We start from the raw sequence: 115,343 nt of genomic DNA, 5'->3' as shown, positions 1-115,343 counted from the left end.
ATCCAAAACAATACCGTCACTAGCTTTGATGCAGTCAGTGCTGAAGCAGAAGTCGTCACTGAATAAGTGCTAATTGTATCCTTTTTGAAAGTCTTATCTTAAATAATCAAGAAGCGGCAAACGTTACTATCGTTGCCGCTTTTTTATCTCTATTTACTGGTCTCTACTCACTCGTATTTACTTAACTTTCTGGTAGATGATTTTATTTATCCAAACCCAGTTGATTGACCAAAAAGTCCGACCAACCAACTTATGGCCGTCCATATCCCCCAACCAACAAATACAATCACGATGAGTCCCAACATGTCAGGGATATGCAAGTATAGCCAAGCCACTATTGGATTTCGCCAAAAAGCACCAAAGCGGCTTTGCTGCTTGTCTTCTAGTGATTGATGTAAAAAAGGCCGATCCATATGCATGGTTTCAGTGATGCCATACTCCTGATGCAAATGCTCGTGTACGATACCCAATGTCTTGCGGCTAGGACGAATAAAAATATCTAGCAATGTTCCAATGCCCGGCACAATACCGACCACCATATCAATCAGCGCCAGTCTGACCGCAGGTGTCATTTTATCGGCAGGAACACCCAGCTGACGACCCAATATAAAAGCATAGCTGGTTAGTATCAGTCCTGCGACATCCCCTGCGAGAGGAATGGTAGAGAGCACCGTATCGGCACCCATGCCTTGCTTGGTAAAAGGCACGCGGACAAGAGAATCCATTGTATTAGCAAACTTTGCCAGTTTACGCTCAGTGGCAATGACTTGCTCGCGTGTCAGTCCCTGCTCAGCAAGTTTTGCCTGATAATCGACGACTGAGCCATTTGTATCAGAGGATTTCTTTGCTTTAAATCTCGGCAACTTCTTAAATTTATCCATTTAGAGTCGTCCATATACAAGCAATTGCAACGAGGGCAAAAACATAGCGTCCTACCCAGATATTGGCTAAGAACGCCTGAAAGCAAGCCTGCGCATTGCGACTGGCACAAGCGCTGTTTTGTTTGGCAAACATCATCGCCACCAATGCCAATCCGAATACGGGTGTCACGCCTAGCGTTGTTGGGGCAAAGTAATGCCACATAGCCGCGCCCATCATCAGCAAAAATAGCATTTGCAGGATTGAGATAATAATCACATCATAGCGCCCAAATAATATCGCCGTTGATTTGACCCCAATCTTGAGATCATCCGCGCGGTCAGCCATTGCGTACTGCGTGTCATAGGCCACCGTCCAGCACATATAAGCAAAGAATAATAGCCAGCACCAAATATCGGGAGCGCCCTGCACCGCCACATAAGACATCGGTATGGCCCAGCCAAACGCCGCTGCCAAAAATACTTGTGGCAGATGGGTATAGCGTTTCATAAAGGGGTAAATAAAGGCCAATACAACAGCACCCAATGACCAATAAAATACGGCAACGGGTAAGAAAAACAGCAAACTGGCACTGAGTAATACCAGTACCAAAAATGCAGCAATGGCTTCTTTGCCAGATAGACGTCCATCTGCTAATGGACGACCTTTGGTGCGAGTCACATAACCATCTACTTTACGATCCGCAAAATCATTAATCGCACAACCAGCGGCGCGCATAAATATCGCACCGAGGGCAAATATCGCAAATATCTTGAGCGTTGGCAGACCTGCTGTAACTCCTTGCTGCTGGGCTTGACCCATGGCAGCTAACAGTACGCCCCATAATGTCGGCCATAGTAGCAGCTCAATACCCACTGGTTTATCAAAACGCGTGAGCTGGATATAGGCTTGTAGTTTGTCTTTGAATGTCATGGCTTCTTATTATCGTCAATAAAGAGTGTTATATGCTTTTTTGCTAGGGCGTGTCGCTATTTTAAAAATGGTGATAAACGTTTGAATTAGCGACACGCCCTAATCGTTAGATTTGTTGCCATAAGTTATTCGCCTCAATTAGAGACAATTCAGGATACTGTTTACGTAACGCTTTAATCGCAGGGATTTTATCTTTGTGTTCTGCTTGTTGCCGCAAAAATGCCAATTGCTCTTGTGGACTGCTCAATTCCTTTAAACGTGCTTCAAGCCGAAGAATCCGAGTGCGCAGCATGATATTGACCAACAATAAGCCTGCACCCATGACCCAAATGATTAGCGTTGACATTTCCTGCTCCTGAATACATGTATTCTAAATACTCAAGTCAATGGATTGCGTATATCTATACTTATCCACTTATTTATCACAAACAGTGGCTATGAAATAATCCTCAAAAAACCGATGTCAGGCAAAATACCCATCAAAGCGCACGGCTTCATTATGCCAGCTTTCGCTAGCAGGCTCATCGGCAAGTAGTGGCGCAAATTGTGGCCGCTTGACGATCACGCGGCTTTGTCCTTGCGCGCTTCGACTCACAATTGCCTTAGCACTATTTAGCAGTTGGTGCTCTTCATCTAGCGTTGGTGGGCGAGCCAATTGATGCAAGGCCTGCATGTGCTTACCAACTTTTGCGCCTTTGCCTGTCTTATTGTCTTGATAGCTATCCTCTGGAAACATGGGATCTAAATACACCACATAGACTGTATTGCCATCATTCGATATATCGTCAGCTTTTAGGCTCGCAAAATAACTCAGTGCATCAGTATTGATAATATGTAGGCGACTCATGAGCTTTTGCCAATTAGACTGCGCACTCATACGCTGCTGCTCTGCAAGTAACAGCAACGCCATTAGCGGCTGCTGCTCAAGCATAATGACTTGTGCGCCAGTACTGGCCAATATCAAACTATCATGGCCAAAGCCGGCCGTGGCATCGATAACACGGCTATCTGCGGTAATCTTTGCTGCTTGCAGTAATAGCTCCGACTTACGACCAGCACTCACCACGCGGCGTTGCAATTTATCCCACTCTGGTGACACGCTCAGTCCATCACTAAGCCACGATAGCTTATCTTTTTCATCAAGCAGCAAAATAAGTTGAGAGGATGTTTGGCTCAGTTGCTGGCGACGTTTTTGTGTTAATTTCTCCGTGGAGAGCTCAGTCTTTAAGACGATGGGTAATTTATGCTCAGCTATCAATGATTGTAGGCGCTCAATCTGAGCTTGTTGGTTGTCATTCACATAGAACAGTTGGCACTGTACAAGGTCACCTGACTTATTATCTGTGTGATGCAGCGCTGTCATAACCATCATCCTTTTTACTTATAACTGCTTACTTTTTACCTATAGCATTACAAGCCATCGTACAAATCTAGCCCGCCATTTGGTAACCAAAGCCCCAAGCCGCGACCAACACGATAACACCCGTGATAATGCGTAACCAAGCAAAAATGGTAAAGTCACGGCGACTCACCCATGCTACCAGTAAGCGAATACAGAGTAGCGCCACGACAAACGACACGATGGTTCCAACACCTAATACCAACCAGTCTTCACGATTGCTCAGTACATCGCCGTGTTTGAGCAGATCTAATAATGCCGCGCCTACAATGACAGGAATACCCAAAAAGAATGAGAACTCAGCAGATGCCTTACGTGAGACCCCAAGCCATAGCGACCCAATAATAGTGGCTCCCGAACGCGACGTCCCTGGTATCAAAGCCAAACATTGAAACAGACCAATCATTAAGGCCGTTTTTATACTGACATCTTCTGCTTCTTCTGCAATGATGGTTTTAGGGCGCTTTTCCACATAGAATATGAGCAGACCGCCGATGATGAGCATAATGGCAACGACAATAGGATTGAATAAATACGCTTTGATTTCATCAGCAAAGGTAAAGCCAACAATCATCACAGGAATGGTCGCGACAATGAGACTGAGTCCCAGCTGCCTAGGATTGGTCATGCCGTCCGCTTTGCCTGTGATTAACCCCATCAGTGCTTGCCACAGTCTGCCCCAATAGTCGTATATCACCGCCAAAATAGCACCAAGCTGTACAACAACCACAAACAAATCGACTTTTTCTTTGGTCCAAAATCCCATCACATCGGCTGATAAAATCAAATACCCCGTGCTGGAGATGGGCAAAAACTCTGTGATACCTTCCACGATACCCATGATGACAGCTTGAACGAATAACAGTATATCCACAATGACTTTCCTAAAAACAGGCCGATTGGCTGTCCTGTGTTGACGTTGGTTTTATATTGATTAGTGCTTAAAAAATATGCAATAGTTATGACTTACCTTGCTCTTTAAGTGTTTTCCAAGCTTGGTTACGTAGATATTTTGGTAGCGCTTGCGCCGCCTCCGTACCACCATCGTTTGCAAATTGGGCAACACCAAGCTGCCCGATGATAACAGCGTCTGGCCAAACGTCTTCATGGCACACTTGCTGATCATGTCGTGCTAATAGCATCGCGCCATTCCCCGCGATAGGGAGATTCAGTGCTGTTTGGCTATCATAATCCAATAGCTGCTCAGTGCTATCACTGCCATAAGCCCATACTGGCTGCATGATGCTATAACCTAACTGCTCGTCAACTATCAACTCGTACTGTCCAAAATAAACTTGCTGCATACGAGCATCAAGGGCGCTGTATAGGTGTGTCAGGCCGTACTGCTGATACGCAGATTGTGCAATCGCTTGTAGGCTAGAGACACCAACACAAGGCAAGTCATGCGCGACAGACAACGCTTGCACCACTGCCGTGTTGATACGAATACCGCTAAACGCACCCGGTCCGCGATTAAATATTAAAGCCTGTATATCAGCAAGACGTAGCTGCGCCTCAGATAGTGCAGCATCAATCATCGGTAAGATCTGCTGAGTTTGCTGGCGTTTACCTGTTTCGGTATGGTTCGACAGTACCTGTCCGCTCGAATCTAAAATCGCGATCGAACACTGATCGAACACGGTATCCATTGCTAAAAACATCACAACCTCGGCTTTTACTTTTGGCGTTCTAAATGGGTTTGTCAGATTTTAATAATTTTTAATAGCCATTTATTATTTATGTACTATCAAAATTTAGACAGAATGAAACAGCGCCTATCATAGCATTTAGGCTAAATGAATTTTATCAATTTCTACGCTTTTCCACACTTTATTCATCTGTACTTATTCATAGCTAACCATAAAAAACCCTAAAGCTTAGGTAGCTTTAGGGCCTATATAAAATACTTTCAGTATACATCACGATGGCTTAGAAGCGTGTTTTAAACTTCTTTGGCGCTTGGTTTTGCATTTCTTGCATCTGCTTTTGCATCTCTTCGGTGCTCGGCATATTGTTCGGATCCAGTCCCATTTGCTTGGCCATTTGTTCTGGATTCACGTCTTTAGCGCCTGGTTGACCGCCGCCAAACAATGGGCCGCCACCGCCTGCGCTGCTACCACCCATGAGGCCTTGCATAGACTTCATCATTTTACTGATGCCTTCAGGCTTTGAGATCATTTTCATCATTTTTGCCATTTGCTTGTGCTGCTTGAGCAAACGGTTAACATCTTGAATCTCACGACCTGAGCCTGCAGCGATACGGCGCTTACGACTTGGATTAATCTTATCAGGGTTTTTGCGCTCAAATGGCGTCATTGAATTAATCAACGCCTCCATCTCACGTACTTTTTCTTCTGGCTTGGCATCTTCGACGGCTTTTTGCATGTCTGAGCCGCTCATACCTGGCATCTTATCTAAGAAGCCTGCCATACCGCCCATACTTTTCATCTGCTGGAACTGGGTTAATAGATCCTCAAGGTCGAAATCACCGCCTTTTTGCATCTTTTTCGCCATTTTTTCGGCTTTATCACGGTCGATTTTCTGCTCAACTTCTTCGACCAAACTCAGTACGTCGCCCATACCAAGGATACGCTGCGCGATACGCTCAGGATGGAATAATTCGAGCTCGTCAAGTTTCTCACCGCGACCCAAGAACTTAATTGGCTTGCCGGTGATAGCACGTACAGACAGCGCCGCACCGCCTCGTGCATCGCCGTCAGTCTTAGTTAAGATAACACCCGTCAATGGCAACGCATCATTAAAGGCTTTTGCGGTATTGGCGGCATCTTGACCCGTCATTGCATCGACGACGAATAGTGTCTCAGAGGGATTGACCGCCGCCGTTAGGGCCTTAATCTCATCCATCATGGTATCGTCGATATGTAGACGACCTGCCGTATCAATGATAAGGATATCTTGATACTGGATTTTGGCCTCTTCAATCGCACGCTTTGCGATATCGATTGGATTTTCATCCGTGCTTGAGTTCACAAACTTGGCATTTACCTGACCGGCGACTTGCTCAAGCTGTTTGATCGCCGCTGGACGGTAGACGTCGGCCGATACCAGCATGACTTTTTTCTTTTGACGCTCTTGTAGATATTTGGCCAATTTACCAGCTGTGGTCGTTTTACCCGCACCTTGCAAACCTGCTAGCAAATAGACCACAGGCGGTTTACCTGTCATCTCTAACTGCTGATTGGCACTGCCCATCATTTCGGTCAGCTCGTCGTGTACGATTTTGACAAAGGCTTGACCTGGCGCTAGCTCTTTTAGCACTTCAGCACCAAGCGCTTGCTCTTTGACGCGTTTGACAAAGTCGCGGGTTACAGGTAGTGCTACATCGGCTTCTAACAACGCCATACGCACTTCACGTAGCGTGTCTTTGATATTGTCTTCGGTCAACTGTCCGGTACCGACGATGTTACGTAGGCTCGACGATAAGCGTTCTGTTAAGGTATCAAACATAAATAACTCTCAATTAAAATGGTTTTCAATTAAATAATACGCAATTAAAATAACTCTAAATCAAACCATTAAAATGGTTCATAAATAATATTAGGATACGCTATAAGATATTAGGATATTGCATGACAAGGGACATGATAAAAGAATTATATTATCAATACTATAGCATTAACATGGCTCAAAACTTATAGTCGTTTCGCAAAGGACACAGCGCTTATAATTGTAGTTAACTTTTTACAGATGACATATTTTATGTTTTGCGCTATGTAGCACTGCCGATCATTTATAAGTTATAAGCAAGATGGTGCTCAATTGGCACCCATTTTATGATAAATTGGACGATTATTCTAATCATTCTGATAATACCACTTTAGCGACACATTGAGCGGCAGTTTATGCTCAGTATAAGATGAGGCTTTTTATCTGTGCACTTTGCATTCTTACTTGCTAGCATGGCTTATATCTTAGTCAGTATCCATATTGGTTGGGCGCTGGTTCAGGACAAACCTATCCACAAAAGCCTCAGTTTGGGCTTATTGCTGGTTGGCATGGCTGCACATGCGGCACTGCTATATCCATACGTTGTGACGCTGTATGGTTTAAATTTCAACTTATTCAATATAATCAGTTTGACCAGTTTATTTTTCTTATTCTTTTACCTGTTGTTCTGTTTATACCGCCCTATTCTTAGTCTTGGCATTTTGGCTGCACCCACTGCGCTAATAGGTATGACTGTCGGCTATGTCGGCCGTGCCCCTTATCAACCACTAACTGATGTCAGTATTGGGCTTGAAATTCATATCATATTATCATTAGCTGCCTATTGTGTGCTGTTGATGGCGGCGGTACAAGCGCTATTTCTACGTCTACAAATACGTGAGCTCAAGCATCATACCATTCACCGCTTTTGGGTCAATAAGCTACCCTCCCTGCAAAGTATGGAGAGTTTATTATTCGATATGCTGTTGGTGGGCTTTGTATTGCTCAGTATCGCACTGGGGATTGGGTTTATCTATGTGCAAGACTTGATGGCGCAGCATATCGTGCATAAGACTGTTTTTAGTCTACTGTCGTGGTTATTATTTGGTGTACTACTATTCGGTAACTGGCGTGCAGGCTGGCGAGGCAAACGTGCAGCCAACATCACTATTTATGCTTTTATCCTATTAGCCATTGGCTTTGTTGGTAGCAAGTTCGTCTTAGAAATGCTCCTATAAAATATATGTTCAAAAAAAGGCGGTCAGCAACAATAGTTACGGACCGCCTTTTTTATATTTTTAGCCGACTCACTACTAATTTTTCTTAGTTAAATACGACTGTCTTATTACCCGCCACAATCACACGGTTTTGCACATGCCAGTTTACGGCACGTGCTAATACGTTGCGTTCGATATCACGGCCGATAGCACGCAATTCTGTCACCCCTTGGCGATGTGTTACACGGTGTACGTCTTGCTCAATGATAGGCCCTTGATCAAGCTCAGCAGTCACATAGTGCGCTGTTGCGCCAATCAGCTTGACGCCTTTATCGTAAGCTTGACGATAAGGATCTGCACCCACAAACGCAGGTAAGAATGAATGATGAATATTGATAATCTGCATTGGCCAACGTTTGACGAAATCTGATGACAATATCTGCATATAGCGCGCCAATACTAACAAGTCGTTACCTGCCATCAACTTATGAATCTGCTCTTCTGCCTCTGCCTTATTGTCTTTGGTCACTGGCACATGATGGAAAGTAATGCCAAAATTCTGTACTGCTTGCTGTAAATCAGGATGGTTGCTGACCACGCAAGTAATCTCGCAATCGAGCAGTCCACGCTGATGTCGCCATAATAAATCTAACAACGCATGATCAAACTTAGATACCAAAATACCCACTTTGGTCTTCGTTGCATTGTTATGTAGACGCCAATCCATATCATGACGCTTAGCAACCGTATGCGCAAAGCTGGCCTCAAAATTCTCGATAATATCGCTTAATCCTGCCAAGGCAAACTCTAAACGCATAAAATATTGACCGCCTTCATGCGCCGTTGAATACTGATCAAGCGTAATGATATTAGCGCCATAACGATGAATGAATTCAGAGACTGCCTGTACGATACCTGCCTGATCTTTGCATTTGATTAGAAGTGTCGCTGTATCAATAGTGCTAGGAAGCTGTTTGCTCTGAGAAGCTATGGTCGATAATAAAACCGTTTTAGTGTTGTCTGACATAATTCGCCCAATATAAAAAATGATGACTTATCGCTGAAAAATTGCTGACAGCATAGTAAACCGGTTATTTTAATCTTTTTTGCGATGCTTTGCTGAGCGAGTTGGTTGTTTTTGGTTATTTAAGGTGATTTGGCTTTTTTAAAGGATAAACTAAAAACCCCCAACGTAGGGTTGGGGGTTTTGATTAAGCAATAGTTAGTAAATGATATTACTCAATAACGATTGTTTTCACAGTGGTATTCGCAGATGGAGAAGGTGTTACTACTGTTACTTCTATTTGATCGTTAAGTCGGCAGCTATTATAAATAAGCGTATATAGTACGTCTTTATCTCGGACTTTACTATCCCCTAGACTAATAACCTTAGGAACCGTTTTATTTCCTGAAATAATCTCTGCTTCACAAGTTACATTTGTATCAACCACTGACAGTGAGGATCCTGCTGGCAGATCAGTCCTTTCAGAACCCGTACCATTTGACCCTATGTCAACATTCACTGATGTTGAACCTGATTGAACAATAGCGGTGGTGTTCGGCTCAGCTTTAGATACTTGGATTCTACCGCTCACTAGCTTAGCGACAGGAGTATAGTTAGTCTTATCTTTCGCTGTAACGTCAATAGTAGTACCTGATGGCATACTTACAGTTAAAGCACTATTACCATATATCTTAAAGTTTCGAGTAATAGGTTTTTTAGGACTTTCTAATGAGTTAGCAGGTAAACTATTTGATAAACCATCAAATACAGGATTGTTTGAAGCTAACCCTAATACAAATTGGTAACGTAACGTAGCAGCTAAACCGTTATCACAAGTACCATCAATATTGGGCTGAAATAATGAAGATGGAGCACAAGTAGCGCCTGATAAGAATCTTCTGTATATGAACTCCCCTAAGTTTCTATCATACTGATTATTTTCGTTGTCATCGCGGAAAAAATCACCAATATTATGAGTCAATATATCGCCAACACTAAACTTATTATCTCCGTCCATATCAGTATAATCTTTATCTCCCTCTACATAAGCAATCACCGTAGCTCGATTGTCTGTAGGGCGCGGATTTTGTGTAGTAAACTCAACGTCACAAATTCCTTTAGATGTTGTGCAGTTTGGCGTTACTCTGCCGCCTTCACTAACAAAACTCACTACTGTACCATCAGGTACAGGGTTACCTACTCTATCAACTAGACGTGCTGTGATAGTAGAGCTATCACCATCAACATCAAAAGCTAGAACATTTTTAGTCATTGAAATACTAAAGCCATTTTGGGTTGCACGACCTGTAGCCACAGAAACATCTTTTGATAGAGCAGTTATATTAGTCAAGTTACCATTTCGTAATTTTAAAGTGGCTTTTATCTCTACAGGTCCAGGCTTAACACCAGGATATAGATCTACTACTACCTTACCTTGCGAATCACTTGTTAACGGCTTCGGAGCTTTATTATTTAATGTCACAAAGCTGAAGTCTTCAGGTGCGAAATTCTTGCTTATCTCAACCTGTTGGTTTGCCGCAGGTCTACCATTAGCATACACGGTAAATTCTATCTGTCCTGAGTTTGATGACCCACTATTACTAGCACCTAACTGTACTTTTTCAGTAGTCGTATAGACAACAGAGTTCGCTTCGACACCAGCGATATTAACAGTCATTGTTTGTTTATTTGCTGGATTATTAGCTGGGGTAGCTGTAACAGTCTGTTGACCTGCACATAAGTTCCCATTAGCATCAATAGCAGTATAAGTCGTCGTTACATCACCTTGGTTACTAGAGACCACACTGCTTGTATCAAAACTACCACAACTGGTGTCAAAATTTACAGTTATATCATTTTGAAAAACATTATTAGCGGCGTCTTTTGTTTTTAGCATGATGTTCGTTTTGCCACCTGAGGGCAAGGTATCATTCGATAATGCAAAATCTGTTAATAATACTTCTATAGACTGTAATGAGAAGTTATAACCTGGGGTGGTTTTGGTCAAATTGTTATAATTAACGGTCGCACTTAACTGATAACTACCTGTATTTGTGTTATCTGCAGGTTTGATAGATATAGACGCTTCGCCATTTTCATTAGTTAAAACAGTACTGTTACTATTACCGAAAATAACGCCTTCAGATTGAAAAGATACCAAAGCATTACTTACAGGCTCCCCTGCACTGTCTGTTACTGTTACTTTTGCACTTGCACCAGCTGAAGTAACAGTACGAGTAATGTTGCCATTACTATCCGTTAAGTTTATAGGAGTAATTTTAATGTCACTTACTGTTGGGCCTGTCCCGTTGTCACCGTCAGTACTACCCCCCGTACCTGGCTGTTGCGTACCCAAATCAGGCGCCGGTGCAACCGTATCCGTGCCCCCACCACCACAACCCGCCAAGGCCAATGATAAGGTTAGCGCTGTCAGTTGAAACAATTTAGAAGTAGGTAGCAAATGATGTGACATGTTTTTGACTCCGCATGAGCAGTGATTTATGAAGCAAAAAGGCAGAAAACCATTACCCAGCATTAAACAAGAATGGTAATGATACGTAGATTTACACTAATACTAGCGTATTAACGGATTGTATTAAATATATAACAGCAACTTTACTGACTTTTGTTATAACTTACAACCAAAAATTAATCTTTACCATTAAACAATCAACAACATAGCACGCTCATTTCAGGTATAATATCCCTCCTTTAAACCAACAACTATCATAAAAATATTTGAGTATTCGTCTGTTTTATGGTATAAATGTCGGCTTTAAAATTTTCTGAATTGGTCAGCCTGTTATTTGCCTTTAGATAGCAGCAAAACCAGCTCAACCTTCATATAGTTTTGTTTGGTGCAAAGCTGCCGCTTGCTGTGTCCATGCCGCAAAAACGTGCAACTTGCCCAGACTGGTATGAGAAAAACTCATACCTCATAGATTAGGAGTTCGCCATGTCTCGAGTTTGCCAAGTGACTGGAAAGCGCCCTATGGTGGGTAATAATGTTTCGCATGCAAACAACAAAACCCGTCGTCGCTTTCTACCAAACCTTCACAACCATCGTTTTTGGGTAGAGTCTGAAAACCGCTTTGTACGTCTACGTGTGTCTACCAAAGGTATGCGCATCATTGACAAACTTGGTATCGATAAAGTGTTAGCGGATCTACGCGCACAAGGTCAAAAAGTTTAAGTTAAAAATAGCAGCTGAGTGATGACTCTCATTATTTAGGCTGCTGTTTTGCTACATTATAGGTAGCGACTTACTCTTCTAGACACGTACCTATCGTTTGAAGACCCCTCATTTACAGGAAAGCTATCATGAGAGATAAAATTAAATTAGTATCAACAGCTGGTACTGGGTATTACTACACCACTACTAAAAACAAGCGCACTATGCCTGGCAAAATGGAAATCAAAAAGTTTGATCCAAAAGTACGCCAGCATGTGATCTTTAAAGAAGCTAAAATCAAATAATCTTCATTTTATAAATGGTATTATTTGAACAAAAAAAAGGGTTTATCCATTGATAAACCCTTTTTTTATGCTTGTATATTTAGCTATCTTCAGCTCACTAATAAACTAGATCAACTGTAGTGCGTTGGTTCTTTATCATATACATGCGCATGCCACTTACTCATTTGCTTTTGCATAATGACCTGAATCGCAGCATGAATCATGTGTTGACCAATCACTTGAGTGTCACTACCAAGTAGCTCTTTTAGCTTGTCAGAGAAATCAATCGTCATCAGCGGCGCTTCATCTTGCTCGGCATCACGCAACAACAATCTACCATCATCTGCTTCCACTAACTCTAAGGTGGTTTCTTTGGCGAACCCTGCAAATTGATCGCTACTTTCGTTGTCTACTTCTATATCGTTATCGATATCATATGGCATCAATATGTTCCTTATTATCCCGTTTAGTACCGGTAGAGAAACTAGTCATTGCAAAGCCGTTATTTATTGAAAACAAACGCATTCGGCAAATCTATCATCTTACAGTAACGCGGGTAAATCTGTCTTACTCATACAATGGACGCTTTAACACTAGAATTCAAGGGCTATCACATAAGTCTTCACTATAAAAAACTTGGATGCCTTGCAATAAGGACACATTAGCGCCAATAGCGCAGTTTCGCTAACGTAAATAAGAAAGCAACGAACATCCCAAGGTAATAGACCAGCTTTAGCTCAAGGGTGGGATCGCGGTATTTAAAAGGCAGGGCAACAGTCGCCGTTGCAGTCGGAAGTATCAATAACATCAGCAGCCAGTTCTCAATCACATTGAGCCAACCCTGTAAATCCGTCCCGTTGCGCAGTGAAGCGAGCCCCATCAAAAGACAAGCTATGATTAAGCTGGTAAATAAGCCATTTGGTAAATCTTTTGGATAGATAATTTTGGCAATACTGGCCGGTACAATTCGCATATAAAATTCCAGCCATGCACATAGAACATGGCTTAATGATTAAAAAGTATAAAATAGCACGTCACAATGCAAGCATAAAAAAGCACTATACTTATGGCAAAACCCTTTAACTATAAGTGCCCATCAGCCATAGCATCGATACACAAGAAGTCAAATAGCCCAAACTAATGGCATTCCAGCTCTCGATATGCAGTCCTTTAACCTTGTTGAGTATACGAGAACCTACCCAAAAAAACAGCGGAATACCTAACATGAACGCAGGCACAATGACCGCAGCATGGCGCAACACTGTTCCGACATCATCACCCACCATCAAACGAAAGCCATAACCTGCCAAGCTCAGTACCAGCGCAAATATAGCCATGCCAACCGTAATGCCTTTTGGTACCAAGCTACGTTGTGTCTCACTTTTCGGTGTCTGATCAGTATTTTTCATCGTCTCAGAAGGTTCCAATGAGTTGGTAGAATGTTTGTTGTCCATGATTCACCTTTACATGACTGGCCACTGCGCACAATTGCAAATGATATGGCCTACTTCAATACTGTTTTTTGGTCGCCAACACCGTTTATCGATCATGTCACAATATGTAGATTAGCTATTATTGGCTAAAGCCAACTCTGCGCGCATCTCATCAATGGCCGCTTTATAGTCTTTTTGGTTGAATATCGCAGAACCCGCGACAAACATGTCAGCCCCTGCTTCAGCAATCGCACGAATGTTGCTGGCTTTGACACCGCCATCTACTTCTAATCTGATATCTCGACCACTGGTGATGATACGCTGACGTACCTGACGTATTTTGTCTAATGTGTTATCGATAAACAACTGACCACCAAAACCAGGGTTAACACTCATCAATAAAATTTGATCCACTTTATCCATCACACAATCTAGATGGTGTAATGATGTGGCAGGATTGAGTACCAAACCGCACTCTGCCCCACCATCTTTGATAAGCTGAAGAGAGCGATCAACGTGATGACTGGCTTCTGGATGAAAGGTGATGATACTCGCCCCCGCTTCCAAAAACTGCTCAATCATACTATCGACAGGTGATACCATCAAATGGACATCGATTGGCGCCTCCACCCCATAGTCACGCAATGCCTTACAAATCATGCTACCAAACGTCAAATTGGGTACGTAATGGTTGTCCATTACATCAAAATGAATCACATCAGCACCCGACTCTAGTACCTTCTCCACTTCTTCGCCCAACCGCGCGAAGTCAGCTGAGAGTATCGATGGGGCAATAAGATAAGGTTTAGCAGGACTGTTCATAATTGGGCTACCTAATTCATGTTTATATAAGATATGGATAGATTAAAAGAAAATTCTAATTGGCTCACATATGCTGCGAGCCTTTGACATATTGATACTAAATACTTAGTTGTTTAGCGCTGCTTGTATTGGGTCTTACAATAAGCACGACCAACTTCGAAAGAGCGCTTTGCCTCATGCTTGGTAGCACGGTTACTCACGCGCTTGCGCCATAAACGAAAAGATGATGGCTTTAGCTCTTGGCGCATGAGCTTGATAACCGCAGTCTCATCGAGACCATAGCTATGCTCTATCGCACCGAATGGCGTTCTGTCTTCCCATGCCATCTCTATCACGCGAGATATTTGCGTCTCATCAAGTACTCTCTCACCTGCATCGTTGACGGTTTTTGCGATATACTCTTTTGCTTTCGCTTCGGATACGTGGTCACTATCGACATCATGTTGCTTTTTTGCCAAAGCAGCGTCCATATCAGCTTGCATAGTCGCTTTTGTAGCGCTTGTATCTGCTGACTTATTCTTCGAATTAGAAGCTGTCAAGTCTTGATAACCTGCCATAAAAACTACCTTTTAAACATGAATGCAATAGCAAAAAATGTATTACGGTCATCTGAATGACCTCTTAGCTCATTTGAGCCATATGCCAATGATGTTCGATATGATCATTAATCACCGTTTGGATAAAATAATAGCTGTGGTCATGCCCCGCTTGATAGCGTAATGTTAAGGGCTGTTCAGCTTTTGCACAAGCGTCTTGTAGTTTAGAAGTCTGTAGTTGCCCTTCTGCTAAGAAATTATCAGCCGCGCCTTGGTCAACCAAAATGCTCGAATACTGCTGACCAACTTTCTCTATCATCTGTGAGGCGTCCGCTTGTACCCATAGAGACTTATCATCACCGAAGTACTCTGTATAGGCGGCTTGTCCCCAAGCAGACTCACTGGCGGCACACACTGGCGACAACGCCGATACACTGACAAACTTACTTGGGAACTTGAATCCTAGCAATAACGCGCCATGGCCACCCATCGAGTGCCCTGTAATACCAATGCTATCGATAGGAAACTCTGAGCGTAATAAGTCATATAGCTCATCAACGATGTAACTTTGCATATTGAAGTTGTCTGACCACGGTGCTTGAGTGGCATCTACGTAATAACTTGCACCTTGACCAACAAAATAGCGCTCATCATTTGGTACATCGCTGTCTTCACTACTTCTAGGCGAAGTATCAGGTGCGATAAGTATCATACCAAGCTCGCTACATTTTTGTTGGAAATGACCTTTATGCGTCACATTGTCCGCGTTACACGTCAGACCCGATAGATATAATATCGCAGGACAACGTCGTCCAGCCAAGGCCTCATCAGGTAGATAAATACTAAACGTCATAGAGGTTTTGGTAGACGTCGATTCGTGACTATAATAATGCTGCTCACCATTAAAACAGCGATTTACACTTTTTTGGGTAAGCTGTTTATGGTTAGACAAACTATGACTATAAGAATTCTGCATGAGTGATATCCTTTTTATTCAAAAAACCAACGATGGCGTTTAATAAGTACTCGTTATTTGATACTAGCATTTGCCAGTTACTAGATCATTTCTCATATTTATTCGGCAGCTGCATCTACTTCGCCTACCGATAGATTAGCAGTAGTTTCAGGTAAAGCATTGACGGTCGTAGAAGCAGTATCATTCGTAATACTTGCAACTGAAGGTCGCGCTTTATCAAACAGCACTTGCTCAAATGCAGGTAAGGCGGTTTCCATCAAACTGCCGATTACCATCTGCGGCTCTGATGGCTCAAACCCCATTGCGCTCTCACGCTCATTGACACGTATACGAGCATCCTTAAAAGCCGACTCAAAACTGGTATTTCCTCGCAAGCTTTCAGCAAAAAATGCTTGACCAAAATACGTCATCTCAGCCGTATTGGTACAACCAAAAGATGCTTTGTCAGCGGCTGATGCCGTTATCACCACTGTAGTCGGAGACGCCAGTTCATCGATGAATGAACCCGAATAACAAGCAGATACCACAATCACACGCCAGCGAATACCCGAGGCATCCAGCGCTTCACGAAGCCATGCAGCATCTAGATTGTCCATCGCGATTGGCGGATTCGCTAACTGAACGATATCCTCGTTACCATGTGAAGACAACGTCAAAAACAACACATCTTCGTCAGCATTCATCTGCTGACCGATCTTCTTTAAGCCGCGTAGGATGCTGGTTTTGGTCGCAATTGGCTCGTCCATCCAGCTATACGTATTGTTAATCAAAGACAACGAGTGCCCGCTGGTCCCAAAACGCACATCAAACAGCTCACGTACTTTATTGATCTCAGAACGAAAGACGTTTTGACCAGAGAACCCTGCCACACCCATAAAGTACCAGTCGGTTTTGCCATCGATACTTGGGTCTATACTATTTAATGCTTGCTGTAATAAACGGGGCTGCTCATATAGTGCCGCCTCTTCCAACACAGGCTCTACTGGAATTTGCTTAAATATAGGCTGGTCAGCGACATTACGCTGCCAAATCGTCAACAATGCCACGGCACCAACTAGGATAATAATTCGCTCCCACCATGGTATGCGCAGGCGACGAGAAAAAATCCATAGCAAAGCAAGCGTCTGCCATAAAAACAATACCAAAAATAGTATGGGTAAAAACGAGTAACTCCACTCAGGTAACCAGCCATAGCTACCAAAAAACTGTACCAAGCTCTGCAATAATGCAGATAAGGTATCAGCAACCAACCAAAGAACGACGGGCACAAAAACCAGTGTCTGATTGCTTGCTCGCCGTGCCAAGATAATACCACTTAATAAAATAATCATCGGCCAGATCAAATAACTGACCAAGCCTTGCTCATTGAACGTACTGCTACTTTCAGCCGCCAACCACGAAAATAGGACGTTACTACCAAGTGCCAATAAGGCAAATACAGCAAACTGTATAAAGGTGGGCTTTACCCAAGAAAACGCCCGAGTTGAACCCACCAACATCCACAAAGTTGCGATAATATTGGCAGCGAAATTAAGCGAAAAACGCTGGAGCGATACGGTTTTTAACGACGTAAGTGACAAAGACTTAGACCTCTAGCCAGTCGAGAAAAATAAAATGACCCAATGATAACTATCATGATGTCGTCGCCGCTTGATGTAATCGACTTACGATTTTTTCACGGCTGTAGACATCTATTTATATTGAATTCACGATGGAATGTTTATCGAAGATGACTAGCATTAACTAATAGTTTAGCTCGCTAATCTATCGCGATTGTAACGGATTGTCGGTCAAGAGGATAAGGATGATTTGTAAAATTCATTCAAATATGACCATAAACCTCAATAAAAAAGGAGGCCTTGCAGACAAGACCTCCTTTTACATCAATTACCAGACATTATCTCATCAATAGCTCATTAACGCGCTTTAGATAAGCGGCTGGATCCTCTAACTGCCCGCCATCTGCTAACAATGCTTGATCAAAAATGACTTGCGCCAAATCATCAAACTGCTCACTGCTCTCAAGCTTCTTAATGAGTGGATGATCAGGATTGACCTCTAGTGTTGGCTTACTTGCTGGTACATCCTGACCCATTTGCTGTAGCATCTGAATCATTTGCGGTGATAGCTCACCTTCACCAACGACTAAGCAAGCAGGGCTATCAACCAAACGCGTTGAGACTTTGACATCTTTAGCACGTTCGCCCAATGCAGCCTTTAGTTTATCAACAACAGGCTTTAAGGTTTCTTCGGCCTTCTCTGCTTCGGCTTTTTCTGCTTCATCTTGCAAATCGCCTAGATCTACGGCACCTTTGGCAATGTTTTGCAGCGGTGTGTCATCGAATGAGGTTAAGAAGTTCATTGCCCATTCGTCAACACGGCTGGTCATCAAGATAACCTCGATGCCTTTTTTCTTAAACAGCTCAAGTTGCGGGCTGTTTTTTGCTGCAGCTAGATTATCAGCCGTTAGATAATAGATAGCTTTTTGCCCATCTTTCATACGGCCTTTATAATCTTCAAAACTGGTCTCAAGGCCATCTTGGGTGCTGGTGGCATAACGCAATAGCTTAGCAATACGTTCTTTATTACCGGCGTCTTCACCCAAGCCCTCTTTGATGACATCGCCGAACTCTGCATAGAACTGGGCAAACTTTTCTTGCTTGTCACTGTCTTCGCTATTGGCAAGGCTGGCCAGCAAGGTCAAGATACGGCGGGCGTTACCATCACGAATAGATTTTACATCGCGTGACTCTTGTAATAGCTCACGGCTCACGTTCAATGGCAAGTCTGCTGAATCGATCACACCTTTCACGAAACGCAAGTACATCGGTAGCAGCTGCTCAGCCTCATCCATAATGAATACGCGCTTTACATATAGCTTTAGACCATGCTGCTGCTCGCGAGTGTATAGATCCATCGGGGCTTTTTTAGGGATATATAGTAGCTGCGTATACTGTACACGGCCCTCTACACGGTTATGCGTCCAAGTAAGCGGCCCATCCATGTCATAAGAGATATTCTTATAAAAATCGACATACTCATCATCTTCAATTTCAGAGCTTGAGCGAGTCCATAGTGCACTGGCTTTATTGATGGTTTCCCACTCATCAGTGAGCACCATTTCGCCACCAGTAGGCGTGTCATCATTTTCGTCATCTTTCACGTCTTCTTGCCAGATCTCTTTACGCATCTGAATGGGCAAGCTGATATGGTCAGAGTATTTATTGACCAAGCGCTTGATCTTGCTGCGGTCTAGGTAGTTATCTTCGCCCTCGCTATATTCTTCTTTTAGGTGCAAAGTGATCGCGGTACCGCGCGTGTCTTTGGTAATAGGCTCAACGGTAAAGCTACCAGTGCCATCTGATACCCAGCGCACGCCTTTATCAGCAGGCTCACCCGCTTTACGTGATTCAACACTGATGGTGTCAGCCACGATAAAACCTGAGTAAAAACCAACACCGAATTGACCAATTAATTGTCCGTCTTGTTTTTGTGATTCAGACAATTTGTCTAAAAACGCTTTGGTGCCTGATTTGGCGATGGTACCTAAGTTTTCGATGGCATCGGTTTCATTCATCCCAATACCGTTATCAGTAAAGGTAATAGTTTTGGCGTCTTCATCGACGGCGATACGGATTTTTAATTCGCCATCGTCTTCATAAAGGCTATCATCATTGGTGGCTTCAAAGCGCAGCTTATCGCAAGCATCCGACGCGTTAGAGACGAGCTCACGGACAAAAATATCAGCGTTAGAATATAGTGAATGGGTCACCAAGTGCAGTAGCTGGGCGACTTCTGCTTCAAACGTATGTTTTTTTAATTCTGGATTCAGACCTTCAGCTTGAGTTGCTTCACTCATAAAAACTCCTTTAAATTCTATGAAAGACCTATTATCAGATAACGATATACTCACTAAGGCCGCTCTCATAATGTTAGAGACCCTGCCGTATGTGATACCGTTAAACTGTCTATACTAATAGGGTCATTGAGAAAAAATTCAAGCTCAAAAAAAGCCCTATTCAATAAAAAACACCGCGCTTGTTTATCAAGGCGGCGTTCTGGTATCAGTCATTTTTTAGCGCAAGAACAAAAGCTAACCACTATTCTGAATAAGCCTCTATTAATAACTCCCAAATAGTCGTCAGTTTTTTGGAAAATTGAGTATATGCTTTCATAGTAACCTCTATGTCGATTGATATCATCTGGTTGGTAATATCGTCTTATTAGCTACTATTAAAACCATTTCTCCAATATTTGTATAATTAATTGATTACAACATATCGTTTCGTTTTCCAAAATTACTAGACAGTTGATTCTTTCTCTTTTAACGTGGCATCGGGCGAATGGTGAGAATCTGTTCGCTACGACCGAACGGCCCGTATATATCGTGCAATACTGCACTGGTCAACCCAATACCATCATCGCCATATTGTTGTACGGCTTCAATACCGAGCCAGCGACCTTTAGGGACACGGTGCATATGGATTTGCAGGTCTGTATTAGGGAACATCCACTCTAACTTAGACAACCCAAGACCCAATCTTGGTACCACGCCATTGGCCGTATCGACCATGCCCAGCAGATGCACCATATCATCAGTGGGTACGCCCTCTACCATCTCGACATCGTTGGTTATCCAAACCATGCCGCGACCTTCTCGGCGATCTGGAGCGGCCACCAAACGCACACTTTCAATAAACCCGCCCGGCCAGCCTTGCATGTCTTCCCAAACGGGCAACTCTTCAGGTTTGTATTTTGCTGGTTGATCTTCAAGTCCGGCAATCTCACTGGTATCTTGCGTCATCAGACGCCACGCTCGAGCAATGATGGCATCACGGCCACGGCTACTCATAACCGCTTCAATCAATTCAATGGTTTTACCTGGTCGAATACAGCGAGTGGTGACGGTAAAATCGTCCAGCGGTATCAATCCTAAAATATCAAGGCTGATACGAGCGATACGCATATTGGCTTGCGGCGCAAAGTTATTAATCTCAGCTGTCAGAAGACCTGTCGCTGGTGCCATATGCTGCTCATGCTCATTCCAAGCGCCTTGTGCATGCTTGGTTGGCTGGTAATGCGCCAGACTAACTCCGTCTTCTGGCTGTTCGCGTTTAATAAATTTGTAATAAGCAGTCATAACTATTCTCTATTTCCTATATTTGGCATTTTCACCTGTATTTTTTATTTATGCTTGTATTTTCTATTTATGGGTAAGCTCTTGTTTTCTTAGTATGAGAATACCGCGAGCTTTTTGTATGAAGAACAGTAAGCAAATCATTATGACTGCGAGTACAGCGTAAAGAACGCTTTTTTCTGCCATAAACTTCATGATATTCATAAACAGTACAAAGACCACTGCCACCATGACAAGCATATTGAGTCTCAGTTGCTTATTCACTTCAGCGAGCGTGGCTTCTGCCAATACAAATCTAGCTTTTGGTTCTTTCATGCGAGCTTATCCATATAAATGATGATTCATACAAATACGAGGGCGTGTCCTAATTACTTACCAACTTGGGTGACAGGAATCCGCAAGGCTTTCGGCAGACTAAACGTTACGTTTTCTTCAATACCAGATAGCTCACTAGGCAGATCGCCCCCCCAGTCCTGCAACTGTTGTAACACTTCTTGGATCAGCACTTCAGGCGCAGATGCGCCAGCGGTCACGCCGATACTCTGCACACCATCCAACCAACGCTTATCCATCTCACTAGCGTTATCAATTAAATATGCACGGCAATTCATACGCTCTGCTAGCTCGCGCAGACGATTAGAGTTTGAAGAGTTTGGCGAGCCAACGACTAAAACGACTTCGCAGCGACTGGCCAAATCTTTTACCGCATCTTGGCGGTTTTGGGTGGCATAACAGATGTCGTCTTTACGGGGACCTTGAATACTAGGGAACTTTTCACGCAGTGCATCGATAACACGAGCCGTATCATCCATCGACAGGGTTGTTTGAGTCACAAAAGCCAAGCGTTCGGCATTTTCCACAGTGAGAGCAGCAACATCAGCTTCGTCTTCCACTAAATGGATTTGCCCACCGTTTTTTGCATTGAATCGACCCATCGTGCCTTCTACTTCTGGATGTCCGGCATGTCCTATCAACACGGCATCCATACCGTCTTGTGCAAATTTTGCCACTTCAATGTGTACTTTAGTGACCAAAGGGCAAGTGGCATCAAATACGGTAATATCACGGCGACCAGCTTCATCTTCGACTGCTTTAGAGACGCCGTGAGCAGAGAAAATCACCACAGACCCATCCGGTACTTCGTGAAGCTCTTCGACGAATACCGCGCCCCGATTTGCCAAATCCGACACCACAAATTTATTATGTACAACTTCATGACGGACATAGATGGGTGGCTCAAAACGTATTAGTGCTTCATTAACAATCGCAATCGCACGGTCCACACCAGCACAAAACCCACGGGGATTGGCAAGATAAATTTGCATAAAAAGGCCTATCGTCGGATAATTTATATCTAAAGCTTATGTATAAAAGCTTTGATTCAAAAGTTGGGGCAAAACCAATGCTCTACTTTAGCATAATTTGATTTTATTGCCCTCAAAAATAGCAGCGCACTCATTGCAATATGTCAGGTGCAAACATCAACATGCTAGCTACATATTGCAAAACCCACTTTATCTCACATAAAAGCAGTTTATAATGACGCAACTACGATGATTTCTATCGCCATACATGATGGCGTTTTTTCTTTTTTCCAGTCTCCACCACTGACTGAATCGTCTTTTAGTCTGTTACTAAGACGCATTTTACTAGCACATATTCCATTAGGATAAATTGTATGACAGGTTCATTATTTATTGTTACTGCCGCCTCAGGTACTGGCAAGACCTCACTGGTTAAGCAGTTACTTGCTACGACCAACGACTTAACGGTCAGTATCTCACATACGACTCGCACCCCGCGCCCAGGCGAGATTGATGGTCAGCACTATCATTTCACAGATACTGATAGTTTTACCAATGGTATCAATGCGGGTCTATTTTTAGAGCATGCAGAAGTATTTGGTAACTATTATGGCACGTCAGAGAAAAGCGTACGCACCCAACTAGCAGCGGGGATTGACGTTATCTTGGAGATTGACTGGCAAGGGGCGACGCAAATCAGAGAAATCTTTGCCGATGCCATTATGATTTTTATTCTACCACCCAGCATTGCTACATTGCGCCAACGTCTCTCAACCCGTGCGCAGGATTCTGTAGAAGTGATAGAGCGCCGTCTAGCTGGCGCGGTCACCGAAATGGCACAATACGTAAATGCTGACTATGTCGTGATCAATGATAATTTTGATGTAGCCTTAGCTGAGCTAAAAGCGATTATCGTGGCGGATAGACAAACCCTTAGCCGTCAGCAGCAGCGTTATCATCGCACGATTAGCAACTTGCTAAATAAGCAAGTAGAAGAGTAAACTAGGCTACAATGCTCGTCAGGTGCTTATCTAACAAGTAGATATAAAAAGCAACTACGCGACTTGGCAAAAAATGCTATAATATTTAGCTATCCCCTTTTATGTATTTGATATTATTTTTATTGAGTGGCGGGCAAGGTCCGTGGCTAATAAAAACAACCGAGGTAGCTATTTATGGCACGAGTAACGATTGAAGATTGTTTGGATAATGTTGATAATCGCTTTGAGCTAATTTTGGCCGCGAGCAAACGCGCCCGTCAATTGGCTAAAGGTATTGCCGAGCCAATGGTTGATGTCGATAATGACAAGCCTACAGTATTGGCGTTACGTGAAATTGCCGCTGGAAAAATCACCCGCGACATTCTAAATCAACCAGAGCATAACTTTGCAACAAGCTCATTAGATTTAGCATTGTCAGGCGATCATAGCTTCTAAAAAGCTATTTTTGATAAGGTTTGTTTTGCCAAGTCTTTGAAGCTGATAATGGCTTTATAAGATAAACATAACTTTATTGATAACAAAAACCACAGCATAGGCTGTGGTTTTTTGGTTGTAACTGTATTGTATTTGCTGTTTTGATAGCCATTTATCTATCAAGATAGCCCACTGAGTCAAATTTTTTCATCGCCTACTCGCTTATCAGTTGACATTGAATGCGATTTGCGATTAATTAGAGAATGGCCTATCCCTACTTAAGTTTCGTATGGTTGGTCAATATTCAGTCACCATTTACTGCTTACTTCAATCCATAATCAAGTCAGTCATGGAAAATAGGATCGTCATTTATGAGTCAAACCCTACCCAAACTCAGTCATCATCTCGTCGATGACGCTCAATATAACTTGCTGCGTTCAGTCGGTTATCTCACTGCTGCTGAGCGCCGTGACATTATTGATGCCTGTGAGTTCGGTGATATTGCGCACATTAAAGACAAGCGTAAATCAGGGGAACCTTATATCACTCACCCTATCGCAGTGGCTGAGATACTGGCGGGCTTTCGCTTAGATCGAGATACAATTATTGCAGCGATTTTGCATGATACGGTCGAAGACACCGACGTGAGTGATGAGCAGCTCGAGCAGCGTTACGGCAAGATAGTGGCTAGGCTGGTCGATGGTGTGACAAAACTAAAATCCTCCTCTCACAATAAACAGCAAAACAAAGCAGCGACCTTTCACAAAATTTTGACAGCCACACTCGCAGATCCGCGGGTACTGATTATTAAGCTTGCTGACCGTCTGCATAATATGTCCACGCTTGATGCCGTGCGCCCTGAAAAACAACGTACGACAGCACAAGAAACGTTAGATTTTTATGTGCCATTTGCACGCTTGATGGGTCTTAATGATATCGCCGATTATATTGAGGTGCTGTGTTATCGTAACCTTGATTCTGATATGTACAACAAGATATCTGACAAGCTGCTACAGCATGGACTTGGGCGTAATTTCCAAAGAGAAGCCATTCATCGTTATCTGAGTATCGTGCTTAATAATTTGGGGCTCAACGGACTGGTCAAAGTATTAGACAACCGCGTGGTCATTTACCGTCAGTTTTTCCGCAATCGCGGAGAAATCAACACGCTGCTACGTCACTACGCATTTGAGATTGTCCTCGATAATATCGAAGCTTGTGACAAGTTGGCGTATTATCTTATTAAAAAGTATCAAATTGATGATACGCACATTGCGGATAATATTCGCAGGCCGTTACCAGGTGGCAACCAATCACTCACGCTCATTTATGAGCGCGACAACGATGTCGTAAAAGTGACTATTTTGACCAAGCAAATGCAAAGTGCTGCAAGGCTCGGTGTTATCGGTGCAGAGCATGCTTCTGACGTGAGTCAATCAGTTATCCAAGCGTCACTGCGTAACATGAAAGACTTGGTCGATGAAGACAACTTAAATGAGAATAGTCCTAACTTTTCGGCAGCGGTCTCGACTATTAATGAGCTGATGGATTATTTGCATTCGAGTAAGATTATTTGTTATAGCCCGCAAGGCCGTGCCTATGAGCTACCACAAGGGGCAACGGCATTAGACTTTGCTTACGCAGTCGGGCCTATGGTTGGTAACGTCGCTGTCGGTGCCAATATCGATGATAAAGCAGCAAAACTCGGTACCGTGGTAAAAAACGGACAGTCCGTTGAAATTGAGATAAACAGTCACTCAGAGCCAAAAGCAGAATGGTTAGGATTTGTAGTGACCAACAAAGCGCGTGAAGAGATATTACGTTGGTTCAAAGACTTATCTACCGCTGACAAGCAGCATCATGGTCGTCAAGCGTTAGATCGTGCCCTTAAAACCTATCAAAAAACGCTCGATGACCTAACAGAGGATGATTGGAAAGATCTGACTGAATGGCGCGGTGTGACTGAAAAAAACGCCCTATTCGAACAAATAAGCTCCGGTACACTACTGCCACAGCTTGTAGTCACTCGTTTGTTTAACGATGAAGTCAGTGACGTACAAGCCAAAGCGCACAACGAAGACATGACACAGCCACAGCAGCTGATCGCCAATGCCTCTGGGGTTGAGCTCGATTTTGCTAACTGCTGTCATCCAATCTATGGTGACCCTATCGTTGGGCACTTATCTCGGCACGGCTTGGTCGTTCATCGACACAAATGCTTTTCGCTTGACGACATTCGTAAAGACAATCCCTATCAGGTGATTCAACTGCGTTGGCGTAGTGATAACGCTGTAAAACAAGGTGAAACAGACGAGCATGATATAAAAAATAGCGGCAAAATACGTTTTCCTGCTTACTTAAAGCTGTCTATTGCGCTTAGCGATGAGCAAATCAGTAAAGTGATTTATCATCTGCGCCAGCTGCATATGGGGGTTGAGACCGTTGACGTGCGTAATAGTGATACTATCATCCATATTATCGTACGCAGTCGCAATCACTTAGCTCAAGGCATTCGTGAGCTGCGTTCATTACTCGGCTTCCCTAACATCATACGGCTATATCAATTATAATAACCCTGCCTGTCTAGCAAACTCTTTGTCTAGTCAGATTTGAACGCATCGCGCTGAGGTTTTGACAACCTCTAAAACAATAATAGGCACTGTTGCTTGTCAGTGAGCAGCAGACCAACGCATAAAATACGAAAAGGACATAATATGACTCGTCAAACGATCCAAACAGATAAAGCTCCCGCAGCTGTAGGCACTTACTCACAAGCCGTAAAAGTTGGCAACACCGTTTATATTTCAGGTCAGCTTGGTTTTGACCCTGAAACCATGGAATTAAGAGAAGGTTTTAAAGCACAGGCTGAGCAAGTGTTCGAAAACATTAAAGCGATCTGTGAAGCGGCTGGTGGTAGTATCAACGACGTGGTTAAATTTAATGTATCTTTGACTGATTTAAGTGACTTTGCGGTTTTAAACGAAGTATTTGTGGCGAACCTAAGCGAGCCATATCCTGCTCGTGCTGCCGTACAAGTCGCAGCCCTACCTAAAGGTGGCGTGGTCGAAATTGAATCTATCTTATATATTGACTAAACTGATAGTAATTTTTTTAGATACTCCTATAACAGTCAATCTATCATAAGCTTAGCATCATGCTAAGCTTATTGGTCTCTGCCTCTTTTTCTTCATTTCACATCAATATTAATCTGATAAGACTGCGAAGCCGTTTATGTTGGTACAAGTTGCGCTGCCCGTACCCCTTTATCGGGTGTTTGACTATAGCTTACCGGCGGATATGCTTGCTTCGCCAGACCGTCTGATGCCGTCAATTGGAAGTCGTGTTGAGGTTTCCTTTGGTCGCCAAACCTTAATTGGTATCGTGATTGCTCATGTTTCTGAAGATGAAAGCAGTGTACCCGTCAATAAAATCAAACCGATTAATAAATGTTTGGACGCTGACCCTATTTTGGATCCCAGCATGCTCAAGCTGGCTTATTGGCTGGCGCGTTACTATCATTATCCACTCGGTGATGTCTTAGCCGTCATCCTGCCAAGCCTTGTCCGCCAAGGTAAGCCAATAGATCTGCTAATTACTCATTGGCGAATATTGCCGCATATCACTGATGATGATTTTCGTGCCAATGCAAAAAAGCAAAAGCAGCAGTTTGACATGCTAAAGCTACATGGTGAGCGCGGTGCTAGTGAAGATGTTTTGCTATTAGAAGGTATGCAGCGAGCATTTTTAAAAACGCTCGAAGACAAAGGTCTAATCGAGCGCTATATCCAAACTAAGCAATCCCCTTCTCCCGTGAAATTGGCAAAAATGCCACTTGATCTCAATGATGAGCAGAAACTTGCCGTTGATGCCATCGTTGCTGCGCATAAATCTGAAATCTATACTGGCTTTTTATTAAATGGTATTACTGGTAGCGGCAAAACTGAAGTCTACTTACAAGCGATGCAGGCGGTACTAGAAGCAGGCCAGCAAGTGCTGATCTTGGTGCCAGAAATTGGTCTCACACCGCAGACACGTGCACGCTTTGCTAGTCGATTTGCCGCTCATATTGTTTTGCTACATTCCGGCTTGACTGATACCCATCGTTTGCAAGGCTGGCAAGACTGCCGCACCGGTCATGCACAAATTATCATCGGTACGCGCTCAGCAGTGCTCTATCCATTTGCAGCATTGGGATTGATAGTCGTTGATGAGGCGCATGATGGCTCGTACAAACAGCAGGATACTCTACGTTATCATGCGGCTGATGTCGCACTCTATCGCGGCCTACAGCACAACATTCCAGTCATATTAGGTACGGCAACGCCTTCTCTTGAGCATCTAAAACTGGTCGAAGACGGCAAGCTGGTAGAGTGTCAACTGTTGACTCGTCCCGGCAATGCCAAGCCTGCAACCATGCAACTAATTGATGCGCGCCTGCAAAGCACTCACCAGCAAGCGCAACATGATGGTGCTCGCTATGACACGGGGCTGACAGACTCAATGATTGGGGCAATTAAGCAAACTTTAGAAGCCGGCGATCAAGTCCTGGTATTTTTGAATCGTCGTGGCTATGCGCCTGTTTTATTGTGTGAGGCTTGCGGTTGGCAGGCAGATTGTCCCCGCTGTGATGCTCATTTGACCGTTCACTATAACAGTCTGGCGCAGCGCAGCGGCTATTCAGGTAGCTCTTATTTAAAATGCCACCATTGCGATTGGCAGGCTTATATTCCTACAGTATGCCCTGATTGTGGCAGTCAAAACCTAGATGCCAAAGGCATGGGTACTACCAGACTCAGCGAAAACCTGCATGCAATCTTTGCCAATCCCCAAACCAGCAAAGTGATTTATCCAATTATCCAAATCGATCGTGATACCACCAGACGAAAAGACAGCTGGGAGAACATTTATCAGCAAATTAACCAGGGCAATCCTGCGATATTAGTTGGCACACAAATGGTGGCTAAAGGTCATCACTTTCCTAATGTCACGCTGGTCTGCTTACCCAATGCCGATCGCGGATTTTTATCGGCAGACTTTCGCTCACCAGAGCATACGGCACAGCTTATGATTCAGGTAGCGGGCCGTGCTGGTCGAGGCGACAAAGCTGGTCGCGTGTTGATCCAAACACTACAGCCTGACAATGAGTTACTGTTAAAACTGGTCAAAGATGGCTACTTGTCATTTGCCCGCGAGCTATTGCAAGAGCGTAAAATGATGGGCTTACCGCCTCACAGTTATGCCGCACTGATACGCTGTGAGGGCAAGACGCTGGCAGCCACCACTCAAGCGCTCAAAGATGCCATTGCTCATCTGCCAAGCAGGCACAACCTTGCCGTTCTTGGTCCTATTGACGCTCCGATGAGTAAAAAAAATAGTCGCTATCATGCACAGCTGCTGCTCTTAGCCAAAGACCGGCAGCAACTGCACCTTGTTTTGCATCAATGGTGGCAGCCCGTACTTGCCTTACCAAGTGCCAAATACCTCAAGCTTACCTTAGACATTGACCCCGTTGGTTGGTAAAACCGACACTTATCATTCGTCGGTGTTCTATATAGTGTTGTAATTTTTGTGATTTGTGCCTCCTAATGATTTTTACTTCGTCGTTACAGCTTCTAATACTTGGCTATGTTAAATTTATAACCTTCATCAAATGGTATGTGATGAGAATCTCACATCTACTCGACTTGCAATCGATACTGTTTACTTAACCTAGATACTAGCTGACTTGAGTGTTGTTATGAATCAGAATAATCCAAGCCCTGAAGAGCACAATCATCGTCATCAAAATGATAGCCATGAGCACTCGAATAACGATTATGACCGTAACGACACTCATAATCATGAGGGCAGCCACAACCATGGTAATCATTTAGAACAGCAGACAGCATCACGAGACACCAAGGGTTACCAGCGCACCTTACTCTTTAGCTTTATTATTATCACCGGTTATATGTTTATTGAAGCTATCGGCGGCTGGCTCACTGGTAGCTTGGCATTACTATCCGATGCAGGGCATATGTTAAGCGATGCCATCGCGCTTGGCGCCACCCTAACGGCATTCAAAATTGGCGAAAAAGCAGCCACGCATCAAAAAACATTTGGCTATAAGCGTTTTGAGATACTGGTCGCGACCCTGAATGGCGCTACGCTCGTTTTTATCGCCTTGATGATTTTTTATGAAGCGATCAAACGCTTTAATTCCCCGCCTGAGATTGCGACGCAAGGTATGCTGATTGTGGCGACGGTCGGTATGTTGGTCAATATCTTGGTGGCGTGGCTCATGCACCGAGGCAGTCAAGGTGGAGAGTCTCACGGGCACAATCATGGTAGTAACGATGCCGCATTAACAAAAACACCCGATAATAAAGAACCTGTCAATCTCAATATGCAAAGTGCGTACTTGCATGTGCTTAGCGATTTGATGGGCTCTGTCGCCGCGATCATCGCCGCCCTATTGATGATGGGGTTTGGCTGGGTATGGGCAGATGCCGTGGCATCCGTGATTGTCGCCATTCTTATATTAGTCAGTGGATACCGTGTCGTACGTGATTCTGTGCATATATTAATGGAAGGCACCCCTGCCAACATATCGCTAGTCAACGTTGAGCAAAAATTACTCGCACACCCTCAAGTACAAAAAGTCCATGACCTACACGTTTGGAGTATTACCAGTGGCCTACACGCCCTATCCTGCCATGTCGTAGTCGATGGAGACATGAGTATTCATGAGTCGAGTAGCCTCATTGCCAATCTTGAACAAAGCCTATCAGCGCTCGGCATTCATCATGCGACTATTCAAGTTGAAAGTTTGTCACATCCACAAAACAGCTCACATAGTGAGGCTCTTGTTTGCGATATTTCGGGACAAGCACCTGCTAGCAACAGTCATATTGGTCATAATCATTAAGAGCAAATACCAGTATTGTTAGAAACTTGGCCAATTATTGGTTATGTTTTATCAAATGATATAAATAAAGCAATATGTGCCAAATAATCCAAGCAGCCACCAACACCCAAAGGCTGATACCAACCACGAGTAACATCATTCTGACCCATATATCGAGGCAGCCATTGCAGATATTTGGCAAATAGACTGAGCCCATGTTTGACATCATCAGCAACAAAAACCCAAGTGCGAGTATGACACCGGTACAAATGACGATAAAGGCTATTTTGCCAATAATTTTCAATGAGGCTCGCCACTTAGGACAAGCTGTCAGCTCTGATGAGTAGTTGCTCATAAAGGTCATTCTCAATAATCTGATTGGCTATAAATCATTGTTGTCTTACATAGTATTAAAAATGAAAACCTATGAGCCAATAAAAGAAGAAGGTTTCACTTAAGTTTGCCTAAAACTTGTTTCTACGATTGTAATAGCATGTTAAAACTGATGAAAAACCCTATCTCTCGACCATATTTTTGATATAAATTCTGTATACTTAAGACTGACTACCCCTTTTCACGATCTATTGATGATATAACATTATGTCTAGACGTTCAGCACCCTTTGTCGCCCCAGACTATATCGATGATCCTACGTCAAAAGACGGCAAAAAACACGCCAAAGTTTTGCTATCGACGCTGCAAGAGGACATTGCAAACTTTCGTCATGAGCAATTTCCGCCTGATATTTTGCGCCAGATTCGCGATATGCCTATCTATGAAGGCAACTTAGCAGAGGTACAGGCTTATCAGCAACGTTGGCAAAATCTACTTGAGCGCGCCAAGGATTTTTATCCAGCGGCCAATATGCCACCTGATTATCTGCCACTGCCTGCCAGTCTTGAGATACCGCAGTTTATCTATCATGTTCAGCGCCTACATTTAACCAAAACGCGAGCCAAGGAATCTAAAAGCTTTGGCTCAGTTGGGGCACTGACTGATAAATGTGGTGACTATACTGATGATGAAGTTGCTCGCATGACAGCGGTACTGGATAATGACGACGACGCGCGTTTGGTCGCTCATCGTGAGTTTATTGATCTGCGCGCTTATGTTTTTTGCCGCGATAGCAAGGGTGAGATGCTAGAGCCTGAACGGGTACGTTTTTATCGTACTGGTCTTATTGTCCATGCTTTGCCTGATTTTAAGATTGTCGACAGCAGGCAAACACCGCGCAAGCGCCGCAACGACGCTTATAACAATCCGCTTGCAGATAATGGTGTTTGGAAGATTTATCGCAAAAAATAATGTATGTTGATGCTATATTTTTTCGCGATACTAATTTTAGTTATACCCGTTTTAAATTGCTTATTTTGTCCTAATTTCTGAGGATTCCAGATGTTCGCTGCCGCCGCCGGCTCACCAAATTTAATGTTACAAGCCACTATCTTTTTGGGAGCAGCGCTGCTCTTTGTTCCCCTTGGTAAACGCTTCGGTATTGCAACGGTCCTAGGCTACCTCATCACAGGGCTTATATTGGGTCCAAGCGGTTTGGATGTGGCGGGTGATGCTGAAAGTCTACTGCACTTTTCAGAGTTTGGCGTGGTCATGCTGCTATTTATCATCGGGCTTGAGCTGCAGCCATCGCGGCTTTGGGCGCTGCGCCGCTCTATATTCGTTCTTGGCGGTCTACAGGTTGGGCTGACTGGTACACTATTGATGGGGCTATTGCACCATTTTTTCGCCTTACAGCTAGATACTGCTTTTATCGTTGGCTTTGGTTTAGCACTCTCCTCGACCGCTTTTGTACTACAAATATTGACCGAAAAACAGCAACTTTCGAGCACACATGGCCGCGAAGCTTTTACTATCTTACTATTCCAAGATATCGCGGTTATTCCTTTATTAGCAGTCATTCCGTTCCTATCGGGGGTTCGTGAGCAAAGCTACGATTTACTGTACTTTGGGAAAGTATTCGCAGTCTTTGCTGGTCTCATTTTTGCCAGTCGTTATGTGGTTCGACCATTCTTTAAGTTTGTGGCCTCAAGCGGTGCTTCAGAACTACTAACGGCGGTCGCGTTATTTATTGTTATGGGCGTGTCTATTTTGATGGGTCAAATTGGTCTATCAATGGCACTAGGTGCATTTTTGACAGGCGTGTTGTTAGCTGACTCTGAGTATCGACACGAGTTAGAGGCCAGTATCGAACCGTTTAAAGGATTGCTATTGGGTCTATTTTTCATGTCGGTCGGTATGCTCACTGACGTCAAACTCATTTTGGCCAAGCCGATATTTATCATTGGCTGTGCCCTCGCCTTAATGTTCATCAAATTTGCAGTGATTGCAGCCATTGCCAAAGTATCTGGCAACCGCTGGCCAACCAGTATCAGATTGGGTGTGACCTTGGCACAAGGCGGTGAATTTGCCTTTGTTCTGTTCAGTGTCGCCACCGCCCAAAGTGTCTTACGTCCTGAGCTTGCCAATACGCTAAACCTTGTCGTTACGATCTCAATGGCACTGACACCATTAGCCTTTTTGTTGTTAGAAAAAATAGGCGAGCCGCTATTTGCCAAACGCAAACCAAGTCGAGAATACGACACCATTCCTGATCATGAGCATCAAGTGATCATCGCAGGGTTTGGTCGAGTCGGTCAGATCATCGGTCGTGTGCTTCGTATGCATAACATTGAATTCACCGCCATTGAACGTTCTGCCAACCGAGTAGATTTCGTGCGTAAATTTGGTAACCAAGTCTATTATGGCGACCCAAAAAACCCTGAGATTCTACGAGCTGCAGGTATTCAAAAGGCGCGTGTCTTTATTTTGGCCATTGATGACCTAGAGCGCTCCATCACTACCGCTCAGTATTTACGTAAAAACTATCCTGAGCTGATTGTATTAGCCAGGGCGCGGGATCGTCAGCATTACTACCGCTTACGCGAAGTTGGTGTGCGTCACATTTGGCGTGAGACTTACTTGTCATCTTTAGACATGTCACGTGAATCGCTACAGCTACTCGGTATCTCTCCGGAAAAAGCTCGAGAGACAGTAAAAACATTCCGTGATTATGATGATGACTTAATTGAGCGTCAGCAAGCCATTTACGATGATGAAGCCAGCATGATTGAGTCTGCACAATCAGCGATGGCAGAGCTTGAAAGCCTATTTGATGAAGATATCGGCAAAGCGCGCAAGATGGATTTGACCGATTTCTACGAAGCCTTGAAGAGCCAAGCGACGCCAGTTGACGAACCACACGATACCGCAACAGACTCTAAACACTAGCAAAAACTAGATAGGTATAGCCCCTAGTCAGATAGACAGTTTTTAGGGGCTTGTTTTTTATTTAGTGAGCTTGTGCAATCCCAGTTATCACTGTCTGGTATATGATAAAAAACCAATGTCTGCTCGTTCAGATAGCGGATTGGAAATGTCACGTTCTGGATCGTAGCAATCACCGCGCAATCCGTCTCTAGCACACCAGCCGCTTGACTATCGACATGCATACGTACCTGCTGCTGCTCGGTACTGAGTGGCAAATCTACAGGACACCGCCCTGTCTGCTGATAAATCAACGCCACGCGGTTTTGGGCATTTTTGGCAATATCATAAGCATCAAATAGCACCTCATTTTCTTTTGGTTTGGCGATAATAGGTAAAAACTGCACCTTAATGACCAATAATGCAAAGGCGAAAAAACCAAACCCCAATGCTAAGCCAAATAAACTGACGCCGCCTTCTCTTTTTAAATGCGCTTGTTGTGCCGCCTCATCTCGCGGATAATCGTTAATCGCATCCGCGATCTCACGTCGCGCCATCCGGTAATAATATGCATCTGTCCAACGTGCCACCATAGCAGACCAAAACAACCAAATAATCGCAGCAATCCCGATACGCGTGGCCATCTGATAAGCCTCAGGTATATATGACATCGCCACAAACTCAAAGGCAACAAGCACAATGGCGACATTAAGCTGAATAAATGACCATCCTGCCACGCTATACACAATGGCATCCATATAGCGTTTACGGTATAACAGCCAAGGAAACGTCATAAAAAATGCAGCCCAATGCCATTTTGGCGACAGATAGCCTTGCTGATCAAACTGCTCAAAGCGCTTGAGATAATAGCGCTGGGTACGATCACCAATAAACCATTGATCCAGTTGCTTGCGTTTAGCAGGTGTTAATGACTCTTGATAAAACGGTGGCGGTGAATCCGTCTCAATAAATAGCATGGCAATACGCTCTACTGATTCTAAAAAACATCCTTAACAATGACACTATGATAACGCTAAAACCCATATCTAGGATAGAGAAACGACAGAACTGAGCAGCAAACGCGCTAAAATAAGATTGCACGTTCACAGTTGTATGGATTTGACTTATAATGAGTCAACATCACCCACTTAATTAAGCCTTACAAATCCTATGAGTCAAAATCCTGATATCCATGCCACCATCAACAGCCTTGATACTACTGATGAGCAAACCTCTAATAATACTAGTGCGCCTATCGATACGGATACAAACGCTAGCCATGAGATAGAACCTGGCTCTGACAAACATATCCGCATCGTTAATACTTTTATGAAGCGGCGTACGCACATGAACAAAAACGCCGAGCTAGCACTTACCGCGGCAGAGTTTTCTGAGTATCTGGTCAATAACAGTTTCGGCGATGGCGATCTTTCAGGTATTGATGACTTGCGAGCATTGTTCGCTGATAGCCCGAATGGTTCTGATGCACCGCTGACCTTGGAGATTGGTTTTGGTTTGGGTGATTCATTTATCGAGATGGCAGCCGCAGAGCCCGCGCGTAATTTTGTCGGTGTCGAAGTGCATGAGCCAGGTATTGGTAAATGCGCTTATATGGCAGGAACGCAGAACTTGAGCAATGTCAAAATCATCAATGGCGATGCTATTCAATTGCTGAAGCAATTACCAGAAAATCATATTGACCGTATCCAGCTTTACTTCCCTGATCCATGGCAAAAGAAACGTCATTACAAACGCCGTTTCGTCAGTCCTGAGCGTATGGCTATCGTTACGCGCAGTCTAAAACAAGGCGGCTGGTTTCATACAGCCACTGACTGGGAGCATTATGCATTTTGGATGGTTGAGGTATTGGATGGGTTTGCTGGATTGACCAACAAAGCAGGCGCGGGCAACTTCACCGACCGTCCTAACTTTCGTCCAATGACCAAGTTTGAGCGTCGCGGTCTTGAGCGTGGTCACGGGGTCTGGGATTTGATCTATATCAAAGACTAGCAAACACAATCTTGCTATCGATAATTTTGACAAAGCGGCTATTCTATTTAGCCGCTTTTTTATGCCCGTTTATAAGCTTGCTATCACAGCAATAAATATGCTTGGCGGGTCGTTTGTTGCTTTTATCTCGTCATACTCTTGACTTCAAAGCCCTATAGTATGGTAATACGTGGAAGAATCACAAATTGTAATTATGTGAAACATAGCGCTTAGAGCATAGCTTGTCGACGAAAAATCATCTTTAACGCACAATATTGGAAGCTTGCAATATATAACCTATACACGCAAGCATAGATACCATAAGGGCTTCGAGAGTTCTCCCCATAAACTGTGGATAACCCTGTGTATAAGTCGCCACTTGACAACTATATACCTAGGAAACTTAAAGGATAAGGTAAAATCGTTCATTTTTTGTACAATTTAAAAATAATTTAAAAACAATAACTTACATTAAATATAAAGCCATAAAAAATTATTTCAAATGTTTTTAAAAATAATTTAGCCGTTTATAATGTTTCACAACCAATAAAAATGAGTACATTATTTGCTGTGGACAACTCATAAGTCTATTGACAAACATAGCTGTTATCAGGTTCAAAAACACATTTAAACGAGTGGCTATCTTCGTGAATCCTCACTCTTATATCGTACGACATTCAGTGTCGTTTAGCGTCGCCCAAGACTCAATATAGCGCTTGGATTTTGTTATAATTACTCTATCGAATCAATAGCACTACAGAGATTCAGATAGCTATTAGTCGTTAATATCCGACTCAAAAGCTATTGTAACTGTGATTGATTACGAACTTATTTTTACTTCTCTCGTTATTTAATTTTACTGTATAGTAGAGCGATATCTCGATATTACTACTGATAGCAGTCATATGACAACCTGTGTATTTGAGTCAGCTGTCAGAGCGCTAATAGCTATATGATTTACCTTAGTAGCGCTGCTCAGTATGCACCAGTTATCACTCTTAGACGTATAAATCTTTTATCTATAGCACCAAATCAATTATCAAAAAAGGAATCCAGTATGGACGACAATAAAGCCAAAGCCCTCAAAGCGGCATTAGGTCAAATTGAAAAGCAGTTTGGTAAAAATACCATCATGCATCTTGGTGATGATTCAGCCATTCTTGATGCCGATGTGGTCTCAACAGGTTCTCTTGGTCTAGATATCGCACTTGGTATTGGTGGATTGCCGAAGGGTCGTATCATCGAGATCTACGGGCCTGAGAGCTCAGGTAAAACCACAATGACCTTGCAAGCAATCGCGGAGTGTCAAAAACAAGGCGGCACCTGTGCATTTATCGATGCTGAGCATGCGCTTGACCCTGTGTATGCACGCAAGCTAGGCGTCAATACCGATGACTTATTACTGTCACAGCCTGATAACGGTGAGCAAGCGCTTGAAATTACTGACATGCTCGTGCGTTCAGGCGCGATTGATATGATCGTTATTGACTCGGTTGCTGCCTTGACTCCGCGTGCAGAAATTGAAGGCGAGATGGGCGACTCACACATGGGTCTGCAAGCGCGTCTGATGAGCCAAGCGCTACGTAAGATTACTGGTAATGCTAAACGCTCTAATTGTATGGTTGTGTTTATTAACCAAATCCGTATGAAAATTGGTGTTATGTTTGGTAGCCCAGAGACTACAACTGGTGGTAATGCCCTCAAATTCTACGCCTCTGTACGTATGGACATTCGCCGCATTGGTGCGGTCAAAAATGGTGATGACATCATCGGTAACCAAACCCGTGTCAAAGTCATCAAAAACAAAATGGCACCGCCGTTCCGCCAAGCTGAGTTTGAGATTACTTATGGCGAAGGTACCAACCATTTGGCCGAAGTTATTGACTTAGGCGTCGAGATTGGCGCGGTTGGTAAGGCAGGTTCATGGTACAGCTATGGCGATGAAAAAATCGGTCAAGGTAAAGCCAATTCTGTCCTGTTCTTAAAAGAAAACCCTGCTATTGCCAAAGAGATCGAAGATAAAATTCGTGACGAAAAGCTTGGTAAGAAAAAAGATAGCAAAGCGCCTGAAACTGACGATGTAGAACTGGCACCTGACTCTGTACAATAATGGTTCACTAGTAACCATCATCAGTGACCGCTATAAATAATCATGACTTATTATGAAAATTAAAACATTGGCTGAAATCTTAGCTGAGTCGGAAACCGGCTCAGCTAGTTCTGTTGAGACCAAACAAAAAAAACCTACTAAACACTCCTATCAAAACACATCTAACAAATCAGGTAAATCTAGCAAGCTTTCTAAAGACCCAGATCAAGATCATTCAAGCACTAGTGAGCCTACTGTTGACACATCATATTTTGAAGAATCTTCTGCTAAGATAAAAAAAGACTCTAAATCCAAAAAACGTAAAAAACGCTTTCATCCAGCTGCTAACTTCACCGCTGAGCCAAGCGATACACCTGCTTATCAGCCACCTGAAGCACAAACCATCAAAGAGATGCTGGCCGAGGTCAAGAACAGCGTACATAGTGGTGATGCAGAGAATGACATAGCTGAAAACGACAACTATGCCCCCTCGTTTGAGCAATCAGAATGCGGAAGTGAACGTCCATCATTTGATGATAGGGCAGTAGAAAACCAAAACGATAATATACCAGCCGCGCTTAAAGCTTACCTGCGTACCCCAGAGCAAAAACAAGCAGAAATCGATGCTATCAAAGCTGAGAGCCGGCTACGTTGGCTTGCCTTCTATTACTTGTCACGCCGTGAATATGGCAAGGCTGAGCTCAAACAAAAACTGATCGACAAAGAACAAGACCCAGAAAAAATAGATGCCCTACTCGATGAGTTCGAGGAAAAAGGCTATCAGAGCGATTACCGTACTACCCTAATGCTCATACGTGAGAATATTCGTAAAGGTCGTGGGCGCGGGCGAATCAAGCAAGAGTTCTATCGTAAGAAAATCGCTATGCCAGGCAATATCGATGAATTGATTGATATGGCAAATAGCGACTCTGAAGAATTTAGCGAATTTGTCGATGATAGTGCAGATAATTTGGTCGATGGCGTAGATTGGCTAAAACTGGCTGTGGTAGCCCGTACCAAAAAATACGGTGACGACCTACCTACTGAGCAAAAAGACAAAGCCAAACAACTGCGATTTTTGCAGTACCGAGGATTTAATACAGATATCTGCTTTGCAGCGCTCAACTACACAGTGGAGACCTTAGACGAGCGATTTTAAAACCTTAATACTACTATAATAGACATAAAAAAGAGCACGTCGTCAAACGCACTCTAAATTTATAACTCTAAGCTTTTTTAACTCAGTCCGTTACTTCAAAGTACCGAGACGATTAGATAACTGATTGATAATTTGATCAATCTCTTCGTTGGCTTCTACTTCATTATCTAGATTGCCATTAGGCGTGAGCTGGTTCATTACCTCAGGCAGTAATTCAGCCAAACCTTGACGTACTTCTGTTTCGTTTGCACCCGTACGCGCTGCTACTTGCTGAATCTCACGCTCATCAAACAGCTGATTTATCTCATTTGGGTCCAAGTTCTCGTTGGCCTCATTCGTGCTCATCCAAGAACGTACTTGTTCAGCATGACCCATACCAGTAATTTTCGATAGTGCACCGCCTATACCGCCATTACGCTTGATCCAGCTCAGCACCATTGGCATAAGGACAGCGATAAGCATCCCCTTACCGCCAAAACCACTATTGCTACGCTGACCCCCTAGTACACTGCCTAAAATATCGCCCAGTCCACCAGCACCTGAGCTTGCACTACCACGCTGACTGCCACCAGCCAAACCACCAATGATATCATCTAAACCAAAACCATTATCTGGCTTACGATCGTATTGCTGCGGATTGTAGCCACCTGCTTGACTACCGCTGCCCAATACGCTGCCTAGTATATCGCCCAAGCCACCAGTACGACGTGGGTCGATACGTTGATTAACTGGGTTGCGCTGAGCATCGTCTGGATTCATTGCGCTACGTGCAACTTGGCTGACCAAATTCCCTAATAAGCTCATACTCTATTCCTCTTTTTGTCATATTATTTATCATAAAAACCTACTGCTTAATCCTATAAATACTTGCTTTTCGCTTGTATAAATTTGAGAAATGAGACAGTCGGTTTATGTGCTTTGTTATTGACTTTTAATATAACAAAACTCTTTGGAGATCAAGATAGGTATTTTGTTATGACATGTAGGTAATCGTAAGCCTATAACAGATGAGTAAGACTAAATAGAAACGTGAAGATCAATCAGTATATTTTACCCTGTTTAATCCTTATTAATATTGGCTAAAATACTGAGCTCTCGCCATTGCTCAGGGCTTACTTGATCGCGAAATATAGTCATTGATAAAGATCGCTGATAAGGCTCAAAGATACTAAACTCAAAAACCATCGCCCATTGATAGCGGTTGACAGAAATTAAGTGCGCTTGCCATAGCTCATCGCCGCGGCCTGTTCGCATCAACAATTGCCATTGTTTATCCATACGCTGATCAAGGGGTGGCTGGCTAAGATGCAGTATGGTTGGTCGAGATATGGATAGATAACTTGCAACCGCTGCTGACACTATAAAAATAAGTAGGTACTGCCAAAATGCTAAAGGGGCCAGCCATGTCAACACCATCATGATGGCGGCCAAGCTAACATACAGCAGCCAACGTAAGTAACTGGCAGGCTGGATAGCTGTATCAATTCGTAGAGACGTTACTAATGTCATCTATATATGCCAATCAATTGCATAGCCTCTACACCAAGTCTTTGGTATGACGCCATGTTTTTATCTTATTGACTAGCGCCCATATGTCATCTTCTGCTGGACGATTTTGATTGGTAAAGTAATCCAATAAATCAGGGTCTTCATGCGTGAGCATCTGAGCAAAGGTCTCTTGCTCAGCAGAATCTGCTGTCAGATACAGCTCTTTGACATAAGGATCGATATAAAAATCTAACTCTTTCAAGCCGCGACGAGCTTGATAAATAATACGGCGCTGCTCATTGGTCGGTTCTGGCTGAGTGATACTGGTCATAAAGATACTCTCTTTCATTTCAATAGTTTTTGATGTGGTATTCAATCATAGTGGAAAATTAGATCGTAGATATTGTATTTATCATGGTGTAGCTTTATCGAGTATTTGTATTAATAATACAATGCTCATGATGGTACGCTGATAATTGACTCCATAGTGCCACTGCTTGCTGCATCATGCCTACATTATGCGTGCGAATGATGCTGGCACCTTGTTGTAGCGCAAATATCCCAGCAGCAGTCCCTACTGCGTCTCGTTCTATCGCTTGAGTGGTCTGTACTGTTTTGACACCACTATTGGTCAATACCTCTGCTAAAAAGCGCTTACGTGAAATACCAAACATCATTGGCAAACCCAATGCCTGTAAGCTGTCTAACTGACTTAATAAAGCACAATGATGCTCATAGTTTTTGGCAAAACCAAAACCTGGATCAATAATAATATTTTCCTGCTTAACCCCAAGGCGCGTTACCTCTTTGATACGTGTGGTCAGTTCTGTGCTCACTTCATCAATCACATTATCATACTGTGCCAGATTGTTCATCGTCGTTGGCTCACCGCGCATATGCATCAGCATGACAGGAATATCAAGGCTAGCGGCCAGTTCTGCAGCGCCAGTACGTTTTAACGCCCTGACATCGTTCCAAATATCAGCACCAGCATCAAACGCCGCCTGCATGACCTCTGGGTTGCTGGTATCAATAGATAACCACACATCTTTGCCAAAATACTGACGAATGGCTTGTACCACTGGCACAACCCGTTGTAGCTCTTCAGTAGTCGATACAGCATCTGCATTGGGGCGAGTAGATTCACCGCCAATATCAATAATAGTAGCACCGTTATCCATCATCTGCTGACAATGAGCAACGGCATTCTCTACCGCATTGAACCGCCCACCATCCGAGAATGAATCTGGCGTTACATTCAAGATACCCATGATATGCGGCTCAGACAAATTCAAGGTTTTATTACGGCTCGATATTTTGTAGTTGGGTAAAGGCTGAAATAATGACATGACCGATCCATCATAAATAAATTGTATAAAATAGCTCGAGAGTTCGTTATCTGTGCTTATGATACCAGTAAATCTTATGACGTCCTAAGCTCTTAAAAGAATGATGACAATAAAAAGGCCCTTTATGATAAAGGGCCTTTTATTAAACTTCAATCAGAACTGCCTTACATCGCCGGTAATGGTGGCGGTGTAGAAGTAGTCGTCTTAATGTCATTTTTTGACAAGTTGACTTCGTTATGCTGATAGACTCTTGGTGGACGCGGTTCTTCACCTGCTAGAATATCTTGCAGTTGGTCACGGTCGATGGTCTCCCAATTCATGAGCGCTTCAACCATTGCATGCATTTTATCTTGATTGGCTTCAATCAATTCGCGAGCGATATCGTACTGCTCTTCTAGCATACGGCGCACTTCTTCATCAACCTTTTGCTGCGTGGCTTCTGAAATCGTACGACCACCGCCGCCAAAGTATCCTTGCGAGCTGTCATCATCTTCATACACCATGATACCTAGTGCATCAGACATACCGTACTTGGTTACCATGGCGCGTGCCATTTTGGTTGCACGTTCAAAATCATTTGAAGCACCTGTTGACATCTGATTAATAAAGACTTCTTCAGCGATACGACCACCGAACAAAATCGCAATGTCGCTTAACATCTTAGATTTATACATGCTGGTTTGATCGTGCTCAGGCAGCTGCCAAGTAACACCAAGCGCAAAACCACGAGGCATGATAGTGACCTTATGCACCGGATCTGTACCTGGCAGTAGTTCAGCTACTAGCGCATGACCCGCTTCGTGATACGCGGTCGCACGGCGCTCTTCTTCGCGTATCACCATAGATTTGCGCTCAGGACCCATGTATAACTTATCTTTTGCATCTTCAAAATCATTCATGTCGACACTGGTCTTGTTACGACGCGCGGCAAACAAGGCTGCTTCGTTTACAAGGTTAGCAAGCTGTGCACCACTGAACCCTGGCGTACCACGAGCAAGAGAACCTGCATCGACACTGATGGTGTTCGGCAACTTTCTTAAGTGTACTTTCAAGATTTGCTCACGGCCTTTGATATCTGGCAAGCCCACTTGAACCTGACGGTCAAAACGACCTGGACGCAATAATGCTTTATCAAGCACGTCAGCACGGTTGGTTGCAGCAATAACGATAACACCTTCATTGCCTTCAAAACCATCCATCTCAACCAATAATTGGTTCAATGTCTGCTCACGCTCGTCGTTACCGCCGCCCATGCCAGAGCCACGATGACGACCGACTGCATCAATCTCATCAATAAAGATAATACAAGGGGCGCTCTTTTTCGCCTGCTCAAACATGTCGCGTACACGTGATGCACCTACACCAACGAACATCTCAACAAAGTCAGAACCTGAAATTGAGAAGAACGGTACTTTAGCTTCACCAGCAATGGCTCTTGCTAGCAATGTCTTACCCGTACCCGGTGGACCTACCATTAAGATACCACGAGGAATCGTTGCACCAAGTTTGGTAAATTTATCCGGATCACGTAAAAAGTCAACCACTTCAACGACTTCTTCTTTGGCTTCTTCACAACCAGCCACATCTTCGAAGTTCACCTTGATTTGGTCTTCCGTCAGCATTTTGGCTTTTGACTTACCAAAACTCATTGGGCCGCCGCCTTTACCGCCTGCACCGCCCTGCATATTACGCATAAAGAATAAAAACAGACCAATAATCAGTAAAATTGGGAAACTGGCTATCAGTAGTTGCATCAATACGCTTTGGCGCTTTGGTGCGGTCCCTTGGACTTCGACTTGGTTCTCACGTAGCATTGGCATCAACTGGTCATCTGACACAGCCGGTCTAATGGTCTCAAAAGATGAGCCATTTTTCTTTTCGCCGGTGATCTGTTCGCCGTCAATTTCGACACTGGCTACTTGGTTTTCTGACACAGCGGTCACAAACTCAGAGTAGTTAAGGTTATCTGGCTCAGAGGATTGATCAAAGCCGCTAAACACCAGCACTAAAACGCCGATTACCACCAGCCACAATAAGGTATTTTTTACCATGTCGCTCACTAGTTATTCCCATCCCTTACTTATTGGTGTGTTTACTAAACACGTGACGTCTATAAACGTATTGCTCATTTTTAACGAGTATCCCGATAATAAAAAGCTGCTAAATTAAACTTATATGATTTACAGGTAGCATAAAAATTGTTTTTATAAATAATCAGTATGAGATAAACATAGATATACGATCATTGAGCTTGTAAAACGCTTATTATCAGACGACTTTGCCTAAAACGTATGCTAAAAACAAAGGTAATATACCATGATATATGGTGCTAACCCGCATAATTCAAGCAGGTTTCACGATTATTCAGTTAATGAATGTAGCGCTTTTTATACGACCATAATGATAGTTTATGGTGACTGATTAACTCGCTTACAATAGCAACAACTCATTGATGTTAAAACTATTTAATCGCCACCCAAAACATCTCTTTTGAGCGCGGACGTGACGCACCTGGTTTTATACTACGAATCTTACTAAAATCCTGCTGCATCTGCTTGCGTAATTCTTGTGTACCTTCACCCTGAAACACTTTCATAATAAGTGCGCCACCTTTTGGTAAGGTTGATAAAGCAAAGTCCACTGCCAGCTCGCATAAGTACATCATACGCGGCTGATCGATAGCGCTATTCCCCGCCGTATTGGGTGCCATATCAGACAATACCACGTCGACTTGCTTATCGCCTACTTCTGCCATAATGGCGTCAAATACTTCAGCTTCACGAAAATCACCTTGAATAAAGGTAACATTAGGCAAAGCATCCATCGCCAGAATATCAGAAGCAATCAAGATACCGTCGTCACCAACCAACTGCCCCGCTACTTGAGACCAACTGCCAGGCGCACTACCCAAATCTACAACCGTCATGCCTTTTTTAATCAGGTTGGTTTTTTCGTTAATCTCTAATAATTTATAAGCGGCACGGGCACGGTAGCCATCTTTTTGAGCCTTTTGTACATAATGATCGTCAATGTGTTCTTTCATCCAAGCACTGCTGCTCTTTGATAGTTTTTTGTTTTCGATACGCGTGGCCAAAATACCTGCTCCTATTGCTTTACTAAATCTAGCTGCTTTAATTGCGCTATCACTTACAAACTGATACTAATCCGTTGCGGATTATTCTAAATACGGTGTTAATCAGATTTTTTATTCATGGTTGGTCGCAAACTGACCAAATTCTATTGGTTAAATAACTGTTTTATAAGGCAGTAGCGTTTATAATGTACCAAACATTCAGTTTAACATTTTCGTCACGTAAAATCGTGCAAAATCCTGCTGATCTCATGCAAGATGGTCACAGATTATCTATAATGATCCATAACTGTTTTTGACAGTACCATTTTTATTTTTATCAACACCTAGGAATTCTATGCAACTCGATAACGCTACCATCAAACGTCTAAAAGGCATCGGTCACGAGCTAAAGCCTATCGTTATGATCGGCAACAAGGGTATTACCCCAACCATTACCGAAGAGATTGATCGCGCCCTAACAGATCATGAGCTTATCAAAGTAAAACTGCCTGCTGGCACCAAAGAAGAGCGCGACATCGTTGGCGCTGAACTTGCTAAAGCAGCTAATGCGTCTTTGGTCCATTCTATTGGACGTATGGCATTATTGCTACGCCAAAACCCAAATGCCAACCCTAAACTGTCTAACCTAGCACGTCACGCGCAGTAATATGTCATGACAAGCTTTGCTTGAATAACAGTAGGCCGCATCAGCTTAAATAATGACGGTAACTATAAAAGCCGCGATGCATCTTGCTCGCGGCTTTTGTCTTGTCTGCTGGTTTTGGATCTGCTTAGTGTGTCGTATCAGCCTAGGGCATATCCCTATTTAAAAATGGTGATAAACGTTTGAATTCGGGGTGCACCCTAGTTATTCCGTTTAATCTTTTACCATTAATTTTTAAAAGTATTATAGAGTTTGATAAATAATGAACCAATTTTTTAATCTTGTTATAGCCGCCGAGACGCTAGAAAAAGACGCACAGCAACTGGACGTGACGGTAGAAGCATTACAGCGTATTTGTGTCAAGGTGAACGCTAAGATCGTTCGACAGCCAGTATTACAATTACAGTTAACCTATCAAATTACTTTACCCAGTCAAATATTAGCCAATCAATTGGTTTGGCCAACTTGGCAGCAAACCCGAGTAGGATTTGCTGATTATCTGTGGGAAGAGACTTGCCTTGAATGCTTTATCACGGGTGACACTCTAAGTGATGAGGCTGCTACTGAGATTCAAGACGCTGAACCTTACATTGAGATTAATGCCAACCCTGATGGCCGCTATGCACTCTATAATTTTAAAAGCTATCGTCAACCTGCCACATTGCCACCAGCACCTTTATACGAGACTGATGGACACACACGTGCCTCTATTGAGTGGACGGATAATATAAATACACAGGACATAATACAGAAATCGTTGTTTGACAAATCACCAGCAGCGTATTCCATTCATCGCTTCGAGCGAGGCTTTAACGTTCCTCTGGTCGAACTTCCTAATCAAAAATACGCCATTGCAAATACGATTATTGAGCAGATACATCCTTGTGTTATTTTACAGCTCGGTAAGACCGCTTTATATTTTGCCTCTCAGCACGCCTCCCCGCCTGATTTCCATAATCGCCACTATTGGCCAAAATTTGCACTTTGATTTACTTTTATGATCTGCACTCACTTAGATACAGTTATTATTAGATATCATTATTTAAAGCACAAAAAAAAAACCCAGCAATGTCATAAAGAGCATTACTGAGTTTGGAGAAAACTTTTAATTCGTTTAACTGATACTTATTTGTCAGCCATCGCAAGGTAGATACCACGGTCTGATGCATCATCAACATACTGCGAATCACGCCATGTGGTATAGCTGTAAGTACCGCTATATGGGCTGATGCTGTTTTGACGGAAATCAGATACCCAGTCATTGCCATCAAAAATCTGGATATGACCATGTGGACGGCTTGAGGTGCGGTTATAGACAACGACGTCACCAACTTGAGGTTCCATATCGTTACTAATTTTGGTAAAGCCTGCTTGGGCTAGTGTGCCACGAGAGGCATATTGATAAGCTGAAGGATTAGGCGTAAATTTGTAACCTGCTGACTGTAGCGCTTTACGTACATAGCGAGCACAGTAGCCAGAACTTCTAGATAGTGCAACTCGTGAGGCATTTGCTGCTGCGATAGCAGGAGCAGAATTGCGATCAGGAACACGACTTGCTTGCTGTTGACGCTGCTCATATGACAAACGGCTAGTGAGTGAGGCAAGCTGATATTCTTTTTGCTTAGCATGAGCGCTTAAATTGTCAATGGCTTGACTGATCTCATCGTTGCTATATACATGAGCACCACTGTTAGTGCTGTAGATGTTGCGACTAGAACCATAGTTCGCAGAAGTAGAGATATTTGTGATGGTATGATTCAAGGTATTATTTGGTTGAAAGGTTGTTTCGGCAGCACCACTCGTCTGTGCGATACCCATTCCCAATACTGACAAAATTAATAAAGCTTGTTTCATAAATTTACTACCTATTGTTAATACAAGTCTGCTCGTCATCCGTGACGAAACATCAATTAATTTAGAGGATATAATCATTAAAAAACATGATAAAATCCTTATCACAACAGCTCGTTCTTTTATAGTGACTAACACCAGTATCACCACCCGTTTAGTCAACTACCTCATAAAATTTTGCTATATATCGCTTTTAGCATGTCTATTCTACATATCGAGTTTGTCACCTAATAGATGAGTCATCACGATGTCAAAAAAACAGCCTAATCGGCTTGCCCAGCTTATAGATCATCAAGCCTTTGCTGGTAGCGCGCTACCTCAACCTCTTGCTAATAACATGCGGCTATATATAGAAGCGACCAATGAGGTAAAAGAGCTGCTGGTAGACTGTCTACCTGAGGAAATCCTCAATACTTGTTGGGTCGTAGGTTTAACCTCTGAGCAGTTAATACTCAGTGTGGGTTCGATGACAGCTGCTAATCATATTCGCTATTTACAGAATGCGTATTTGCAAGTATTAACAGAGCAGTCAATTACATTTAAACAACTCAAGCAAATTCGCGTTGTAGTAGCTAAAACATTTGCTGATAATTATTCATCTAGACAATCATCAGCGTTATTAGCAACCTTGCCCAAACCTAGTAAAGCCAATGAAAATCAGGCTCTTAGCCAAAACACAAAACGGACTATATCACAGGCTGCAGAGCATGTCACCACTGATGAAAATCTAAAAAAAGCCCTCCTACGCCTAGCAAATCATTAAAAATACAGATATTACAATGTAAAGTTATGTAAATAAAACCATAAAGTGAGATTGGTAACGCTGCTTTTTTGTAATGTCTTAAACAAAAAAAATCATCTATTGATGCTATTCAATTTATGAATAGCATCAATAGATGATTTGGAAATCACCTACAGCTTTTACGCACTCTGCCTTAGAATAAAATTCACAAAATGCTATAGACTATATATTTAAAATATTGCATATTATATAAATGTAATTATAGCGTTGCTATGTAATATTGCGTAAATGTTTCGATACTTCGTGTATATTCCTGTATTTATCCTTCAACTGCTAAACCATTTAGTGGTGAATATTCGATCGGGCATGTTACATTGTCATCAAAAGTTACAATTTCAAAGTTATTTTTATCAGAGAGTATTTCACGCACTAACAAATTATTTAATGCGTGACCAGATTTGTAGGCATTGAAACGACCGACGATAGGATAACCAATCAGATATAAATCCCCGAGCGCATCTAAAATTTTATGGCGAACAAATTCATCATTAAAGCGTAGGCCTTCTTCGTTAAGAATATTGGCATCATCGATGACGATGGCATTTTCCATACTGCCGCCCAAGGCCAGATTATTCTGACGCAATTGTTCTATGTCACGCAAAAAGCCAAAAGTACGTGCTTCGCTTAGCTGCTCAATAAAGTTTTGGGTCGAGAATTGCAGTTGAGCATGTTGAAAATTTTTGTCGATGGCAGGGTGATCAAAGTCAATCTCAAAATTCAATTCAAATCCATCGTAAGGGCGTAGCTCTGCCCATTTATCATCTACTTTGACGCGTACTGGTCGTACAATCTTAATGAATTTCTTTAAAGCATCTTGTTCACAGAATCCTGCATCAAGTAGCAAAGCAACAAAAGGAGCGGCACTACCATCCATAATCGGTATTTCTGAAGCAGAAACACGAATCAATAGATTATCTACCCCAAGCCCAGCGATCGCACTTAGCAAATGCTCAACCGTACCTACACGCGTACCACCAAATACTAAGTTTGATGACATCATGGTGTCTTGCACCAAAAAAGCACTTGCTGGAATAGGCTCGCTGCCTACAATATCAGAGCGCTCGAAAACAATACCAGTATCAACCGGCTGTGGATGAAACTCCAAGTCAACAGGCTGACCACTATGGAGACCAGTACCTGTAACGGCTATCGCTGTCTTTATGGTTCTTTGGTTCATGGCTGTCTTCTCACATATTTTGTTACAATTGACATAGTGTACCACTACCTTCCCCATATCCGCTACAAATAAAAAGAGTTAATTTCCTTATCTCTTTGATTGATAACACTTATCGTCATTATCTCATCATATATTTTCACAGTTTTATGCCCTATTGAACGCTTCGAAACACTAGATTCTGGATATATTTTTTCGATTAGAAACATTTTGCGATACTCCTGATTTTGTTACTCTCCTTTTATAGGCCAGTCTTTTGTAGACACAAAAAAGCCAGCGTTTGAGCGCTGGCTTTTTTTTAATTTAATACTAAAAAACTATTTGTTCTGTTGACGCTTCAGATAGTCTTGGATGCTATTGGTTTTAGTTTTTGTCTGCTCTTGAGGCGCGCTTGGACGTGCAGTATTAACGTTATCTTGATGCAGTTGAGCTTGTGATTTCTTCTGACTATTTAATGCACTGGTATGTACATTAGGATCAACGGGTTGTGTACTATTGACAGAAGGAACAGGTTGCTCAACCACTTCTGGCTCTTGCCCTGCGTTTTCATCTAAGGTCAGACCTGTTGCAATAACCGTTACATGCAAGTCATCACCCATTTTTTCATCGATTACAGAGCCGTAGAAAATATGAGCATCGTCGATGTCTGTGATTTCTTCGACGATTTCACTGATTTTGCTCATCTCATCGAGTGATAACGACTCAGAGGATATAACGTTGACCAACAGGCCTTTGGCGTTTTCTAAGCGTAAATCATCAAGTAGTGGCGATCTGATGGCTTTTTCTGTGGCTTGACGAGCACGATCATCACCGCTGGCGCGGCCAATTCCCATCATAGCGTGACCTTTGGCTGTCATCGCGGTGCGAATATCGTTAAAGTCAATATTGATCATACCTTCGCTAGCGATAGTCTCTGCAATACCTTGAACCGCATGTAGCAAAACATCGTCCGCTTTTTTGAAAGCGTCTTGCATAGAGATGTTGCCGTATACGCTCATAAGCTTGTCGTTTGGAATCGTGATAATCGAGTCCACGAAATTGGTCAACTGCTCGATACCTGCTTTCGCAGCTTTAATACGTTTGCCACCTTCAAATTTAAATGGTGTGGTCACAACCGCAACCGTCAATACCTCCATTTCTTTGGCAATACGTGCAACCACGGGTGCTGCGCCTGTACCTGTACCACCACCCATACCAGCAGTGATAAATACCATATCTGAGTGTTCAAGCAATGCACGGATAGCTTCTTCTTCGCTTTCTGCTGCTTCACGACCAACTTCTGGATTTGCACCTGCACCTAGACCACGGTTCGTTTTTGCACCAAGTTGTAGTTTGTGCGGTGCAGTCAGACGATCTAGCGCTTGCTTATCTGTATTAGCACAGACGAACGTTACACCTCTAATCCCTTGTTGTACCATATGTTCAACCGCATTACCGCCGCCGCCGCCAACACCGAATACAGTGAAGCTCGCTTGGCCGTTATTTTGAAGCTGGTTATCATCTGGCATGGTGTATTTTGACATAAAAAAGATTCTCCAGTTGCAGATAGCGTGTAGGTCGATACGTAGTAACGCACTCATATGGCGCGCTATCGACATACTATATATAAATGTATTTAAATAAAACAGGGCTATGGATCAAATAGTTCAGCGCGGACCATAATAGGTCATCATCGCTTAAGGTATTACTGTTACTGCTTAGCGCATTACTTTCAATATGACTTCAATTTTTACTTACTTTATTTAAGAGCATCCTACAAAAGCGCTTATGCTCTAAATGTTTGGTAAGTATGTCTATAGTATTTTTTTCAACACATCAGCAAAACGTTTGCCTGCGCTTTGAAAGACCCCTGTGACTCGATTTTTTTGAATCGTATCAGGTTCGCTTTTTTCACTGCGGCGAAACTGCTCACTTTGACTATATAATAGTGTGCCAAAAGCTGTTTGGTAAGCCCGGTCATTGACCTGACTATTAAGCTGTTTAAATGACTCATCGTTATCAAAATGATTGTAAGCACTAATAGCAGGATGCGTATTGGTCAATACCACTGGCATTTTGAGCAGCCGTTTAGCAAACGGTATCATTCCTTTAATCGTACTACCGCCGCCTGTCAGCACGATACCTTTGTCAATATAGCCTATTAAACCTGCTTCATGCAGTTGACGAGCGACTTCAGTGAATATCTGCACATAACGCGCTTCAATGATACGTGCTAAATTATAGATACCGATGTTGATTTCATCGCTCGATCCTTGCGGTTTAAACAAAAAGAATGAGCTTGGGTCAACACTATTGGCATCAGCCGTACCATGAGACTTTTTAAGTTTCTCAGCTTCAATCATTGATATACCAAAATCAGCTGAAATATCCATTGTCACTTCATGGCTGCCAGTAGCAATACAATGCGTAAAAATCAATTTATTTTCTTTGTAAACACAAATACTGGTCGTACTGGCACCGATATCTACCAAGCAAACCCCTTGCTGACGCTCTTCAGTCATTAAACTATATTCAGCACTGGTCACTGCATCAAATACGATATGGTCAATACCGACATCGCAGCTTTGTAGTAGTTTTTGAATGTTTTGGCGGCTAGCGACAGGCATCATCATCATGTGATACATCACAGTGATATTATGTGCCATCATCTCAATCACATCGTCGACCATAAAGTCTTGATCATCAACATAGATACCTTGCTGGCAGCAATGCATGAGATAGTAATCGGATGGCAGATCGCGCGACTTGGCATTAGACAAGGCCTGTACCATATCTTTGGCACGTACGAACTCGTCCTCAACCCTCACCTCTCCAGCACTGTTTTTACTAGATAGCTCAGGTGTTGCGAGCGTCAACCACACGCTATGCACGCGGCAATTGGCAGTATCCTCTGCTTCTTGGATGGCTTGCTTGATAGCACCTTGTAGGCGTTCACGATGCTTAATTTGGCCTTGATAAAAATCGCTATTTTTAACTTGCCCTACGCCTAAGATACGAATGTCTTTTGCAGAGACAACATTGCCAATTACGACATACACTGCCGTGGCACTTAGATGGACAACAACCAAATTTTCGTTATATTTCATGGTAGCAGACAAATTATTACTAAATAGGAGCGCAAATAACGCCATCCTATTGAATCATTAAAAAAAGCGCTGTTAATACGCTATGATGTTGTACATATATTATTCATTTTGGGCAAACAGTTTCGACTCAAGTCATCACTCATCAGTATTACTTTAATTATTTGGGCTCATCAACTGGCGGCGCTGACATATCCCAGGCAATCGTAAAACCATTCTTGTAGCGTAAGTCTACAGATTGCATCTCATCTCGGCGTCCGCTTAACTGATTACCAAGTAACTGGCTTAGATTCAGTAATTTTTGTGCGGTGTTCTCATTATCGACGATGACGCGCAAGCCATTGTCAAAACGAATGAGCCAAGTCATTCTTGGTGACAAAATAATGTCTTCAACCTGCATATCAAGTGGCGCATACCAATCATTGACTTGCTGCATTTGCTGCATAATGACTGGCGCTTGAGCCATTTCACCTTGCAGAGTAGCAAAGCGCTCTTGCGTCAAGTCGCTACTATCAGCAGGAACGAACACAGATCCTTTAGCATCAACCAAGCGCTCTGTCCCAAAATTAGCGACTGCTTGCTTAGGTAGTGCAGTAACTACAATGCCGCGTTGCCAGTCTCGAGAGATGCTCACTTGATCAACCCATGCAAGGCTTGTCGTAATATCTCTCAATGCTTGCAAATCAGAAGTAAAAAAACTGCTGACCTTTTGCTGATCCATCACTGTCTGCAATGAGTTGTATTGAGCGGTAGAGAGCCCTTGATTGCTGATATGAATCTCAGCAGGCGGTGCATCACGTAACGCTTTACCACCCATTATCAATATTAGTACCAATAATCCTAATACCAATATCATAAAAAGATATCGGGCCGAGGTTGGTAATTGGAGTTTGGATGCTGGGCGACCGGCTTTATCACTCATCAAGTCAGTTACCTCGTTGACAGTTTGAGCCATAACGACCTTTGTCCCTATATTTGCATAAAACTGATCATGCTAATTATTGATGTAAATCTGCAAGTTTTTGCAGAAGCTTATTAAAGCAATATATTATCAAAGACTGTCAATAAAAAGACTGATAGTCAGCGATTATTCTTATTTAAACGTAACATTTTTCTTAGGTTATGAATAACTTATAGGTTATTCCTACAAAAAACGTAAATATTACTAAAACAAAGCTATTCTTACAATATTAACGTATTTTATAGGCAAACAATAGCGTAACGCTCACTAGTAGCCTTGAATTTACACAAGTTTACATGAAGCTATGTTATAGCAGCTCTAGTGATACATTGACGGCTTTTTTGGCTAAAATCGCCATGCTACAAAAGTGATAAAGCTGAGAAATTATAAATCTCTATATAATTTATCATTGCCCATGCTTTAACGTAGCTCATTTACTCAATATGGTTGTCATCAGACTCATTGCTAAAAAATCGTGATAAATATGATGAGCGCTACATCAAAAAATTAGACTGTCTGCGATAATATGTGCCAGCACAATGTGTCAAAATCCATGCCTCTAGCTTTGGCTGCCATTGGTACCAAACTATGACTGGTCATACCGGGCACGGTATTGATCTCAAGCAACCAAAAATTCCCTGCTTCATCCTGCATGGCGTCAATACGTCCCCAACCTTTTGCATCTACAGCACGGAATGCCGCCAGACTTAACTCTTGCAGATGCTTCTCATCAGCAGCGCTCAATCCGCAAGGAATATAGTAGCTGGTATCGTTACGATTATACTTGGCCTCAAAGTCATAGAAATTGGTGATATCAGCAGGCTCAAGTCGAATGACAGGATAAGCCTCATCATCGATAATCACGATCGTAAACTCACGTCCAGTAATCCAGCGCTCAGCCATCACCGCGTCGCCACATTGTACGGCAGTAGCATAGGCCGCAGGCAATTCATCGAGATGATTGACCTTGGTCATGCCAATACTTGAGCCTTCATGAACGGGCTTGATGATAAGCGGCAGTCCTAGCATATTGACCACTTGCTGCCAGTCGGTATCAGCCGTCAATAATGAAAACGGTGCTGTGGATAAGCCGCAACCTTGCCAAAGTTGTTTGGTACGCACTTTGTCCATACCTAATGCTGATGCCAAAATGCCAGATCCCGTTTGCGGTATATCAAACCACTGTAATACACCTTGCAATAGACCGTCTTCGCCGCCACGACCGTGCAAGACATTAAACACGCGATCGTAATCACGTAATTCTGTGATGTCTTGATGCTTAGGATCAAAATGAGTGGCGTCGACACCTTGGTTTTGCAGTGCCTGCAATACAGCCGCACCGCTATCCAAAGACACGCTGCGCTCATTGCTGCTACCACCATAGATCACAGCGACCCTGCCGAACTGACTCGCGTCTGTGACATGACTAGTTGGTGCACTGATAGACGTCTCGTTGTCTATATTATTTGACTCACCGCTCGCCTCACTCTTATTTTTTTCTGCTTGGGCATCCGCGACTAACGCTGGCTCTGGATTGGTAATTGCTTGGCTTTTTTGCTCTGGATTATCTTTACTATTCGTTGTCATGAAGATGGTTCCTAAATTTTAGCTTACTTGATGTAAAGGTTATTGGCTGCCAAATCAATAGCGATATGCCCCACATTACCCGCGCCTTGCGTGATAAGCATGTCATTGGCTTTTAATAAACGCTGCATCACAGGGGCAAGATTGTCTTTGTCAATAATCGTCGGTTCAACTTCACCGCGCAGACGGATACTACGCGCTAATGACTTGGTATCAGCGCCTAAAATCGGGCTTTCACCTGCTGAATATACATCCAATAGTAGCAGCTCATCAACACTTGATAGCACTTCGACAAAATCGTCATAGCAATCACGGGTACGGCTATAACGATGCGGTTGAAATAACATCACTAAACGGCGATCAGGGAAGCTTTGGCGAGCGGCTTTGATGGTTGCGTCAACTTCTTTTGGATGATGACCGTAATCATCAATCAATAAGACATTGCCATCATCGATATCGACTGAGGCATGCTGCTCAAATCGGCGGCCTACCCCTGCAAACTTCTGTAGGGCACGCTCAATCGCGGCATCATCGACACCTTCATCCGTTGCCATGGTGATAGCAGCCAGTGCATTATAGACATTATGTGTACCAGGTATGTTTAATGTCAGACGCAATGGCTTACGGTCACGGCGCAATACGGTAAAGTGCGTCTTGGTACCTTCTGCCACCAGATCGACAGCTTGTACGTCATTAAAAGGCTCAAGGCCAAAGGTCAATACTGGTCGACCAATATCATCAATCATCGCATACAGTTCAGGATCATCACCGCATACCACGGCCAACCCGTAAAACGGCATGTTTTGCAAAAACTGAATATAAGCAGCTTTTAACTTATCGAAGCTGTTCTCATAGGTTTCCATGTGATCTTGATCGATATTGGTCACAATTGCTGCCATTGGGCGCAGTGATAAAAAAGACGCATCGGACTCATCCGCTTCTGCTACCAAGAAACGGCTGTTGCCTAGTGCTGCATTTTTACCTGAGGCATTTAGCTTACCACCAATCACATAGGTAGGATCCAATTGCCCCTCTGCCATCATGGTGGTGAGCAAACTGGTCGTCGTGGTCTTACCATGAGCGCCTGCAACCGCGATACCATGACGATAGCGCATCAACTCGCCAAGCATATCGGCGCGGCGTACGACTGGTAGGCGAGCTTCAAGCGCAGCTTTTACCTCAGGATTGCTACGATCAATCGCTGATGACACGACGATCACGTCAGCGTTGGCAATATTTTTGGAATCATGACCAATCGATATTTTGATACCAATCTGCTGTAGACGCTTCGTCACCAGGCTTTCTGCAATGTCAGAACCACTGACTTGATAACCTTGATTGTTCATTACCTCAGCGATTCCGCACATGCCTGAGCCACCAATACCAATAAAATGCAAATGCTGAATACGGCGCATTTCTGGTATTTCAATCAAACGCTTAGGAAGGGCTTTGGCAGAGGTAGACATAAAATTTTCTCTTTATTAAGGGATAATAAAAATTAAAGGACAGTAAAATATGATCAGTAAAAAATAACGAGTGGCAAAAGCCGAAACTATAAGGCTTGCCAAATAATATCAGCCACTTGTTTACTCGCACTGCGATTGGCAAGCGCATGACCTTTTTTGGCCATTTCAAGGCATTTCTCTCGATTGAGTACGCTAAGCTCATCGCTTAAACGTTTGGCCGTTAGCTCTGACTGTGGCAATAAAACCGCAGCAGCATGCGAGGTCAATGTGCGCGCATTGGCGGTTTGATGATCATCAACCGCATGTGGTAGCGGTACAAAAATAGCAGCAATACCGACATTTTGGATTTCAGTCACTGTCAATGCACCAGCGCGGCAAACGATAATATCTGCCCAGTTGTAGGCCGCCGCCATATCATCGATAAAGGGCTGCACTGTGAACTGATGCTTGCTTAAATCTTGCTCACTATAAGCCGCCTGAGTGGCTGCTTCGTTATTGCGTCCGCATTGATGGAGGACTTCAAAGGGCTGGTCTAGCAAAGCCAGTGCTTTTGGCACGGTCTCATTCAATACCTGAGCACCAAGCGAGCCACCCACGACCAGCAGTTTAAGCGGTGAGCTATCATTGATATCATAACGCACCTTTGGCTCTGCGACACCAGTGATGGCGTTACGCACAGGATTGCCAACTGTTTCAAGCTTGGCATCTTGTTCACTATTGGCAAAAGTGTTCTCGAATGCTTGTAATACTTTGGTAGACAGCTTAGACAGATAACGATTGCTCATGCCAGCGATGGCATTTTGTTCATGGATAACCAGCGGTGTATTGGTCAGACGTGCAGCAAGTCCACCAGGCGCACTCACATAGCCACCAAAACCAACGACCACGTCAATCTGATTGCTGCGAATCACTTTCACCGCAGCCATCGTCGCTGACAATAACGTTACTGGCAGCTTAACTAAACGACCCACGCCCTTACCGCGCAGCCCCTGCATATTGATGGCATGAAAAGGATAACCCGTCGGTTCAACCAAACCATTTTCCATACCATTTGGCGTTCCAAGCCAATGAATAACCGCACCGCGACCGGTCAGCTCGTCACTGACTGCAAGCGCGGGAAAAACATGTCCGCCCGTCCCAGCTGCCATCATCAATATGTGCGGTGTTTTCATGGAGATCTGCCTATCTGTACTTTACTTATATGAAGGATTTGTCCTACTACTATGATGCCATTTACTAAAAAAATGACACGGTAAAAGCCCGCATAGTATAGAGGAAATCATTGTCTTATATACAGTACTTTATGCAGTAGAAATAACAAAAAACCAAGCCATGAGCTGGCATGACTTGGCGTCATTTACTACTGACACACGACCATACAAGGCAATGATAAACGAGGTATTAAGACGTACTTTCTTTAATGGACATCTGTCTTCGACTGTCTAAAACTATACCGTAAATTTATTTTCGATTGCCATGATAAAGTCGGTCGCGATATCGGTACCGCACTGATCATCAATCTCACGTACGCACGTTGGGCTGGTGACATTAATCTCAGTAATACGCCCACCGATCAAGTCCAAACCCACGAACATCAGACCTTTTTCTTTGACAATCGGCGCCACAACTTCTGCCACTTGACGCTCAATATCGGTTAATGGCATGGCCACACCGCGACCACCTGCGGCAAGATTGCCACGGGTCTCGCCTTTGCTTGGGATACGCGCCAAGCTATAGTCGACCACCACGCCATCTACAATAAGTACGCGTTTATCACCTGCTTTAATCTCTGGCAAATAACGCTGCGCCATGATTGGTAAAGTCTCAAGCTCAGTCAGCACCTCAATCGTCACGCCAATATTTGGACTATCAGCAGTCAGACGGAAGATACCCGTACCGCCCATACCATCTAGCGGTTTAACGATGACATCTTGATGCTCAGCGATAAACTTGCGAATGTGATCCTGTTTGCTGGTCACAATCGTTGGGCTCATATACTCACTAAACCACGTCGCAAATAATTTCTCATTACAATCACGGATGGCTTGCGGATCGTTGACCACGAGCACGCCTGCGGCTTTGGCATGATCAAGCATATAAGTGGCATAAATAAAGCGCATATCAAACGGTGGGTCTTTGCGCATCAAAATCACGTCATAGTCAGCAACTGAGCCTGTCGTTTTATCACCCAGTGTATAAAAATCTGCAGGATCACGCTTCACCGTAAGCGGCTGAGTATCGACCATTAATTGTCCACGATCCAACCACAAGTCATGAATCTGACAGTAACCAAGCTGATGACCACGGTCTTGAGCGGCCCACATCATAGCGAGACTGGTGTCTTTTTTATAATTGACCCGCTCGATAGGATCCATAATGACGAGTATTTTTAGCGATTTTTCTTGGTTTTGTTGGCTCATTGTTTGACTCATGGTAAGGCTCACTTACGTTATATTATTAGTATAAAACAGGCTCAGTGCCTAACTATACACCGTACTGCTCACGGTAATGTTGCATTTTGGCTAACTGGGTTGCGTCTTTATGTTGGCCGTTTTGTGCACCATGGTCATCTGCCAGATAACTGATTAAATCGTCAATATCAACCAATGCCCGTACTGGCACTGCTAATGTGGCAGCAAGCTCTTGAATAGCAGAGTGCTCAGCTTGGCCTTTTTCTTTGCGATCAAGCGCGACGATAATACCCGCAACGCTTGCTCCTGCTTGCTCTAAAATCTCGACCACTTCACGCATCGCTGTACCTGCTGTGATGACATCGTCAAGCACCCATACGGCCTTGCCATGCACATCAGCGCCGACCAAATTGCCCCCTTCACCGTGGGTTTTGGCTTCTTTACGATTGTAACCCCATTTTGCATTGATGCCATGATGTAGCCATAACGCTTGTGCGGTCGCTGCGACAAAAGGAATACCTTTATAAGCCGCACCAAAGATGACTAGCTCTTGCTCATTACCGTCATTATTTGCCGCAACTATCTGTTCGGCTAAGGCATCTGCATAACCACGTGCTAGCAGTGATAACATCTCACCCGTTGCAAGCAGACCTGCATTAAAAAAATATGGACTGATACGACCAGACTTGAGGACAAATTCGCCGAATTTAAGTACTTGGTTATCTAAAGCCAGTTGAATAAATTGATGAGATGAAAACGTTGGGTCTTGCGGGCGCGATACGTGAGACATGATGACATTCCTATGGGCAAAAAGAGGGGCGAAAAAATTTGCATTATTGTACGCATTATTGATCAGCTTGACCAACCGTTGATCTCGTAATCCTGCATATTGGCATAGCGAGTCAACAAACCACTACGCGACGAGATATTAAAATAACTCTGTCCATCTGCCCGCACTTGTATCTCCCAGCCTAAATGATACGCAGCAACAATGATGTGACCAGCAAATATCCGGATCTGACGATATGCGTGGCGCTGCGTAGGCTCACAGACAAACTGACTGAGCAAATAACTACGTACGTGCTGGCAAATTTGCGCGGCACTATAGCTATGGTTGATACTTTTACGAGTACTACATTGCTTTAGCGCATGGACAGCAGCGCTACAGGCCATAATATCTGTCGCCAAACTGCCCTCGCCTGTCTCAAATTGCTGCGGTTGCAAAATCACTTGCCAATCATCGGCATACAGGCTACTCAGCAGTTCATCAGGATTATAGCGTTTGATCAATGCGCGCAGAGAGGCTAAAGACTCGTTGACTTTGTCATTGTTATTTGGCTCAGCCATCTCGTCGCTATCAGCAGAGCCAAACCCATAACGATTGAGTTTTGGATAGGTACGAATCGCCTGCTGGATATCTGACATATCTAATAATGTCATCTTTGATAATGGCGATAATAAGGGCTGATCGCTATGATTTTGATAAAAGCTATCAGGCAACTCAACAAGCTGTGCCGCCTTGAGTAACGATAGATGCTCCGCCAAGGCTTCTGAAGCAATCAGCGACCATTTTGATAAGCTGGCCTCGGTAGGCTGATAAAAACGCGTCGAATTACCATAAAGCCGGCGCAGCTGACCATCTAGGCGACGAGCAGGCTCAGGAATATCACTCAATGGTCTGGCAGGATCAAGGGGGGATCGTTTGGGATCAAAGTTCGGATGTACGATCGCAGGTTGCTGTGAATCAGCTAGCATAGAAGACTGCCCAGCATCGCCTTTTGTGAGCTTGCTACCTTCTGCTGCCAGACTAGCATGAGACAAACGGTCATCAGAAGTAAACGGCTGAGTCATGAAATCTCCATAAACTATCACATATAAAACGAACAAAAACGTTCAAACCGAACAATGATCTTAACGCTAAAAACTACGCTTGATGGTCTAAAATATCACGATAGCCTGTTTGCCAATCAGCATACTCAAGCCAAGCTAACGGAATGTTGCTATGTAAACGCTTTCCTGTCGCTGATGTCTTTTTGTCATCGATAGTAGGCGCAGCTTCACCGATTTGTTCACTCAACCAAACGCCAAGCTCAAAGGTGGTTACAGGCCTGTAGTCTGTCGCAAGATAGAGTGGCTTTGGTGTTTCTGTCGTCAACACATTGGCAATGATAGTGACCAAGTCGCGATCCATAATACGATTGCTCCAATGCTCGGCGGCTACTGGCTCTTTTTGTGGCTCGCGCGCTTTACGCACGCGCATAAGGCGCTCACGTCCATAAATGCCGCTAGGACGAATGATGATGGCTTTATCACCAAAGCTTTGTTGCAGTGCTTGTTCGGCTTGCAATATAACCTTTGATGCGTCACGCTCAGGCGTCATAGGTTCAGTATGCTCATCGATCCATTCGCCATTGTCTTGACCGTAAACACCAGTAGAAGAGATAAACACGACGCGCTCAAGGTTCGCCAGATTAGCAGAAAGCGTTGCCAAATGTTGGCTAATCGCCAAGTAGCTGTCATGATAACCGCTGGTCGAATACTCATCAGGGGTGACGATAATCGCAATATGGGTAAATGGTTGCAGCTGCTCGGTCGTCAGAGTCAGCGCATCAGCCTGCAAAAAATTGGCGCTACCCACTAATGCATAGTGATCACGCTCACTACGAGCCAGCCCTGTCACCGAAAAGCCGTCTTGTGCCAGCTTATTGGTAACAGGCAAGCCGATATCCCCTTGCCCGATAATGAGTATATTTGGTGTATTCATAAAGCATCTTTCCTTTTATACCACTTATACCACTTATACCACTTATACAACGATTACAGCGCTAAGAGATAACTCTATAGTCAATCAATATTAAAAGTGGTACAAGGCAGACGAGTGCAAGTACTACAGTAGTAGGCTAAACGAGTCTAACGCTGTAACACTTTAATAGTGGTTCGACTATACTTAAAAATACCGTCTGTATGACAGCTGTATATCCTCATTCGCATCGACGCGCTCTTGCCAGTCGTAGCTGGCATTGATCCGTAACGCTTGTTTTTTATCAATGTCGTATTGCAGCCCAAGGCTTGAGATGGGTTGCCAATAATGACCACGGACGTTGGACTCATCGCTGCTGCCATGATACCAATATGGTAATTGCAATTCAGCTTGCACGCGTAACTGATTGTTAATCTGATAACGACAGCCGGCATTGACACCTGCCCCTACCCGAAAGCCTTTATTAATACCGCGCCCTGCTTGTGCTGACCCGGCCAAAAACGTATAGCATAGTTGCGGCGGCATCTGACCCGTACCACTGCTTGGCGTACCAAATGCCCACGACCAGCCCGTCTCATAACCCACACTACCCACCAGATGATCTCGCCCGCCCTCTTGTGAGCCATCATTCACTCGCGTCGCCTCAATGCTTGCACCCCACGTTTTGCCTTTTTTGCCAGCATTGATAGGATTAAAAGAGCGTCCACGAATCAAAGTCGCATTTTGCAAGACCACGCTGTCTGGTTGATTGGGCTTATCATCATCTGTGTCATATAGACGTAAGGTCGCAGCTACCCCTTCTAAATTAAAAAACTGTGAATACCCTGACGCGTGGTCAAGCGTATCATGAAACCCTGCTCTAAACCCAATATCGATATAGTCATTGTCACCGCGCTGACCGATAGCTATCACTCCCAACTGTAGTGGATGCCTATCTATTGGGTTATTATCCGATACCTCGATTTGACGTTTGCGTAACCGTTGTCCATCATCTGATAGGCTTGATACAGGATTAAGCTGTGCCGATTTTATCTCATTTAAGGTTTGCTTGGCGCTGTTATGATAACCCAACTGCGCGCGTTGTTGCTTAACGTCATTAAGCTGAGCTTGACGCAACGTATTGTCGGCCGGTGTATAAGTGGCATTTGCCAAAAGGTTTTGACTGTTTAATAACTGAATGACATCAGAGGGCACGACCACATAAGCCAGTTGCTTCAATAAATTCTGCTGAGGACGAATAACGTCGATCAGGCGCAGAATCTCAGAAGCACAATTATCCGTGGTGAAGTAATATGGCATTTTTAGCGACTTGGTCTCCCAAACATGGCGCATAATCTGCTGTACTTCACTAGATGTCAGATTCAACTGATACGTCCACGTATCACGCTCATCGTCTTGTAGATATTTTGCGAGCTTTTGGGGATAAGGATCAATCTCGATGGCGCTGTCATAACTGCCAATCATGGATTTGGTCGCATAGATTGGAAAGCTATCGTTTGGATCACCGTCCACCGTATAATTGAGCGCATACGCCTGACTGATTTGATTGGGATCTGCTACGCTCGATTTTGAATCAATGCGCAATAACGTATGACCAAAGGCAGAGAGTGGATTGTCCAAATACTCCTCAGCAAACACAATAGATAACTGCTCAGGCGCCAATGTCGCCATCCAGTCATCCAGCTCTGGACACTCATTTGTCAGACTCGCATCATCGATAGCTAACTTTTCTTTTAGCCATGCCACTCGTGCTGGGAAACGGCACAGAACGGAATTATTATTTGCTTGAGTTTTTATATGAATGTTTGCTTGGTTATTACCAGTTGTCTGCGATGTGAATTCTTTTGCCAGTGCGACTAGTGTCGCGTCTAATTCTGCGGCTGAATCCTGCTGACCGTTATCACTCAAAAAAAAGCGTGGATCATCGACCAGACTCTCCGTTTTCTTTTTAGAAAACATACTGCTTTGGTCATCGTAAAAATACAATAAGCGTCGCCATGTTGTATGCTGTGCTAGATTGTCAGTTTTTGCCTGTCTACGCCATGTTGCCAATAACTGCTCTGTCGCCATATCTGACCCAGACGCAGTATTATTTTGAGTATTGTCTCCAGTATCACTGAGGTTAGATGTTTCGATGCGAACAGCATCTTCAGCGTCACGAGGTGACGTACTATCTGATAATTCAGATGAGAGCGCTCCTTCGGTGACCAATAAAGGCGTCGGTAAAAATGCCTGCGTGTTTGCAGAAAACAATAGCGCCGCTATCGCCATTGGCAGTCGCGCTCGCTGACCAATGGTTATTAGAGTATAAGCTCCAGACGTAGACATCGGTTTTATAGACATGAGGCAGGCTCTCACACGTTATTATTTATACGCTATTCGCGCTGTGAAGGTTTATTCTGCTAGAGACTCAAATGATATAAGCAAGCTGCGACCATCTAACTACTTTGATAGACTTTCTATCACAACATCACCAATACTGTTATAAAAAGAGAGCTTTATGCCCGATTCATCATTATCTACATTGCCAATGACAATCACAGGTGGTTTGCTGTCAGCCGCTACTTGGCTGGCCTCACCAAACTATAATATCAGGCCAGAAGGTCTAAGTATTGATGCCATCATTATTCATAATATTAGCCTACCACCCAATGAGTTTGGTGCGTGCGACTCTAGCGGCACGCATTATGTAAAAGCATTATTCACTAATCAATTAGATTGGGATGCGCACCCTTATTTTCAGACAATCAAAGGCGCAGAAGTGTCAGCGCACCTGTTTATTGAGCGTGACGGGGCTATCACTCAGTTTGTCAATTTTAACGAACGCGCTTGGCACGCTGGACGCTCTAGCTACTTAGGCCGACCTGAATGTAATGATTATAGCATTGGCATTGAGCTTGAAGGGTCAGATTTTGTGTCCTTCACTTCCGCTCAATATGAGAAGCTCGCAGCGGTAATCGCGGCTATTTATGAAGCGTACCCGAAAACGCAGCGACATTTGACAGGGCACAGTGATATTGCGCCAGGGCGTAAGACGGATCCTGGTGATTATTTTGAATGGGCAAGGTTGCGGGAGCTAGTTGCAGGGTTATTACGAAATAACTCCTTATCACTGCAAAAATGATTTCCACATCCAATCCATTTATCTCCGTGATGAAAGTGCTATAATTCGTCAGTTTTTTTGCAACAGCAAATCAGCACACTAGCTCTTACACAACCCTGTACACAACTTAGCAAGATAGGTTCTCATGGCAAAAAGTCGGTTATTTCGTTCAACCATGGTGGTCAGCAGTATGACCATGTTATCGCGTATTTTAGGTTTGGTACGCGATGTCGTATTGCTAGGGGTTTTCGGGGCTGGCGGTTTGATGGACGCCTTTTTGGTCGCCTTCAAAATCCCAAACTTTTTGCGACGACTGTTTGCTGAAGGGGCGTTTAGCCAAGCATTCGTTCCTGTGCTGTCCGAGTACAAGGAAAAGTACAGCTTACAGCAAGTACAGATTTTAGTCAGTCGCACCTCGGGCGCACTCTTGCTGGTGTTGTCGATGCTGACCGTTGTTGTTATCTTAATCGCGCCTTGGGTAGTGACGTTGTTTGCCCCCGGGTTTGCCGATCAACCTGACAAATTTGCCATTACCGCTGAATTACTCCGCCTTACCTTCCCTTATTTGCTGTTTATTTCTATGACGGCTTTTGCCAGTGGTATTTTGCAAAGTTATGGCCGTTTTGCTGCGCCCGCCTTTGCCCCAGTCCTATTGAATTTATGTATGATTGGTGGTGCGCTGATTTTGGCGCCGATGTTTGATACGCCTATTATGGCGCTTGGCTATGCCGTGGCGATCGCAGGACTATTGCAATTCTTAATACAACTGCCTCAGCTATGGCAACAAAAACTACTGGTCGCGCCCAAGATTGACTTTCAGCACGAGGGCGTTCGCCGCATTCTAAAATTAATGCTGCCTGCTATCTTTGGTGTGTCTGTCACTCAGATTAACTTATTGCTGAACACCGTTTTTGCCTCATTGATGATTGGTGGTTCGGTGTCTTGGCTCTACGCAGCTGAGCGTATGAGCGAGCTACCACTAGGGCTGATTGGTGTAGCGATTGGTACGGTCATATTACCAAGTCTGTCAAAAAGTGAAGCGCAAAAAGACGATGTTAGTTTCAAAAAGACCATCGACTGGGCCGCGCGCCTTATCATTTTGGTCGGTGTGCCTGCCTCGGCTGCGCTCTTTGTACTCGCAGATGTGCTGATGCAAGCCCTGTTCTTACGTGGTGAGTTCACCCTTCGTGATGCCCAGATGAGTGCGCTGGCATTGCGTAGTATGGCAGGTGGTATCTTAGGATTCATGCTGATCAAGATCTTTGCCCCTGCATTTTTTGCGCGTCAAGACACCAGAACACCTGTCAAAATCGGCATCATTTCTGTTATTGCCAACATGGTATTTAGTGTCATTTTTATCGGGATATTCTATTTCTTAGAAATGCCATTACATGGTGGCTTAGCCTTGGCAACGACGGGCGCAGCGTTCGTAAACGCAGGCTTGCTCTATTACTTCTTACACAAGCGCGATATTTTCCGTTTTGGCCCCCATTGGAACAAACTATTCACACAGTTTGCCATTTCAACTGGCTCCATGATCGGCGTACTTTATCTCATGTTACCCTACTTCCCTACTGATGAAGCCCAGTGGCAACGCATCATCGCACTCGTGATTATGTGTGTCGCCGGAGCGCTCGTTTATGGCGTGGTATTGCTAGCGACAGGTGTCCGTCCTCGCCAGCTCAAACACGGATAAGCCAAAGTAGATATAGGCATGAGCTTGGCTTACGAAACCAAAACAAGCCTATCATCAGAATTGACAATGCTTGCCACCAATCGTTGTCATAATGACCTATTAATGAATAACTGACATTTGAGGTTTGATATGACAACGAAACAGCCACTCTTCCAGCGCTTACCGCTTCTCCTTGCAACAGGTGTACTCGGTACTGGACTACTGCTGAGCGGTTGCAGCAACAATGAGTCTGCAGACACTGAAACTGCTACCAACAATGAAGAAGTTGCAGCTGTCGTTGATACTTCAGAAGAAGACACAGCAGATAGCACAAGTGAAACGACTCAAGTCACAGATGATACTGAGAATACAACGACCGTTGATAATGACAATATCAATCCAGTCACTGCTCCGATTAACCAAAAAAGCCTAGTGACCAATCCAACTCAAGCGGGTACGCCAGAGGACACGGTCAAAAAAGCACTAAATAGCTTGTATTATGGTGATGTGAAGGATGCAGTAGGCTACTATCAAGTAGATATGGCAAATTTTGAGCAAGAGCTTGCCAACACTCAATCGGCGTTTCAACAAACGGTCGATGGCGTGACGATTACTGATACAACGTACAATGATGACAAAACGCGTGCCACCATCACTGGCGAGTTGATGCTCAAAGGACAAAGCGACCCTGCACCATTGACCTATCAACTACAGAAAATAGATGGTCAATGGAAAATCTTGGGTTAAGGCATTTTGCTCTAATTATCCGCAATGTTGTCCGATACCACGGCTTTACCAAGCATCACGACATCAGCGATAAACCCGTCCATATCGCAAACTTTTGGCATATATCCCCATTGCTCAAAGCCAAGTTTACGGAACAGTCCCAAACTTGGCTGATTGTGGGCAAAGATAAGGGCAACGATATTTCTGATTCCTAAACTGGGCGCTTGCGTCAACATCCAGCGTGTCAACAGACTGCCCAACCCTTTACTCTGATAATCTTGGTTCAGATAGATGCTGATTTCAGTGCTGATATGATAAGCGGTACGCGCATATAAATCACTGAAACTGCCCCATGCAACAATTGGTAGTTTTGTACTCTGTCTATCGGCATCACCTTCTAGTAATGCTTTGACTACATAAATAGGTCTCGTTGGACTGTCTAAATGCTCATCGAACCAAGCTGTACGTTCTTCGAGCGTTACTAATGCCAAATTTGCCGTTGCTTGTTTGCCAGGAATACTTTGGTTATAAATCGCCAAGACTTCTGCCAAGTCTTCTTTACTGGCACGTTGTACCATAAACTGCTGGGTCAGCTGATGTGTCAACGGGGCAGTTGCTATGACATTTAAGGCAACATCGGACATAGAGTCTCCATATTAATTGGCATTATTATTGGTATTCATGATGATAGTAAAAAATCGTCATACTGATAATAGACGTATGTACAAACCATGAAATTCATAGAGCGTCATTCATACTTGCATTATCCGTAGACTATAGGATGTTAGTGTGGCTATTTTACTTTATAATGGCTAATTTTCGACACATCAATTTTGACCATAGATGTGTTTTTTCGTTTTTTATCTGGTCTCATCATAGCTGAAAACTTATGAAAACCTATTTTCTTGAGCAACTGATTACATCATCAAATGCCGCGTCTACTACTAATGACCCAGTAGAGTTAGCGCCTTGTGTGCTCACTATTGGCAATTTTGATGGCGTACACCTTGGTCATCAGGCAATGCTGGCACAAGTTCGTGATATTGCGCATACCCAAAACTTGGACGCTGCGGTCATGATATTTGAGCCACAACCACGTGAGTTTTTTGCGCCAGCTAAAGCCCCTGCGCGTTTGACCAATCTAGCAGAAAAGCAGGCACTCCTAGCACAACATGGGGTTAAAACCTTAGTGGTGGCAGGTTTTGATGAGGACTTTCGCTCATTATCAGCACAAGCCTTTGCCGATATATTAGCCAAGCGCTTAAATGTAAAAGCGCTGGTACTAGGTGACGACTTCCGCTTCGGTCATGATCGTACTGGCGATAGTCAGTTTTTGCGCGATTATGGTTTGGATGTGACTAACCTACATACCATCACTGATAGCAATATTGACAACGACCACTTGAATGATGTCAATAATGAGGCTGCACGTATTAGCTCTACTCGCATCCGTGACTTGCTATTGGCAGGTGATATTCATGCTGCCAATATACTGCTGGACCGCGACTACGCCATTACGGGGTCGGTTGTCCGTGGCGATCAAATTGGTCGCACTATGGACTTTCCTACTGCCAATATTGATTTGCAGCGAATAAAACCCGCTTTGCACGGTATTTTTGCCGTTGATGTCGTCAGCTTAGATGAGAATAGAGAGGTCATACCTGATGGCTTAATAAAGCTGGCTACTGATAACAATATAGGCGTCGCAGGTTTGCGTCCACATAGTTTGTTCGGTACCGCTAACATTGGCAAAAGACCTTCTGTTGATAAAAGTGATGACTGGCGATTGGAAGTACACTTTCCCAAACTAAAAGCAGATTTGTACGGATTGAATCTAGAAGTGCGCTTCTTGCACTTTTTGCATGGTGAGCGTCGCTACGATGGTTTGGACGCCTTGAAAGCGGGTATTCATCAAGATGTCACTGACCTACTAGAATGGCGTAACAATCAAGTTTAGCAGTCAGACGTATCTTACATTTTATCAAGTCCAAACTTCTTTGCTGTTGCGATTCCGGTATGTCCTTGACGATAGTATGCGATGACTTTGATCTTAAAGTCTAGATCGTAACGCATAAAAATACCCCCGTAAGTTGTGTCCAACTTATGGGGGTCGGTTCACTATATTAGGTTTTTTATATCAGCTTTTAGGCATCAGGATGCATTCGTACATTTAACTCATCAATCGTCTCTACCCATGCTGCATCTTTTTGCCATTCTTCTTGCAAGAACATACGCTGGCTATCGGTCCAGAAATCAGCTTCTATCAATTTCTCTTCACTTGATAACTGGTTGTCTGCGATAAACTTATCAATCGCTTCATCAGAGCTATCTAGACCTAACTGAGCAAATAGCTCATTCATATTATATTCTGGCTCACCCAACATACTTTTCTCCTTAAATGGTGTAGTGGTAATTATGCTTATTATTCAAATTAACCCATTTATTGTAGCAAGTTTTGTGCGAATAGCTGTTAATCAACGTTTATCTAACGTTATCAATTGTATAGGCAGCAAACAGATATTGCCATTTCAAAAGATGCGATAGATTACTTTTTATTTCATCATATCTTTTGGATAAAAAAACTTATAGACATAAAAAAGCCCCCCTATATTAAGAGGGCTTTTCTTTTTCACTCATTACTTAAGTTAAGACAGCTATATAACTGCTTAGCTTATGGTAGTAGGTGTGCTACTGCATCACGCTCTTCGCTCAGCTCTTGCTCAGTGGCGGCCATTTTCTCTTTTGAGAATTCTGATGACACATCAACGCCGTCTACGATAGACCAGTCGCCGTTTTTGCATGTGCATGGGAATGAGTAGATAAGGCCTTCAGCGATACCATATTCCCCATTTGAGTAAACACCCATAGAGACCCAATCGTTCTCGTCAGTACCGAGTGCCCACGTGCGCATATGGGCGATAGCAGCGTTGGCAGCAGAAGCTGCAGATGAGGCGCCGCGAGCTTTAATGATGGCCGCGCCGCGCTGCTGTACTTCTGGGATATACGTGTTTTCGTACCAATCACGATCAACCAACTCTAGCGCTGGTTTGCCATTGACAGTCGCAGCCGTTAGGTCTGGATACTGGGTCGATGAGTGGTTGCCCCAGATGGTCATGTTTTTGATGTCATTGACAGTGCTGTCAGTTTTTTCGGCTAGCTGTGCCATCGCACGGTTGTGATCTAGACGAGTCATGGCAGTAAAGTTACGTGGATCAAGATCTGGTGCGTTACGCTGAGCGATTAGCGCGTTGGTGTTGGCAGGGTTGCCGACGACCAATACTTTTACATCACGGCTAGCGACTTCGTTTAATGCTTTGCCTTGTGCTGAGAAAATCGCAGCGTTGGCTTCTAGTAAGTCCTTACGCTCCATACCTGGGCCACGTGGACGGGCACCGACGAGTAACGCGTAGTCAGCATCTTTGAATGCCACATTTGCATCATCAGTTTGGACAATACCAGCAAGCAATGGGAATGCGCAGTCTTCTAGTTCCATGACCACACCCTTTAGGGCATCAAGCGCTGGTGTGATTTCAAGCAATTGCAAAATAACTGGCTGATCTTTACCTAGCATCTCGCCAGATGCAATACGAAATAGCATCGCGTAGCTGATATTACCGGCGGCACCAGTGACGGCAACACGTAAAGGCTGTTTCATTGACATTGAATACTCCCTAATTGATGATTAGATCATTTATGATTGTAATAGATGATTATCTTTTTAGATATCGACTTGTTTGCTGCACAAAGGCAGCGCTAAACCGAGAGCTAGTGTAGCACTTCATCACAGCGACCGTCTAGATACAGTCATAGACCCATCAGGGACTATATTGTTACATTTTATACGAAAAGAATATCTATAAGCTCAGAGCCTATAAATAAAGGGCTATATAATTTTTAGATACGGTCCATAGTATGTTTTATCGCTATGAGACGAGTAAATAAGAGTATAAAAATGACAATGTAATACGGACAAGTTTACTCAGATTTTATTAAAAACAGTACCGAAAAGAATGTGGAAAAAGAACGGTAGACTATCTAAAAAATAGTTAAATAAAAGCTATCTACCACCTGAAATGATGAATTGGCTGCCGCAGTTATCTACAACATTGTGACAAGTGCCAAAACTGCTACCCTCATAACACACATGGATATCCGTCAGTATCGATTGACGACGACTGCCTTCTTGGCAAATGAGATCGACACTATTTGATGACATACCACTATTTAGGCGCGTCATTTGACTAATAAATCGAGATTTAGAGACTGTATAACTGTTGCCCGTATTCAGCTCGTTAGGAAGCTTTAGTTCACCAGCGTAGTTAGTGATTTGTCGGAAGTAGCGACTGGCACTCAGTGGGCTACAAGCACCATAGCGCTGCCACGTTTGGCTACGTACTGTCGTATCAGGCATGATGCGATTGACAACCTTTAGTTGTAGTGGTGTCAAACGTGGCTCGCTACCACGACCACAGCGTTCGCCGTAGCCCATGTCTAAGCCTGAAACTGTTAACGAATAGCCTTCTAGACATTGACGCATGCGGGCTCTTGTCGGCTGCATGCTACATAACGCGGGGGTCATCTCGACCATCAATACGCGCTGGCCAGCTTTGACCGTGCTCGCCGCATATGCTGGCGTAAGCATAAGACCTTGTATGATTAACAAAGCACCAAAACTCGTCGTTTTATTAACTTTACCCATATGATGCCTACTTATCAAACTTCCACAGAACTGCACCAAGAAACTGGATGTCTTAAATTTTGAGCTTGTTTCTGCTTTCGTATTAGATGACCGGGGCACCTGAATCAGTAACGGTTGCCGAGTTTTCGATAATACAGGCAGTTTGAAGTATTTTTTGATCATAGGGCTGGGAGCAATTAGCAATGATAAAACATGGGCTATCACTTAAATCATTGTGCTAACAGCATTAAACACATATAGTCAATCAATATTAAAAGTGGTACAAGGCAGACGAGTGCAAGTACTACAGTAGTAGGCTAAACGAGTCTAACGCTGTAACACTTTAATAGTGGTTCGACTATAGCGATCTAAGAACAAGACTGAAGAACATACACGTCAATTAAAGCAATGGTAACAAAATGTCTTTTTTAATCTATAGCAAAAACGTAAACGTTGTCGTGCTCGTCAATAATTGCAAAATTAAGTTCAGTGTTTATTGTATAAAGTACTAAGACTTGCTGCCATTTAGCCCATAAAAAATAGACCATTAACTATAAAAGCTAGTGGTCTATTAAAGACGAATTCACTGATTAAAAAGCAGCAGGTACTGTACCCATACGTTGACTGATTGGCTGACCACGACCCAGCAGACTGCTATAGATAGTAGCGTTTTCCATCACGTGTTTGACATAGTTACGCGTTTCAGGAAAGGCAATCGATTCGACATATTGATCTGCGGCGATTGCGCCATAGGTTGGTTGCCAGCGTTTGGCATTATTAGGACCCGCGTTATAGCCTGCGGTTGCCAATACTGGCTGATAGTTCAGTTTACTTAAGATATCACCCATATACCATGTACCATAACGAATGTTGGTATCGCCACTATTGGCACGGCTCGCACTATAAGTCTCACCTAAGTTACGCGCGATATATTTTGCCGTATCAGGCATGATTTGCATCAACCCACTGGCGCCTACATTTGAGCGCGCAGAAGACACAAAACGGCTCTCTTGACGCATGATGCCATAAGCCCACGCTGGATCAATGCCTGCTGATTGACTATAACGCACCACTGACTCTTGGTGTGGCATAGGGTGCGAAAGTGCCAAGCTATTAACTCTATCGGTATTATCGACGGCATAAATCGCCCGATCGAGCCAGCCCATGTCATACGCTTGACGCGCCGCCGCGATAATGAGATTGTCATCACGGTTATCGCGTGCTTGCTTCACAGCCCAGTTCCACTCGCGGTTGGCGTAGCCGCGACTCGCGTCAGAGTTGTATAGTGCAAATGCACGGGCAAAGTGTGGGTTTTGCATCACGCGCGCGCGGTCAGCGGTACTGACATTAGGCAAATTGCTACCACCTAAGCGGCTGGCATCAAAGCGCTGACCGATCCTGTCTTTTGCCATCAAGCCATAGTAGTCATTATTTTTCGCTAGGTTTTGATACATTTTTTTGGCGGTATTGCGCTTACTGCTATTGCTTGATTGTTCATAGGCGCGTGCCAGCCAGTATTGCCACTGACCATCCTTTTGAATTTCACCATCCATTTTTGAAATAGCTTCAACCACATCATCCCAGCGGCCAAAGCGGATTGCCGCCATGGCATAGTCTTCCGCTTCTTCAAAGTTAAAGTCATCATCTAAGCTATTGCGGAACCAGTCTACTGCTTCAGCATTAAAACCGTCATCGGTATTGTGGTTCATGCGCTTAACACCAAGCGTACGATAGGCGTAACGACGCGTTTCGTCATTCAATAACTTTATAGCGCGCTGATTGTCTTGCTTGATATCGAAGTCTAACTGCAGTGCCGCTTCTCGATAGGATTTATCTGCGACACGGCCAATAGCATATAGGTATAGGTATTGATTGGTTTGACTGGCGGGCTCGCGGCTAAAGCGGCTAAGAAACGATGAGGGATTGAGCTGAATTTCACTGAGCGACGAATAAGCAATCGGCGTACCTAGGCGTGACGACAGCGCCATGATGTCACCCGTTTTGCCTATTCGTAACATACGTTTGAGACGAGCAGCGCGATCCTGATTGCTAATGAGCGCGTTATTATTCATTTCCATCGCTAGCTGGTCACAAAGGGCTGGCTGCTTTTTGGTGGTTAGCCAAACATCAGATTTGGCAGCCATGGCACGCATGGTATCACCGCCATTATTGAACCCAAGGGCGATAGCGCAGCGCTCACTGGCATCAGCATTGGTAATCAGATTCGCCACTTGTCTGACAGAGGCGTAGTCATTCGACCCCGCTTTAGTCTCCGCAAAGTCAGCCACTAGCTTCTCGGCCATAACCGTATCTGGATACTGGCGTACAAACTGCGATACGGCCGCTGAACTTTGTGAATTGAGGTCTAGATTCATCCGCCAGTAAGTTGGATACATGGCAAATAGACCACCGCTCATGATTTGCTCATAATTATAGAGCGCACCCACATCCCCACGATCCGCTGCGATAGCCGCTGCCATAAATGAGTCAATACTACGGTCTTGCTGATAGTTGCTCTCTTGTTGGTAACTTTCCTCATCGCCCCACGTCAACTCTGCACAAGCCACTTGTGACATACCAAGCGCGCTTATAGCGGTTGCCACACTCAATGCACTTATCCACAACGAGCCTACTGTGAGTCGTTTCGACGTCTGCTTTTGACTGGTAAATTCTTCATCCTTGATGCTATGAGCAACACGCAACTTTGTCATACTGACTCTCTTTATGATGTTTCTATAAATATATGAATAACGGTTCGCTAAGTACCGCCAAGGGTATCGCAATCATCATACTATACTCATTGTGCTTTCAACTATCTCCTTTACCTTTTGTTAATAAATAGGAGAGCACGGTGTAACATAGAAATGATAACGAGCCTCAGTTTTTATAAATGGTAATATTAATCACAGTAAATAATTGATACTGCTATGAATTATTTATCATATTGACAACCCATCGCCTATGCTAATTTTTCACATTAGTACAGGGTTGTGATAAAATACGCCACCTGTTAATCGGCTACTCCGTTATATTTTTGGTCAATCATGGACTTCCCCTTATGAGTGTTACTGTATTCAATCCCCGCATCGATGACGATGCTGCTGCTGAGACGACTGTCACCGCACGTGCTGTCACTGCACTCAAGGAGCAAAGTTCAGCCCAAGCGCCCGTCGAAAAAGCCGCAACCAAGAAGGTATTCATCACCACCCAAGGCTGTCAGATGAATGTCTATGATTCAGACAAAATGCTCGATGTGCTCGGTGACTCGCACGGCATGCAAGTGACGCACAACATTGATGAAGCCGACGTGCTGTTGATGAATACCTGCTCTATCCGCGAAAAAGCGCAAGAAAAGGTGTTTTCAGAGCTTGGGCGCTGGCGCAAACTCAAAGAAAAACGTCCTGATCTCGTGATTGGCGTTGGCGGCTGCGTGGCCTCACAAGAAGGGGATAATATCCAAAAACGCGCGCCATATGTCGATATGGTGTTTGGCCCGCAAACCTTGCACCGTCTGCCTGAGCTGTATGATCAATCCAACGATCAGCGCCACGTGTCACCCAAAAACCGTATTGGCACGATTGACGTATCCTTCCCCAGTATTGAAAAGTTTGACTTTTTGCCTGAGCCAAGAGTCGAAGGATATAAAGCCTTTGTCTCAATCATGGAAGGCTGCTCAAAATATTGCTCATTCTGCGTCGTTCCTTATACACGCGGTGAAGAATTGTCGCGTCCACTTGACGATGTGCTGGCCGAGATTGATAGCCTTGCCGCGCAAGGTATCCGCGAAATCAATCTACTTGGTCAAAACGTCAACGGCTATCGCGGCGAAAAAGACGATGGCAGTATTTGCCGTTTCGCTGAGCTGCTGCATTATGTCTCGCACGTCAATGGTGTGGAACGTATTCGTTATACCACCAGCCATCCACTTGAGTTTACCGATGATATCATTGACGCTTATGCACAATTGCCAGAGCTGGTATCGCATCTGCATCTACCTGTACAAAGTGGCTCAAACGCGATTTTGGCGGCGATGAAACGCAACCATACCATCGATGTGTATATCGATCAGATCAATAAGCTCAAAGCCATCCGCCCAGACATTCACTTATCAAGCGACTTTATCATTGGCTTTCCTGGTGAGACTGATGAGGATTTCCAAGACACGCTAAACTTAGCAAAAGAATTGAACTTCGATCACTCGTACAGCTTTATCTACTCCAAGCGTCCGGGCACGCCAGCTGCTGAGTTACCAGATGATGTGAGCTTCACCACCAAAAAAGCGCGTTTGGCTGAGTTCCAAAAAGTGATCGTTGACTCGACATTGGCCAAAACGCATGAGATGGTCGGTACAACGACTCGCGTCTTGGTTGAACAAGTCGCGAATCGCCATCCAGATTGCCTAATCGGTACAGCGGACAACACCCGTACGGTGATGTTCCCTTACGATCCTGAGCGCAGTGATGAGCTGCTTGGTAAAATTGTCAGCGTACGTGTCACCGATTTTGTCAGCCCGCATATGGTGAAAGGCGAGCTAATCGAAGTATTAGCCTAACTGTTAAGGTAACAATGGTTAAATTATAAGTTTGAATAAGAACTTAGATTAACACATGAAGTGCAATACCAAATGCAAGGTGAAAAAAAGACCTAGATGCGCTAGCATCAAAGTTTTTATCCACCGACCAAAGTGAGATTGCAACCATGAGCTATACACATCTAAGCCTAGGTGAACGATACCAGATTTATGCCCTTAAAGGGGCAAAACATAGTATTAATTTTATAGCGAGGGTGTTAAACAGAAGTCCCAGTACCATATCAAGAGAGCTTAGGCGTAATAAAAGCCTACGAGGTTACCGAGCAAAGCATGCTAATAACAAGGCTTGTGACAGACGGGCTAACAACGCCACAACTATTGTGACTGACCTCTGGGCATGGGTGACAGACAAGCTTAAAGAGAACTGGAGTCCTGAGCAAATATCTGGCGTTCATGCTGGTATCAGTCATATGAGCATTTATCGCTATATTTGGCGTGATAAGAGGCAGGGCGGTACATTGTGGCAGTGTCTCAGACGTAAAGGAAAACCATACCGGCAGCGTCTAACCGCTGAGACTCGAGGCCGTATCAATGACAGAGTCTCGATTCATGAGCGCCCTTGTATTGTTGAAGAACGCTCACGTATTGGAGATTGGGAAGCGGATACCGTTATCGGTCAGCATCACAAGCAAGCGATTGTCACGCTCGTTGAACGTAAAACGGGGCTGCTGAAGATGAAGCGTGTGGGTCATAAAACAGCACAGCAAGTATCAGAGGCAATGATAGAACTCTTAGCGCCAGTGAGGTTGCAGGTTAAGACCATTACCTCTGACAATGGTAAAGAGTTTGCTCAGCATAAGAAGGTGAAACAAAAGCTCTTTAGCCCTTTCTTCTTTGCCGATGCTTATGCGTCATGGCAGCGAGGAACCAACGAGAATACCAATGGCCTTATCAGAGAGTACTTGCCTAAGGGTTGTGACTTTAGACAAGTCTCTGATAATGAAATACAGGACATTGAGAACAAACTAAACAACAGACCAAGAAAACGATTAGGGTTTAAAACGCCTATGCAGGCGTTCTATAATATTAATTAGCGTTGCACTTGGTGTGTTAATCTAAGGAATAAAAAAGCCGTTCACTATAATAGCGAACGGCTTTTTTGCGGGTGAATGTTAACCATCACTATTCTGATAACCAATCTGTCTTTCGTAGCTGCTGCTTGGTCTCACGGCGACGTTTCTTGCGGACGATATCGATATCTTCCTTTTCATGAATACCGCCTTTTCTTAACAGCGGGTCAAGCGCTAGATAATTACGCGGTTTCACTGCGCCTAGCGAGTGCTGTGCACCTGATTCAGTCTGCTTGTCTAGCTGTCTCTCAATTTGTTTAGCCTTTTTTAACGTTTGTTTTAAGCTCATATAGTTACCTATTAGATCTCTTGCAAAAGTACTAGTTTATTGACTTCAACTAACGGAGTTACAAGGGCTGACGATGACTTATGCAAGAAGTCTAATAACTTTTTATAGCATAAAACTATTAATTACTTCAGCAAACAAAGCCGCTGCAATTATAATAAAGATAATGCCGCAACCACGATTAAGCCACGCTAAACGATTACCAACATCGAGCCAGCTTGCCAGCTTTTTTCCGCCTAGCGTATAGACAATCTGCCAAATTGTTTCGCTCATGAATAGCCCAATGGTCAATAAGATATATTGCGGCCATAGTGGCGCACTAAAATTAATAAACTTAGGAAAGAACGCTGCGAAAAATAATATCGCTTTTGGATTAGATAAAGATACCCAGACCCCTGTACGGAATAAAGTGAGATTGCTGGGACTTATCTTGACCGCAGCACTCGACAGCGAGCGCGGCTGCGGTGTACCAGCTTGACCTTCAAAAGCCCCATAGTCGGCCTCAACCTCAGCACTTAACTCCTTGGCATCGCTCATCAAGCTACCATCACCCGCATCACGCCATGAGCTGATGCCCAAATATACCAAGTATGCCGCGCCCACGGCTTTGATAATTGTGAGCAGCCATGGCGACTGGCGACTGATCACATCCAGCCCAAGTAAAGTCGATAGCAGCAAGATAAATAGCCCAAGGCTCAACCCTGCTAGCGTCCATAATGTGCGCTTGACGCCATAGTTCATGCCATACTGGAATGCCAACAACATGTTGGGACCTGGTGTTGCGGAAATCAAAAACGTACTTGCGAAAAATACTGCAAACAGATGCCAAGACATCAGCTAACCCCTACTTTGTTATATATAAATGCTTCTTATACGAACAGCCACATCGCCAAAAAAAGAAATACCGCCATTCAGGCGGTATTATTGATACTTCTCACATTATATACATATGTTTGCCACTTTTATAGCGTATCGACACCTCTATAAGCTACTTGGCAGTACAACTGTCTAATAGTTTTTGCAAAAAGCCGTCACAACGTTCGATTTCGATCATTTCAACATATTCATCCGCTTTGTGTGCCTGCTCAATACTACCAGGGCCACAGATGATCGTTGGGATGCCTGCATTGGTAAACTGACCACCTTCCGTTGCGTAAGCGACTTTATGACGCTCATCATCCCCTGTCAGAGCTGCTATTAATGATTGTAGCTCAGCGCTGTTATTATCCGTCATGGCAGGAACACTCTCTTCCTGCATCAGCTCGATACCCGTCTCAGGCGCACGCGCTTGCATTTGCGCATTTAACTCAGCAACTTTTGCTTGAATGGGCGCTAGTATATCGTCTTGGGTCATGTGCGGCAGGTTGCGATAGTCAAAAGTGAACTCACACAGATTGGGCACGATATTGGTGGCTGTACCGCCGTGTATAGTCCCTACTGACAATGTCGAATAAGGCACGGTAAACAATGCATCATTGTCATCACGAGCACTCAGTTCTTCAGCAAGCGTGTCGACATAGCCCACCAATCTGCTTGCATAGCTGATCGCATTGACCCCTTGTCCAATCAATGAAGAATGCGCTGATTTGCCATGGACACGGCAACGATACACCGCGATGCCTTTGTGTGCAACCACCATCGCCATATTGGTTGGCTCACCGACGATGCAATAATCAGGGGTGATACCGCGCGCTTTTAAATCCGCCAAAATCAATGGCGCACCCAAACAGCCCACCTCTTCATCGAACGACAGCGCGAGGTGCAATGGGCGACGCAGCTGACCGCTACTTGATAGCTGTACAGCTTGTGGCAATATTGTCAGCGCACACGCGATAAAACCCTTCATATCGCACGCACCGCGTCCGTATAGCTTGTCACCACGTATCGTCGCGGTGAACGGCTCTGATGTCCAGTCTTGACCATCGACAGGCACGACATCAGTATGACCTGAGAGCACCAAACCGTTATTAATTTGGTCAGCGTTTTCGCCAGCGGGTACAGTCACAAACAAGTTGGCCTTGGTCTTTGCCTCGTTAAAGGTCAAATCTACCGTCAGACCAAGCTGCTCACAATACGCTCTCACATCATGAATCAATGCGAGATTGGAGTGTCGACTGACCGTATCGAAGGCGATAAGCCGTGTCAGCCAATCAAGGCTATTACTCGGATGCGTAGCAGGGTTTAACTGTTGGTCATTGCTAGCATTGTCATTAGTATCTTGGATCATAAAATATCCCTATTATGATTTTTAAGAGCCATTTCTTAAAAGCCATTTCTTAAAAACTATGAGGTATCAGATTTGTCTTATGATGGATTATTCTGATTCATCACGTCAAGAACGGGTGACATCGGTTTTGGCAACTTGCCTTCTGCTTGTAGCTCTTTAGTGGTTTTAGCATTGATAGATAGTCCAGCAATCAGAGCGATGTCTTTTACAGGCTTGCGTTTGCGCGTCGCAAAACTCACAGGCACCATACGAGCAAACTCGTAGATATAAAGATAAGACTCCTCTCCCCCCTCAAAATCCTCTTCTTCTTCTAACCGAATGCCACCAATTTTAGCCAAATCTGAGAGCATCTCATTCTCTTCGCTACTCAAATTACAATCAGTAATACCAAAACCCGTCATAAAGCCGTTTGACCACTGTTTCAATGCCATCACACGCTCGTATAAATCATGTTCATCATCAGGGATGAGCGGCATATAGGCGTAGGCATCATCTTTATCTTTTAACTGAAACACCGTGTCTTCTGCTTCTTCTGTCAGCAAAGTCAATGCCGCCTCTGGTAGTGGCGCAAAGCTCAGCTCTTCGAACACCTTCGCCCATGTGGCCTCATCAGGTGCGTTACACGCCGTCATCAGGCCTGTCATCAGGCCGTGCACCTCACTGATAGACACGTCCGTCCAATCCTCAAACGCAGTCAGCCAAGTATTCCAGCCAGAGATATTATCATTCATAATAGAGGTCCTAGTAGTTGATTACTGTTCAAAAAATAAAAATAGTCACGACAAAATGTCTGGGACAAATCATCGATAGATAAAAGTAAAAAGACAAAGCCTCGTACTTGTAATTACTTTGTTGATATAGATATTATGCGGTCACCTATGGCATTATTAAATGCAGCGAACAAAATTCATTCACGCTTACTTGTTAAGGATAAAAACTGACTATGTATGATCAACTTAGAATATTAGAAAAAATGGTACTCGACATCAAAAAACAGTATCAGCTTGTCAGTGCTGAACTTAGCAGCCTAAAACAACACCCTGTTAGCGATGCAAAAGAAGTCTCTGCTCTAAAAAACAAGCTTGATGCCAGCCACAGCGAGCGTGATGGCGCAAAAAAACAATTAAATGACCTCGACAAGCGCTATCAAAGCCTTGCTGAAGCGCACCATATGATTGGTGAAGAACAAGACAAACTACAAAAACAAATCAGCCAATTACAACAACAAAATAGCGATCTGCAAAAGCACAATAATGAATTAAAGCAGCAATACAGCGATATCAAACAACAAAACAATGAGCTGCAAAAAAAGAATCAGTTGGCAGCAGAGCGTACGCAAGTCGTCTTGCAACGCTTAACCCGCATCGATCAAGCAGAAAGCTAACGCGTCTCTGTAATAGATAGTAAAATATGCTACTTATTAAACCGCCCAATGCTATTTGTAAAACCTGATATCACTCATTTCATTGACCAGACATTGTAGGATGTATCATGACCGACAACCAAAGCAACGCTATAGAAAAACAGCCAAAAAATAACCCATCACAAAATACTCAAGCACCGAATAAAGACGTAGCCGTACAAAAATCCACTCAATCGGGGGCGAGCACATCCAGCACATCGTCTCAAGCCAATGGCAAAGCGGCTGAGCCCCAGATCAAAAAAGTCGATATCGCGATTGCTGGCGTGACTTATCCAATTTTTTGCCCAGTACATGAGCAAGAAGAGCTACTATCGGCGGTCTCTTATATCAATAACTATGCGCTTGATCTAAAGCGAGATGCACCAAGCCTCAGTCAAGAAAGCATACTGGTGCTGTGCTGCTTGAATTTATACGAAAAAATCCATGCCAACCAAAGAAGTGATGAAGACCGCTTGCAAAAAGATAAGCAATCACAGGCATTGCTAAATAAAATTATGAAAGACGCTCACTCTATTCTTTAAGTGAGCAGTGTTTTATAAGCAAACAGGTTATTCGAAAGGATAGACAGTCTGATAGAGAGCCGTTCAGCCTATTAGCGCTTAGTTCATCCATACTAAGCGCTTTTTTATGGTCAATCGTTTTTATCTATCTGCTTACGCATAAGGTTTGTAAGTCCTGCCTGCATGAAAGTCTGCCTGATGCTCATAATTGCAAAAGAATAATTCTTGGGCTGATTCAGTATTACCACCACTGGTTGTCGCTAAGCTAGGCTTAGTTTCAAGGACACCGCGATACTCCGCCAAACTGTTACCGCAAAAATTGCACTGACGCGGTGTGGTGACATCACCCTCTTTTGGCATCATGCTTTTGGGTGGACGTGGGTACATAAACTTGTAAAAAGCCCACATGGAAGCCCAGATAATAAGAATGACAATAACAACGGCAAACACGGCAGCGCTCCTTCAACGACAAATAAACGTAATGAATAACAAGAGTGATGACACTTACCATGATCCAAGACGCTCGAATGCCTAAATTTTACCGTCAATAATGGTAATGGCACAATGCCTTTACGGTTAATTGTCAATGATGCTGGGTTGTCATTCATGGCACTGACGAATACCCAAGTGCTATAGCAACAAAAAACTGGCCACAGTGAGCCAGTTTTTGTATCAAAACCTAAGATTAAAGGCTAGCAGTTATAGCTGTAGCTCGCTGATATCAGCCACAGTCAAGAACAAGGCGCGTACCTGCTTGAGCAATGCCAAGCGGTTGTTTTTCAAGGCCTCATCGTCACTATTGACCATCACGTTATCAAAGAACTGCGTCAACGGCTCATCTAAGCTCGCCAGCGTTTGCAATACTTGCGTATAGTCCGCTTGCTCAAGCAATGGCTGTACCACTGTCTGTGCTTGCTGCACATTTGCATATAAATTTTGCTCAGCAGTCTCAGATAGTAGCGCTTCATCGACCGTATCAGCAACATCGACTTCTGACTTGGCCAATATATTGGCAACGCGTTTGTTTGAATCCGCGAGCATTGACGCTTGTGACAGCTCGCTAAATGCTTGTACGGCGCGAATACGCTGATCAAAATCAAGCGGCATATGCGGGTTAATCCCTTGTACGGCCTGAATCGTATCAACGCTAACGCCCTGCTCGGTATACATCGCACGATAGCGCGAGTTTAAGAACGCCATGACTTGGGTAAAAGTATCACCCATTTTGGCAATCTTGCTACCTTCAGCATCGCTATAGCCTTTAATCGCTTGCTCAACGAGCGCTACCAGATTAATCGGCAACTGCTTTTCGATCAAAATACGCAAAATACCAATGGCAGAACGACGTAGGCTAAACGGATCCTTTGACCCCGTTGGTGCTTGGTCAATCGCAAAAATACCAACGAGCGTATCTAGGCGATCAGCTAACGCTAAGCAAATACCAACTGGTGTTTGCGGTAATACATCACCACTGAACTTGGGCAGGTATTGCTCTTCTAAGCTTGCCGCAACCGCTTCAGGTTCCTCATTCAAACGTGCATAATACGTACCCACGATACCTTGCAATTCAGGATACTCACCGACAAGCGAGCTGGCCAAATCTGCTTTGGATAAAATACCCGCACGTACGGTGTCATCGACGTTGATATCGTGGCCTTGCTGCTGCATTAGGGTAGCAATAAACGCGGCAAGCTTAGCAATACGCTCAGACTTCTCCCAAATCGTACCCAATTTGTCTTGGAATACACGAGTTTTTAGGCTCTCTGTGAGTGCAAATAACGGCTGCTTTTGATCTTGTAAGAAGAAAAACTCGGCATCAGCCAAACGCGGACGCACCACTTTCTCGTTACCTTCGATAATCTGATTGGGGTCTTTAGACTCAATATTGGTGATAAAGATAAAGTACGGCTGCAATTTGCCCGTTTTATCCGTCAAGCAAAAATACTTTTGATCCGCTTGCATGGTCGAGATAAGCGCTTCTTGTGGCACTTGTAAAAAGCGCGCCTCAAAGCTTGCTCGTAGCGCAATGGGGAAATCGACCAATGCGGTAACTTCGTCCAACAAATCCTGCGGTACGATAGCATCAGAATTAACTTCATCTGCCAATGCTTTGACTTGGTTTTTGATCAGCATTTGGCGCTTATCAAAATCTGCCACGACTTTTAGACCATCTAACAGTTGCTCATAGTCATTGGCATGAGCAATATCATGGTAGTCAGGGCTGTGGAAACGGTGCCCACGAGTTTGCAAGCCTGTCTGATGCCCTTGGATAGTGGCATCAATAACAGTGTCATCCTGCATCAATACTACCCACTGGACGGGACGGACAAACTCGTTGCGACTTGCGCCTGAGCGCATACGTTTGGCAATCGGTAGGCTATCTAACGCCGTTTGAAAAATAGCTGGCAATAGCTCGGTAGTCGCTTGACCACTGATCGTTTGCTCGAAGCCGACATAGTCACCTTTATCAGTATTAATGGTCGTAAGCTCGCTCGCTTCGATACCTAAGCCTTTGGCAAAGCCCATCGCCGCGCGGGTTGGATTGCCATCGCTATCAAATGCCGCTTTGATAGCTGGTCCGCGTTTTTGCTCAGTGCGGTCAGGCTGCTTATCGCTAATGCCTTCAATTTGAATCGCTAAACGACGCGGTGCGGCAAAGGCTTTAATGCTATCAAAGGTGATCTCAGCTGCAGATAATTGCTCAGTGACACTAGTTTGCAGCGCATCACGCAATGGTTTTAGGCTTTTTGGAGGTAGCTCTTCACACCCCAGTTCAAATAGAATAGTACTCATGGGATGCTCCTATTGCTTGTTCGTCGGTTGATTGTTGTCAGTGGTTTCTTTGGCTAAGCTGTCTGTTGCCGCGTCTTCTTTTGGCAAATACTTCTCAAGAGCTTCGGCGCGGTGCGCCTCATCAGCCAATGGGAAGCCAAGTTTGGCACGAGCTTCGACATAACCAAACGCAACCTTACGCGCCAGTGTACGTACACGCAGGATAAAGCGTTGACGCTCAGTGACCGAAATCGCACCGCGGGCATCAAGTAAATTAAACGCATGAGAGGCTTTTAACACCATCTCATAGGCTGGCAATGGCAGGCCTGCTTCAACCAACTTATCGGCCTGCTGCTCATAAAAATCAAACATCTCACCCATCATTGGCACATCAGCGTGCTCAAAGTTATAGGTCGACTGCTCGACTTCGTTTTGATGGAACACATCGCCATAGGTGACGCGGCCAAACTCGCCATCTGCCCAGACCAAGTCATAGACGCTATCAACGCCTTGCACATACATCGCCAAGCGCTCAAGACCGTAAGTGATCTCGCCTGTTACTGGGAAGCACTCAATACCGCCGACTTGCTGGAAATAGGTAAACTGGGTCACTTCCATACCGTTAAGCCAGATTTCCCAGCCAAGTCCCCACGCGCCAAGCGTTGGTGATTCCCAGTTGTCTTCCACAAAACGTACATCATGCACCAATGGATCGATACCAATAGCGCGTAGCGAGTCCAGATATAGCTCTTGAATGTTAGGTGGGTTCGGCTTTAGTACGACTTGGAACTGATAGTAGTGTTGCAAGCGGTTTGGATTGTCACCGTAGCGACCATCAGTCGGGCGACGCGATGGCTGTACATACGCAGCGTTCCAACGCTCAGGACCTAACGAGCGCAAAAACGTGGCGGTATGAAACGTGCCCGCGCCGACTTCCATATCGTAAGGTTGCAATACCACGCAGCCTTTGTCAGCCCAATAATTCTGTAAGGTTAGGATTAAGTCCTGAAAAGTCATCGGTTGAGGAGTTTGGTCTTGTGTCATCGGGGTTGTCGCTTCAGATGTCATAGTTTGGGTTTTCATAGTAAGTCACTGTGAAATGGGTATGATTAAATAAATCTCTGATAGCACTCATCACCTATTTGGCAACGACGCTATTTGCCTGCTCACCTTACTAAAAATTGACTATTTTATCCATATTTACGTTAACTAAATTTGCGTTGTCGATAAAAACACGCGACTATATCCCTGATTTACGACCGAACCATCATAAAAAACGCCTGACCGGCGACTAATATTGAAAACAAAAAAATACCCAAATGCGTGAGCATTCGGGCAGGAGGAAAATTGTATCTTGGGCATCCTGATGATTCAGGCTTTTTATTTTTGGAGACTGCTTGTTGGACAACTGCTTGTGGTACAGATTTATTTCTTTTAACGGGTATTAATGCCTAAATATCAAGCTTGGTTACTGATAGGAATCGCTATTGGCTTTTGGCATGACTATCCATAATACGATATAGATCAAAATACCCGGTACAGCAGCGCTTAGCGACGAGACAATTACAAATAGTAATCTGACCCACGTAGGTGACCAGCCGACATATTCTGCAATACCGCCCATCACGCCCGCTATCATGCGATTATTTTGTGAGCGATGTAATTTTGCTAACTTAGCCAAACTAAATACCTCTCTGTTATCTATTTTTATAATGTATTTTTTATTTTTTCTTGCTTTTTTAGTCTCAAGGCTACCTTGCCTTGCCAACTTATAAATAAGTATATCAATTCTTGAGAATTTATCTGTTGAAGGTATAGACGTACTTTGTGAGTTTATGATACGTAAGCTTGCCCTAACCTGTCATATCACCACGCAAGCCCCTGATTTTAAATAGTTATTTCAAAATGTTTCAGAATTTACTTTGTTGCTAAAACCTTGCTTTAGCTATTTACACAGTTCATTATTTTTTAAATGAATCAAAGAGATAAGTGGTGTTTTGATAGCAACTTGATAGTGGTAATAAATGCTCAAATCTTCAATTGTCAAAAAATCATCACTCGCTTTTTATTTTTAGATTCACACAAAAACCGCTGATGAAAAACATAATAATCTGCGTAAGAGTCAAATATAAGTCAGATTTACAATAACCTACCTGTAAATCCTCCAAAACCTTTATACCATGCTCATAAGTAACTCAGGTTTTAGAGAATTTATCCTTAAATCTGAAACAAATATAAGCCCAAAACAGAATAAGGATGGCTATGTACGACAACGGATTGATGATTGGACACTTTGAGCCCTTACATTTGGGGCAAATGCGCAGCATATTAGAAGCAGCAGGACAAGCAAAGACCCTGCATATCGTCATTATAACGCATCCATCACCGCATCCAGATTTTACGATCACCTTACAAGACAAAGCGCGTTGGCTACAGATGGCCTGTGCGGATTTGCCATTTATTCATATTCATACTACTGATGAGATCGAGTTACCGCTTCATGAGCATCTTTATGATAGTAATGATAGTAGCGAAAATGTCAGGATCGATGTGGCGACTAGTAATGTCAAATTGCAGCGCTTGATAAAGGCATTAGCACTCCCTGCAGAGACAGCATTGTTTATGGCGGAGAACCACCCACTGACGCAGAGTGATGTACAAGAGCAACTTATCTTACAAGTGGTCACTACTACGCTACAGCCTGAGTTCGACTCGTACGCCATTGCTCGCGAACCAGTCGCCCATTGGTCAGCAATCCATCCAGAGGCACGCGCTAACTATACAAAAACCGTTGCGATTGTCGGCGGCGAAAGCTCTGGCAAGACAACACTGGTGCATAAGCTGGCTAATTACTATGGTGCCAGCTTTGCGCTGGAGATGGGCCGTCTGTATGTGGGCACAGATTTGGGCGGTAGCGAAGTTGGGCTGCAGTACAGCGATTACGGCCCTATTTGTCTGGATCATGCGCAAGCGATACGCGATGCTAAAGCCAATGCAACAGCTCCGGTTACGATCGTTGATACGGATTTTGTCACCACACAAGCGTTTTGTGAAGAGTACGAAGGTCGCACGCATCCTTTTGTCGCTGCTTGCGTTGATGAGTTTCGCTTAGACCACACCATCATGCTCGATAATAATACGCCATGGGTTGATGACGGCATGCGCTCTTTAGGTACGCCTGAAGCACGTGGACGGTTCGAGCAGCGCTTGCTAGATATTTTTGCGCGTCACGATATCGCGCCGCATATGGTTGACCAGCCCGATTACGATGCTCGTTATCAGCAAGCACTGCAATTTATCGATCAGCATATCTATGGCAAAACATTATAAGAGGCATCAAAGAGTGCCCTATTTATCATCATTTATTCAGCTAGCGCGTTACAGTTAACATTATGTTGTCGTTAGCACTATATTGAAATCAGTATCAATTTTAGAGGAAAAATTTATGCGTATTCAGCTACTGGATAACATCACCGGAAAATGGTCAATGCAATGGATCATCGTTTGGTTTATTTGCGGGGTCATTGCTCTGTCCGCAGGTTTTTGGCTCACAACCGACCATACCACGCTTGATTGGTTTTACTTGGCTGTCTCGTTTATTGGTCTGATTTGTGTGGTGTCACTATCTTTTCGAAAAAACGTCATGGGCAATGGCTTTGGTATGGGCGCAACCGCAGGAGAAGTCATTGTACAGGCCACATCTGGCGCCGTAGGTCTGATGCTCGCGCCCCTATTTAACTTTTTTACCCATGTCTATGGCATTTTTTATTGGTCAAAACACACCGACCCTGATGGCGACATGATCCCAAAATCAGCGAGCAAAGCGGTGTGGTTGATCACTGCCGCATTTATCATCATCGGTCTTGCCCTTTTCCCAACCGTCAATGATCTACTGGCGAGCTACGGTTATGCCGTCGTAGAGGATGATAATAGCCTGTTTTTGGGATTCATCTCTTTCTTTTGGATCAACGTCATTGCCTTTGTACTTTCTATTACCGCGCAAGCTGCCATGATCCTGCGTTATTCCTTTAACTGGTGGTTATGGATCATCGTCAACTTTGTCTGGCTGATCGTCAATCTCATGTCTGGCAACTATATTTTTGCGATTCAGACGATGGTGTATCAGGTAAACGCCTTTGTCGGTCTCTATGAGTGGCATCGCAGCGAACGAGGTTAATAGCAACATCTGTAGAAAAAAGCGTTTGAGATATTGAGATAAGTCTTACCAATATCGCATTGGCAATACGAGCGAAATTGACTGTGCCGTCTAACAGATAACATGGTGGACACGCGCAATTAGTGCTACAACTGGTACTAATTGCGCATGTTAATATTTAAATTGATAGCGCACGTCAGCGTCTTATTTCATTTACTAACAAGGAGGTTAGTATGTCTCGTCAACCCAAAATGTCCAAACGTACGCTTGAGCAGTGGCTCAGTGAGTATGCGGTCAGTCACCAAAACCTGATTAATAAGAAAATCCATTGGCTATGTGTGCCGACGATTTTTGTGAGTTTGTTGGGGATGGGAATGTCGCTGTCTGTATGGTTTACTCTCGTACTGAGCGCATTAGTCTTATTATTTTATATACGCTTATCGACGCCGCTATTTTTGGCAATGGGGCTGTTTATTCTGATTTGTCTGTCGGTTATGGCGGCTATGCCATGGGGATTCAAAGCGTGGGCGGCAGTATTTGTTGTTGCTTGGATTGGTCAGTTTATTGGCCATAAAATCGAAGGCAAAAAACCCTCGTTTTTTGAAGATTTACAGTTTTTATTAATCGGTCCAGCATGGGTCGCCAACAGTTTGATGCAACGTAAATAATCATTAAATTGTCGCATCAGTTCTGCAAATATCCAATGTAGCTGTACTGTCTTTACCCTTTATTCATAAAAAAACGCCACCCGATGCTTGGGTGGCGTTTTTTTATGTGGCATATATTTTATTTAGGATACTTCCTAAAATAAAGCAATAGGCTACTTATCTTAAGCACCAAAGACTTTCATACGCTCATCAAGTGGCTTGAATTCTTTGTCGCCTGCTGGCTGCTCAATCTTACCAAATACCATTTGCGCTTTTAGTTCCCAATCTGCATCGATGTTCCAAGTGCTCGCGACTTTCTGATCGATTACTGGGTTATAGTGCTGCAAGTTTGCACCGACATCAATGCTTGCTAGCGCCGTCCAGATGACGTACTGATGCATCGCGTTGGTCTGAGTTGCCCAAATTGGGAAATTATCAGCATATAAAGGCGCCGCTTCTTGCATGCCTCTTATCACTGCTTTATCTTCAAAGAACAATACCGTACCAGCACCCGCTCTAAAGCCAGCAATTTTATCTTTGGTAGATTTAAACGCTTCTTCGTCACCGACGATAACGCGTAAGGTCTCTTCAGTCATATCCCATAGTTTGTGATGATCATCGCCGAATAACACAACGACACGCGTTGATTGCGAGTTAAATGATGATGGTGTATGCAAGACAGCATGCTCAACTACTTTTACGACTTCATCGTTAGATACTGGCAACTGGTCGCTGAGTGCATAGATAGAACGGCGCTTTTCTGCTAATTGCTGTAAGTCTTTTAGTTCTGACATGGTACTTCTCCATATTGTTGTAGGAATGATTTGCTCTGGATTGATAGACCTTGTCGATCTTGTGATCAACAAGTCGTTATAAAACAGTTTATTTATGTGGGCTATTATCGGAACAATTTACCTGAAACCCCATGTATTTTTTGTAAAAAAACTTAACGATGATGATTACCTTTGAAAAATAGATTAATAAATTTTTCGTGTTGATAATTAGCCTTTGAAGCCTTTGGGTAGTTCTGGTGCCACCAGACGCTGCATATTAGAATCCACTTCACCAAAACGCTCATGACCATTGTTCCAATCAATGACCGATTGCTTGAGCTCCTCTTTGTTGTCAGCGACAAAATTCCACCACAGTAATACTTGGTTGCTTAGAGGCTCCCCACCAATGAACATCAAACGTGTGCCCTTGTTTGCTACCAGCTTTATAGAGGTCTTGTCGATCATGTCATCATGATCAAAGCGCAATAACTGGTCTTTTTTATACACCTGACCTTCAGACTCTAGCGTACCGACAACCACCAAAATACCGTACTCAAAGCTCGCCTCCAAATTCAGCGTGACGTCTCCATCTTCTAAAAAATGTACATCGATACCAACCAGCTTTGAGTACTGCAACGTTGGCGCTTGATGGTGCTCACCAGATACTGATTGATAACTGCCCGTGGTCAGAATTAGCTCGACGTTGTCCTCAGTCCATGTTGGCAGCTCCGGATAATGATGAAAACTGCGGTCAATCTGCTGGTCAGTGGGTAAAGCTATCCATAGCTGTATCATATTGATACTACGTGCAGCGACGCTTGAGTGAGCAACATCTGAGTCAGCATTGTCCAAAAAAACGCTTTGTTCTGTGTGGCTAATACCTTGCATCAGCCCAGTACCTGCGGTCATGAGGTTGACTTGGTTTTTGGCAATGACTTGCTCGCTACCCAAGCTGTCCTTATGTAAAATCTCACCATCAATCATCCAGCTAAACGTCTGTAGATTGGTATGGGGGTGGCGACCAACTTGAACCCCTAAATCATCTTGAGTAAACTCAGCTGGCCCTGCGTGATCCAAAAAGCACCATGCGCCAATCGGTTGTTTGCCTTTATTGGGTAATAGCCGTGCGATAGGAACACCACCAACCTCCGTTGATCGTGGCTCTAGAGTTCTAATCGTCATGTGGCACCTCTTGATCTGTATGCGGTTAGTCGAGCGAGCGAACGATGCTACGGCGCTCATCCGTGATCTACATAGAAAGCGGCACTTCCATCACTAATACTGTTGCCGCCTCTTTCACTTCCATAGTGAAGTGCTTAGTATCCCAAACCCCAAGGCCGTCTCGAGTAGACAAAATGTTACCGTCTATCACGACTGTTCCTGCAATCACAAAAATATAAACACCATTATTAGGATTGTTTAGTTGGTAGGTCTGCGTCACGCCTTCATCAAACTCTCCCATACTGAACCAAGCATCTTGATGAATCCAAACCCCTGCGTCATCTGCATTTGGTGATAGCACCTGATTGAATTCATTGGGCGTCATGATGGTCCCCATGTGCACTTGCTGATAGCGAGGAGCAACACTCATTTTATTTGGCATGACCCAGATCTGTAAAAATCTCACAGCTTCTTCACGACTGCCATTCATTTCACTATGAGTGATGCCTGTGCCCGCTGACATGACTTGGATCTCACCCGTCTCAATCATGCCCTCATTACCGATGCTATCGCCATGCGCAAGTTTGCCAGCTAGAGGAATGCTGATAATTTCCATATCACGGTGCGAGTGCTTGCCGAACCCTTGACCACCAATGACAAAATCATCATTGATGACACGTAAAACACCAAAGCCCATACGCTCAGGATTATAGTAATTGGCAAAACTAAAGGTATGACGGCTTTTTAGCCAGCCGTGATTGGCATCGCCGCGTGAGTCTGCTGCATGATAGATCGTTTTCATTATTTATCCTTAACTGTCCATACGTTTATTATCTATATATTTGTTATTAATTCACGTGATTGAACAATGTATCTATTATAAAAGCTATAGCGCCTGTACCCGAGCGCAAAGTCTGGGCGCAAGAATTACAGGCGCAGTATGATGTCAGCATTGCAGTGAGTTGTCAGGTTGTCTGCATGAGTCGAACTGCTTACTACTATAAGCCTAAGCTATCTGATGATAGTGAGATTATTGATGTCTTAAACAAGCTTACTGACAAGCACAATCGTTGGGGTTTCCCAAAGTGCTTTAAACGCATACGTAAGCTTGGCTATCAATGGAATCATAAGCGCGTACACCGTGTTTATAACGCGCTAAACTTAAACCTACGCCGTAAGTCTAAAAGACGGCTACCAGCACGTAACCCCCAGCCGTTAAGTGTGCCAAACGCATTGGGTCATACTTGGTCTATGGACTTTATGAGCGACAGACTACACAACAATATTCGCTTTCGAACCTTTAATATGATTGATAATTACAACCGTGAAGTATAGTTGATCCAATTTGAGAGTGGTACAAGGCAGCCGAGTGCAGATGTATCTGTCATACTTCAAGCAAGGTTAACGCTGTAACGCTTTTATAGTGGATTGACTATATTAGGCATTGATATTGGTACCAGTATGCCTTCACTTCGAGTAATTCGCTACCTTGACCAGCTAGCCGAGTGGCATGGCTATCCTAAGCAAATTCGTGTGGATAACGGCAGTGAGTTTACATCTAGCACATTCACTGATTGGGCATCAGCTCATGGTATTTATATTGATTATATCGAGCCTGGCTGTCCTTATCAAAATGCTTATATTGAACGGTTTAATCGCAGTTACCGCAATGAGGTTTTAGACTGTTATCTTTTTAATAATTTAAACGAGGTTAGTAAGTTGACTGAAGACTGGATCAAGGTTTATAACAACGAAAGACCCCATGATTCACTTAATGATATGACACCTACCGAGTACAGGCAGGTGGCTTAATTATTCTACGATGATGTTGTGTTAAGAATGGGGTATTTACAAAAGTACTCAAGTATTTAAGTTGATACGTCTAGTGCATAGCACCCATGACAGCTATTGCTATATTCTCTTCTTTCCATAGAGCGTCGATCTGTTCTTTGTCTTCGGTTATTTATCTAAAAAGTAGCGCTAAGTCGGATTTTACACATAAAAAAAAGCCTCACTATAAAGTGAGGCTTTTTGTGCTTTTTCAAGCCATATTTGGAGCGGGAAAAGAGATTCGAACTCTCGACCCCAACCTTGGCAAGGTTATGCTCTACCACTGAGCTATTCCCGCTTATTATCGAATCATCGTGTTGTTAACAACTACTCCGTCTCGATAGGCTGGCTATTTTAGCAAATATTCTGTGGGTGTCAACACCTTTTTTAAAAATTATGGCTGATATTTCCAGTCCAGACCTTCGTTTTTGAGAAAATACCACATAAGCAATTGATTTAAAAACGGAATTTCTTTTAGAAAAATATAAATTATTTCATATTAATAATAGCACTTTGAGGTTTATCCTCTGACATTGATACCTACTACTTCAGTTAAACCCTATCAGTCCACAGTTTACCTTACGTCACGTTTGTAAAAGATTATAAATTTCTTTGCTATCACTAAAAGCAAAACGTTACTTCATTACGAACAATGTCTATTTCACTTACAATCATACGCTCTATTGTTACTTTTACTATCTTGGTTTTACTTGGTTAACATTATTATACTTATTTACAATGATAGCTCGAACAGGCTTTTACTGTCTTAGTAGGTGATTGGGCGTCGATAAGTCGATAAATAGCCATAAAAAATAGCGCCATTACTTGCTGCAACGAGATTTACTTTGTTTGATTTTTCTTTTTACCATTTATCGAGAGGATGCTTTTTATGAAAAAACTATTGACCACTGGTGTGATGGCGGCTTCATTGTCCGCGCTAACATTGACTGGTTGTACCAGTACGACCAATACTGGTGCCGTCGGCGTCGATCGTCAGCAGTTATTGTTAGTTTCTAGCGAGCAAGTACTGCAGTTATCTGCACAGAGCTATGCGAAAACACTGCAAGATGCAAGATCAAAAGGTGTATTAGATACCAATACCGCCCAATTGAATCGCTTGAAAAACATTGCTAATCGTTTGGTTGGTCAAGTGGGTGTTTATCGTGCAGATGCAGCAAGATGGAAATGGGAAGTACACACGATCAAATCTGATCAGTTGAATGCTTTTGTTATGCCAGGTGGTAAGGTTATGTTTTACTCAGGCATCATTGACCGTCTGAACTTAACTGATGATGAGATTGCTGCGATCATGGGTCATGAAATCTCTCACGCATTACGTGAGCACTCACGTGAACGCATCTCACGCGAATACGCGACCCAAACAGGTATCGGTGTTGCTGCTAGTATCTTTGGTCTATCACAAGGTCAAGCGCAGCTAGCAAGCGTTGCTGGCGATCTAGGCTTGAGCCGTCCGCACAGTCGTACCCAAGAGAGCGAAGCCGATCAAATTGGTCTTGAGTTAATGGCGCGCGCAGGTTATAACCCGCAGGCCGCTATTACTTTATGGCAAAAAATGCAGCGTGCGAGCCAAGGCGAGCCGCCTCAATTCCTAAGCACTCACCCAACGAGCAGCAGCCGTATCGCGGAGCTACAATCATTGATGCCAAAAGTAATGCCACTGTATCAAAAGGCGCGTCGTTAACACGTGACTTAGCGTATTAAGCTACGACTCATAAAGTGCGCAAATACCAAAAAGCAAAGTACAGACTCTGAGCTGCGCTTTGCTTTTTTACTTTTACTATTTATGGTTGTCACAATTTAAGAGGTCTTAAAACGCGCGCTATACTGGCTTCTATGTCTGCTATAATGCCGATAGATATCATTTGCAGATTGCCTAATAGAGTTGCGCAATATACATTGAAGGATTGTTATGAGCACTACACCTACCGCCGATGCACTTCATGCCAAGCTACAGGCTCTAGAGCCGCAGCACATTGAACTAATCAATGAGTCGATGGCTCATGCTGGCTATTTCGAAGGCAAAGAAAGTCACTTTAAGCTCACTATTGTCAGTGAGGCATTCGAGGGCAAGCGACTGGTCGGGCGTCATCAGCTAATATATGGATTGGTTACGCCTTTATTGACGTCCCAAGGCGGTCAAGTACATGCCTTAGCCATTCATGCTTATACACCGACAGAGTGGCAAGGTCAAAGCCCTGACAGTCCATTATGCGCGGGTCAAAATAAATAGCTGACAATAAAATGTTTTAAATAAGCCCATATAATGCAGTTCTAGCAGGAGCAATATTCGATGAAACATCTACACATGCTGATGGCAGTACTGACCATTGTGCTGTTCTTATATCAGAGCTACTTAGTGCTCAGCGCAAATAGACGCGCGCCACGCGTGGTCAAAATCGCCACTCATATTATCTATGCATTACTGATCCTGTCAGGTGCGATCATGCTCATGCAACTGATGAGTGTTAATGCACCTGTACAGTGGGTATTTGCCAAAATCATCTTACTTATCGCAGCGATTAGCTCAAGCATCAAAGCCTTTAATGCCCATGCGACACCCACTCAGAGCAAAACAGGTATCCTGATTTCAGCTATCGCATATGTTGGCATTGTAATACTCGCCTTTGCCAAACCCGCCAACCTATTCTGATAAGCAATTGTCGTTGTAGCAGAGCTTTAATATTTTGAGTAAATATCGTATTGCTATCGCACAAGCAGGCGTATTGATAAGACCGTAAAATATTTAACCATTTATATTTTTTCAATATATTAAACATGCTATTTTTGCTATCTTAAATAGATATAAATACAATTACTTAGCCTAATGGAGCCACTATGAAAACGTTCACCACAGCGACACTACTGGCAACAGTTGGCGTTTTTGCGCTCTCAGGCTGTGCCTCTACTGGCAATGTCACGCCGCAATATGTGCCGCCCAGCACTTATCAAAACTATGATTGCCAAGCATTGAGCCAAGAATACAATCGCGTCAACCGTTATGTCGAAGCGGCGCGCAATGAGCAATCTACTTTTGCAGCGTCCGGCGTGGGCGTGGGGATTTCTGCAGGACGCTGGGGTATCTCTCCCAATATTAGCTTTGGGGTTGGCAAAAGTGACAACACCAAAGCGCGTGACGCAAAGTTATCGCGGCTCTATGGTGAGCGCGATGCGATTGTCCAATCTGCCCGTATTCAACGTTGTAGTTTTGCCAATGGCATCAAGATTTATGGTGAATAAGATTTAGCGATCTGCACTTTCGTTAAGATAGAATCGTGACATAACAAAAAAGCCAATACGCGCTCAGCATATTGGCTTTTTTATGGCTATAACTTTGATGAGTCATAATCTAATCTGAGTAATACTACTTTACTAAGCCCTACGCCTGCAGGCTTTGCACCCACTGGATGATTTGATTGCTTGGTAGTGCGCCTGACTGACGCGCGACTTCCTTACCATTTCTAAAGGCAACCATCGTCGGTAAGCTTCGGATATTATAAGGGGCTGCCGCTTGCTCGTATTTATCCGTCTGTACTTTGGCAAACACTACCTGCGGCAATTGACCAGCAGCCGTCTTGAACTCTGGTGCCATCATAATGCACGGCTGGCACCAGCTTGCCCAAAAATCTACGATGGTCAATACGTCGTTTTTTTGGATAATCTTATTGGCCGTTTGTGCATTAAGCTCATGCGGGCTTGCGGTCAATAATGATTGACTACATTTACCGCATTTCGGTGCAGCGCTTAGCCGTGCAGCCGGAACACGGTTGGTGGCCTGGCAATGCAGGCATACTAAATGAAAACTGTGTTCACTCATTATCTGTGTCCTATTTTAATTGTTTTGGAGTGTCTCGATCGGTTTGTATCAATAATTTTAGCATAGTCATTTATAGATAAGTGCCTACCCTACAGCGCGATGCGATATATCACATTTTTTAGTCATGACACGCTTTGATTTATTCACCAAGGACATTGATAGGTACTTTTAGATAGCGCGTACCGTTGTCCTCTGGCGCGGGAAAGTTCCCCGCATCAATATTCACTTGTACCGCTGGTATAATCAGACGCGGCATGTCCAAGGTCGCATCGCGGCGCTCACGCATTTGCACAAACTCTGCTTCGTTGATACTGTCTTTGACATGGATATTTTCTAATTTTTGGGCAGCAACGGTAGTCGTTGGGCAGTGCTGGCGACTCTCACGCGGATAGTCATGACACAAGTACATCACAGTATCTTCAGGGAGTGCGAGCAGTTTTTGAATAGAGCGATAGAGCGTCTTTGCGTCACCACCTGGGAAATCACAGCGAGCGGTACCCACGTCAGGCGCAAATAACGTATCGCCGACGAACACCACTGTTTTCTCATTATCAGATGCCATATAAGCCATATCAGCACGAGTATGACCTGGCACATACATGGCTGTGATTGTAATACTGCCGAGCGCTAGTGTCTCACCATCGTCCGTCAAAATATCAAACTGACTGGCATCGGTGCGGAAACTGGTATCAAAGTTAAAGATTTGCTTAAATATTTTTTGTACTTCAGTGATGTGCTGACCGATGACCAATTGTCCACCAAGGCTTTCTTTGACGTGGATAGCTGCCGATAAATGATCCGCATGAGCGTGCGTCTCAATAATGTATTTCAGCGCCCAACCGCGCTCACGTACGAACTCAATGACCTCGTCAACGCTGCTTGTGCTCGTCCTACCTGATTTTGCATCAAAGTTTAATACTGGATCAATCATGGCACATAGCTGCTGCTCGACATCAGCCAGTACATGTGTGTAGGTTTCTGTGTCTCTATCTAAGAAAGAATGAACTTGCATGGCTGCCTCTTTGTCTATTTATGAGTGTTGTGGCAATGTGGTTTTTATATTCAATTAACGCTTAAGTATGATATTGAGTCGTATATAATGATTGCTTATCATTACGATTTTTTTGTTATTACTAATATAGCAACTGCAATACATTTTATCAATTTATATAATGTAAATAATTATATCTTGCTATGTGGCGCGATATCATTGATAATCAACCCTATGTTATTGAAAATAATATGGCAGTGACTGCCCTATTATATAAGGAGCTTATTCTGGCTACTTCTATTTCATCAATGAGTACATCTACTCATAGCGCTAACCATGATACGTCCTCTGATAGCGCCGACTTTTCATCTATTGATCTTGCCAAACAAATGCAACAAGCATCGATGCAGGCCAGCCAATTACTAAAGTCGCTCTCTCATCCTGATCGCCTACTTTTACTTTGTCAGTTGACACAAGGTGAGTACTGCGTCGGTGAGCTTGAGGGGTTGGTTGGTGTTGGACAGCCAAGCTTGTCGCAGCAACTGGGTATCTTGCGTAAGGATGAGCTGGTTGCCACTCGCCGTGAGGGCAAGCAAATTTACTATCGTATCGCAAGTGATGATGCTTTAGCCGTATTAGATCTGCTTTATCAGAGATTTTGTGCCAAAACCGAATAATGCCGTACTCGCCTGACTGTTTTATACTGCTTTCTATCTTGGTGATGTATTGATATGTCTTCTATCGCTGCACGTCTGATTCCTACTTGGCTGCGCCAATACCAGCTCACAGCATTACCGACTGATCTGGTCGCAGGACTGGTGGTGGGCGTACTGGTGATACCACAAAGCCTAGGTTATGCGGTACTTGCTGGTCTGCCGCCCGTGTATGGTCTGTATTCTGCGATCGTGCCTGTACTCGTCTATGCTTGGCTGGGCTCTAGCAACGTACAAGCTGTTGGGCCTGTCGCGATCACCGCTATTATGACGGCCAGTGGTCTACTACCTTATGCTGAGCAAGGCACAGAGCAGTATGCCCTGATGGCGAGTTTATTGGCATTGATGGTAGGGGCATTGCTGTGGATTGCAGGGCGACTAAAGCTTGGCTGGATCATGCAGTTTATCAGTCGCGGCGTCTCAGCAGGTTTTGTGAGCGGCGCGGCAGTGCTTATCTTTGTCAGTCAGCTAAAGTATCTGATGGCGATACCTATCGCTGGTAGCAGCTTGGTTGGCTATTTATCTACCATGCAGCGCTATGCCAGTCAGGTGCATCCGCTGACCTTAGTGATTGGTATTATCGCGTTTGTACTTTTGGTCGCTAACCGCTATGCGAGTCAATGGGTATGGCGAACATGGCTGTCATCATCGTATGCCAAATGGGCCGAACGTTTATTTCCATTGGTTTTACTGGGTATTGCTATCGTTCTAAGTATGCTATTGCACTGGAATTCGTTAGGGGTTGCGACCATTGGTAGTATCCCGCATGGTCTACCCAGCTTTACACTACCGCATATGACCGACCTACAAGAAGCGCTCAAACTCTTGCCAACCGCAGGATTGATGGCACTAATTGTTTTTGTCTCTAGCAGTTCCGTTGCCAGTACTTACGCACGCTTGCGCGGTGAGAGCTTCGATGCCAACCATGAGCTGACGGGTCTTGGTCTTGCCAATCTATCTGGCGGACTGTTCCAGAGCTTTGCGGTCGCAGGTGGCTTTTCACGCACGGCGATCAATGCAGATTCTGGAGCAAAGACACCCCTTGCCAGCCTTGTGACGGTGCTGGTAATGATTGCCGCGCTGATTGCCTTTAGTAATGCACTTGCACCCTTGCCTTATGCGTTACTCGGTGCAACCATCATGGCCTCTATCATTGGTCTGATAGATATTGCGACTTTAAAGTCTGCTTGGCAACGCGATCGCTTGGATGGAGCTAGCTTTTTGGCAGCGTTCGTCGGTGTGCTCATATTTGGGCTAAATACGGGTTTGGTTATTGGGCTAATGGTGTCATTCGCCAGTCTCATCTGGCAATCAAGTAAGCCACATGTCGCCATCGTGGGACAGCTGGGCGGTACCGGACACTTTCGCAATATCAATCGTCACGATGTAGTGACTTTTGACAATTTATTGATGCTGCGTATCGATGAGAGTCTGTTTTTTGGCAATAGTGAATCGGTACACCGCCGTATTCTAAATGCCATGCAGCAATATCCAGCAGCGCAGGAAATTATTTTGATCATGGCCGCGGTCAATCATATTGATCTGACAGCTCAAGAGATGCTCAGTACCTTAAATAAAGAGCTTGCGCTGCAAAACAAGCGCTTACATTTTAGTTTTATTAAGGGCCCTGTCATGGATATCATCGGGCAGACCCCGCTCATTAGTGAGCTGTCAGGGCAGGTATATCTCAGTACGTTAGATGCCGTCGATGCCTTGAAAGACATTTAGCTGCGTCATTATTTTTGTACCGCGCTTTTAATCGCTACTGTCGTCTATCGTACAATATCGCTATGATAGAGCCTGTGTTATGCTAGATTGACTGAACATAGGCTAATGGTACATAAACACATATCACCCGTCGTTTCAGTCTCAACAATGCATGACCTTATTTTTATCATCTCTGCCACGAGCTCAATAATAAATATATATTAATAACGATAACTGAAGCTATTTATGACCAATGACCTAACGATTTATAAGCAAATTTATCCAAGCCAATGTATCAAAATTGCCGAGCTTGGCTATCGCTCAGTACTCAATATACGTCCAGACGCTGAGATCGAAACACAGCCTAACAGCTGTGATTTGGCAACTGCTACAAAAGAAGCAAACTTAACCTATCATCATCTACCATTCGATGATGAGCGCTTGAGTATGCTGACCGTAGAGCAGTTTGCTGAGTTTTATCATGCGATGCCAAAGCCCATATTGATGTTTTGCGGTACGGGCGCACGCGCCAAACTGCTGTATCAAAGCGCATTGATGCAGGGCTTGCTATAGTCATATTGCTCGCTTTGGCTCAATCATAAATGTATTTTACACCACCAACTCAACCAATAACAAAGGAGCTCCTATGAGCCATGAAGTTAGCTTTACCGGACAGATCACCCCTGACCAAGTCCCTATGATTGCCGAAAATGGCTTTAAAACCATTATCAACAACCGTCCTGACGGTGAAGAACCAAATCAGCCAACCAGTGCAGAGATTGAAGCTGCTGCTAAAGAAGCAGGACTTGCTTATAAAGAGATTTCATTCTCAGGTAATGGCTTGACGCAGCAGCATGTCGAAGCATTTGCAGATTTCTTTAACCAAGCTGAGCAGCCAATGCTCATCTTTTGCCGTACGGGTAACCGCTCAAACGGTATCTATGAAGCCGCCAAGCAAATGGATTTGTTAGACGACTAGCCTGTTATTAAGCTAATAAAACTTGCTAGCGCTAAAAATAAAAATGCCCATCCAGATTTTGGATGGGCATTTTTTGGGATATCATTTGAATGATAGAGATATCACGCAAGTTATAGACTGGTTAATTTTTGACATTGAGTACACAATCAAAAGTCACTGTGATCGTTGAATAGGATTTAAAAATGCAAAAACCACTACTGATTATCGGCAATAAAAACTACTCCTCTTGGTCGCTACGGGCATGGTTACTCTTAAAAGCGTTCAATGTTGACTTTGACGAGCAGCTGATTGAATTGTTTGATCCCTCAGCACGCCCAATACTTGAGGCGCATTCACCAACAGGAAAAGTCCCTGTATTGGTCTACGGTGAAGGCAATGAAAAAGTCACTGTTTGGGATACGTTAGCCATTGCGATGTATGTTAATGAGTATTTTACGGATATCAATATTTGGACAGGCATCAATAAGCCTGACACTAACGCTCAAACTGACCATCAAAATAGAATCAACAGCGCCTATTGCCAAAGCATCATTGCTGAGATGCATTCAGGATTATCAGGTATTCGTAATGAGATGCCGATGAATATCAGAGCAACTGCTAAAATACAACCGAGCAGTGCGTGCTTATCTGATATTGCTCGTATTGAGGCTACCTTTGCCGATTGCTTAAAAGGACGTTCGACGAACAGTTATTTGTTTGGACATTTCACAGCAGCTGATGTCTTTTTTGCCCCAGTGGTGTTGCGATTACAGACATATGCCAACGCCTCTGGTTTAACACTACAACCAACAACCCAGCAGTATTGCCAGACCATGCTGAATAACCCGCATATCAAGGCTTGGATTCAAGCAGCACTGCAAGAGACACGAATTATCGAAGAAGATGAAGCGGGTGAGGTTGTCTCGTTATCGGGTATATTGTCGGCTAAATAACACTTTCCACAAAAAAACCACTTTAGCCAAGCTAAAGTGGTTTTTTATTTGATAAGACTTCGAGTATAACGTTTTACTGTTTTTGCTCTAATGCCTCTTTTACTGCTTTTTTGCCCCATGCACTCAGATCGAGATCTAATTTCTCATACTCTTGCGCATCGAATAACGGCTCTTTGACGCCTGATTTTAATTGACGGGCAAAGTCATCAAGCAGACGCTTGGCACGCGGGAACAGCATAATCAAGGCCAATAAGTTGGCAAGTGCCAGTACGCCCATCAATGGATCGGCGAAGAAGAACACGCTGGTAGCTGCTGGAGCGACTGCGCCCAAGAATAAGATCGCAACCACCACAACACGCAACACGAAGGTTGCCGTTTTAGTATTCTTCTTAACCAAGAAGTTGATCGCATTTTCGCCCATGTAGTAGTTATACATGATAGAGCTTAATGCAAATAATAGTAGCGAGATGGTCAACACATACTGAGACCAATTACCCAGCTGCGTGGTGAGCGCTTGCTGCGCGAGTACGATACCATCAACTTCGGCACCTGGCTGATAAACACCGCTGAGCAAAATCATAAATGCCGTGGCACTACAGACCACGATGGTATCGATAAATACCGACAGTGACTGCGAGATACCTTGACTGACTGGATGCGTGGCATAAGCAGTGGCGGCAATGTTAGGCGCAGAACCCAAACCTGCCTCATTAGAGAACAGGCCGCGCTTCATGCCTTGCTCAATCGCCACACCGATACCGCCACCGACAACAGATTCAATACCAAATGCATTTTTGACAATCATTGCCATCAGTGCAGGCAGATCGGCGATATTCAACACGATGATAATTAGTGCCATCCCAATGTAAATCAGCGCCATTACAGGAATCACAACGTCAGCGACTTTTGCAATACGCTGGATACCACCAAAGACGATAAATCCACCCGCAATCACCAGTACCGCACCTGATATCCAGCGATCAATCCCGAAGCTTTCAAGCGCGGAACCTGCTACTGTATTACCTTGGAATGCGATAAATCCAATGGAAAAAGACAGTAGTAAAGCAATAGCATAAATGACAGCGAGCCAACGATAATCTTTACCTAAACCGTGTAAAATATAAGTTGCAGGGCCGCCGCGAAAGTTACCATCATTATCTCTGCGCTTGTAAAGCTGAGCCAAGCTACATTCAACAATACTGGTCATCATGCCGATGAGTGCCACAACCCACATCCAAAAAACTGCACCGGGACCACCTAAAGAGATTGCAACGGCAACACCAGCAATGTTACCACCGCCAACACGTCCGCCGATCGAAACGAGCAACGCCTGACGGGCAGAAATGCCGTCGTCTCCTACTTCGTCCGTCTTAAACACACGGAACATACGTTTAAAATATGTAAACTGAGCAAACCTGCCCACAATGGTAAATAATAAACCAAAAATAATTAACATAGGCACGAGTGCCCAGCCCCATGTTAGATCCCCGACTAGGGCAAAAAAAGATTCTATATATTCCATGCCTATTTTCCTTATAGTTCGTGACGCTATGATAGGTTTTATTGGGCTTATTATCGCATCTAAGACCCGTATTTGTAACGAAAATGGCGCATTTGTAACGTAGATGATGACATTTTTCAAGAGAAATTGCTTTATTCACTCATCAAAATGACTGGTTTTTAAACTTTAGGCGCTATTCTATAGAAAAATTCCTATAAAAACGCAAAAAAAAAGCCACCTCAATTAAGGTGGCTTTTTCTTCTAATATTAATTCTGATACTAAAACTTACTGCATAACCAAATATTCAAATGCTGCCAATGCTGCTTTACTACCCTCACCCATTGCAATATTAATCTGCTTAAATGGTACGGTGGTCACATCACCGCAAGCAAAAATACCTTTGCGATCGGTGCGGCAGCGCTCATCAATCTCAATCTCACCAAAGCGGTTTAAATCGACAAAGCCTTTGACAAATTCAGTGTTTGGTACGAGACCGATTTGTACAAACACACCTGATAAATCACGCTCATGTGTCTCGCCTGTGCTGCGATCTTGATAGACGATGGACGATACTTTGCCATCAGTCGCCTTGATCTCTTGCGTCGCCGCACCAGTGATGAATTCAATATTGGATTTTTCTTTGGCTTTATTGATCAATACCTGGTCTGCTTTTAACTCATCAGCGAACTCTAATACAGTGACGTGCTTAACAATGCCTGCCAGATCTAACGCAGCCTCAACGCCTGAGTTACCACCGCCGATCACTGAGATGTCTTTACCTTTGAAGAATGGACCATCACAGTGGGCACAAAACGCCACGCCTTTACCGATATTTTCTTCTTCGCCCGGTACGCCAAGCTTACGCCATTGGGCACCTGTCGCCAAGATAATACTACGAGTTTCAAACGTCTCGCCGGTATTTAGATTGATGCTGTAGTTTTCTTCTTCTGTCTCGCCGATATCTTTCACACTGACATGCTCTCTTAGCGTGATATTGTACTCAGCCAAGTGCTTAACGAAATTAGTCGACAAATCAGTACCATTGGTTAAAGGTACAGAGATCAAGTTTTCGATATCTTGCGTGTCTTTGACTTGTCCACCGATACGATCAGCGACCATGGTGACTTTTAAGCCTTTACGCGCGGTATAAATAGCTGCTGCAACGCCTGCAGGACCTGCACCAATGACAGTGACATCTTGCTGCTCTAGTTGCTCAGCATCATCTTCCACATCTGACAACAGATCAGGAAACTGCTCTTGTAATTTTCCAATCAGTTTGGCAGTATCAATCAGACCATTGGCAAATGGTTTACCGTTCAAGAATACGGCCGGTACACCTTGAATTTTGTTTACTTCTACTTGCTCTTGGAAGAGCGCACCATCGATCATCTCATTGCTGATACCATCGTTTAGTAGCGCAAATTGATTCAACGCCTGAACCACTTCTGGGCAGTTATGGCATGATAGTGACACGTAGGTCTGAAACTGTAGCGGCTTGTTAAAGCGTTTGATTAGCTTTTGGATACCTTCATCCAATTTCAGCGTATGACCACCCGCTTGCAAAATGGCTAGGATCAATGAGGTAAACTCATGACCACCAGGAATACCACTAAATACGATACCTGTATCAGCAGTCTCTCCATCAACATGACTGACTACTTTAAAACTAATCGCGCTTGGCAAACTGTCATCGATAACCTGCTCATCGAAATTGATTTTGTCAGTCGTACCCGCAATCTTGCTCAAAAAGTCAATCAATTCAGCGCGCTTATCGTGCTCACCGCTACCCAATACAAAAGTAATCGGGCGCGTCATGTTTTCGCTATATGTCTTAACTGCGTCTAATAAATTTTGATCTATCATGTTAGTTCCTCATTATGACTGAATATGTAACGGCAACTGTCATGCTGCACGCCTAAATATGAAATTCTTACACTTAATAATTTTATAAAAAACCTTGTATATATCGAGCTTTCGCTCTTGAATGACCCTATTATCAGGTGTTCGCAGTATTTGGGCAAGCTGAGAAACTCAAACTTTACGTTTTATAAAATCAATCGTTAGTAGGTTTAATTAATTAAATACAAATATACTGGTAGATAATAGCCATAGTATCTAGGCTATTTTTTCGCTACAATCGAGACGCTACAATCGAGAATAGTTCTTAAGTTAAGCCGTCTTTTTAACACCATACGCGATTGCTTATGACAAGCTTGCGTTTCATGACAAGGATGAACACATGAGAAAAACAGATACTTTCCACGATAATAGAGATATTGTTGCCGAACTGAAGCTCAAAGACAGTCATTTTGCGAGTATTTTTGATGAGCATGCCGAGCTTGATCAAAAAATCAATTATCTCGAAAAAGATCTAGTCAAGCATGCCAGCCGTGAAGAAGAAATAGAACAAATGAAACGGCGTAAATTACATCTCAAAGACGAGATTTATAAGATTATTGATAAAAATAAAGAACGATCTCGCGCCTGATATAGTCAATCTTAAATAAAACAAATACATTATATATCAAGGTGGAACTGGTCTAAATTTTCCTTGCGTGCTGTGGCTATGCTGCTCGATGCTGCGAAAAATTTATCCCAGTCCCACTGTATCGTTTTTATACTGAATTCACTATATAGTCAATCAATATTAAAAGTGGTACAAGGCAGACGAGTGCAAGTACTACAGTAGTAGGCTAAACGAGTCTAACGCTGTAACACTTTAATAGTGGTTCGAATATACTACGCCTACTACGCTTATGATCAATAAATAAGACTCATAAGATTGTAGCTAGCGTCATAAAAAAACCCCATCAACATCAGTTAATGGGGTCTTTATTTGTAGAACTGATTCACACTAAAAGTATAAAAGTCAGCGCTACTTTATCTAAGGGATGAAATAGCTATTTAGATTTTACCGACTAGGTCAAGACTTGGCTTAAGTGTATCGCCGCCTTGCTCCCAAGCTGCTGGGCAAACTTCGCCATCGTTCTCACGAACGTACTGAGCGGCTTTTACTTTACGTAGCATATCTTTTGCGCTACGGCCGATACCGCCAGCATGAATTTCTGCTACTTGGATCAGACCATCAGGATCTACTAGGAACGTACCACGCTCTGCTAAACCTGCTTCTTCAATCATGACATTGAAGCCGCGAGTGATTTTACCAGTAGGATCGCCGATCATTGGATACTGTACTTTGCCGATCGCTTCTGAAGAATCATGCCATGCTTTGTGCGTGAAATGCGTGTCAGTTGATACTGAGTATACTTCAACACCCAAACCTTTTAGCTCGTCGTAATGAGCGGCCATGTCTTCTAGTTCAGTTGGGCAAACAAAGGTAAAATCAGCTGGGTAAAATAGGAAGATCGCCCAATTGCCTTTTACGTCTTCTGAGGTGATGGTTTTGAACTCACCGTTTACATAGGCATCGGCTGAAAATTCTGGGATTGCTTGATTGATAATAGACGCCATGATTGGCTCCTCTCTTGTTAAGTAAATTAAAATTATTTATAGGGATTTTTTAACTAGCCCTTTAGCTTTCTGGGCTACCCGACAAACTATACGCGAATTCTACGGTTAATCCAGTTAAAAGTTTTTAATGTGATGTTTTGTTTTATTAAACTTGTTAAACTATGCTTTCTATATCCTATCATTGGTACATAACTGGTAATTTGCTGCCTTATAGAGGCTTACTGACAGGATAAATTACATTAAAAACCCATTAAAAGAGAGGTTTTATGATTACTTTACGACAACTTGAGTTTGCCCTAGCCGTCGCCAAACATCGTCACTTCAAACGTGCTGCCGAAGATTGTAATATTTCGCAGTCTGCCCTGAGCTTGGGTATCGCAGAATTAGAAAAACAGCTAGATACACAGATTTTTGAGCGCAATAACAAGCAAGTACTGATTACGCCTATCGGTCAAGAAATCCTCACAAGGGCACAGCGCGTGTTCTCTGAAGTGAGCGATTTGACCACACGCGCCCATAGCCATCAGACGCCGCTGGCGTATCCGATGACCGTCGGTATCATTCCCACAATTGCGCCTTACTTGCTACCAAAGGTTCTACCTGCGCTGCGTGCTCAGTATCCAGAGTTCCGCATGACGATCGTTGAGCAGCAAACCGAGCGGTTGCTTGAGCAAGTGCGCTACGGTCATATCGATACGGCTATCATTGCGCTGCCATATGCTGTAGATGGCCTGCACAGTTTTGAGTTTTGGAGTGAAGACTTCTTTGCCGTCTTCCCAAAAGACGATGTACATGCCAAGCTTGATACCATCAGCGCTGACGAGCTAGCTACTGCCAATCTTATGCTCCTTGGTGAAGGCCACTGCCTAACCGATCAGACGCTATCTGTCTGTCATTTTGACCGTGCACAGATGAAATCAAGCTTCTCGGATGCCAGTCTAAACACGCTGATTCAAATGGCGCTTGCCAACATGGGCACGACCCTAGTGCCTGAAATGGCACTCGATCAGTTGCACTTGCAAAATCAAAATGCTGTCGCTGTACCTCTAGCTGAAGAAGGACCACACCGCCATATTGCTTTTGTCACCCGCTTAAATTATGCCCGTGTCGATGATATCAGCTTGCTCGGAGAAGTATTTAATAAGGCATTTAAAGATGCGGCTAATACAAAATAAATGGCAAGTGACAAAGGTTAATTATGAATGAATTGCCACCTATAAATATGGAGCTGGGCAATCATTTTTACTTATGCTTGTCTGCTCTCAATAGTGATGTGACACCAGACGACGCACAAGCCCTCTGGCAAGATATCTCTGTGCGCTACGGTGAACCACAACGAGCTTATCATACCCTGAGTCATATTGAGCAGTTATTGGTACAGTTTGAAAGCATTAAACACCATCTAACTGCTCCGTATATCGTGGTGTTGGCACTGTATTATCATGATGTGATATACGACCCAACACGCGTAGATAATGAGCAAAAAAGCGCTGAATATGCCGTAGGCGCGTTGAGTTCTTATCTACGCCCAGAGCAGTGCCAAGACATCTACGCATTCATCATGATGACGGCCAATCATCAGGTAGATGAGTCGATAGATAGTGTTAAATACAGTGATGCGGCATATCTGCTAGATATGGATTTGAGTATTTTGGGTGCGCCTTGGTCTACCTATCAGCAGTATGCACAAGCGATACGTCAAGAATATGCACACGTCGCAGATGACAACTACCGTGATGGGCGCACTGCGGTATTACAAGGATTACTAGCGCATCCCAAACTCTATTTGACTGATTATTACTATAGCCAATTAGAAGCGCAAGCTCGGGACAATATCAAGCGCGAGCTCATTTCGCTCGCAGCTTTATAAATAACTCACTACCTTGCCGTGCTGGATGTGAATTATAGCTAGGTTCCATAATATCAATACCAAAATGGCTTTGAAAACGCTGCTGGTACTCTTCTTTAGTGCCACCAAATGGTGGTTCCTCTCGTCCAAAGTCAGTATCAAATAACAAACCAACCAGTTTGCCTTGTGGTTTTAGTAACCTTGCCATCTGCTGCACATACTCATCACGGCGCACTGGATTAATCGCACAAAAAAACGTCTGCTCCAGTATCCAATCAAATTGATACTGCTCAGCTGATAAGTTAAAAAAGTCCGCACAAATTAACTGCTCAGATGGGAAGTCGGGATAACGCGCCGCAAAGGCTTCAATCGGGGCTGGCGCAAAATCGACCAACGTGACATTGGTAAATCCTTGCTCATATAGATAGCCTACCTCGTAAGCATTACCAGCACCTGGTACGAGTATTGCCTCATCCTTGGCACTTTCGAGTAGCTGGTCAATGTAAGCTTTGAGCGGTGGTGATACTTGTCCCATATCCCAGCCAGTACTGTTTTTCTCATAGCGCTCCTGCCAAAACTCAGCTTGATTGACGTTTTCCATCTGCCATCCTTGTATATAAAATTTGATTTAAACGACACGATTTGTACCGTTATTTCTTATCATATCAGTCTTATCAACATGTGTCGCCGTTTTAAATAGGATGAAAAAAGGGAGACAAATGACTCTCACACAGTGAAAGTCATTTAGATGGGAAAGTCGCTCAAAGAATTAATGAACTCAATATATGGATCTCTCAATCCAACTGCCCTCTCTTGCCTGCCAGTATATTATGCCATTGCCGATAATCTGGCATGGCACTCGCCACCGTTTGCCAAAATGCAGGGCTATGATTGGCATGATGCAAATGGCACAGTTCATGGACGATGACGTATTCGGTGCATTCGATAGGATAGGCAGGAAGATAAACGGACAGCCAGATTCGCTTCGCGCGCGTGTTACAGCTGCCCCAGCGTGTGTGCATTTTTTTTACTCGTATCTCATTGGCGTAAGTGCCAACGATTGGCTGCCATTTCTCAAATAGCGACGGCATGACATCGGAGAGCTGCTGGCGATAGTAGGCAACTTTTTCACCATGACTTAAGGTAAGTGGCTGTACTTTACCCCATAGATAAATAGGCTGGTCAGCAGTTGTAAGGTCTGATGGTGCGCCTTGTTTGCGTTGATGCTGTTCTAGCACTTGTGGATGGTGGTTAATCGCCCAAGACACTCGCCGCGCCACCGCGTCAGCAGCTTGTGAATCACTAATATGCAGTGGTACAGAAACCATCAAGACATGCGGCTTTAAACGAAAATTGATGTTTTTGACACGCTTTTTGCTGATATGTAGCTCAATATCTGCCTGTGCGAGCTGCTGTCTAATAGCATCTAAACGGATTTCCAAGCTAATGTTTTATCTCCTCAATGACAGTAACTGTGCCAATGGCTACGTATTATAACGCTTGCAAATGGTTATCAAAGGACATCATATGCAACTGGCTGTCTGTACTAATATGCTTATCATCTTTACCATTCAATTTTGAATCTGACGAAACACTCACTCTTAACGCGGTCAATTGCCCTTGCCCATCACTCACAATAAATCCTGATGACTCGATAGGATCGTCGACTTTGTTCGTTGATCTATTGGCACTGGATAAGACGGATGCCCCTGCACAATCTGGCAAGCTCACATCATCAATCAACTTTCGAGTATGTAAGTCATAAATTGCCGCACAGCCACCAATCGGAGTGGTCACACAAAGCAAATTACGGTCGCTATCAACGGCGACGCTCGCAATATATTGATGAAAGCGTTGCCATTGATTGTTTGGCATAGTCAGTGGCGTAAAGCTAACATCACCGCGCTGGTGAGTCAGTACTAACGGTACATTGATATGCTTTTCGCCTTGGAACTGAATACCGATCATGACAGTGCCATCATTGTGCATCGCTAAATGACGTATGCTCATCTGATTGTGCTCAGGCACCACTTGCTCAAGCAGTGTGCCATCATGACGATTGAGGTAGACTAGCGATGGTCGCATAGTATCTAAATTTAGCTCTTCACGTGAGGCCTGCTCAGTCTTAATGCCACCGTTTGCAATGACTAATGTCTCTCCATCGGGATGCATAATCAGCTCATGCGGGCCGATGCCATAAGAGTTAAATTCTGCTACTTTTTTATAAGCGTCGTTAGTATCATAAACACCGATTTTACCTGCCAGACTGACGGTGTCATTTTCAGTCACATACAGCAGCTCACCATCTAAGCTATAGCAAGCATGACCATAAAAGTGACGATGTAAATCCGCTTTGATCGCATGTTGTACTTGTCCATTTGAGGCATCAAGCACCCAGAATTTTTCACTTGGACGACGACCCATGACGACGACATCGCGCCTTTGGTCGACATTGCTATCCTGAACTTGAGATTCAGATACATTTGTAGGCTGAACAACGATGTCATGGACACGCTCAGGCATGGTCGTCTGCCAAACGATTTGTCTATCGGCATCAATACCTACCACGCCAAAGTCATGCTCATTTTGATTCAATGACGCGTTATTTTTTGGCATAGAGGCAACGCCGCTGACCCAGCGAACAGGCCGTGCGAGCATGGTCGTCGTATGCACAGCAGTAAGATCAAGCACGTTACTCTCATCATCTATCGCTTGATGATAAGCCTGCTGCCATGTCACCGCTGCTTGCTGACAAGCATAGCGAAAGCTTTTAAGGTTTGGCGTTGACCCAACGCCCGACTGTAATGCTTGTAACTGCGCTCGCATACCCGCCACATAATCTTGTAAACTGGCATCAGGATGCTGCTGCTTACGATAATGATGGTGAATACCGACCAGAGCCGCGGTGCCGACTGCCGTGAGCATTGACGTCGTCAAAAGCTCACGGCTTATTGAACTGGCTTTTGGCTCATCTGATCTGTCATGACGCTCATCTTCTGACATCGTATTGCCTTTAGTAATAAACATCCCTTAATCGCCATCGGTGCTATTAAAGCCTACGCGGATACCGAGTGTTGGAATCAGCTCGCGTTTAATCAAGCGAGTGACGGTAGTGAGATGGTCATATAACGCTTGTTGATCGTCTTTGTCTGCGGCTGATAAATCTTCTGGCATTTGTGCCAATAAAGTGGTCGTTTCAGCCAATGCCGTCGATAGATTATTAGCGACTGTGCTCTCATCATTGCTATTAAGTATCGCCGTCAATACGGGATCTGTCATGGCTTTATTGATGGCATCTAGTTTTGCATTGATAATAGCGCGGCTTTGACCAGCCGTAGCCGCTGGCAAATGACCTTTTGCTTTACCCGTCAGACCGAGCGGCTGGTCAATAGCATTAGACTTCATGGTCTCAACTAATGACAATAGCGAGTTAAACCATTGGTTCAAGCCTTGATCGCTCTCAGCAGACTTGTCTATCGCCAATAACTCAGTCGCGTTTTGCTGCCAGTTTTTCTCGATGTCCTTTAGGCGTGTGCTCAAGGCACCACTGGCGCTAATGACGTAGGCGCATTGACCAGCATTTAAGCTCTCATTGGCAAACAAGGCTTCTTCTAGTCCTGGTACACCTTGTACGATAGCGCTTTCGCCCGCGAACTGCTCTGGCGTGAGTGTTGGATTGGCAGCAATCAAATCAGACACACCGCTATGTACCAAGCCGCGCTCATCAGGATAATAGTTGATGTACAGATTGCTCATGCTGGCAGTCGCAGGACCGAAATTAATCATCTCAGCACTCGACCACGCTTGTGCCAATACTAACCACTGCGCGCGTAATGCCTGTAGCTCAGCGCCGCTGACGGGTGCTTGCTGACAATGTCTCTGCGCCAATTCATTTAATAGATCACTTTGCTTTGCGGCATTAGCATACGCAGGAAGGACAATGTCCTCTGCCACATGCGTCAAATACGTTTTTTGAGTCTCAGGGCTGATATCTACCGCAACGATCTGCTCAGTGCTTTCCTTGCTGCTTTCTGCTGAGCTGTCAGTAGCTGTATTGTCTTTTGCAACTTCTTGACTATCCACTTCTGCAGATTTGTTGTCGTCGGCAGGTTTAACACAGCTAATCAGCAGACCGGCACTCAATGCAGATAGCGCCATCGCCAAAGCGTGATTTATTTTCATAGATTTCTCGGTAATGTTATAGGTAATAATTTATAGCGTTTTTATGCTGATTTTATAATAGTGACTGTATTACAGTGACCTTATTATAGCGACTTTAAGAACGCATTTAGCTCGGCGCGACCTTGCTTGTCTAATTTCAATACTTGTTGCTGTTGCTTTTCGGCTTCTCCGCCGTGCCAAAGAACCGCTTCCATCAGCGTACGAGCGCGTCCATCATGCAAAAACGTCGCTTGTGGATCAACCGTTTGCGCAAGTCCCACGCCCCAAAGTGCGGGCGTGCGCCATTCATAAGAATTGGCTAAAAACTCAACTTGAGCGTCTTTGGATGGTAGCTTACCCGCGATAGTACGATCAGCAAGGTCATCTCCCATGTCATGTAGCAATAAATCGGTGTAAGGATAAATCACTTGTCTATGCTGCTCAAGATGATCGTCGTCAGTTTTTGGCAGCTGATATCTTGGTGTATGGCAGCTTTGACAGCCCATGTCATAAAAACGCTTTTTACCCGCCAGCACAAGCTTATCATCCGCATTACGGCGGTGCGGCACTGCCAAATTACGGGTATAAAACTCCACAAACTTGGCAACATCGTCGTTCACTTCAACGGGCGGTTTGCCATTGCCTTGCTCATCAACACCTGTTGTCGCATTTAAGCAGACGGTCTGGGTCGGCATGCAGGACTCATGAGGACGAATATTTGATGTCAAACCCATGTCTTCGTTAAAAGCACTTTGATTTTGGGTAATCAGTTTGGTTTGACCGGCTTTCCAGCCAAAACGTCCAAGCGCACGTTTGCCAGTCTGTGGATCCATCACCCAATTGAACTTACCACTGATGTCGCTATTACCCTTATGGCTTGCTTGTTTTTTAATATCATCCTCAGGTATTTGCTCTAGCAGCCCAAGCCCAATCATAGGCAGTGCCACTCGTGGTGATACCATCATCGCCTCATCAAAAGCGCCATAACCGGGGTTGGTCAGATTAAAGGTTGGCGCACGTAGCGTCTCAATATGCCCATCAGCGAAAGTGACTGGCTTATCTGTCCACTGTACTGCAATTCTGGCCTCAGCAGGGACACCTTGGATACCCCGATCTTGCAATTGTCCACCATACATAGGGTGAACGACCTTTTCAATCAGCGAGTCCTGTAACTGCTGACGCTGCTCATCCGTCGTTGCTGGCATAGAGAGACGAAGCAATAAACTGTCCGCATCATCATCGGCAGTCATGGGCGCATGACCACGGCCGTCTTTGATATGGCAAGATTGACAAGCCGCCACATTGAATAGCGCACCAAGCCCATCTCGACTGTCGGTACTGGCAGGAGCGACGACCCAAGGCTGCTTAAAGAATGCATTACCGATAAAAAACGAACCCTTACGCGACGCTGTCAGGTTCGATGAAGGCTTAGAGTAGCTTTCAGCACTGGTAATACTGATACCAGAGTCCCCACCCTGCTTGATCTCTTGCGGATCAAAACTGACCAGTTGCTGCATCGGCACGCCAGCCAGTGCTTCGATGTTATCCACACGCTCAGAGGTGAGCGGATGCTCGTCTTCACTGGCATTTGCGGCATGCTC

109 protein-coding genes, 1 tRNA gene and 1 pseudogene (2 of these 111 running past the window's edge) are annotated in these 115,343 nt (G+C 43.9%); 43 read left to right on the top strand and 68 right to left on the bottom strand.

The annotated features are described in order from the left end of the window. Positions 1-66: the end of a hypothetical protein gene (locus PSBA01_RS07920; RefSeq protein WP_186473764.1), read on the top strand. 579 nt of this gene lie to the left of the window's left edge; only the last 66 of its 645 coding nucleotides appear in the window; its start codon lies beyond the left edge, outside the window; it ends in the stop codon at positions 64-66. 140 nt (positions 67-206) lie between these two features. On the opposite strand, the gene PSBA01_RS07915 is transcribed toward PSBA01_RS07920, so the two are convergent. The 7 genes from PSBA01_RS07915 to ffh all read right to left on the bottom strand — a co-directional run bounded on the left by PSBA01_RS07915 (position 207) and on the right by ffh (position 6,658). Beyond that, on the bottom strand, positions 207-881 hold the full coding sequence (locus PSBA01_RS07915) for a DUF4112 domain-containing protein (RefSeq protein WP_058024618.1): 675 nt from the start codon (positions 879-881) through the stop codon (positions 207-209). Next, on the bottom strand, positions 874-1,791 hold the full coding sequence (gene ubiA, locus PSBA01_RS07910) for a 4-hydroxybenzoate octaprenyltransferase (protein ID WP_075107205.1): 918 nt from the start codon (positions 1,789-1,791) through the stop codon (positions 874-876). The genes PSBA01_RS07915 and ubiA overlap by 8 nt, the downstream gene beginning before the upstream one ends. Positions 1,792-1,897: 106 nt before the next feature. Continuing rightward, on the bottom strand, positions 1,898-2,137 hold the full coding sequence (locus tag PSBA01_RS07905; protein WP_186473763.1) for a hypothetical protein: 240 nt from the start codon (positions 2,135-2,137) through the stop codon (positions 1,898-1,900). A 117-nt stretch (positions 2,138-2,254) separates the two neighbouring features. After that, on the bottom strand, positions 2,255-3,154 hold the full coding sequence (locus PSBA01_RS07900) for a class I SAM-dependent methyltransferase (protein ID WP_186473762.1): 900 nt from the start codon (positions 3,152-3,154) through the stop codon (positions 2,255-2,257). Between the two features lie 67 nt (positions 3,155-3,221). Beyond that, positions 3,222-4,064, bottom strand: coding sequence for an undecaprenyl-diphosphate phosphatase (locus PSBA01_RS07895; RefSeq protein ID WP_186473761.1), 843 nt, complete (start codon positions 4,062-4,064; stop codon positions 3,222-3,224). Positions 4,065-4,149: 85 nt separating this feature from the next. Beyond that, complete coding sequence (tsaB, locus tag PSBA01_RS07890; protein ID WP_186475485.1) at positions 4,150-4,851, bottom strand: tRNA (adenosine(37)-N6)-threonylcarbamoyltransferase complex dimerization subunit type 1 TsaB; 702 nt, start codon at positions 4,849-4,851, stop codon at positions 4,150-4,152. 268 nt (positions 4,852-5,119) lie between these two features. Then, positions 5,120-6,658: a signal recognition particle protein gene (gene ffh / locus PSBA01_RS07885; protein ID WP_186473759.1), complete on the bottom strand. Its 1,539-nt coding sequence runs from the start codon at positions 6,656-6,658 to the stop codon at positions 5,120-5,122. 452 nt (positions 6,659-7,110) lie between these two features. Between ffh and PSBA01_RS07880 the strand changes: the two genes are divergently transcribed. Beyond that, positions 7,111-7,875 carry a cytochrome C assembly family protein gene (locus PSBA01_RS07880; protein WP_102091933.1) on the top strand — a complete coding sequence of 255 codons (765 nt, stop codon included), beginning with the start codon at positions 7,111-7,113 and terminating at the stop codon, positions 7,873-7,875. Positions 7,876-7,960: 85 nt separating this feature from the next. Here the strand turns inward: PSBA01_RS07880 and purU are convergent, their stop codons facing one another. Beyond that, a complete protein-coding gene (gene purU, locus PSBA01_RS07875) occupies positions 7,961-8,881 on the bottom strand; it encodes a formyltetrahydrofolate deformylase (RefSeq protein ID WP_228724539.1) in 921 nt (306 codons plus the stop codon). A gap of 208 nt (positions 8,882-9,089) precedes the next feature. Then, positions 9,090-11,330 carry an Ig-like domain-containing protein gene (locus tag PSBA01_RS07870; RefSeq protein ID WP_186473757.1) on the bottom strand — a complete coding sequence of 747 codons (2,241 nt, stop codon included), beginning with the start codon at positions 11,328-11,330 and terminating at the stop codon, positions 9,090-9,092. Between the two features lie 483 nt (positions 11,331-11,813). Between PSBA01_RS07870 and rpmB the strand changes: the two genes are divergently transcribed. Both rpmB and rpmG read left to right on the top strand, forming a co-directional pair. Beyond that, positions 11,814-12,050, top strand: a complete 237-nt coding sequence (gene rpmB / locus PSBA01_RS07865) for a 50S ribosomal protein L28 (RefSeq protein ID WP_057761372.1) — start codon at positions 11,814-11,816, stop codon at positions 12,048-12,050. A gap of 128 nt (positions 12,051-12,178) precedes the next feature. Further along, positions 12,179-12,334 (top strand): 50S ribosomal protein L33, encoded by a 156-nt coding sequence (gene rpmG, locus PSBA01_RS07860; RefSeq protein ID WP_010201403.1) that lies wholly within the window; start codon positions 12,179-12,181, stop codon positions 12,332-12,334. Positions 12,335-12,444: 110 nt separating this feature from the next. Here rpmG and PSBA01_RS07855 read toward each other — a convergent pair whose 3' ends face one another. From PSBA01_RS07855 to ispH, 11 genes are all read right to left on the bottom strand, one after another. Next, positions 12,445-12,756 (bottom strand): hypothetical protein, encoded by a 312-nt coding sequence (locus PSBA01_RS07855; protein ID WP_071003085.1) that lies wholly within the window; start codon positions 12,754-12,756, stop codon positions 12,445-12,447. A gap of 218 nt (positions 12,757-12,974) precedes the next feature. Further along, positions 12,975-13,286, bottom strand: a complete 312-nt coding sequence (locus tag PSBA01_RS07850; protein WP_058024609.1) for a hypothetical protein — start codon at positions 13,284-13,286, stop codon at positions 12,975-12,977. Between the two features lie 106 nt (positions 13,287-13,392). Then, positions 13,393-13,722 (bottom strand): hypothetical protein, encoded by a 330-nt coding sequence (locus tag PSBA01_RS07845; protein WP_186475483.1) that lies wholly within the window; start codon positions 13,720-13,722, stop codon positions 13,393-13,395. A 156-nt stretch (positions 13,723-13,878) separates the two neighbouring features. Further along, positions 13,879-14,568, bottom strand: coding sequence for a ribulose-phosphate 3-epimerase (rpe, locus tag PSBA01_RS07840; protein WP_186473755.1), 690 nt, complete (start codon positions 14,566-14,568; stop codon positions 13,879-13,881). Positions 14,569-14,681: 113 nt separating this feature from the next. Continuing rightward, a complete protein-coding gene (locus PSBA01_RS13425) occupies positions 14,682-14,894 on the bottom strand; it encodes a TIGR03643 family protein (RefSeq protein WP_323970244.1) in 213 nt (70 codons plus the stop codon). A gap of 295 nt (positions 14,895-15,189) precedes the next feature. Then, positions 15,190-16,080 carry an S-formylglutathione hydrolase gene (gene fghA / locus PSBA01_RS07830; protein WP_186473751.1) on the bottom strand — a complete coding sequence of 297 codons (891 nt, stop codon included), beginning with the start codon at positions 16,078-16,080 and terminating at the stop codon, positions 15,190-15,192. 98 nt (positions 16,081-16,178) lie between these two features. Then, a complete protein-coding gene (locus PSBA01_RS07825) occupies positions 16,179-17,660 on the bottom strand; it encodes a C13 family peptidase (RefSeq protein WP_186473749.1) in 1,482 nt (493 codons plus the stop codon). Between the two features lie 317 nt (positions 17,661-17,977). Further along, positions 17,978-19,939, bottom strand: a complete 1,962-nt coding sequence (htpG, locus tag PSBA01_RS07820; protein ID WP_186473747.1) for a molecular chaperone HtpG — start codon at positions 19,937-19,939, stop codon at positions 17,978-17,980. A gap of 465 nt (positions 19,940-20,404) precedes the next feature. Beyond that, on the bottom strand, positions 20,405-21,220 hold the full coding sequence (locus PSBA01_RS07815) for a thioesterase family protein (RefSeq protein WP_186473745.1): 816 nt from the start codon (positions 21,218-21,220) through the stop codon (positions 20,405-20,407). 63 nt (positions 21,221-21,283) lie between these two features. Continuing rightward, the gene (locus PSBA01_RS07810) at positions 21,284-21,532 is read right to left on the bottom strand and encodes a hypothetical protein (protein ID WP_093071151.1); all 249 of its coding nucleotides are present in this window, start codon (positions 21,530-21,532) and stop codon (positions 21,284-21,286) included. A 53-nt stretch (positions 21,533-21,585) separates the two neighbouring features. After that, complete coding sequence (ispH, locus tag PSBA01_RS07805; RefSeq protein WP_058024602.1) at positions 21,586-22,542, bottom strand: 4-hydroxy-3-methylbut-2-enyl diphosphate reductase; 957 nt, start codon at positions 22,540-22,542, stop codon at positions 21,586-21,588. Between the two features lie 353 nt (positions 22,543-22,895). Between ispH and gmk the strand changes: the two genes are divergently transcribed. The 6 genes from gmk (at position 22,896) to PSBA01_RS07775 (ending at position 30,843) form a co-directional block, all read left to right on the top strand. Then, positions 22,896-23,522 carry a guanylate kinase gene (gene gmk / locus PSBA01_RS07800; protein WP_071003072.1) on the top strand — a complete coding sequence of 209 codons (627 nt, stop codon included), beginning with the start codon at positions 22,896-22,898 and terminating at the stop codon, positions 23,520-23,522. A 174-nt stretch (positions 23,523-23,696) separates the two neighbouring features. Continuing rightward, positions 23,697-23,957 (top strand): DNA-directed RNA polymerase subunit omega, encoded by a 261-nt coding sequence (gene rpoZ / locus PSBA01_RS07795; RefSeq protein ID WP_186473743.1) that lies wholly within the window; start codon positions 23,697-23,699, stop codon positions 23,955-23,957. Positions 23,958-24,307: 350 nt separating this feature from the next. After that, positions 24,308-26,506 carry a RelA/SpoT family protein gene (locus PSBA01_RS07790; protein ID WP_186473741.1) on the top strand — a complete coding sequence of 733 codons (2,199 nt, stop codon included), beginning with the start codon at positions 24,308-24,310 and terminating at the stop codon, positions 26,504-26,506. Between the two features lie 144 nt (positions 26,507-26,650). Then, complete coding sequence (locus tag PSBA01_RS07785; RefSeq protein ID WP_058024599.1) at positions 26,651-27,031, top strand: RidA family protein; 381 nt, start codon at positions 26,651-26,653, stop codon at positions 27,029-27,031. A 136-nt stretch (positions 27,032-27,167) separates the two neighbouring features. Continuing rightward, entirely contained in the window at positions 27,168-29,456 is a 2,289-nt protein-coding gene (locus PSBA01_RS07780) for a primosomal protein N' (protein WP_186473739.1), read from the top strand. Positions 29,457-29,673: 217 nt separating this feature from the next. Then, positions 29,674-30,843, top strand: coding sequence for a cation diffusion facilitator family transporter (locus PSBA01_RS07775; protein WP_058024597.1), 1,170 nt, complete (start codon positions 29,674-29,676; stop codon positions 30,841-30,843). 34 nt (positions 30,844-30,877) lie between these two features. Here the strand turns inward: PSBA01_RS07775 and PSBA01_RS07770 are convergent, their stop codons facing one another. Next, entirely contained in the window at positions 30,878-31,177 is a 300-nt protein-coding gene (locus tag PSBA01_RS07770) for a hypothetical protein (RefSeq protein WP_058024596.1), read from the bottom strand. A 245-nt stretch (positions 31,178-31,422) separates the two neighbouring features. Here PSBA01_RS07770 and PSBA01_RS07765 point away from each other — a divergent pair, with 245 nt between their 5' ends. After that, positions 31,423-32,127: a hypothetical protein gene (locus PSBA01_RS07765; protein WP_058024595.1), complete on the top strand. Its 705-nt coding sequence runs from the start codon at positions 31,423-31,425 to the stop codon at positions 32,125-32,127. A gap of 90 nt (positions 32,128-32,217) precedes the next feature. Beyond that, on the top strand, positions 32,218-34,104 hold the full coding sequence (locus PSBA01_RS07760; protein ID WP_186473737.1) for a monovalent cation:proton antiporter-2 (CPA2) family protein: 1,887 nt from the start codon (positions 32,218-32,220) through the stop codon (positions 34,102-34,104). Positions 34,105-34,127: 23 nt separating this feature from the next. On the opposite strand, the gene PSBA01_RS07755 is transcribed toward PSBA01_RS07760, so the two are convergent. Then, positions 34,128-35,057 carry a DUF2628 domain-containing protein gene (locus PSBA01_RS07755; RefSeq protein WP_186473735.1) on the bottom strand — a complete coding sequence of 310 codons (930 nt, stop codon included), beginning with the start codon at positions 35,055-35,057 and terminating at the stop codon, positions 34,128-34,130. Between the two features lie 193 nt (positions 35,058-35,250). On the opposite strand from PSBA01_RS07755, the gene trmB reads away from it, so the two are divergent. The 3 genes from trmB to PSBA01_RS07740 all read left to right on the top strand — a co-directional run bounded on the left by trmB (position 35,251) and on the right by PSBA01_RS07740 (position 39,317). Further along, on the top strand, positions 35,251-36,090 hold the full coding sequence (gene trmB, locus PSBA01_RS07750) for a tRNA (guanosine(46)-N7)-methyltransferase TrmB (RefSeq protein ID WP_186473733.1): 840 nt from the start codon (positions 35,251-35,253) through the stop codon (positions 36,088-36,090). Between the two features lie 1,036 nt (positions 36,091-37,126). Beyond that, positions 37,127-38,179, top strand: a complete 1,053-nt coding sequence (gene recA / locus PSBA01_RS07745; RefSeq protein ID WP_186473731.1) for a recombinase RecA — start codon at positions 37,127-37,129, stop codon at positions 38,177-38,179. Between the two features lie 52 nt (positions 38,180-38,231). Beyond that, positions 38,232-39,317, top strand: coding sequence for a regulatory protein RecX (locus PSBA01_RS07740; RefSeq protein ID WP_186473729.1), 1,086 nt, complete (start codon positions 38,232-38,234; stop codon positions 39,315-39,317). 90 nt (positions 39,318-39,407) lie between these two features. On the opposite strand, the gene PSBA01_RS07735 is transcribed toward PSBA01_RS07740, so the two are convergent. The 6 genes from PSBA01_RS07735 to PSBA01_RS07710 form a co-directional block, all read right to left on the bottom strand. Next, positions 39,408-40,121 (bottom strand): YidB family protein, encoded by a 714-nt coding sequence (locus tag PSBA01_RS07735; RefSeq protein ID WP_186473727.1) that lies wholly within the window; start codon positions 40,119-40,121, stop codon positions 39,408-39,410. Between the two features lie 255 nt (positions 40,122-40,376). Beyond that, on the bottom strand, positions 40,377-40,826 hold the full coding sequence (locus PSBA01_RS07730) for a hypothetical protein (RefSeq protein WP_186473725.1): 450 nt from the start codon (positions 40,824-40,826) through the stop codon (positions 40,377-40,379). Positions 40,827-40,854: 28 nt separating this feature from the next. Beyond that, positions 40,855-41,136, bottom strand: a complete 282-nt coding sequence (locus tag PSBA01_RS07725; protein ID WP_058024586.1) for a succinate dehydrogenase assembly factor 2 — start codon at positions 41,134-41,136, stop codon at positions 40,855-40,857. Positions 41,137-41,230: 94 nt separating this feature from the next. Beyond that, positions 41,231-42,154 carry a dihydropteroate synthase gene (folP, locus tag PSBA01_RS07720; RefSeq protein WP_186473722.1) on the bottom strand — a complete coding sequence of 308 codons (924 nt, stop codon included), beginning with the start codon at positions 42,152-42,154 and terminating at the stop codon, positions 41,231-41,233. 164 nt (positions 42,155-42,318) lie between these two features. Then, a complete protein-coding gene (ftsH, locus tag PSBA01_RS07715; protein WP_058024584.1) occupies positions 42,319-44,214 on the bottom strand; it encodes an ATP-dependent zinc metalloprotease FtsH in 1,896 nt (631 codons plus the stop codon). A 401-nt stretch (positions 44,215-44,615) separates the two neighbouring features. Next, complete coding sequence (locus PSBA01_RS07710) at positions 44,616-45,248, bottom strand: RlmE family RNA methyltransferase (protein WP_186473720.1); 633 nt, start codon at positions 45,246-45,248, stop codon at positions 44,616-44,618. A gap of 334 nt (positions 45,249-45,582) precedes the next feature. Between PSBA01_RS07710 and PSBA01_RS07705 the strand changes: the two genes are divergently transcribed. Continuing rightward, positions 45,583-45,894 carry a YhbY family RNA-binding protein gene (locus PSBA01_RS07705; protein WP_058024582.1) on the top strand — a complete coding sequence of 104 codons (312 nt, stop codon included), beginning with the start codon at positions 45,583-45,585 and terminating at the stop codon, positions 45,892-45,894. A 259-nt stretch (positions 45,895-46,153) separates the two neighbouring features. Beyond that, positions 46,154-46,879, top strand: a complete 726-nt coding sequence (locus PSBA01_RS07700; RefSeq protein ID WP_186473719.1) for a hypothetical protein — start codon at positions 46,154-46,156, stop codon at positions 46,877-46,879. Between the two features lie 137 nt (positions 46,880-47,016). Here PSBA01_RS07700 and PSBA01_RS07695 read toward each other — a convergent pair whose 3' ends face one another. Beyond that, positions 47,017-47,745, bottom strand: coding sequence for a CHAP domain-containing protein (locus PSBA01_RS07695; protein WP_186473718.1), 729 nt, complete (start codon positions 47,743-47,745; stop codon positions 47,017-47,019). A gap of 244 nt (positions 47,746-47,989) precedes the next feature. Between PSBA01_RS07695 and PSBA01_RS07690 the strand changes: the two genes are divergently transcribed. Continuing rightward, on the top strand, positions 47,990-48,505 hold the full coding sequence (locus PSBA01_RS07690; RefSeq protein WP_186473717.1) for a hypothetical protein: 516 nt from the start codon (positions 47,990-47,992) through the stop codon (positions 48,503-48,505). Between the two features lie 298 nt (positions 48,506-48,803). Here the strand turns inward: PSBA01_RS07690 and lpxC are convergent, their stop codons facing one another. From lpxC to PSBA01_RS07630, 12 genes are all read right to left on the bottom strand, one after another. Further along, positions 48,804-49,721, bottom strand: coding sequence for a UDP-3-O-acyl-N-acetylglucosamine deacetylase (gene lpxC / locus PSBA01_RS07685; RefSeq protein ID WP_186473716.1), 918 nt, complete (start codon positions 49,719-49,721; stop codon positions 48,804-48,806). 314 nt (positions 49,722-50,035) lie between these two features. Then, complete coding sequence (ftsZ, locus tag PSBA01_RS07680; RefSeq protein ID WP_186475482.1) at positions 50,036-51,241, bottom strand: cell division protein FtsZ; 1,206 nt, start codon at positions 51,239-51,241, stop codon at positions 50,036-50,038. 270 nt (positions 51,242-51,511) lie between these two features. Then, positions 51,512-52,849 carry a cell division protein FtsA gene (ftsA, locus tag PSBA01_RS07675; protein ID WP_058024576.1) on the bottom strand — a complete coding sequence of 446 codons (1,338 nt, stop codon included), beginning with the start codon at positions 52,847-52,849 and terminating at the stop codon, positions 51,512-51,514. 112 nt (positions 52,850-52,961) lie between these two features. After that, positions 52,962-53,756: a cell division protein FtsQ/DivIB gene (locus tag PSBA01_RS07670; RefSeq protein WP_071003045.1), complete on the bottom strand. Its 795-nt coding sequence runs from the start codon at positions 53,754-53,756 to the stop codon at positions 52,962-52,964. Between the two features lie 513 nt (positions 53,757-54,269). Beyond that, positions 54,270-55,349 carry a D-alanine--D-alanine ligase gene (locus PSBA01_RS07665; protein ID WP_228724538.1) on the bottom strand — a complete coding sequence of 360 codons (1,080 nt, stop codon included), beginning with the start codon at positions 55,347-55,349 and terminating at the stop codon, positions 54,270-54,272. 23 nt (positions 55,350-55,372) lie between these two features. Further along, complete coding sequence (murC, locus tag PSBA01_RS07660) at positions 55,373-56,812, bottom strand: UDP-N-acetylmuramate--L-alanine ligase (RefSeq protein ID WP_186473715.1); 1,440 nt, start codon at positions 56,810-56,812, stop codon at positions 55,373-55,375. Positions 56,813-56,898: 86 nt separating this feature from the next. After that, complete coding sequence (gene murG / locus PSBA01_RS07655) at positions 56,899-57,984, bottom strand: undecaprenyldiphospho-muramoylpentapeptide beta-N-acetylglucosaminyltransferase (RefSeq protein ID WP_093069410.1); 1,086 nt, start codon at positions 57,982-57,984, stop codon at positions 56,899-56,901. Positions 57,985-58,260: 276 nt separating this feature from the next. Further along, complete coding sequence (gshB, locus tag PSBA01_RS07650; protein ID WP_186475480.1) at positions 58,261-59,232, bottom strand: glutathione synthase; 972 nt, start codon at positions 59,230-59,232, stop codon at positions 58,261-58,263. A 64-nt stretch (positions 59,233-59,296) separates the two neighbouring features. Then, complete coding sequence (gene pyrE, locus PSBA01_RS07645; RefSeq protein ID WP_186473714.1) at positions 59,297-60,013, bottom strand: orotate phosphoribosyltransferase; 717 nt, start codon at positions 60,011-60,013, stop codon at positions 59,297-59,299. A 62-nt stretch (positions 60,014-60,075) separates the two neighbouring features. Next, positions 60,076-61,074, bottom strand: coding sequence for a hypothetical protein (locus PSBA01_RS07640; RefSeq protein WP_186473713.1), 999 nt, complete (start codon positions 61,072-61,074; stop codon positions 60,076-60,078). 73 nt (positions 61,075-61,147) lie between these two features. Further along, on the bottom strand, positions 61,148-61,987 hold the full coding sequence (locus tag PSBA01_RS07635) for an SDR family oxidoreductase (protein WP_186473712.1): 840 nt from the start codon (positions 61,985-61,987) through the stop codon (positions 61,148-61,150). A gap of 183 nt (positions 61,988-62,170) precedes the next feature. After that, positions 62,171-64,327, bottom strand: a complete 2,157-nt coding sequence (locus tag PSBA01_RS07630; protein ID WP_186473710.1) for a DUF4105 domain-containing protein — start codon at positions 64,325-64,327, stop codon at positions 62,171-62,173. 157 nt (positions 64,328-64,484) lie between these two features. On the opposite strand from PSBA01_RS07630, the gene ampD reads away from it, so the two are divergent. The 3 genes from ampD to PSBA01_RS07615 all read left to right on the top strand — a co-directional run bounded on the left by ampD (position 64,485) and on the right by PSBA01_RS07615 (position 67,509). Further along, the gene (gene ampD, locus PSBA01_RS07625; RefSeq protein WP_186473708.1) at positions 64,485-65,108 is read left to right on the top strand and encodes a 1,6-anhydro-N-acetylmuramyl-L-alanine amidase AmpD; all 624 of its coding nucleotides are present in this window, start codon (positions 64,485-64,487) and stop codon (positions 65,106-65,108) included. A gap of 124 nt (positions 65,109-65,232) precedes the next feature. Beyond that, a complete protein-coding gene (murJ, locus tag PSBA01_RS07620) occupies positions 65,233-66,783 on the top strand; it encodes a murein biosynthesis integral membrane protein MurJ (RefSeq protein ID WP_186473706.1) in 1,551 nt (516 codons plus the stop codon). A gap of 129 nt (positions 66,784-66,912) precedes the next feature. Beyond that, positions 66,913-67,509 (top strand): hypothetical protein, encoded by a 597-nt coding sequence (locus tag PSBA01_RS07615; protein ID WP_186473704.1) that lies wholly within the window; start codon positions 66,913-66,915, stop codon positions 67,507-67,509. A gap of 11 nt (positions 67,510-67,520) precedes the next feature. Here the strand turns inward: PSBA01_RS07615 and PSBA01_RS07610 are convergent, their stop codons facing one another. Further along, positions 67,521-68,132, bottom strand: a complete 612-nt coding sequence (locus tag PSBA01_RS07610) for a GNAT family N-acetyltransferase (RefSeq protein ID WP_186473702.1) — start codon at positions 68,130-68,132, stop codon at positions 67,521-67,523. Positions 68,133-68,377: 245 nt separating this feature from the next. On the opposite strand from PSBA01_RS07610, the gene ribF reads away from it, so the two are divergent. After that, a complete protein-coding gene (ribF, locus tag PSBA01_RS07605) occupies positions 68,378-69,445 on the top strand; it encodes a riboflavin biosynthesis protein RibF (protein WP_186473700.1) in 1,068 nt (355 codons plus the stop codon). Positions 69,446-69,632: 187 nt separating this feature from the next. Here the strand turns inward: ribF and PSBA01_RS07595 are convergent, their stop codons facing one another. From PSBA01_RS07595 to PSBA01_RS07580, 4 genes are all read right to left on the bottom strand, one after another. Next, positions 69,633-69,872 (bottom strand): DUF2789 domain-containing protein, encoded by a 240-nt coding sequence (locus PSBA01_RS07595; protein ID WP_058025028.1) that lies wholly within the window; start codon positions 69,870-69,872, stop codon positions 69,633-69,635. Positions 69,873-70,159: 287 nt separating this feature from the next. Next, entirely contained in the window at positions 70,160-71,149 is a 990-nt protein-coding gene (locus tag PSBA01_RS07590) for a malate dehydrogenase (protein WP_178379285.1), read from the bottom strand. Positions 71,150-71,545: 396 nt separating this feature from the next. Then, complete coding sequence (locus PSBA01_RS07585; RefSeq protein ID WP_058025029.1) at positions 71,546-72,187, bottom strand: hypothetical protein; 642 nt, start codon at positions 72,185-72,187, stop codon at positions 71,546-71,548. A gap of 569 nt (positions 72,188-72,756) precedes the next feature. Next, complete coding sequence (locus PSBA01_RS07580; RefSeq protein ID WP_186473698.1) at positions 72,757-74,877, bottom strand: lytic transglycosylase domain-containing protein; 2,121 nt, start codon at positions 74,875-74,877, stop codon at positions 72,757-72,759. Positions 74,878-75,224: 347 nt separating this feature from the next. Here PSBA01_RS07580 and miaB point away from each other — a divergent pair, with 347 nt between their 5' ends. Both miaB and PSBA01_RS07570 read left to right on the top strand, forming a co-directional pair. Then, positions 75,225-76,718, top strand: a complete 1,494-nt coding sequence (miaB, locus tag PSBA01_RS07575) for a tRNA (N6-isopentenyl adenosine(37)-C2)-methylthiotransferase MiaB (protein WP_186473697.1) — start codon at positions 75,225-75,227, stop codon at positions 76,716-76,718. 146 nt (positions 76,719-76,864) lie between these two features. Next, entirely contained in the window at positions 76,865-77,791 is a 927-nt protein-coding gene (locus PSBA01_RS07570) for an IS30 family transposase (RefSeq protein WP_025643743.1), read from the top strand. Between the two features lie 88 nt (positions 77,792-77,879). Here the strand turns inward: PSBA01_RS07570 and PSBA01_RS07565 are convergent, their stop codons facing one another. From PSBA01_RS07565 to PSBA01_RS07550, 4 genes are all read right to left on the bottom strand, one after another. Then, the gene (locus PSBA01_RS07565) at positions 77,880-78,116 is read right to left on the bottom strand and encodes a hypothetical protein (RefSeq protein WP_167669384.1); all 237 of its coding nucleotides are present in this window, start codon (positions 78,114-78,116) and stop codon (positions 77,880-77,882) included. A 102-nt stretch (positions 78,117-78,218) separates the two neighbouring features. Then, positions 78,219-78,947, bottom strand: coding sequence for a LysE family translocator (locus tag PSBA01_RS07560; protein ID WP_186473696.1), 729 nt, complete (start codon positions 78,945-78,947; stop codon positions 78,219-78,221). Between the two features lie 154 nt (positions 78,948-79,101). Then, positions 79,102-80,340 (bottom strand): acetylornithine deacetylase, encoded by a 1,239-nt coding sequence (gene argE / locus PSBA01_RS07555; RefSeq protein WP_186473695.1) that lies wholly within the window; start codon positions 80,338-80,340, stop codon positions 79,102-79,104. Between the two features lie 77 nt (positions 80,341-80,417). Continuing rightward, a complete protein-coding gene (locus PSBA01_RS07550) occupies positions 80,418-81,071 on the bottom strand; it encodes a UPF0149 family protein (RefSeq protein ID WP_186473694.1) in 654 nt (217 codons plus the stop codon). A 212-nt stretch (positions 81,072-81,283) separates the two neighbouring features. Between PSBA01_RS07550 and PSBA01_RS07545 the strand changes: the two genes are divergently transcribed. Continuing rightward, positions 81,284-81,724, top strand: coding sequence for a hypothetical protein (locus PSBA01_RS07545; RefSeq protein ID WP_058025037.1), 441 nt, complete (start codon positions 81,284-81,286; stop codon positions 81,722-81,724). A gap of 107 nt (positions 81,725-81,831) precedes the next feature. Then, positions 81,832-82,284: a cell division protein ZapA gene (locus tag PSBA01_RS07540; protein WP_058025038.1), complete on the top strand. Its 453-nt coding sequence runs from the start codon at positions 81,832-81,834 to the stop codon at positions 82,282-82,284. Positions 82,285-82,416: 132 nt separating this feature from the next. Here the strand turns inward: PSBA01_RS07540 and PSBA01_RS07535 are convergent, their stop codons facing one another. From PSBA01_RS07535 to PSBA01_RS07520, 4 genes are all read right to left on the bottom strand, one after another. Then, on the bottom strand, positions 82,417-82,713 hold the full coding sequence (locus tag PSBA01_RS07535) for a hypothetical protein (protein WP_227511615.1): 297 nt from the start codon (positions 82,711-82,713) through the stop codon (positions 82,417-82,419). 249 nt (positions 82,714-82,962) lie between these two features. Then, positions 82,963-85,056, bottom strand: coding sequence for a glycine--tRNA ligase subunit beta (gene glyS, locus PSBA01_RS07530; RefSeq protein WP_186473693.1), 2,094 nt, complete (start codon positions 85,054-85,056; stop codon positions 82,963-82,965). A gap of 9 nt (positions 85,057-85,065) precedes the next feature. Next, the gene (gene glyQ / locus PSBA01_RS07525) at positions 85,066-86,052 is read right to left on the bottom strand and encodes a glycine--tRNA ligase subunit alpha (RefSeq protein WP_186475479.1); all 987 of its coding nucleotides are present in this window, start codon (positions 86,050-86,052) and stop codon (positions 85,066-85,068) included. 451 nt (positions 86,053-86,503) lie between these two features. Then, positions 86,504-86,716, bottom strand: coding sequence for a PspC domain-containing protein (locus PSBA01_RS07520; RefSeq protein WP_071003026.1), 213 nt, complete (start codon positions 86,714-86,716; stop codon positions 86,504-86,506). Between the two features lie 581 nt (positions 86,717-87,297). Between PSBA01_RS07520 and nadR the strand changes: the two genes are divergently transcribed. The 3 genes from nadR to PSBA01_RS07505 all read left to right on the top strand — a co-directional run bounded on the left by nadR (position 87,298) and on the right by PSBA01_RS07505 (position 89,859). Continuing rightward, positions 87,298-88,365, top strand: coding sequence for a multifunctional transcriptional regulator/nicotinamide-nucleotide adenylyltransferase/ribosylnicotinamide kinase NadR (nadR, locus tag PSBA01_RS07515; RefSeq protein ID WP_186473692.1), 1,068 nt, complete (start codon positions 87,298-87,300; stop codon positions 88,363-88,365). 115 nt (positions 88,366-88,480) lie between these two features. Continuing rightward, a complete protein-coding gene (pnuC, locus tag PSBA01_RS07510; protein WP_058025041.1) occupies positions 88,481-89,212 on the top strand; it encodes a nicotinamide riboside transporter PnuC in 732 nt (243 codons plus the stop codon). A gap of 212 nt (positions 89,213-89,424) precedes the next feature. Continuing rightward, complete coding sequence (locus PSBA01_RS07505) at positions 89,425-89,859, top strand: DUF962 domain-containing protein (RefSeq protein ID WP_071003023.1); 435 nt, start codon at positions 89,425-89,427, stop codon at positions 89,857-89,859. 161 nt (positions 89,860-90,020) lie between these two features. Here the strand turns inward: PSBA01_RS07505 and PSBA01_RS07500 are convergent, their stop codons facing one another. The 3 genes from PSBA01_RS07500 to PSBA01_RS07490 all read right to left on the bottom strand — a co-directional run bounded on the left by PSBA01_RS07500 (position 90,021) and on the right by PSBA01_RS07490 (position 92,574). Continuing rightward, positions 90,021-90,632, bottom strand: coding sequence for a nitroreductase family protein (locus tag PSBA01_RS07500; RefSeq protein WP_186473690.1), 612 nt, complete (start codon positions 90,630-90,632; stop codon positions 90,021-90,023). A gap of 207 nt (positions 90,633-90,839) precedes the next feature. Beyond that, positions 90,840-91,793, bottom strand: a complete 954-nt coding sequence (locus tag PSBA01_RS07495; protein WP_186473687.1) for a pirin family protein — start codon at positions 91,791-91,793, stop codon at positions 90,840-90,842. 67 nt (positions 91,794-91,860) lie between these two features. Next, positions 91,861-92,574, bottom strand: coding sequence for a pirin family protein (locus tag PSBA01_RS07490; protein WP_186473685.1), 714 nt, complete (start codon positions 92,572-92,574; stop codon positions 91,861-91,863). 176 nt (positions 92,575-92,750) lie between these two features. Between PSBA01_RS07490 and PSBA01_RS07485 the strand changes: the two are divergent. Together PSBA01_RS07485 and PSBA01_RS07480 are read left to right on the top strand one after the other, a co-directional pair. Further along, positions 92,751-93,104, top strand: a pseudogene (locus PSBA01_RS07485) (IS3 family transposase); the annotation flags it as partial. A 129-nt stretch (positions 93,105-93,233) separates the two neighbouring features. Further along, the gene (locus PSBA01_RS07480) at positions 93,234-93,584 is read left to right on the top strand and encodes an integrase core domain-containing protein (RefSeq protein ID WP_186473682.1); all 351 of its coding nucleotides are present in this window, start codon (positions 93,234-93,236) and stop codon (positions 93,582-93,584) included. A gap of 241 nt (positions 93,585-93,825) precedes the next feature. Here PSBA01_RS07480 and PSBA01_RS07475 read toward each other — a convergent pair. After that, positions 93,826-93,900: transfer RNA gene (locus PSBA01_RS07475), tRNA-Gly, on the bottom strand. A gap of 591 nt (positions 93,901-94,491) precedes the next feature. Between PSBA01_RS07475 and PSBA01_RS07470 the strand changes: the two genes are divergently transcribed. From PSBA01_RS07470 to PSBA01_RS07455, 4 genes are all read left to right on the top strand, one after another. Continuing rightward, complete coding sequence (locus tag PSBA01_RS07470; RefSeq protein ID WP_071003015.1) at positions 94,492-95,304, top strand: M48 family metallopeptidase; 813 nt, start codon at positions 94,492-94,494, stop codon at positions 95,302-95,304. A 228-nt stretch (positions 95,305-95,532) separates the two neighbouring features. Further along, positions 95,533-95,853 (top strand): BolA family protein, encoded by a 321-nt coding sequence (locus PSBA01_RS07465; RefSeq protein ID WP_058025709.1) that lies wholly within the window; start codon positions 95,533-95,535, stop codon positions 95,851-95,853. Positions 95,854-95,913: 60 nt separating this feature from the next. Continuing rightward, a complete protein-coding gene (locus tag PSBA01_RS07460; protein WP_186473680.1) occupies positions 95,914-96,273 on the top strand; it encodes a SirB2 family protein in 360 nt (119 codons plus the stop codon). A 185-nt stretch (positions 96,274-96,458) separates the two neighbouring features. Next, the gene (locus PSBA01_RS07455; RefSeq protein ID WP_075106765.1) at positions 96,459-96,860 is read left to right on the top strand and encodes a hypothetical protein; all 402 of its coding nucleotides are present in this window, start codon (positions 96,459-96,461) and stop codon (positions 96,858-96,860) included. A gap of 139 nt (positions 96,861-96,999) precedes the next feature. Here PSBA01_RS07455 and trxA read toward each other — a convergent pair whose 3' ends face one another. Then, positions 97,000-97,437, bottom strand: a complete 438-nt coding sequence (gene trxA, locus PSBA01_RS07450) for a thioredoxin (protein WP_186473678.1) — start codon at positions 97,435-97,437, stop codon at positions 97,000-97,002. A gap of 139 nt (positions 97,438-97,576) precedes the next feature. Further along, positions 97,577-98,449, bottom strand: a complete 873-nt coding sequence (locus PSBA01_RS07445) for an MBL fold metallo-hydrolase (protein WP_186473676.1) — start codon at positions 98,447-98,449, stop codon at positions 97,577-97,579. 230 nt (positions 98,450-98,679) lie between these two features. On the opposite strand from PSBA01_RS07445, the gene PSBA01_RS07440 reads away from it, so the two are divergent. The 5 genes from PSBA01_RS07440 (at position 98,680) to PSBA01_RS07420 (ending at position 102,759) form a co-directional block, all read left to right on the top strand. Further along, the gene (locus PSBA01_RS07440; RefSeq protein ID WP_228724536.1) at positions 98,680-99,105 is read left to right on the top strand and encodes an ArsR/SmtB family transcription factor; all 426 of its coding nucleotides are present in this window, start codon (positions 98,680-98,682) and stop codon (positions 99,103-99,105) included. 54 nt (positions 99,106-99,159) lie between these two features. Then, positions 99,160-100,869 carry a SulP family inorganic anion transporter gene (locus PSBA01_RS07435; protein ID WP_186473674.1) on the top strand — a complete coding sequence of 570 codons (1,710 nt, stop codon included), beginning with the start codon at positions 99,160-99,162 and terminating at the stop codon, positions 100,867-100,869. 225 nt (positions 100,870-101,094) lie between these two features. Next, positions 101,095-101,421, top strand: a complete 327-nt coding sequence (locus tag PSBA01_RS07430; protein WP_093069340.1) for a beta-lactamase hydrolase domain-containing protein — start codon at positions 101,095-101,097, stop codon at positions 101,419-101,421. Positions 101,422-101,494: 73 nt separating this feature from the next. Continuing rightward, positions 101,495-101,827, top strand: coding sequence for a TIGR01244 family sulfur transferase (locus PSBA01_RS07425; protein ID WP_071003008.1), 333 nt, complete (start codon positions 101,495-101,497; stop codon positions 101,825-101,827). Between the two features lie 182 nt (positions 101,828-102,009). Further along, a complete protein-coding gene (locus PSBA01_RS07420) occupies positions 102,010-102,759 on the top strand; it encodes a glutathione S-transferase family protein (protein ID WP_186473672.1) in 750 nt (249 codons plus the stop codon). A gap of 73 nt (positions 102,760-102,832) precedes the next feature. On the opposite strand, the gene PSBA01_RS07415 is transcribed toward PSBA01_RS07420, so the two are convergent. Both PSBA01_RS07415 and ahpF read right to left on the bottom strand, forming a co-directional pair. Beyond that, positions 102,833-104,281 (bottom strand): alanine/glycine:cation symporter family protein, encoded by a 1,449-nt coding sequence (locus tag PSBA01_RS07415; RefSeq protein ID WP_186473670.1) that lies wholly within the window; start codon positions 104,279-104,281, stop codon positions 102,833-102,835. 265 nt (positions 104,282-104,546) lie between these two features. Next, positions 104,547-106,124: an alkyl hydroperoxide reductase subunit F gene (ahpF, locus tag PSBA01_RS07410; RefSeq protein ID WP_186473668.1), complete on the bottom strand. Its 1,578-nt coding sequence runs from the start codon at positions 106,122-106,124 to the stop codon at positions 104,547-104,549. 376 nt (positions 106,125-106,500) lie between these two features. On the opposite strand from ahpF, the gene PSBA01_RS07405 reads away from it, so the two are divergent. Further along, a complete protein-coding gene (locus PSBA01_RS07405) occupies positions 106,501-106,749 on the top strand; it encodes a YdcH family protein (protein ID WP_186473667.1) in 249 nt (82 codons plus the stop codon). Between the two features lie 416 nt (positions 106,750-107,165). Here PSBA01_RS07405 and ahpC read toward each other — a convergent pair whose 3' ends face one another. Continuing rightward, a complete protein-coding gene (ahpC, locus tag PSBA01_RS07400) occupies positions 107,166-107,732 on the bottom strand; it encodes an alkyl hydroperoxide reductase subunit C (protein ID WP_058025494.1) in 567 nt (188 codons plus the stop codon). Between the two features lie 266 nt (positions 107,733-107,998). On the opposite strand from ahpC, the gene PSBA01_RS07395 reads away from it, so the two are divergent. Further along, on the top strand, positions 107,999-108,907 hold the full coding sequence (locus PSBA01_RS07395; RefSeq protein ID WP_058025493.1) for a hydrogen peroxide-inducible genes activator: 909 nt from the start codon (positions 107,999-108,001) through the stop codon (positions 108,905-108,907). A gap of 23 nt (positions 108,908-108,930) precedes the next feature. Continuing rightward, positions 108,931-109,602 (top strand): hypothetical protein, encoded by a 672-nt coding sequence (locus PSBA01_RS07390; RefSeq protein ID WP_186473666.1) that lies wholly within the window; start codon positions 108,931-108,933, stop codon positions 109,600-109,602. Here the strand turns inward: PSBA01_RS07390 and PSBA01_RS07385 are convergent. The 5 genes from PSBA01_RS07385 to PSBA01_RS07365 all read right to left on the bottom strand — a co-directional run. Next, entirely contained in the window at positions 109,580-110,182 is a 603-nt protein-coding gene (locus PSBA01_RS07385) for a methyltransferase domain-containing protein (protein WP_186473665.1), read from the bottom strand. The genes PSBA01_RS07390 and PSBA01_RS07385 overlap by 23 nt on opposite strands. 193 nt (positions 110,183-110,375) lie before the next feature. Continuing rightward, positions 110,376-111,023, bottom strand: a complete 648-nt coding sequence (locus PSBA01_RS07380; protein WP_228724535.1) for a M48 family metallopeptidase — start codon at positions 111,021-111,023, stop codon at positions 110,376-110,378. Positions 111,024-111,072: 49 nt separating this feature from the next. Further along, a complete protein-coding gene (locus tag PSBA01_RS07375; RefSeq protein ID WP_186473664.1) occupies positions 111,073-112,608 on the bottom strand; it encodes a DUF1513 domain-containing protein in 1,536 nt (511 codons plus the stop codon). Between the two features lie 3 nt (positions 112,609-112,611). Beyond that, entirely contained in the window at positions 112,612-113,763 is a 1,152-nt protein-coding gene (locus tag PSBA01_RS07370) for an imelysin family protein (RefSeq protein ID WP_071002999.1), read from the bottom strand. Between the two features lie 83 nt (positions 113,764-113,846). Then, positions 113,847-115,343: the 3' portion of a di-heme oxidoredictase family protein gene (locus PSBA01_RS07365; RefSeq protein WP_071003764.1), read on the bottom strand. 153 nt of this gene lie beyond the right edge of the window; 1,497 of the gene's 1,650 nt are visible here — the last part of the coding sequence; its start codon lies beyond the right edge, outside the window; the stop codon is at positions 113,847-113,849.

The organism is Psychrobacter sp. KCTC 72983 (assembly GCF_014280455.1).
GTDB lineage: Bacteria > Pseudomonadota > Gammaproteobacteria > Pseudomonadales > Moraxellaceae > Psychrobacter > Psychrobacter pacificensis.
This window is presented reverse-complemented; position numbering and strand designations above follow the sequence as displayed.

Coding starts and splice junctions, on each gene's coding strand:
- PSBA01_RS07915 (WP_058024618.1), bottom strand. CDS start 881: ATGGATAAATTTAAGAAGTTGCCGAGATTTAAAGCAAAGAAATCCTCT.
- ubiA (WP_075107205.1), bottom strand. CDS start 1,791: ATGACATTCAAAGACAAACTACAAGCCTATATCCAGCTCACGCGTTTT.
- PSBA01_RS07905 (WP_186473763.1), bottom strand. CDS start 2,137: ATGTCAACGCTAATCATTTGGGTCATGGGTGCAGGCTTATTGTTGGTC.
- PSBA01_RS07900 (WP_186473762.1), bottom strand. CDS start 3,154: ATGACAGCGCTGCATCACACAGATAATAAGTCAGGTGACCTTGTACAG.
- tsaB (WP_186475485.1), bottom strand. CDS start 4,851: ATGTTTTTAGCAATGGATACCGTGTTCGATCAGTGTTCGATCGCGATT.
- ffh (WP_186473759.1), bottom strand. CDS start 6,658: ATGTTTGATACCTTAACAGAACGCTTATCGTCGAGCCTACGTAACATC.
- PSBA01_RS07880 (WP_102091933.1), top strand. CDS start 7,111: ATGGCTTATATCTTAGTCAGTATCCATATTGGTTGGGCGCTGGTTCAG.
- purU (WP_228724539.1), bottom strand. CDS start 8,881: ATGTCAGACAACACTAAAACGGTTTTATTATCGACCATAGCTTCTCAG.
- PSBA01_RS07870 (WP_186473757.1), bottom strand. CDS start 11,330: ATGTCACATCATTTGCTACCTACTTCTAAATTGTTTCAACTGACAGCG.
- rpmB (WP_057761372.1), top strand. CDS start 11,814: ATGTCTCGAGTTTGCCAAGTGACTGGAAAGCGCCCTATGGTGGGTAAT.
- rpmG (WP_010201403.1), top strand. CDS start 12,179: ATGAGAGATAAAATTAAATTAGTATCAACAGCTGGTACTGGGTATTAC.
- PSBA01_RS07855 (WP_071003085.1), bottom strand. CDS start 12,756: ATGCCATATGATATCGATAACGATATAGAAGTAGACAACGAAAGTAGC.
- PSBA01_RS07850 (WP_058024609.1), bottom strand. CDS start 13,286: ATGCGAATTGTACCGGCCAGTATTGCCAAAATTATCTATCCAAAAGAT.
- PSBA01_RS07845 (WP_186475483.1), bottom strand. CDS start 13,722: ATGAAAAATACTGATCAGACACCGAAAAGTGAGACACAACGTAGCTTG.
- rpe (WP_186473755.1), bottom strand. CDS start 14,568: ATGAACAGTCCTGCTAAACCTTATCTTATTGCCCCATCGATACTCTCA.
- PSBA01_RS13425 (WP_323970244.1), bottom strand. CDS start 14,894: ATGGCATGGGAAGACAGAACGCCATTCGGTGCGATAGAGCATAGCTAT.
- fghA (WP_186473751.1), bottom strand. CDS start 16,080: ATGCAGAATTCTTATAGTCATAGTTTGTCTAACCATAAACAGCTTACC.
- htpG (WP_186473747.1), bottom strand. CDS start 19,939: ATGAGTGAAGCAACTCAAGCTGAAGGTCTGAATCCAGAATTAAAAAAA.
- PSBA01_RS07815 (WP_186473745.1), bottom strand. CDS start 21,220: ATGACTGCTTATTACAAATTTATTAAACGCGAACAGCCAGAAGACGGA.
- PSBA01_RS07810 (WP_093071151.1), bottom strand. CDS start 21,532: ATGAAAGAACCAAAAGCTAGATTTGTATTGGCAGAAGCCACGCTCGCT.
- ispH (WP_058024602.1), bottom strand. CDS start 22,542: ATGCAAATTTATCTTGCCAATCCCCGTGGGTTTTGTGCTGGTGTGGAC.
- gmk (WP_071003072.1), top strand. CDS start 22,896: ATGACAGGTTCATTATTTATTGTTACTGCCGCCTCAGGTACTGGCAAG.
- rpoZ (WP_186473743.1), top strand. CDS start 23,697: ATGGCACGAGTAACGATTGAAGATTGTTTGGATAATGTTGATAATCGC.
- PSBA01_RS07790 (WP_186473741.1), top strand. CDS start 24,308: ATGAGTCAAACCCTACCCAAACTCAGTCATCATCTCGTCGATGACGCT.
- PSBA01_RS07785 (WP_058024599.1), top strand. CDS start 26,651: ATGACTCGTCAAACGATCCAAACAGATAAAGCTCCCGCAGCTGTAGGC.
- PSBA01_RS07780 (WP_186473739.1), top strand. CDS start 27,168: ATGTTGGTACAAGTTGCGCTGCCCGTACCCCTTTATCGGGTGTTTGAC.
- PSBA01_RS07775 (WP_058024597.1), top strand. CDS start 29,674: ATGAATCAGAATAATCCAAGCCCTGAAGAGCACAATCATCGTCATCAA.
- PSBA01_RS07770 (WP_058024596.1), bottom strand. CDS start 31,177: ATGAGCAACTACTCATCAGAGCTGACAGCTTGTCCTAAGTGGCGAGCC.
- PSBA01_RS07765 (WP_058024595.1), top strand. CDS start 31,423: ATGTCTAGACGTTCAGCACCCTTTGTCGCCCCAGACTATATCGATGAT.
- PSBA01_RS07760 (WP_186473737.1), top strand. CDS start 32,218: ATGTTCGCTGCCGCCGCCGGCTCACCAAATTTAATGTTACAAGCCACT.
- PSBA01_RS07755 (WP_186473735.1), bottom strand. CDS start 35,057: ATGCTATTTATTGAGACGGATTCACCGCCACCGTTTTATCAAGAGTCA.
- trmB (WP_186473733.1), top strand. CDS start 35,251: ATGAGTCAAAATCCTGATATCCATGCCACCATCAACAGCCTTGATACT.
- recA (WP_186473731.1), top strand. CDS start 37,127: ATGGACGACAATAAAGCCAAAGCCCTCAAAGCGGCATTAGGTCAAATT.
- PSBA01_RS07740 (WP_186473729.1), top strand. CDS start 38,232: ATGAAAATTAAAACATTGGCTGAAATCTTAGCTGAGTCGGAAACCGGC.
- PSBA01_RS07735 (WP_186473727.1), bottom strand. CDS start 40,121: ATGAGCTTATTAGGGAATTTGGTCAGCCAAGTTGCACGTAGCGCAATG.
- PSBA01_RS07730 (WP_186473725.1), bottom strand. CDS start 40,826: ATGACATTAGTAACGTCTCTACGAATTGATACAGCTATCCAGCCTGCC.
- PSBA01_RS07725 (WP_058024586.1), bottom strand. CDS start 41,136: ATGACCAGTATCACTCAGCCAGAACCGACCAATGAGCAGCGCCGTATT.
- folP (WP_186473722.1), bottom strand. CDS start 42,154: ATGTCATTATTTCAGCCTTTACCCAACTACAAAATATCGAGCCGTAAT.
- PSBA01_RS07705 (WP_058024582.1), top strand. CDS start 45,583: ATGCAACTCGATAACGCTACCATCAAACGTCTAAAAGGCATCGGTCAC.
- PSBA01_RS07700 (WP_186473719.1), top strand. CDS start 46,154: ATGAACCAATTTTTTAATCTTGTTATAGCCGCCGAGACGCTAGAAAAA.
- PSBA01_RS07695 (WP_186473718.1), bottom strand. CDS start 47,745: ATGAAACAAGCTTTATTAATTTTGTCAGTATTGGGAATGGGTATCGCA.
- PSBA01_RS07690 (WP_186473717.1), top strand. CDS start 47,990: ATGTCAAAAAAACAGCCTAATCGGCTTGCCCAGCTTATAGATCATCAA.
- lpxC (WP_186473716.1), bottom strand. CDS start 49,721: ATGAACCAAAGAACCATAAAGACAGCGATAGCCGTTACAGGTACTGGT.
- ftsZ (WP_186475482.1), bottom strand. CDS start 51,241: ATGTCAAAATACACCATGCCAGATGATAACCAGCTTCAAAATAACGGC.
- ftsA (WP_058024576.1), bottom strand. CDS start 52,849: ATGGCGTTATTTGCGCTCCTATTTAGTAATAATTTGTCTGCTACCATG.
- PSBA01_RS07670 (WP_071003045.1), bottom strand. CDS start 53,756: ATGGCTCAAACTGTCAACGAGGTAACTGACTTGATGAGTGATAAAGCC.
- PSBA01_RS07665 (WP_228724538.1), bottom strand. CDS start 55,349: ATGACAACGAATAGTAAAGATAATCCAGAGCAAAAAAGCCAAGCAATT.
- murC (WP_186473715.1), bottom strand. CDS start 56,812: ATGTCTACCTCTGCCAAAGCCCTTCCTAAGCGTTTGATTGAAATACCA.
- murG (WP_093069410.1), bottom strand. CDS start 57,984: ATGAAAACACCGCACATATTGATGATGGCAGCTGGGACGGGCGGACAT.
- gshB (WP_186475480.1), bottom strand. CDS start 59,232: ATGAGCCAACAAAACCAAGAAAAATCGCTAAAAATACTCGTCATTATG.
- pyrE (WP_186473714.1), bottom strand. CDS start 60,013: ATGTCTCACGTATCGCGCCCGCAAGACCCAACGTTTTCATCTCATCAA.
- PSBA01_RS07640 (WP_186473713.1), bottom strand. CDS start 61,074: ATGACTCAGCCGTTTACTTCTGATGACCGTTTGTCTCATGCTAGTCTG.
- PSBA01_RS07635 (WP_186473712.1), bottom strand. CDS start 61,987: ATGAATACACCAAATATACTCATTATCGGGCAAGGGGATATCGGCTTG.
- PSBA01_RS07630 (WP_186473710.1), bottom strand. CDS start 64,327: ATGTCTATAAAACCGATGTCTACGTCTGGAGCTTATACTCTAATAACC.
- ampD (WP_186473708.1), top strand. CDS start 64,485: ATGCCCGATTCATCATTATCTACATTGCCAATGACAATCACAGGTGGT.
- murJ (WP_186473706.1), top strand. CDS start 65,233: ATGGCAAAAAGTCGGTTATTTCGTTCAACCATGGTGGTCAGCAGTATG.
- PSBA01_RS07615 (WP_186473704.1), top strand. CDS start 66,913: ATGACAACGAAACAGCCACTCTTCCAGCGCTTACCGCTTCTCCTTGCA.
- PSBA01_RS07610 (WP_186473702.1), bottom strand. CDS start 68,132: ATGTCCGATGTTGCCTTAAATGTCATAGCAACTGCCCCGTTGACACAT.
- ribF (WP_186473700.1), top strand. CDS start 68,378: ATGAAAACCTATTTTCTTGAGCAACTGATTACATCATCAAATGCCGCG.
- PSBA01_RS07595 (WP_058025028.1), bottom strand. CDS start 69,872: ATGTTGGGTGAGCCAGAATATAATATGAATGAGCTATTTGCTCAGTTA.
- PSBA01_RS07590 (WP_178379285.1), bottom strand. CDS start 71,149: ATGTCAATGAAACAGCCTTTACGTGTTGCCGTCACTGGTGCCGCCGGT.
- PSBA01_RS07585 (WP_058025029.1), bottom strand. CDS start 72,187: ATGGGTAAAGTTAATAAAACGACGAGTTTTGGTGCTTTGTTAATCATA.
- PSBA01_RS07580 (WP_186473698.1), bottom strand. CDS start 74,877: ATGACAAAGTTGCGTGTTGCTCATAGCATCAAGGATGAAGAATTTACC.
- miaB (WP_186473697.1), top strand. CDS start 75,225: ATGAGTGTTACTGTATTCAATCCCCGCATCGATGACGATGCTGCTGCT.
- PSBA01_RS07570 (WP_025643743.1), top strand. CDS start 76,865: ATGAGCTATACACATCTAAGCCTAGGTGAACGATACCAGATTTATGCC.
- PSBA01_RS07565 (WP_167669384.1), bottom strand. CDS start 78,116: ATGAGCTTAAAACAAACGTTAAAAAAGGCTAAACAAATTGAGAGACAG.
- PSBA01_RS07560 (WP_186473696.1), bottom strand. CDS start 78,947: ATGTCTTGGCATCTGTTTGCAGTATTTTTCGCAAGTACGTTTTTGATT.
- argE (WP_186473695.1), bottom strand. CDS start 80,340: ATGATCCAAGATACTAATGACAATGCTAGCAATGACCAACAGTTAAAC.
- PSBA01_RS07550 (WP_186473694.1), bottom strand. CDS start 81,071: ATGAATGATAATATCTCTGGCTGGAATACTTGGCTGACTGCGTTTGAG.
- PSBA01_RS07545 (WP_058025037.1), top strand. CDS start 81,284: ATGTATGATCAACTTAGAATATTAGAAAAAATGGTACTCGACATCAAA.
- PSBA01_RS07540 (WP_058025038.1), top strand. CDS start 81,832: ATGACCGACAACCAAAGCAACGCTATAGAAAAACAGCCAAAAAATAAC.
- glyS (WP_186473693.1), bottom strand. CDS start 85,056: ATGAGTACTATTCTATTTGAACTGGGGTGTGAAGAGCTACCTCCAAAA.
- glyQ (WP_186475479.1), bottom strand. CDS start 86,052: ATGACTTTTCAGGACTTAATCCTAACCTTACAGAATTATTGGGCTGAC.
- nadR (WP_186473692.1), top strand. CDS start 87,298: ATGTACGACAACGGATTGATGATTGGACACTTTGAGCCCTTACATTTG.
- pnuC (WP_058025041.1), top strand. CDS start 88,481: ATGCGTATTCAGCTACTGGATAACATCACCGGAAAATGGTCAATGCAA.
- PSBA01_RS07505 (WP_071003023.1), top strand. CDS start 89,425: ATGTCTCGTCAACCCAAAATGTCCAAACGTACGCTTGAGCAGTGGCTC.
- PSBA01_RS07500 (WP_186473690.1), bottom strand. CDS start 90,632: ATGTCAGAACTAAAAGACTTACAGCAATTAGCAGAAAAGCGCCGTTCT.
- PSBA01_RS07495 (WP_186473687.1), bottom strand. CDS start 91,793: ATGACGATTAGAACTCTAGAGCCACGATCAACGGAGGTTGGTGGTGTT.
- PSBA01_RS07490 (WP_186473685.1), bottom strand. CDS start 92,574: ATGAAAACGATCTATCATGCAGCAGACTCACGCGGCGATGCCAATCAC.
- PSBA01_RS07480 (WP_186473682.1), top strand. CDS start 93,234: ATGCCTTCACTTCGAGTAATTCGCTACCTTGACCAGCTAGCCGAGTGG.
- PSBA01_RS07470 (WP_071003015.1), top strand. CDS start 94,492: ATGAAAAAACTATTGACCACTGGTGTGATGGCGGCTTCATTGTCCGCG.
- PSBA01_RS07465 (WP_058025709.1), top strand. CDS start 95,533: ATGAGCACTACACCTACCGCCGATGCACTTCATGCCAAGCTACAGGCT.
- PSBA01_RS07460 (WP_186473680.1), top strand. CDS start 95,914: ATGAAACATCTACACATGCTGATGGCAGTACTGACCATTGTGCTGTTC.
- PSBA01_RS07455 (WP_075106765.1), top strand. CDS start 96,459: ATGAAAACGTTCACCACAGCGACACTACTGGCAACAGTTGGCGTTTTT.
- trxA (WP_186473678.1), bottom strand. CDS start 97,437: ATGAGTGAACACAGTTTTCATTTAGTATGCCTGCATTGCCAGGCCACC.
- PSBA01_RS07445 (WP_186473676.1), bottom strand. CDS start 98,449: ATGCAAGTTCATTCTTTCTTAGATAGAGACACAGAAACCTACACACAT.
- PSBA01_RS07440 (WP_228724536.1), top strand. CDS start 98,680: ATGGCAGTGACTGCCCTATTATATAAGGAGCTTATTCTGGCTACTTCT.
- PSBA01_RS07435 (WP_186473674.1), top strand. CDS start 99,160: ATGTCTTCTATCGCTGCACGTCTGATTCCTACTTGGCTGCGCCAATAC.
- PSBA01_RS07430 (WP_093069340.1), top strand. CDS start 101,095: ATGACCAATGACCTAACGATTTATAAGCAAATTTATCCAAGCCAATGT.
- PSBA01_RS07425 (WP_071003008.1), top strand. CDS start 101,495: ATGAGCCATGAAGTTAGCTTTACCGGACAGATCACCCCTGACCAAGTC.
- PSBA01_RS07420 (WP_186473672.1), top strand. CDS start 102,010: ATGCAAAAACCACTACTGATTATCGGCAATAAAAACTACTCCTCTTGG.
- PSBA01_RS07415 (WP_186473670.1), bottom strand. CDS start 104,281: ATGGAATATATAGAATCTTTTTTTGCCCTAGTCGGGGATCTAACATGG.
- ahpF (WP_186473668.1), bottom strand. CDS start 106,124: ATGATAGATCAAAATTTATTAGACGCAGTTAAGACATATAGCGAAAAC.
- PSBA01_RS07405 (WP_186473667.1), top strand. CDS start 106,501: ATGAGAAAAACAGATACTTTCCACGATAATAGAGATATTGTTGCCGAA.
- ahpC (WP_058025494.1), bottom strand. CDS start 107,732: ATGGCGTCTATTATCAATCAAGCAATCCCAGAATTTTCAGCCGATGCC.
- PSBA01_RS07395 (WP_058025493.1), top strand. CDS start 107,999: ATGATTACTTTACGACAACTTGAGTTTGCCCTAGCCGTCGCCAAACAT.
- PSBA01_RS07390 (WP_186473666.1), top strand. CDS start 108,931: ATGAATGAATTGCCACCTATAAATATGGAGCTGGGCAATCATTTTTAC.
- PSBA01_RS07385 (WP_186473665.1), bottom strand. CDS start 110,182: ATGGAAAACGTCAATCAAGCTGAGTTTTGGCAGGAGCGCTATGAGAAA.
- PSBA01_RS07375 (WP_186473664.1), bottom strand. CDS start 112,608: ATGTTTATTACTAAAGGCAATACGATGTCAGAAGATGAGCGTCATGAC.
- PSBA01_RS07370 (WP_071002999.1), bottom strand. CDS start 113,763: ATGAAAATAAATCACGCTTTGGCGATGGCGCTATCTGCATTGAGTGCC.